Source organism: Chroogloeocystis siderophila 5.2 s.c.1 (genome assembly GCF_001904655.1).
Lineage (GTDB): Bacteria > Cyanobacteriota > Cyanobacteriia > Cyanobacteriales > Chroococcidiopsidaceae > Chroogloeocystis > Chroogloeocystis siderophila.
In genome coordinates this window covers 1-115,343 of record NZ_MRCC01000004.1, presented here as the reverse complement: position 1 = coordinate 115,343, position 115,343 = coordinate 1, and the positions used below count along the sequence as shown (strand labels likewise).

At 43.5% G+C, this 115,343-nt stretch carries 102 protein-coding genes, 1 tRNA gene, 2 pseudogenes and 1 riboswitch (1 of these 106 running past the window's edge); of the genes and pseudogenes, 52 read left to right on the top strand and 53 right to left on the bottom strand.

Annotated features, from left to right (window positions below; all coding sequences use genetic code 11):
* Positions 1-827, bottom strand: partial view of a peptidylprolyl isomerase gene (locus NIES1031_RS05485; protein WP_143167712.1) — the 5' portion only. It extends 274 nt beyond the left edge of the window; 827 of the gene's 1,101 nt are visible here — the first part of the coding sequence; the start codon lies at positions 825-827; its stop codon lies off the left edge, out of view.
* A gap of 379 nt (positions 828-1,206) precedes the next feature.
* Here NIES1031_RS05485 and efp point away from each other — a divergent pair, with 379 nt between their 5' ends.
* The 3 genes from efp (at position 1,207) to NIES1031_RS05470 (ending at position 2,793) form a co-directional block, all read left to right on the top strand.
* Positions 1,207-1,764, top strand: a complete 558-nt coding sequence (gene efp / locus NIES1031_RS05480) for an elongation factor P (protein WP_073548489.1) — start codon at positions 1,207-1,209, stop codon at positions 1,762-1,764.
* 63 nt (positions 1,765-1,827) lie between these two features.
* Positions 1,828-2,376 (top strand): acetyl-CoA carboxylase biotin carboxyl carrier protein, encoded by a 549-nt coding sequence (gene accB, locus NIES1031_RS05475; protein WP_073548488.1) that lies wholly within the window; start codon positions 1,828-1,830, stop codon positions 2,374-2,376.
* 66 nt (positions 2,377-2,442) lie between these two features.
* Positions 2,443-2,793 (top strand): ArsR/SmtB family transcription factor, encoded by a 351-nt coding sequence (locus NIES1031_RS05470; protein ID WP_073548487.1) that lies wholly within the window; start codon positions 2,443-2,445, stop codon positions 2,791-2,793.
* A gap of 242 nt (positions 2,794-3,035) precedes the next feature.
* On the opposite strand, the gene NIES1031_RS05465 is transcribed toward NIES1031_RS05470, so the two are convergent.
* The gene (locus tag NIES1031_RS05465; protein ID WP_073548486.1) at positions 3,036-3,644 is read right to left on the bottom strand and encodes a GerMN domain-containing protein; all 609 of its coding nucleotides are present in this window, start codon (positions 3,642-3,644) and stop codon (positions 3,036-3,038) included.
* Between the two features lie 102 nt (positions 3,645-3,746).
* Positions 3,747-4,538: an LmeA family phospholipid-binding protein gene (locus NIES1031_RS05460; protein WP_073548485.1), complete on the bottom strand. Its 792-nt coding sequence runs from the start codon at positions 4,536-4,538 to the stop codon at positions 3,747-3,749.
* 913 nt (positions 4,539-5,451) lie between these two features.
* Here NIES1031_RS05460 and mgtE point away from each other — a divergent pair.
* Together mgtE and NIES1031_RS05450 are read left to right on the top strand one after the other, a co-directional pair.
* Positions 5,452-6,837, top strand: a complete 1,386-nt coding sequence (mgtE, locus tag NIES1031_RS05455; RefSeq protein ID WP_236738728.1) for a magnesium transporter — start codon at positions 5,452-5,454, stop codon at positions 6,835-6,837.
* Positions 6,838-7,039: 202 nt separating this feature from the next.
* Complete coding sequence (locus tag NIES1031_RS05450; RefSeq protein WP_236738727.1) at positions 7,040-7,744, top strand: MgtC/SapB family protein; 705 nt, start codon at positions 7,040-7,042, stop codon at positions 7,742-7,744.
* 12 nt (positions 7,745-7,756) lie between these two features.
* Here NIES1031_RS05450 and NIES1031_RS05445 read toward each other — a convergent pair whose 3' ends face one another.
* From NIES1031_RS05445 to NIES1031_RS05390, 13 genes are all read right to left on the bottom strand, one after another.
* Complete coding sequence (locus tag NIES1031_RS05445; protein ID WP_073548483.1) at positions 7,757-9,565, bottom strand: proline--tRNA ligase; 1,809 nt, start codon at positions 9,563-9,565, stop codon at positions 7,757-7,759.
* Between the two features lie 274 nt (positions 9,566-9,839).
* Complete coding sequence (gene pirA / locus NIES1031_RS24185) at positions 9,840-9,992, bottom strand: arginine synthesis PII-interacting regulator PirA (RefSeq protein WP_178378053.1); 153 nt, start codon at positions 9,990-9,992, stop codon at positions 9,840-9,842.
* A gap of 40 nt (positions 9,993-10,032) precedes the next feature.
* Positions 10,033-10,185 (bottom strand): hypothetical protein, encoded by a 153-nt coding sequence (locus NIES1031_RS24180; RefSeq protein ID WP_178378052.1) that lies wholly within the window; start codon positions 10,183-10,185, stop codon positions 10,033-10,035.
* Between the two features lie 36 nt (positions 10,186-10,221).
* Positions 10,222-10,280, bottom strand: a riboswitch (Glutamine riboswitch).
* 225 nt (positions 10,281-10,505) lie between these two features.
* Positions 10,506-11,297 carry a hypothetical protein gene (locus tag NIES1031_RS05440; RefSeq protein ID WP_073548482.1) on the bottom strand — a complete coding sequence of 264 codons (792 nt, stop codon included), beginning with the start codon at positions 11,295-11,297 and terminating at the stop codon, positions 10,506-10,508.
* Positions 11,298-11,618: 321 nt separating this feature from the next.
* Positions 11,619-11,945: a 2Fe-2S iron-sulfur cluster-binding protein gene (locus NIES1031_RS05435; protein ID WP_073548481.1), complete on the bottom strand. Its 327-nt coding sequence runs from the start codon at positions 11,943-11,945 to the stop codon at positions 11,619-11,621.
* 60 nt (positions 11,946-12,005) lie between these two features.
* Positions 12,006-12,758, bottom strand: a complete 753-nt coding sequence (locus tag NIES1031_RS05430; RefSeq protein WP_073548480.1) for a tetratricopeptide repeat protein — start codon at positions 12,756-12,758, stop codon at positions 12,006-12,008.
* Positions 12,759-12,786: 28 nt separating this feature from the next.
* A complete protein-coding gene (locus NIES1031_RS05425) occupies positions 12,787-13,254 on the bottom strand; it encodes a globin family protein (RefSeq protein ID WP_073548479.1) in 468 nt (155 codons plus the stop codon).
* A 29-nt stretch (positions 13,255-13,283) separates the two neighbouring features.
* On the bottom strand, positions 13,284-13,766 hold the full coding sequence (locus NIES1031_RS05420) for a 2Fe-2S iron-sulfur cluster-binding protein (protein WP_073548478.1): 483 nt from the start codon (positions 13,764-13,766) through the stop codon (positions 13,284-13,286).
* A 47-nt stretch (positions 13,767-13,813) separates the two neighbouring features.
* Positions 13,814-14,476 carry a V4R domain-containing protein gene (locus NIES1031_RS05415; RefSeq protein ID WP_073548477.1) on the bottom strand — a complete coding sequence of 221 codons (663 nt, stop codon included), beginning with the start codon at positions 14,474-14,476 and terminating at the stop codon, positions 13,814-13,816.
* A gap of 35 nt (positions 14,477-14,511) precedes the next feature.
* Positions 14,512-14,988, bottom strand: coding sequence for a globin family protein (locus tag NIES1031_RS05410; RefSeq protein ID WP_073548476.1), 477 nt, complete (start codon positions 14,986-14,988; stop codon positions 14,512-14,514).
* An 11-nt stretch (positions 14,989-14,999) separates the two neighbouring features.
* Entirely contained in the window at positions 15,000-15,404 is a 405-nt protein-coding gene (locus tag NIES1031_RS05405) for a hypothetical protein (protein ID WP_084544256.1), read from the bottom strand.
* On the bottom strand, positions 15,401-16,123 hold the full coding sequence (locus NIES1031_RS05400) for a V4R domain-containing protein (protein ID WP_073548475.1): 723 nt from the start codon (positions 16,121-16,123) through the stop codon (positions 15,401-15,403). The genes NIES1031_RS05405 and NIES1031_RS05400 overlap by 4 nt, the downstream gene beginning before the upstream one ends.
* Positions 16,124-16,886: 763 nt before the next feature.
* Complete coding sequence (locus NIES1031_RS05390) at positions 16,887-17,282, bottom strand: RidA family protein (protein WP_073548473.1); 396 nt, start codon at positions 17,280-17,282, stop codon at positions 16,887-16,889.
* A 207-nt stretch (positions 17,283-17,489) separates the two neighbouring features.
* Here NIES1031_RS05390 and NIES1031_RS05385 point away from each other — a divergent pair, with 207 nt between their 5' ends.
* The gene (locus tag NIES1031_RS05385) at positions 17,490-17,975 is read left to right on the top strand and encodes a hypothetical protein (protein WP_236738726.1); all 486 of its coding nucleotides are present in this window, start codon (positions 17,490-17,492) and stop codon (positions 17,973-17,975) included.
* Between the two features lie 6 nt (positions 17,976-17,981).
* On the opposite strand, the gene NIES1031_RS05380 is transcribed toward NIES1031_RS05385, so the two are convergent.
* From NIES1031_RS05380 to NIES1031_RS05365, 4 genes are all read right to left on the bottom strand, one after another.
* Positions 17,982-18,554, bottom strand: a complete 573-nt coding sequence (locus NIES1031_RS05380) for a Uma2 family endonuclease (protein WP_073548471.1) — start codon at positions 18,552-18,554, stop codon at positions 17,982-17,984.
* A gap of 72 nt (positions 18,555-18,626) precedes the next feature.
* Positions 18,627-19,262 (bottom strand): acetoacetate decarboxylase family protein, encoded by a 636-nt coding sequence (locus tag NIES1031_RS05375; RefSeq protein ID WP_073548470.1) that lies wholly within the window; start codon positions 19,260-19,262, stop codon positions 18,627-18,629.
* Between the two features lie 99 nt (positions 19,263-19,361).
* The gene (gene dnaK, locus NIES1031_RS05370; RefSeq protein ID WP_073548469.1) at positions 19,362-21,275 is read right to left on the bottom strand and encodes a molecular chaperone DnaK; all 1,914 of its coding nucleotides are present in this window, start codon (positions 21,273-21,275) and stop codon (positions 19,362-19,364) included.
* 447 nt (positions 21,276-21,722) lie between these two features.
* Entirely contained in the window at positions 21,723-22,235 is a 513-nt protein-coding gene (locus tag NIES1031_RS05365) for a GNAT family N-acetyltransferase (RefSeq protein WP_218596678.1), read from the bottom strand.
* 377 nt (positions 22,236-22,612) lie between these two features.
* Here NIES1031_RS05365 and NIES1031_RS05360 point away from each other — a divergent pair, with 377 nt between their 5' ends.
* Together NIES1031_RS05360 and NIES1031_RS05355 are read left to right on the top strand one after the other, a co-directional pair.
* Positions 22,613-23,317: a cytochrome b/b6 domain-containing protein gene (locus NIES1031_RS05360; RefSeq protein ID WP_073548468.1), complete on the top strand. Its 705-nt coding sequence runs from the start codon at positions 22,613-22,615 to the stop codon at positions 23,315-23,317.
* A 179-nt stretch (positions 23,318-23,496) separates the two neighbouring features.
* Positions 23,497-25,446: a monovalent cation:proton antiporter family protein gene (locus NIES1031_RS05355; RefSeq protein WP_073548467.1), complete on the top strand. Its 1,950-nt coding sequence runs from the start codon at positions 23,497-23,499 to the stop codon at positions 25,444-25,446.
* A 69-nt stretch (positions 25,447-25,515) separates the two neighbouring features.
* On the opposite strand, the gene NIES1031_RS05350 is transcribed toward NIES1031_RS05355, so the two are convergent.
* Genes NIES1031_RS05350 through NIES1031_RS05340 form a run of 3 tightly spaced genes read right to left on the bottom strand, consistent with a single transcriptional unit; the run spans position 25,516 to position 27,035 of the window.
* Positions 25,516-25,965 carry an HNH endonuclease gene (locus NIES1031_RS05350; protein ID WP_178378051.1) on the bottom strand — a complete coding sequence of 150 codons (450 nt, stop codon included), beginning with the start codon at positions 25,963-25,965 and terminating at the stop codon, positions 25,516-25,518.
* Positions 25,966-25,976: 11 nt separating this feature from the next.
* Positions 25,977-26,405 carry a hypothetical protein gene (locus tag NIES1031_RS05345; RefSeq protein ID WP_236738725.1) on the bottom strand — a complete coding sequence of 143 codons (429 nt, stop codon included), beginning with the start codon at positions 26,403-26,405 and terminating at the stop codon, positions 25,977-25,979.
* A gap of 12 nt (positions 26,406-26,417) precedes the next feature.
* Complete coding sequence (locus NIES1031_RS05340) at positions 26,418-27,035, bottom strand: alanine--tRNA ligase (protein ID WP_073548465.1); 618 nt, start codon at positions 27,033-27,035, stop codon at positions 26,418-26,420.
* A gap of 244 nt (positions 27,036-27,279) precedes the next feature.
* Here NIES1031_RS05340 and dusB point away from each other — a divergent pair, with 244 nt between their 5' ends.
* Positions 27,280-28,332 (top strand): tRNA dihydrouridine synthase DusB, encoded by a 1,053-nt coding sequence (gene dusB, locus NIES1031_RS05335; RefSeq protein ID WP_073548464.1) that lies wholly within the window; start codon positions 27,280-27,282, stop codon positions 28,330-28,332.
* Between the two features lie 107 nt (positions 28,333-28,439).
* Here the strand turns inward: dusB and NIES1031_RS05330 are convergent, their stop codons facing one another.
* The 4 genes from NIES1031_RS05330 to rbsK all read right to left on the bottom strand — a co-directional run bounded on the left by NIES1031_RS05330 (position 28,440) and on the right by rbsK (position 32,146).
* Positions 28,440-28,925: a DUF2059 domain-containing protein gene (locus NIES1031_RS05330; RefSeq protein WP_073548463.1), complete on the bottom strand. Its 486-nt coding sequence runs from the start codon at positions 28,923-28,925 to the stop codon at positions 28,440-28,442.
* A gap of 403 nt (positions 28,926-29,328) precedes the next feature.
* Positions 29,329-29,475, bottom strand: coding sequence for a hypothetical protein (locus NIES1031_RS24175; RefSeq protein ID WP_178378050.1), 147 nt, complete (start codon positions 29,473-29,475; stop codon positions 29,329-29,331).
* 238 nt (positions 29,476-29,713) lie between these two features.
* A complete protein-coding gene (locus NIES1031_RS05325) occupies positions 29,714-30,961 on the bottom strand; it encodes a PQQ-dependent sugar dehydrogenase (protein ID WP_218596677.1) in 1,248 nt (415 codons plus the stop codon).
* Positions 30,962-31,210: 249 nt separating this feature from the next.
* Positions 31,211-32,146 (bottom strand): ribokinase, encoded by a 936-nt coding sequence (gene rbsK / locus NIES1031_RS05320; protein WP_073548462.1) that lies wholly within the window; start codon positions 32,144-32,146, stop codon positions 31,211-31,213.
* A gap of 163 nt (positions 32,147-32,309) precedes the next feature.
* Between rbsK and NIES1031_RS24770 the strand changes: the two genes are divergently transcribed.
* The 5 genes and pseudogenes from NIES1031_RS24770 (at position 32,310) to NIES1031_RS24745 (ending at position 33,681) form a co-directional block, all read left to right on the top strand.
* Positions 32,310-32,570 (top strand): FGGY family carbohydrate kinase, encoded by a 261-nt coding sequence (locus NIES1031_RS24770; RefSeq protein WP_218596676.1) that lies wholly within the window; start codon positions 32,310-32,312, stop codon positions 32,568-32,570.
* Positions 32,571-32,713: 143 nt separating this feature from the next.
* Positions 32,714-33,043 (top strand): annotated as a pseudogene (locus tag NIES1031_RS25435) (FGGY family carbohydrate kinase).
* A 73-nt stretch (positions 33,044-33,116) separates the two neighbouring features.
* Positions 33,117-33,272 (top strand): hypothetical protein, encoded by a 156-nt coding sequence (locus NIES1031_RS24755; RefSeq protein ID WP_218596675.1) that lies wholly within the window; start codon positions 33,117-33,119, stop codon positions 33,270-33,272.
* On the top strand, positions 33,269-33,415 hold the full coding sequence (locus NIES1031_RS25940) for an FGGY-family carbohydrate kinase (protein ID WP_218596674.1): 147 nt from the start codon (positions 33,269-33,271) through the stop codon (positions 33,413-33,415). Before NIES1031_RS24755 ends, NIES1031_RS25940 begins: the two co-directional genes overlap by 4 nt.
* Entirely contained in the window at positions 33,412-33,681 is a 270-nt protein-coding gene (locus NIES1031_RS24745) for an FGGY-family carbohydrate kinase (protein WP_073548459.1), read from the top strand. The genes NIES1031_RS25940 and NIES1031_RS24745 overlap by 4 nt, the downstream gene beginning before the upstream one ends.
* Positions 33,682-33,791: 110 nt before the next feature.
* Here NIES1031_RS24745 and NIES1031_RS23640 read toward each other — a convergent pair whose 3' ends face one another.
* The gene (locus tag NIES1031_RS23640; protein WP_143167711.1) at positions 33,792-34,169 is read right to left on the bottom strand and encodes a hypothetical protein; all 378 of its coding nucleotides are present in this window, start codon (positions 34,167-34,169) and stop codon (positions 33,792-33,794) included.
* Between the two features lie 33 nt (positions 34,170-34,202).
* On the opposite strand from NIES1031_RS23640, the gene NIES1031_RS23635 reads away from it, so the two are divergent.
* Positions 34,203-34,460 (top strand): hypothetical protein, encoded by a 258-nt coding sequence (locus tag NIES1031_RS23635; protein ID WP_143167710.1) that lies wholly within the window; start codon positions 34,203-34,205, stop codon positions 34,458-34,460.
* 242 nt (positions 34,461-34,702) lie between these two features.
* Here the strand turns inward: NIES1031_RS23635 and NIES1031_RS05295 are convergent, their stop codons facing one another.
* From NIES1031_RS05295 to NIES1031_RS05270, 6 genes are all read right to left on the bottom strand, one after another.
* Positions 34,703-35,380 (bottom strand): DUF305 domain-containing protein, encoded by a 678-nt coding sequence (locus NIES1031_RS05295; protein ID WP_073548458.1) that lies wholly within the window; start codon positions 35,378-35,380, stop codon positions 34,703-34,705.
* Positions 35,381-35,550: 170 nt separating this feature from the next.
* Positions 35,551-37,488, bottom strand: coding sequence for a DICT sensory domain-containing protein (locus tag NIES1031_RS05290; protein ID WP_073548664.1), 1,938 nt, complete (start codon positions 37,486-37,488; stop codon positions 35,551-35,553).
* A 60-nt stretch (positions 37,489-37,548) separates the two neighbouring features.
* Positions 37,549-37,818, bottom strand: a complete 270-nt coding sequence (locus NIES1031_RS05285; protein WP_073548457.1) for a DUF1830 domain-containing protein — start codon at positions 37,816-37,818, stop codon at positions 37,549-37,551.
* A 27-nt stretch (positions 37,819-37,845) separates the two neighbouring features.
* A complete protein-coding gene (locus tag NIES1031_RS05280) occupies positions 37,846-38,325 on the bottom strand; it encodes a pentapeptide repeat-containing protein (protein ID WP_073548456.1) in 480 nt (159 codons plus the stop codon).
* 163 nt (positions 38,326-38,488) lie between these two features.
* Positions 38,489-39,451: an orange carotenoid protein N-terminal domain-containing protein gene (locus NIES1031_RS05275; protein ID WP_073548455.1), complete on the bottom strand. Its 963-nt coding sequence runs from the start codon at positions 39,449-39,451 to the stop codon at positions 38,489-38,491.
* Between the two features lie 64 nt (positions 39,452-39,515).
* Positions 39,516-39,728, bottom strand: a complete 213-nt coding sequence (locus NIES1031_RS05270) for a chlorophyll a/b-binding protein (protein ID WP_073548454.1) — start codon at positions 39,726-39,728, stop codon at positions 39,516-39,518.
* 302 nt (positions 39,729-40,030) lie between these two features.
* On the opposite strand from NIES1031_RS05270, the gene NIES1031_RS05265 reads away from it, so the two are divergent.
* Genes NIES1031_RS05265 through NIES1031_RS05255 form a run of 3 tightly spaced genes read left to right on the top strand, consistent with a single transcriptional unit; the run spans position 40,031 to position 43,041 of the window.
* Positions 40,031-40,225: a heavy-metal-associated domain-containing protein gene (locus tag NIES1031_RS05265; RefSeq protein WP_073548453.1), complete on the top strand. Its 195-nt coding sequence runs from the start codon at positions 40,031-40,033 to the stop codon at positions 40,223-40,225.
* 16 nt (positions 40,226-40,241) lie between these two features.
* Positions 40,242-42,515 (top strand): heavy metal translocating P-type ATPase, encoded by a 2,274-nt coding sequence (locus tag NIES1031_RS05260; protein ID WP_073548452.1) that lies wholly within the window; start codon positions 40,242-40,244, stop codon positions 42,513-42,515.
* Between the two features lie 19 nt (positions 42,516-42,534).
* On the top strand, positions 42,535-43,041 hold the full coding sequence (locus NIES1031_RS05255) for a cupredoxin domain-containing protein (RefSeq protein ID WP_073548451.1): 507 nt from the start codon (positions 42,535-42,537) through the stop codon (positions 43,039-43,041).
* A gap of 78 nt (positions 43,042-43,119) precedes the next feature.
* Here the strand turns inward: NIES1031_RS05255 and NIES1031_RS05250 are convergent, their stop codons facing one another.
* Positions 43,120-43,557: a heavy metal-responsive transcriptional regulator gene (locus NIES1031_RS05250; RefSeq protein ID WP_073548450.1), complete on the bottom strand. Its 438-nt coding sequence runs from the start codon at positions 43,555-43,557 to the stop codon at positions 43,120-43,122.
* 112 nt (positions 43,558-43,669) lie between these two features.
* On the opposite strand from NIES1031_RS05250, the gene NIES1031_RS05245 reads away from it, so the two are divergent.
* On the top strand, positions 43,670-44,305 hold the full coding sequence (locus NIES1031_RS05245) for a class I SAM-dependent methyltransferase (protein WP_073548449.1): 636 nt from the start codon (positions 43,670-43,672) through the stop codon (positions 44,303-44,305).
* A 507-nt stretch (positions 44,306-44,812) separates the two neighbouring features.
* On the opposite strand, the gene NIES1031_RS05240 is transcribed toward NIES1031_RS05245, so the two are convergent.
* Positions 44,813-48,169 (bottom strand): alkaline phosphatase, encoded by a 3,357-nt coding sequence (locus NIES1031_RS05240; RefSeq protein WP_073548448.1) that lies wholly within the window; start codon positions 48,167-48,169, stop codon positions 44,813-44,815.
* 420 nt (positions 48,170-48,589) lie between these two features.
* Here NIES1031_RS05240 and NIES1031_RS05235 point away from each other — a divergent pair, with 420 nt between their 5' ends.
* From NIES1031_RS05235 to NIES1031_RS05205, 7 genes are all read left to right on the top strand, one after another.
* Positions 48,590-49,222: a cytochrome b/b6 domain-containing protein gene (locus NIES1031_RS05235; RefSeq protein WP_218596673.1), complete on the top strand. Its 633-nt coding sequence runs from the start codon at positions 48,590-48,592 to the stop codon at positions 49,220-49,222.
* A gap of 86 nt (positions 49,223-49,308) precedes the next feature.
* On the top strand, positions 49,309-50,013 hold the full coding sequence (locus NIES1031_RS05230) for a molybdopterin-dependent oxidoreductase (RefSeq protein WP_073548447.1): 705 nt from the start codon (positions 49,309-49,311) through the stop codon (positions 50,011-50,013).
* Positions 50,014-50,080: 67 nt separating this feature from the next.
* Positions 50,081-52,507, top strand: coding sequence for a GH116 family glycosyl hydrolase (locus NIES1031_RS05225; RefSeq protein ID WP_073548446.1), 2,427 nt, complete (start codon positions 50,081-50,083; stop codon positions 52,505-52,507).
* A gap of 455 nt (positions 52,508-52,962) precedes the next feature.
* A complete protein-coding gene (locus NIES1031_RS05220) occupies positions 52,963-53,415 on the top strand; it encodes a helix-turn-helix domain-containing protein (RefSeq protein WP_073548445.1) in 453 nt (150 codons plus the stop codon).
* A 548-nt stretch (positions 53,416-53,963) separates the two neighbouring features.
* Positions 53,964-54,935: a CobW family GTP-binding protein gene (locus tag NIES1031_RS05215; protein WP_073548444.1), complete on the top strand. Its 972-nt coding sequence runs from the start codon at positions 53,964-53,966 to the stop codon at positions 54,933-54,935.
* A 256-nt stretch (positions 54,936-55,191) separates the two neighbouring features.
* Complete coding sequence (locus NIES1031_RS05210; protein ID WP_073548443.1) at positions 55,192-56,286, top strand: WD40 repeat domain-containing protein; 1,095 nt, start codon at positions 55,192-55,194, stop codon at positions 56,284-56,286.
* A 792-nt stretch (positions 56,287-57,078) separates the two neighbouring features.
* Entirely contained in the window at positions 57,079-57,432 is a 354-nt protein-coding gene (locus NIES1031_RS05205) for an ArsR/SmtB family transcription factor (RefSeq protein ID WP_073548442.1), read from the top strand.
* A gap of 48 nt (positions 57,433-57,480) precedes the next feature.
* Here the strand turns inward: NIES1031_RS05205 and NIES1031_RS05200 are convergent, their stop codons facing one another.
* Together NIES1031_RS05200 and psaM are read right to left on the bottom strand one after the other, a co-directional pair.
* Positions 57,481-57,852, bottom strand: coding sequence for a slr1601 family putative cell division protein (locus tag NIES1031_RS05200; RefSeq protein WP_073548441.1), 372 nt, complete (start codon positions 57,850-57,852; stop codon positions 57,481-57,483).
* 611 nt (positions 57,853-58,463) lie between these two features.
* The gene (gene psaM / locus NIES1031_RS05195; protein WP_015187266.1) at positions 58,464-58,559 is read right to left on the bottom strand and encodes a photosystem I reaction center subunit XII; all 96 of its coding nucleotides are present in this window, start codon (positions 58,557-58,559) and stop codon (positions 58,464-58,466) included.
* Between the two features lie 286 nt (positions 58,560-58,845).
* Here psaM and NIES1031_RS05190 point away from each other — a divergent pair, with 286 nt between their 5' ends.
* The 3 genes from NIES1031_RS05190 (at position 58,846) to NIES1031_RS05180 (ending at position 61,644) form a co-directional block, all read left to right on the top strand.
* Positions 58,846-60,126 (top strand): FGGY-family carbohydrate kinase, encoded by a 1,281-nt coding sequence (locus tag NIES1031_RS05190; protein WP_073548440.1) that lies wholly within the window; start codon positions 58,846-58,848, stop codon positions 60,124-60,126.
* An 82-nt stretch (positions 60,127-60,208) separates the two neighbouring features.
* The gene (locus tag NIES1031_RS05185) at positions 60,209-60,670 is read left to right on the top strand and encodes a hypothetical protein (RefSeq protein WP_236738724.1); all 462 of its coding nucleotides are present in this window, start codon (positions 60,209-60,211) and stop codon (positions 60,668-60,670) included.
* A gap of 56 nt (positions 60,671-60,726) precedes the next feature.
* Entirely contained in the window at positions 60,727-61,644 is a 918-nt protein-coding gene (locus NIES1031_RS05180; protein ID WP_073548439.1) for an ROK family protein, read from the top strand.
* A 47-nt stretch (positions 61,645-61,691) separates the two neighbouring features.
* Here NIES1031_RS05180 and NIES1031_RS05175 read toward each other — a convergent pair whose 3' ends face one another.
* Positions 61,692-63,329: a CTP synthase gene (locus NIES1031_RS05175; protein WP_073548438.1), complete on the bottom strand. Its 1,638-nt coding sequence runs from the start codon at positions 63,327-63,329 to the stop codon at positions 61,692-61,694.
* A gap of 159 nt (positions 63,330-63,488) precedes the next feature.
* Between NIES1031_RS05175 and NIES1031_RS05170 the strand changes: the two genes are divergently transcribed.
* Together NIES1031_RS05170 and NIES1031_RS05165 are read left to right on the top strand one after the other, a co-directional pair.
* A complete protein-coding gene (locus NIES1031_RS05170) occupies positions 63,489-65,243 on the top strand; it encodes an N-acetylmuramoyl-L-alanine amidase (protein ID WP_178378049.1) in 1,755 nt (584 codons plus the stop codon).
* 93 nt (positions 65,244-65,336) lie between these two features.
* Positions 65,337-65,978, top strand: coding sequence for a Uma2 family endonuclease (locus tag NIES1031_RS05165; protein ID WP_073548436.1), 642 nt, complete (start codon positions 65,337-65,339; stop codon positions 65,976-65,978).
* 15 nt (positions 65,979-65,993) lie between these two features.
* Here NIES1031_RS05165 and NIES1031_RS05160 read toward each other — a convergent pair whose 3' ends face one another.
* The 4 genes from NIES1031_RS05160 to NIES1031_RS05145 form a co-directional block, all read right to left on the bottom strand.
* Positions 65,994-66,467: a hypothetical protein gene (locus NIES1031_RS05160; RefSeq protein ID WP_073548435.1), complete on the bottom strand. Its 474-nt coding sequence runs from the start codon at positions 66,465-66,467 to the stop codon at positions 65,994-65,996.
* Between the two features lie 22 nt (positions 66,468-66,489).
* The gene (locus NIES1031_RS05155) at positions 66,490-67,455 is read right to left on the bottom strand and encodes a ferredoxin family protein (RefSeq protein ID WP_073548434.1); all 966 of its coding nucleotides are present in this window, start codon (positions 67,453-67,455) and stop codon (positions 66,490-66,492) included.
* Between the two features lie 50 nt (positions 67,456-67,505).
* Positions 67,506-68,534 (bottom strand): ABC transporter substrate-binding protein, encoded by a 1,029-nt coding sequence (locus NIES1031_RS05150; RefSeq protein WP_084544255.1) that lies wholly within the window; start codon positions 68,532-68,534, stop codon positions 67,506-67,508.
* A gap of 89 nt (positions 68,535-68,623) precedes the next feature.
* The gene (locus tag NIES1031_RS05145) at positions 68,624-71,167 is read right to left on the bottom strand and encodes a TonB-dependent receptor (protein ID WP_073548433.1); all 2,544 of its coding nucleotides are present in this window, start codon (positions 71,165-71,167) and stop codon (positions 68,624-68,626) included.
* Between the two features lie 743 nt (positions 71,168-71,910).
* Here NIES1031_RS05145 and NIES1031_RS05140 point away from each other — a divergent pair.
* The 3 genes from NIES1031_RS05140 to NIES1031_RS05130 all read left to right on the top strand — a co-directional run bounded on the left by NIES1031_RS05140 (position 71,911) and on the right by NIES1031_RS05130 (position 75,112).
* Positions 71,911-72,141, top strand: a complete 231-nt coding sequence (locus NIES1031_RS05140) for an acyl carrier protein (protein WP_073548432.1) — start codon at positions 71,911-71,913, stop codon at positions 72,139-72,141.
* A 23-nt stretch (positions 72,142-72,164) separates the two neighbouring features.
* On the top strand, positions 72,165-73,706 hold the full coding sequence (locus NIES1031_RS05135; RefSeq protein WP_073548431.1) for a benzoate-CoA ligase family protein: 1,542 nt from the start codon (positions 72,165-72,167) through the stop codon (positions 73,704-73,706).
* Positions 73,707-73,789: 83 nt separating this feature from the next.
* Positions 73,790-75,112 carry an anthranilate synthase component I family protein gene (locus NIES1031_RS05130; RefSeq protein WP_073548430.1) on the top strand — a complete coding sequence of 441 codons (1,323 nt, stop codon included), beginning with the start codon at positions 73,790-73,792 and terminating at the stop codon, positions 75,110-75,112.
* A gap of 16 nt (positions 75,113-75,128) precedes the next feature.
* Here the strand turns inward: NIES1031_RS05130 and NIES1031_RS05125 are convergent, their stop codons facing one another.
* A complete protein-coding gene (locus NIES1031_RS05125) occupies positions 75,129-76,418 on the bottom strand; it encodes an MFS transporter (protein WP_073548429.1) in 1,290 nt (429 codons plus the stop codon).
* 383 nt (positions 76,419-76,801) lie between these two features.
* Between NIES1031_RS05125 and NIES1031_RS05120 the strand changes: the two genes are divergently transcribed.
* The 6 genes from NIES1031_RS05120 to NIES1031_RS05095 all read left to right on the top strand — a co-directional run bounded on the left by NIES1031_RS05120 (position 76,802) and on the right by NIES1031_RS05095 (position 92,944).
* Positions 76,802-78,268 carry a 3-oxoacyl-[acyl-carrier-protein] synthase III C-terminal domain-containing protein gene (locus tag NIES1031_RS05120; protein ID WP_073548428.1) on the top strand — a complete coding sequence of 489 codons (1,467 nt, stop codon included), beginning with the start codon at positions 76,802-76,804 and terminating at the stop codon, positions 78,266-78,268.
* Positions 78,269-78,537: 269 nt separating this feature from the next.
* On the top strand, positions 78,538-81,978 hold the full coding sequence (locus tag NIES1031_RS05115; RefSeq protein WP_073548427.1) for a non-ribosomal peptide synthetase: 3,441 nt from the start codon (positions 78,538-78,540) through the stop codon (positions 81,976-81,978).
* 131 nt (positions 81,979-82,109) lie between these two features.
* Positions 82,110-86,573: a type I polyketide synthase gene (locus tag NIES1031_RS05110; RefSeq protein ID WP_073548426.1), complete on the top strand. Its 4,464-nt coding sequence runs from the start codon at positions 82,110-82,112 to the stop codon at positions 86,571-86,573.
* Between the two features lie 24 nt (positions 86,574-86,597).
* Complete coding sequence (locus NIES1031_RS05105; protein WP_073548425.1) at positions 86,598-87,686, top strand: LLM class flavin-dependent oxidoreductase; 1,089 nt, start codon at positions 86,598-86,600, stop codon at positions 87,684-87,686.
* Positions 87,687-87,773: 87 nt separating this feature from the next.
* Positions 87,774-92,384, top strand: coding sequence for a non-ribosomal peptide synthetase (locus tag NIES1031_RS05100; protein ID WP_073548424.1), 4,611 nt, complete (start codon positions 87,774-87,776; stop codon positions 92,382-92,384).
* Between the two features lie 191 nt (positions 92,385-92,575).
* Positions 92,576-92,944, top strand: coding sequence for a hypothetical protein (locus NIES1031_RS05095; protein WP_073548423.1), 369 nt, complete (start codon positions 92,576-92,578; stop codon positions 92,942-92,944).
* A gap of 6 nt (positions 92,945-92,950) precedes the next feature.
* On the opposite strand, the gene NIES1031_RS05090 is transcribed toward NIES1031_RS05095, so the two are convergent.
* Positions 92,951-96,097 carry an efflux RND transporter permease subunit gene (locus NIES1031_RS05090; protein WP_073548422.1) on the bottom strand — a complete coding sequence of 1,049 codons (3,147 nt, stop codon included), beginning with the start codon at positions 96,095-96,097 and terminating at the stop codon, positions 92,951-92,953.
* 43 nt (positions 96,098-96,140) lie between these two features.
* On the bottom strand, positions 96,141-97,538 hold the full coding sequence (locus tag NIES1031_RS05085; protein ID WP_073548421.1) for an efflux RND transporter periplasmic adaptor subunit: 1,398 nt from the start codon (positions 97,536-97,538) through the stop codon (positions 96,141-96,143).
* A gap of 301 nt (positions 97,539-97,839) precedes the next feature.
* On the opposite strand from NIES1031_RS05085, the gene NIES1031_RS05080 reads away from it, so the two are divergent.
* From NIES1031_RS05080 to NIES1031_RS05070, 3 genes are all read left to right on the top strand, one after another.
* Positions 97,840-98,448 carry a TetR/AcrR family transcriptional regulator gene (locus NIES1031_RS05080; RefSeq protein WP_143167709.1) on the top strand — a complete coding sequence of 203 codons (609 nt, stop codon included), beginning with the start codon at positions 97,840-97,842 and terminating at the stop codon, positions 98,446-98,448.
* A gap of 426 nt (positions 98,449-98,874) precedes the next feature.
* Positions 98,875-99,411, top strand: a complete 537-nt coding sequence (locus tag NIES1031_RS05075; RefSeq protein WP_073548420.1) for a GIY-YIG nuclease family protein — start codon at positions 98,875-98,877, stop codon at positions 99,409-99,411.
* 183 nt (positions 99,412-99,594) lie between these two features.
* Positions 99,595-101,325: a serine/threonine-protein kinase gene (locus tag NIES1031_RS05070; RefSeq protein ID WP_073548419.1), complete on the top strand. Its 1,731-nt coding sequence runs from the start codon at positions 99,595-99,597 to the stop codon at positions 101,323-101,325.
* A gap of 154 nt (positions 101,326-101,479) precedes the next feature.
* Here NIES1031_RS05070 and NIES1031_RS05065 read toward each other — a convergent pair.
* Positions 101,480-101,758: pseudogene (locus NIES1031_RS05065) on the bottom strand (IS701 family transposase); the annotation flags it as partial.
* Positions 101,759-102,017: 259 nt separating this feature from the next.
* On the opposite strand from NIES1031_RS05065, the gene aat reads away from it, so the two are divergent.
* Positions 102,018-102,593, top strand: a complete 576-nt coding sequence (aat, locus tag NIES1031_RS05060) for a leucyl/phenylalanyl-tRNA--protein transferase (protein WP_073548417.1) — start codon at positions 102,018-102,020, stop codon at positions 102,591-102,593.
* 64 nt (positions 102,594-102,657) lie between these two features.
* Entirely contained in the window at positions 102,658-103,575 is a 918-nt protein-coding gene (locus NIES1031_RS05055; protein WP_084544254.1) for a phosphatase PAP2 family protein, read from the top strand.
* Here NIES1031_RS05055 and NIES1031_RS05050 read toward each other — a convergent pair.
* Entirely contained in the window at positions 103,572-104,405 is an 834-nt protein-coding gene (locus tag NIES1031_RS05050) for a DUF3598 family protein (protein ID WP_073548416.1), read from the bottom strand. The two genes, NIES1031_RS05055 and NIES1031_RS05050, sit on opposite strands and share 4 nt — an antisense overlap.
* A 297-nt stretch (positions 104,406-104,702) precedes the next feature.
* On the opposite strand from NIES1031_RS05050, the gene def reads away from it, so the two are divergent.
* From def to NIES1031_RS05035, 3 genes are all read left to right on the top strand, one after another.
* The gene (gene def / locus NIES1031_RS05045) at positions 104,703-105,266 is read left to right on the top strand and encodes a peptide deformylase (RefSeq protein WP_073548415.1); all 564 of its coding nucleotides are present in this window, start codon (positions 104,703-104,705) and stop codon (positions 105,264-105,266) included.
* A gap of 21 nt (positions 105,267-105,287) precedes the next feature.
* Positions 105,288-105,488, top strand: a complete 201-nt coding sequence (locus NIES1031_RS05040; protein WP_196797622.1) for a hypothetical protein — start codon at positions 105,288-105,290, stop codon at positions 105,486-105,488.
* A 169-nt stretch (positions 105,489-105,657) separates the two neighbouring features.
* A complete protein-coding gene (locus NIES1031_RS05035) occupies positions 105,658-107,028 on the top strand; it encodes a PrsW family glutamic-type intramembrane protease (RefSeq protein ID WP_073548414.1) in 1,371 nt (456 codons plus the stop codon).
* 16 nt (positions 107,029-107,044) lie between these two features.
* Here NIES1031_RS05035 and NIES1031_RS05030 read toward each other — a convergent pair whose 3' ends face one another.
* Positions 107,045-107,701, bottom strand: coding sequence for a hypothetical protein (locus NIES1031_RS05030; protein WP_073548413.1), 657 nt, complete (start codon positions 107,699-107,701; stop codon positions 107,045-107,047).
* Between the two features lie 277 nt (positions 107,702-107,978).
* A complete protein-coding gene (locus NIES1031_RS05025; RefSeq protein ID WP_073548412.1) occupies positions 107,979-110,303 on the bottom strand; it encodes a protein phosphatase 2C domain-containing protein in 2,325 nt (774 codons plus the stop codon).
* A gap of 882 nt (positions 110,304-111,185) precedes the next feature.
* On the opposite strand from NIES1031_RS05025, the gene NIES1031_RS05020 reads away from it, so the two are divergent.
* Positions 111,186-111,458, top strand: coding sequence for a hypothetical protein (locus NIES1031_RS05020; RefSeq protein WP_073548411.1), 273 nt, complete (start codon positions 111,186-111,188; stop codon positions 111,456-111,458).
* Between the two features lie 131 nt (positions 111,459-111,589).
* On the opposite strand, the gene ndhM is transcribed toward NIES1031_RS05020, so the two are convergent.
* Complete coding sequence (ndhM, locus tag NIES1031_RS05015) at positions 111,590-111,949, bottom strand: NAD(P)H-quinone oxidoreductase subunit M (protein ID WP_073548410.1); 360 nt, start codon at positions 111,947-111,949, stop codon at positions 111,590-111,592.
* Positions 111,950-112,067: 118 nt separating this feature from the next.
* Complete coding sequence (locus NIES1031_RS05010) at positions 112,068-112,610, bottom strand: LeuD/DmdB family oxidoreductase small subunit (RefSeq protein ID WP_073548409.1); 543 nt, start codon at positions 112,608-112,610, stop codon at positions 112,068-112,070.
* A 556-nt stretch (positions 112,611-113,166) separates the two neighbouring features.
* Between NIES1031_RS05010 and NIES1031_RS05005 the strand changes: the two genes are divergently transcribed.
* From NIES1031_RS05005 to NIES1031_RS04995, 3 genes are all read left to right on the top strand, one after another.
* A complete protein-coding gene (locus NIES1031_RS05005; protein ID WP_015189754.1) occupies positions 113,167-113,445 on the top strand; it encodes an Npun_R1517 family heterocyst differentiation transcriptional regulator in 279 nt (92 codons plus the stop codon).
* 74 nt (positions 113,446-113,519) lie between these two features.
* Positions 113,520-113,592 (top strand) — tRNA-Glu (locus NIES1031_RS05000).
* An 81-nt stretch (positions 113,593-113,673) separates the two neighbouring features.
* Entirely contained in the window at positions 113,674-114,738 is a 1,065-nt protein-coding gene (locus NIES1031_RS04995) for a VapE domain-containing protein (protein WP_178378048.1), read from the top strand.
* Between the two features lie 175 nt (positions 114,739-114,913).
* Here the strand turns inward: NIES1031_RS04995 and NIES1031_RS04990 are convergent, their stop codons facing one another.
* Positions 114,914-115,198 carry a hypothetical protein gene (locus NIES1031_RS04990; RefSeq protein ID WP_218596672.1) on the bottom strand — a complete coding sequence of 95 codons (285 nt, stop codon included), beginning with the start codon at positions 115,196-115,198 and terminating at the stop codon, positions 114,914-114,916.
* Between the last annotated feature and the right edge of the window lie 145 nt (positions 115,199-115,343).

The window sequence follows — 115,343 nt, the reverse complement described above, 5'->3', positions numbered from 1 at the left end:
CGACCCGCTTGCTCTAAAGTGATGCCATACGTAGGAACCGGATCGCCTTTGACAAGAACTTCCAAAGGAATGCTGCGGTACTTTCCTGTTTTTGGGTCGATGAATCCTTGTTCTGGACCTGGTGGATCTCCGGTTTGGAGAACATAAGAATCTTCGGCGCGAATAAACTCTAAACCATCATAAAAACCTCGTTGTACCAAATCGACAAAATTACCCGCCGTGACTGGAGCGCTATATCCATCTACAACAACTGTCAGATTACCTTTGTTTGTTTCCATTTCTACAGTGGCACGACCTTTGAGTTGCGGTAAGTCACTATACTCGGCGGGAACTTCGTAAGGAAACCCTTGTACCATTAACTCTTCAAGCGTACTGACTAGGTTCAGAACTTTAGCCCGTCCTATCCAAACTTGCTCCTTATCCTTTGAATCAGCCGCTTGTCGCAAATCGTTGATACCAGCTTGTAGTTCATCGATGAGGGCTTCTGCTTGTGGTTTTTGCTCGTCGGGAATGCTTTTGAGTAATTCATCGTGACGCGAGGTTAAAACGCGAGAAGCTTGAGAAATATCTTTAGAAATCGCACCCCAACGCCGATTGGCTCGCAGTTGGGTAGCAATATCTTCTAAATTTGCTTGCAAATCCCGCACAGCTTGATTATCAATCGGTAGCGAGTAGCGTAATAGCGCTTTGCCATCAGTGATCGCATTTCCTGCTGGTAACGCCGCATTGCTGGCGGGAGTCCACCCAGCAACACTTGTGCTGAAAAACATCGCGATTAGCAGTAATAGTATGGTGCTTTTTTTCCACCAGTAGTTCAAATTTGTCATGAGATAGCTCAGATGCGGCATGAATATAAGTTAGGCAAATAGGCTACCTGGGATTTATGTTTTTACCCTTCACCTATTGCTTGTCTGCCTGACAGTTGCAATTGACGAGGTATCAACTCATTCATAATCTTGCCACAGTGCCGTTCACTTCCAAGTTCAAATTTTATAAAAGAACGTAATGAGGGGTGAGTAACTAGAGAAAATTGTGTATTATTTCTCCTCTGCCCACGCCAGTTTGCTCAACGGAGGACACCTCCGCACGCAACTGGCTCCTCTGCACCTCAGATCTCCTCTGCCTTTTATCTTTTGACCCCTTCTATAGCACCACGCTGTAGAGGTACAATGAGATGCCAATTGTCTTGCGCAAATATATTGCTTCATGATTTCCAGTAATGATTTTCGACCTGGCGTCACGATTGTTTTAGATGGCTCCGTATGGCGCGTGGTAGAGTTCCTCCACGTCAAACCAGGCAAGGGTTCTGCGTTTGTTCGAACTAAGCTAAAAAATGTCCAAAGTGGCAGCGTTGTAGAGCGAACGTTTCGTGCTGGGGAAACTGTCCCCCAAGCAAATCTAGAAAAAAGTACGATGCAGCATACTTATAAAGACGGTGAGGAATTCGTCTTTATGGACATGGAAACCTACGAGGAAAGTAGGTTGAATGCTAACCAAATAGGCGATCGCGTTAAATATCTTAAAGATGGCATGGAAGTCAATGTCATCCGTTGGGGCGATCAAGTGCTTGAAGTCGAATTACCGAACTCGGTCGTGCTAGAAATCGTCCAAACTGATCCTGGCGTACGCGGAGATACAGCGACTGGTGGAACAAAACCCGCCGTTGTCGAAACTGGCGCAACCGTGATGGTGCCTTTATTTATTTCACAAGGCGAACGCATCCGGATCGATACGCGCAACGATACTTATCTAGGTCGAGAATAGACACGCGATCGCGCACTGCGCATCACACGTAGCCAATAGCTAATAAATGGGGTCAGACAAACTGTGCCACTTGATTTTAATGAACTCCGGCAACTTATAGCCACCATCGCTCAAACTGACATTGCAGAACTCACGCTCAAAAGTGACGAGTTTGAATTAACAGTACGTAAGGCTGTTGGCATAATAGGCAATGCATCGCTACCTGGTTCAAGTTCGCTACCAGGAGAGATGGTAGGTTTAGAATCGCCTTCGTTGGCTCCATCTACAACGGTATCCGCACCAGCTAATCGCTCAGATGTTGCGCGGGGTGACGTGGCTACGAGCGGATTTGGTGCTGGGCAAGCTCCTGCACCGCCACCAAAAGACCAGAAATTACTTGAGGTGATTTCTCCGATGGTAGGAACATTTTATCGCGCTCCTTCCCCTGGCGAACCTTCATTTGTCGATGTGGGCGATCGCGTCAGAAGCGGTCAAACAGTCTGTATTATTGAGGCGATGAAGCTGATGAACGAAATCGAAGCTGAAGTTTCTGGACGAGTGGTGGAAATTCTCGTGCAAAACGGCGAACCTGTTGAATACGGTCAACCTTTGATGCGTCTTAGCCCAGATTGATGATGTACGCTATTGCTCATCGAGTGATTATTGCTAAAATTTAGCAGTTCTCTTAGGTTAAATTTAATGAAGTCAGCGAAGCCTGTACCGCCAGAAATTGTGCAACAAGTAGCTGATTACTTCAGCCTGCTTGGCGAACCGATGCGGCTGCGCCTACTGCATTTGCTCAGCGATGGTGAAAAATGCGTGCAAGAATTGGTAGAGGCAACGCAAACGAGTCAAGCAAATGTTTCTAAACATTTAAAAATTATGTGGCAAGCGGGAATTCTCAGTCGCCGCAGTTGCGGAACCTCGGCGTATTACCGTGTAGAGGATGATTCAATTTTTGAATTATGTAACGTAGTATACGATCGTCTTGCCCATCGCATTCAACAACAAGCCAATTCGTTTCGGGTGTTGAATAGCAATCATCAGTAGATGAGTGGCGATCGCCTAACATTGATTTACTTTGGAGTTGCTCGTTTGGCAAAGCAAGCGAGCAGTAGGGATTAGATAATCATGATTTACGCAACCATTTTTTGCAAATGGTACAAGTGATTAGTAGTTAACTGTTATGTCGCGAATTGCGCGCTGTTGGTCGCTAACGACTTAATACATGACAACCAACTACTAACGACCGCCAACAACGGTTTAATCGCGAGAATTTATCCGATTGCGACTTAGAGTTGAAAATTCGCATTGAAACTTTGCCTGGTTAGTGGTTGGTTTAGCTCGATGCCTTCACCACCTAAATATTCTAATTTTTGACCTTCGACATCAATCCATACTTGAGCATTGGGATCGAGGGTTGTTGCTGTATAAACAACTTGTGCCAAACGACCACTCATCGAAGCGCTACCACCGCCACTCGTAAACTCTGACGACAAATCAACATGAATTCCATCGTTTTGAACCCTGACGCTGCGTAGCTTCGTTCCAGGAGGAATTGTGCTGCCGACAGAATCATTTGTAGGTCCAGCTAAGAGTTGCTCGAACGCAGTTTGTAAGACGACATTCGGCTGGTCGGAGTTGACTGTAAACGAGGTTGGTACAACTTCTACACTCGTACCAGTATCTCGTAACCAATAAACTTGCGCGGTTTGATTAATCCCTGGCTGAACTGATGGATTCGTTGATGGTGAATTAGGCGTTGTAATCGCCTGCTGTGAGTTAGGAATTTGTGCTGAACGAAACGCCCACCAAGTACCAGCACCACCCGCCGCGAGAACACCTGCTACTATGCCAGCAATTACACCAGCAGGAACGCGTTTAGCTCTTTGTTGTGTCATGGGAAAACCCTCCAAAAGAATTATATTAGTCGTGGTGTCAGGAGAACAGCAAAAAATTCAAATTAAAGTGGATCGAGGATGAACACTGTGACTTTATTTAGGCTATAGCTGTTTCAATATACGCGAAGATGTTTCCACGCGGATAAAAGCCGCAATTTCTAATTTTTGCCGACTTACATTCAATTGTAAAATTCTGGCTTGAATTCCGGCACTTTGTAAACTGCGCAGATCAAGCTGCTGCGAAAAATTTGCGGCGATCGCATTTAAGATTTGCTCTGGTACTTTCTCCTCATTGACCAAAACGACTGGCGCAATTAGCTGAACTTGTCTTTCAGAAATAACACCTAACCCTGACTCTATCGTAATTCTTAATGATTCAACACCATCTTGCGTAAGTTCCACCTGAAAACGTATCCGATTATTTGCTAAGAATTGTATCCGAGGCTGCGAGAAATTGAATTGTTGCACCTGCTGAGCGCGTCTACTGAGCTCGCTAATCGTGATGTTCAGTAATCGACGAGCGATCGCGTCAGATTGTAGCGCTCGATTAACATCTTGCTCGGTTAAGACCAAGCGCACTCCAGCTTGTAATGGCTGCTGGAGTTGAAGCTTTCCACTTAAACTATCCGTATCAAAATCAACCGCATCTGTTTCTATTTCTAAAACAGCAAGACGAATATTTTGTTTTAGGTCGAGCGCACGTCCAGCAATGCGCACGCGCTGTACCTTACCTTGCAGCAACTGATGCGTCGGAACGTTGTCAACGCGTACCCGTAGTGTTTCTACATGGGCAAACTGAGAACGAATCGAGTTTTCGGCAATACGTTCGACTACAACGCCAACAGGTGAGAGCAATCCTAGCAAGCTAGCTAGAAGAATCGTTAGTAGTTCCATAACAGGAGTAATTTCCTGTACCTCGACTTATACATTCTGATCCTCGCTTTCATAATGTAATCTAGGCATTGCTCACCTTACATCAAATTCAGTCAATTGGATAGTAAGATGTAGAAGAGGTCAAAAGTTAATTTAGAACAATCAAAAATTGAACCAAATTTACCATTGTTTTGATAACTACTCGTTTTTAAGTGACAAATTGAGCTTGGACTTGTATCTTTCAACAAAATCTTTTAAGTTGACATAAAGCTTTTTTGCATTTACGCTGAAATATAGTGGTAAGCTATGGCTTTATCACATTAATTCATACTGACTGAGGAGATTTAAGAGATGGAAGTTCCTGGTAGTAGTAGTATCCCTACACTCCAAGAATTTATTTTGGTCAATGTAGTCCCAGCTAAGTGTCTTGCTGTAGTTGCTGAGCGATCGCTACGGTGAACGCGTTATTTGCTCTTGTATAGAGTACGGGTTCATCTCTGGTCGCCAGTAGATGCGGCGACTGCGGGGAAAGGAGGTAAACCCTGAAATTCCAGAAAATTAACGATACTAGTGGTTGCATCAGTTCGAGTTGTAAATAAGATATCCACGTGCTGATACATCAAATTTGAGCAGCGCGAAATTCTCAAGCAAAAAGGCGACGCGCGATTGCTTGGGTTTGTCCTGCAAACATTCAAATCTCAATATCTCAGGACTTACGCAACAGCTACCCCGAACAATCACGGCTTCGTAGGCAGCCTTTTTTGGAGAGGGTTTGGGGGCGTTTCCCCCTCAGGTCTTGGTTTTGATCAAAACACGAAGACTGCATAAGTCCTATATCTATTACTGAGAAACTGCTCGTTAATTGAGTAGATTTTTCAGACAAATCTTGCTGAAACAACGACTGAATAGTTCTAGTTCAGTGGTATCAATCGTCATGCAAAAAATTGAGGTAAATATGCGTCAAAATGTTTTGAACGAATACTTGTTACAACCTTTTGCCCTAGAAGCTGCTAAGAAAGAAGCTAACCGCTTACCTGCGGCTGAATTAGTGCAATCGATAATGGAGATTGAGCCACACAAGCGCGTACTGGCTTTTCGCTTGTTAGAAAAAGAGAAAGCGATCGCGGTTTTTGAATATCTGCGTCCAGAACAACAAGCAGACTTGATTAGAACAATGGAAACTCCAGAAGTTATAAGTTTGCTAGAAGCCCTAGATTTAGATGAGCGCGTACGGCTATTTGAAGAACTTCCGGCAAAGATTACCAAGCGTCTAATTGCTAATCTTAGTCCGCAAGCTCGTGAAGGGGTAAATTTGCTGTTAGGGTATCCCGAACGAAGTGCAGGGCGATTAATGAGCTTGCGCTATCTTGCTGTTCGCGATGATATCACCGTGCAATCACTGTTGAGAAGCATTCGTGAGTCAGAGTTACGCGATAACGAACTTACACTTATCTTTGTCATTGATGCTGAACGATACTATCGTGGGTTTGTTCGTACTGTGCGGTTAATCAAAGCATCACCTGAACAGACACTCAGCAGCTTGATAGAAGGAACCAATATTGCGATTAGAGCAAGCGATCGCGATTTGCAAGCCGTGCGATTGCTTAAAGACAACGATCTGCCCGCGATTCCTGTTGTGGATAACGAAGGACGACTCATTGGCGATATTACCTTTGATGACGTCATCGAATTAGTTGAAGAAGAAGCCACAGATGCAGCACTTGCACAAGGCGGGGTGGGTAATTTATTGCGTCGTGACAGAGTATGGAGCGAGCGTCTCATCCGTGGTTCTTCTTGGTATGCAATTCGATTGCGAATTCTCTTTTTAATCATCACTCTCATTGGTGGAATGCTTGTCGGTGGAGTTATTGAACGCTTTGAAGAGGTACTAGAAGCGGTGACAGCAGCAGCAGTTTTTATTCCTTTAGTCATGGATATGGGAGGAAATGTGGGAACTCAATCTACCACTGTGTTTGCCCGCGGTCTGGCATGGAATCATATCAATGTCAATAGTTTTTTGCCTTATTTGTTGCGCGAAGTTCGGATCGGTGCATCAATGGGTGCAATCTTAGGACTAATAGCAGGTATCATTGCCTATTTCTGGCAAGGTGCACCAAATGGTATTCCGCAACTTGGAACTGCTGTAGCCATTTCGCTATTCTGTGTGATCACCTTAGGTGCAGTGCTTGGTGCAGTATTACCTTGGATAATGCTAAAGCTCGGCTTCGATCATGCACCAGGAGCAGATCCTTTTATTACAACGATTAAAGACTTCACCGGACTCTGGATTTACTTTAGTAGGTTGGCTTGTGGGCATTGAGTCACCATAACCTGTGCTTGAGGAACAGGTGATACAATCTTTGCGATTGAATCTAATACGCAAAAAAATGCAGGGGCAATTGCCATTCCTAGTAAAACTAAAATGCTCATCCCTCAACTTTCAAACTTGGAAACGAATTGGAGGATGAGCGTAACGATTTATATACGTAAATTTGATTACAATTACTAGACCGTAGAGCAAGATGATGGAATGGACAGATTTTGCAGTTCGTTTGGCAGTTGCCTTCTTATTAGGCTCAGCAATTGGCTTAGAAAGACAGTGGCGACAGCGTATGGCAGGATTACGCACTAATACCCTAGTGGCAACAGGCGCGGCCTTATTTGTCATGCTTTCTGTTCTTGTTCCTGGCGAAGCTAGCCCTACTCGTATTGCGGCTCAAGTTGTTTCTGGCATTGGTTTCTTGGCAGGTGGTGTGATCTTACGCGAAGGTTTGAGCGTTCGCGGATTAAATACCGCTGCTACAATTTGGTGTGCAGCAGCGATTGGTTCGTTGGCAGGAGCAGGGTTTATTACTCAAGCTGTGATTGGCTCAATTGCAGTTTTAGTGGCTAATGTTCTCCTGCGCCCTTTGGGGTATCGCATTAATCAAGAACCACTGCAAGGAAGTGAAATAGAATTGTGTTATCAGTGTTCCTTAATGTGTCGTAGCAAGGATGAAGCTCATGTGCGAGCATTGTTGCTGCAAGCTCTAAGTACCAGTACGATGAAGCTACGTTCATTACGTAGCGAAGACTTAGAAGATGTTGCCGATCGAGTTGAAGTCGAAGCCGAAATGTTAACTCAAAATCGTGACGATCAGCTTCTAGAGCAAATCATCAGTCGATTGAGTTTGGAACCAGGAGTCATCGCTGCAAGTTGGCGAGTTATTGAACAAGAGTTTGGTTAGGTATACTGCTTGTTAAACCTTAATTGCAGTATCAATCCACTGTTTAAGAGTTGCAACAACTGCATCAATCGCAATTTCTTGTGATTGTCGGCTTTTGCGCTCAACAACTTCCACTTTACCTGCTTCGAGCGATCGCCCTGTAACAATTCGGTAAGGAATCCCCACAAGATCAGCGTCTTTGAACTTGACTCCAGCGCGTTCGTTGCGATCGTCAAGTAGTGTTTCAATTCCCGAAGCATTTAATTGTTGATAAAGCTTTTCGGCGACTTCTAGTTGTTGCGCGTTGTTGATATTTGGAATTGTCACAATCGCGTGATAAGGCGCGATCGCCACAGGCCATATAATACCATCTTCGTCGTAAGACTGCTCAACAGCAGCTTGCGCAAGGCGCGAAACTCCTACACCATAGCAACCCATCACTAAAGGAACTTCTTCGCCTTGTTCGTTAGTATAAGTAGCCCCCATAGCTGCAGAGTATTTCGTCCCTAACTGAAAAATATGTCCGATTTCGATACCTCGCGCGCTTTGTAAGGTTTGTTCAGGATTATGAATCGCGCGATCGCCGACTCGTGCTTTCCGGACATCGACAATATTTTCTGGTAATTTAAATTGCTCGTGCCAATTTGCCCCAACAACGTGATACCCTGATTCATTCGCTCCTGTTGCGAAATTACGCAAATCAACAGCGGTTTTATCAACTAACCGCAAAAACTTGGGATGCACCTGTTTTTCAGGACGAATGTAATCATCTGCAATATCTGGTGCAATGTATCCTAGCGGTAAAGGTTTTGCTGCCCATTTTTGTTGCATTGTTGCGTCTGGTACTGTAAGAGCGATCGCTGTTTTCCCGCCATATTGTGGTGCAAGGCGAGTGATTTCATTTTGCAACTTCACCTCATTAATGTCTTGATCGCCCCGAATACTAACGAGTACAAGTAGTGTTAAACCATGATCGAACACAACCTGATACAACACGTTTTTCACGACTTGTGTAGGAGAACAGCCAATGAAGTTACACATTGTTTCAATGGTTGGTGTTCCTGGCGTTTCGCGTTTTTCGTAAGTGGTAAACGATGATGGTTCCGCATCAGGTGGTAGCGACACGGCTTTTTCTACGTTAGCGGCGTACTTTCCGTCTTCGGTGTAGAGAACTTCATCTTCACCTGCTTCGGCTAACACCATAAATTCTTGCGAAGCCGAACCACCAATAGCACCTGAATCGGCTTCTACCGCCCGAAAAGCTAAACCACTGCGCCGCAAAATATTACTATACGCGCGGTGCATATCATCATAAGTTTCTCGCAAGCTCGCTTCGTCTGCATTGAAAGAATAAGCATCTTTCATGATAAATTCGCGTCCGCGCATCAAGCCAAAGCGAGGACGAATTTCGTCGCGGAACTTGGTTTGAATTTGATAAAGCGTTTGTGGTAACTGGCGATACGAGCGGATCATATCACGAGCAATACTCGTAACTACCTCTTCATGGGTTGGTCCCAAACCTAACTCACGCTCTTGTCGATCCTTGAGCGCAAACATGATACCTTCAGCTTGCGTATAGGTATCCCAACGCCCTGATTCGCGCCATAACTCTGCGGGTTGTACTTGTGGTAATAAACATTCTTGTGCGCCGATCGCATTCATCTCTTCGCGCACGATTTGAGAAACTTTCTGTAGTACCCGCCACATCAAGGGTAAATAAGCATAGATACCGCTACCGATGCGACGAATATAACCTGCACGCAGTAAAAGTTTATGGCTAGGAATCTCCGCTTCGGCTGGATCTTCCCGTAATGTGACAAAAAGCATTTGAGACAGTCGCATCGCTTGTTCCCTTCTTGTGACCTAGACGATCATCATCTCAGTTCAGTCTAAAACAACATCAAGCTCAGATTTCAAATTACTTTCTTTAAGGTTGACACGAATAGGCAATTTGGAAAGCCAAGGAGGAAATTGTTCATATAAAGACTTGCCACTCGTCATTTAGAGAACTTTCACTGGACTAGACATACATGCAAAAACCTGGCTCTCAACAAACAAGAACCAGGTCTTTACTCAGCCCTCTATCCAATAAGTAAGATAGATATGCACTTTTAATTTAGTTGTAGTAGCTTTTTTCTGCTTCCAACTGCCGAATTAGCTTTTCGTCACCTTTAGCTCTAGCAACCTGTAAGCGATGCTCCAAGCTTTTTTGGATATTGGTACGATGCGTCTCAGCCGTGGTTTGGAAGCGCTGCAATGCATTTTTCATCACAACCCACCTCTTAAAGTTGACGACTTATTAGCGAAATCTAACCGTCAGTGATTTCTTCAATGCCTGCACGCTGTAGCATCGATTGTTGACGATTTTGCTGTCTTTGACGACGTTCGCTCATGAGTAAACGTGCTTGAGCAGTAATAAGACGAGAGTCTTGATTTTGAATACCAATAGCTTTATTCTTCATTGTTCGCCTCTTTCTTGTATGCGTAGTATCGAATGAGGCGCGTTCCTTCGGGAATTTTCCCTACTTCCGTCTTTCTGATATGAAAGATGAACGATTTATCCTTCTTTATCTATATCAATCATAACTCTTGTCGTGCTTCTGTCATTGGGTAGAAAACCGTACTTTTTTGTCTAGATTTACACCTCGCCAGAGAATAATATAATTTAATCACGTGCAGTTGAGGAAGATCCAATAATACTACTCTAGTACACCTTAGTTTATTTTTGCTCCAGACAAAGAGTTTACTCATATTGAGTAACTTCTATTTTTATTTGCTGGATTTAACTATTAGTATGAGTTAATAGTAGTCTTCTGTGGGTTTCATCCAGAGCTATTTCTTCAATCATGACAGGTAAATCTTGAATAACCTGAGAACATTTCTTGATAAAAGCCGCAACCCACTCTTTAACTATCCGATGTTGTTGAGCAGTAACACTTTCTGTGAGTGCTCCATGAAATACAAGCTCAGCAGAACGATTGACTTGGAAATTGTCTAACCAGTCAAAATTAGGACGTGTTAACTGCCAATAGTTAGCAGTAAGCTTTGTTCCTATATAATTGCTACTGAATTGACTCAGACGATTGAGCGCATTGAGCAACTCTGTAATGTTAAGAGATACTTCTTCTAAAGAAAGAGAAGAATTTTTTATAGCGGATAATTCAGGTTTTGCTTTATTTGAAAAAGCTTGGAGTTGAGTAAAAGTTTCTGTTAAGAGCTTAAACGTTTTGATTGTCTGATGAACATCTTTCTGGAGAATAGCTTTTAATTGCTGTGCTGCCAGTGCCCGCAGTTGATTTTTAGCAATATCCGTATCAGTTATAACTAGAAAGCTCAGATGATAATTTAACTTGTAGCTATATGCATAGTATCCCTTAACTTGAAATTGAAAACAATCAACTTCCGAGGAAACAATGGTAATACTTGGCTGAAGGCTTTCAATCAAGCTGTGTTTCTCATGCCCCTCTATCTTTCGGTTGTTGGCATAGAAATATGGTATAGATTGTCCCTGAATTAGGGCAACTCCTAGAACTCCAGGTATCTTTAGAAACTCATGAATAAATTCCTGATACATAGACTAAATTTTTAAAAGCTACAGTAATTTCTCAGAATAAAAACAATTTCATCAGTAGTATCCTACTGCTTAGTTTTGCCTTGATTGTTTGTGTTATCTTATACTATGCTTAATTTTAAAACACTCATGAGTGCAGTGTGTTGAGTTTGGAGTAAAAGTTAATAAATAGTTAAAAAAGCCAGAAAAAGTAATGGTAGTTCGCGATTAAATCACTGAACTACCAAGATGTCTAGAGTCACTAGAGGAAATGCTAAAATTTATTTTGCTAATTCTATAACAATTACATTCATTAAATAGTCAACAAACCTTCTTAAAGTACCTTTAATATAATTCAAATAATTCCTCTTCTTGGTGAGTCTTAATGATACAATCAGATTGAGGATAGGCTCTACACGTAAGAACGAAACCAGCCTTAAGTTCCTTTTCGTTTAAGAAAGAGTGATCTGACTGGTCAACTGAACCTTCAAGAACCTTGCCAATACAAACAACACAAGCACCTGCGCGACAAGCATACGGTAATTCAATGTTTTGCGCTTCGGCAGCATCAAGAATATACTCATCGCCACAAACTTCAATCATGCTGTTTAGTTTGTGTGGTTCGCTTACCAATGTAACTTTATAAATTTTGTCACTGTTTCTATTTACCATTTTTAGCTCCTGATACAGATACTATAGCTTGACGTCAAAGTTGGAAATGAATGAGTAATTTCAAGAAAACAAGCACCCCACAGGGAGTTTTTCTTCATTATTAGTTTTAGTTTGCAAACTTAACTCATGACACTTTTTACTGAAGTTTCGTGCTGCTTGGTAGCCTGCAATATTTCCATCTTCAAAAAAGAATTTTGTAGCTTCGCGCAAATCTGCTAAGGCTGCCTTTTTATTTCCTAGTTCAGCATGAATAATGCTTCGAGTGTAATAAGCTTGGGCATAGCTAGGATTGATACAAATAGCTTCGGTGTAATCTTTGATTGCGGCTTGTAGATTTCCTAAACGTTGGTAAATCAAACCTCGATTGTAGTAGGTTTCAGCATTAGGATTAATACGAATATCCTGGTGACAAATCTCAACTTCTTGTAAATTAGTGACCATTTGGGCAATTTTTGCCTGCTCATTGTGTAGGCTTTGGGTATAGTTTTGTAAGTTATTAGTACCTTGGCTTAAGGTAGTAGTTTGTTGCTGTACTTCTACTAATTGTTGAGTTAGCAACTCGATGTGACCTTGAGTTTCAACGTTTTCTCGTGTAATGTGGAGGATCGCACTTTGCTGGTGCTTGACTTCATCTGATATTTGCCTGCGGTTTGCGAGATTGAGCGCTACCGATAAAGACAGTGGAATAGAAGCAAATAAAGCTTGTTGAGTTACTACAGATGCAATTGAGCCACCAATCGAGCCAAGCACTGATAAAATTTCTACAATGTCCCGCCAGTTACGCTGTGGAAGAACTTTCAAACTTTGTTGCATGATGTCAAAATTCCTCTAGATGATTGCTTTAGCCGAGTATGATGAGATTGAGTTCTAAAATTGGACGCAACAGAAGTGCTTCTTGGGGAGTAAGATACTGCTCGATCACCTCTGGCATGACTTCAAACGTCGTCTTGCAAGTTTGGTCAAATTGATAAGACTTCGCAATGGTATTGTGCCAAAGTAAAAGACCCTCTCGTAAGTGGTCGTGTTCATTGAATAACAAGGCGGCTGCCGCATACCGTAGCACTTGTACAATGTCTCTTCGCCACACTTCGGTAAAATCTCCGGCAGCATTAAGAAATAAATTAGGGTCGAGCGTTCGCAATTTGGTTTCTACTCGATTGATAATTTGAGCCTCGGCGGCGCGAATTTTCTCATAAGCACTCACGCGCTGCTCCCAAGACTGAAAATAGCTTTTGAGAAACTGAAGTTCCTCCGTTTTGGCATAGCGACCGTCCGCTTCTATGCTTAAGCGGGTTAGTTGTGTTAGCATATTTTTCTATTTGGTAACAATCTATCTTTTTAAGCTTCGCGGGTACGGGCAAGATAGGCTTCTACGGAAGTACGCGTGTCTTTGAGTTGGCTAATCATCGAACGCGTAATCAACTTGCCAGCTTCTACCAAAATCTTGCCTTCCAAGGGATGTAGGATATCTTGCTCTGCACGGCGACCTATTAAGGTTTCAATATCCTTGATCGCATTAATATGCATTCCAGCAGGAATCTCAACAACAACACCATCACCAATAACTCGCGCCTGACAAGCAAGGCGGGAATTGGGCTGCGCTGTCGCGATCGCCTCTAACGTCCGCTTTTCTCGACGGTTAAGCGGAGAAAGACTTTCCATACCACTTTTGATGTAAACGTGGCAGGTAGAACACATCCCTCGCCCAGAACACTCTGGAAGAATATTTAGTTCGTTGGTGAGTACTCCATATAAAAGGTTGTCATTGGTTTTGACAACTGTTTCTTGAGCAATAGGTTCTAGTTTTACAATCTTGGTCACGTTTGATGCTCCTGTTAGCGGCGAGGTTAATAGCACCGATCTTCAATTTAGGTATTACCCCTACATAGCCAAGCCATAATAATTTCATGCTCGTGCCCTTCATCTAACCAGGCTGCTATTGGTTTGAGACGTTCTGCTAAGCCTAAAACAAAGCGGTTACAATCAGCCTGCAAAGACTCACAAGAGGTTTGCACGCAGTGGAGTTGTCGTCCAGTAAGTTGGCTAAAAAAAGCACTCAGTATGCCTGCTTCTAGAAAACACGCTGGTTTCGCCTGTAGAGGTTGCTGTGCAAAGGGGGAGTTCCAAATTTTGATAACTAAAAATCCCTGCTGATAATAGTCCATGTCGAAGTCAAAAGCTCCCCAGCCGTGTGTTTTCCAGCATTGTTTTAGGCATTGCAGAAACTCGATCATCTCCATTGCGGCTAAAGGCTTGCTATAGTAGTCACTTACTTCTTCAACAAAACGGGCATAAAAGTTCTTACCCCACCATCGACCGCAGTTAAAAAGCACTAAACCCGCAGCTTGACCTGTTTCTTTGTCGATACCAGCATAAATCGCTTGTATCAAAGTCTCTGGTAAAGCTAAAAGGCGATCGCCGCGACGGTTTTCGAGCAAACCTGCTTCAAAGTCACCCTTAATGTAAGCATCAACAGCAAAGTAGTTTCCTGGTAAGCGTTCGTCTTGCAGTAAATCAGTAATAGCGATCATGAGGAGTCTTCCATATTCAAGATTTGACAGGATTTCTACAATTCAGCCACAGCGCTTGTCTGCAAAAGAGTTGTTGCAGCTTGCGCTAAAAAAGGTTGCAATAAAGCCAACTGTTGCGCATTCAAATGTTCTGGCAACTGATTCTGTAAAAGTTGATATATGTTTGTCTCAATTGCTTGTGTTTGATAAGCTTGTACTATATCAATCAGCCACTCTAAAAGTCTTTGCCGCAGAAATTCTTGGTTATTGAGTAGCATCGCCATAGTGCAGTAGCGCAAGACTAATAGCCCACGTTTCAAAGCTTGCTCTAAATCTCGCTGATTTTGTGCAAAAGTTACCAGAAGTTGATCGGCGATTGGTTGAAAGATGGCGACTTCTTGGTCACGTAGTAACTCATAGGTTTCGAGGCGTACTTGCAGCGATGCAATACAAAGCTTGGCAGTCGTAATTTCTTCTGGATTCAAATAGTGGTCTTCAGCCTCGTAGAGTAGACTTTTAATCTCAGAGTGCATATTTATTCGATTTAAAATAGTGTCGATAGGTCTGTTAATGTCGTTTTGACAGGTGCTTCAAATGAGTTTGGCAGCAGCAATTTCTTTGGTAAGGAGCCTATTTCTGGATGACCTTCCCAATCAATCAACTTGAAAAACGCACTCACCTGTAAAGTTATGCTTGAAGATTGATTTATGTCGTGCCAGTTAAATTTTTCATGCGGTTGACCTTGCCAGTGAGTGAAGCTAAAGAATTCTTGTACTGATAAGCATTGCCAAGAATCTAGATGGCAGGTGATCGCGGCTTCTGCTTGCAGCGTGAGTTGCAGAAACTGGTGTTGGTACTGCTCGTTGAAACTCTCTCGCGGTTGACCTTGCCAGTGAGTGAAGCTAAAGAATTCTTGTACTGATAACAACCAGGAATTCTGACTGCTCATCTGAGTCGTTCCCCACTTTGGAGCCGCTTTTCAATGTCTCTAGCGGTAGCACCTTCGTTCTGCCAAAAGGTTGCAGCATCAATGCGATCTTGTTTACCCAATAGAAATTTACAGTAAGTTTCTCCCATTGAGTAACACTGGATTTCAATACAGCTTAAAGGTTTTTTCACCAACTCACTAAAGAAACCAGCAAACAAACCAGCATAAAGATGACACACAGGTTTACCGACATCACCTAGCGTACGGGCTACTGCTGAATCAAAAATATTGATAAACGTAAATCCGTTCTTTTGGTCACTTATGTCTACTTCCCAGTTTCCCCATCCCTGGCTAATAAAAGGCCACCACCAAGCCTCTAACAAAAAAGCAGAATTCGTCTCAGTAATTGTCTTTTTGTACTCCTTCTCAAACCACCGTTGGAAAAAATCGGCATCTTTACTACCCCACTCGTAGCCAATTTTGTACATAACAACCGTCGAAGCACTACCGACTTCTTCTTCTAAGCCCTCGATCAAACCAATAATGAAATCTTCACTAACAAAAATATTACGGGACTCATTCCAATCGATAACTGTTCCTGTATCAAGTTGAAAATGGAAAAAATCATCAAAACTATAGTGGTCATGCTTTTTAGGATATTTCTGTTTGAGAAAATGCTTTACTTTGAATGCAGACTCGTCTTTCTGGTCAATGAATATATCTGTAGAAGTAATAACCATACTAGGTATCCTTTGATTTAAAAATCGCTAAATCGTATTGCTCTTAGCTTTAGGTCTTTTATTCATGAATAGCTTTTTAATCGTTTCTACTTATGTATATCCTTGGTTAATGAATCAAAGCATCGATGAAAATACTATTTTTATTTGTTTACATATTAATAACATTCGCAATCACTTGATTACGCCTTATCAATCATTTGGACGCTCTAAGCTTAATATTTCTACAAATATTTCAACACAAATGAACAATTTTATGGAAATTTTATTTTTTTTAAGAAGTTAATCAGGCTTGCTTGTTCTATTTTTAAATTAACTGAACTTTTTGCTCAGTATAATTACTGTTAAAATTACAAAGTCATAATTCTAATAAAGAAAAGACTTTAGTTGATACCAATAGCAAGGTTGAGTGAGAATATATTGATTGTCAAAAAGGCCTTACGGAAGCATAAGTGAGCGTTATCTAGCAAGATAACTGCTAGTATTTAATCAAATCGCTGACCAATTTTTTACTATCAATGAGCAGACTGTATTTGTGGATCAAGATGTGGACTTAGCCCAGTAAGCTTTACTTATATACCACGACGCCGTAATTTGTTTTCGCTCCAGACAACATAGGCGATCGCTAACCCCATTGCTCCAACAACCAGCAAAAAAGTCAGCATATTTTCGATAGCTCCTCAAAGGTTATCTATGTTGCGCTCAGCCATAGCTTAGCTTATTGATTAACTTCGCCGTAGTTTTCTAAATTACAACGATAAGCTTTTTAACGATCGACATCACAAACGGCTTCGACTTCGACTTCGACTAGCATCGCTGGATCGACAAGTGCTTGAATTTCCACCATCGTGTTTGCAGGGGGATGTTCGCCAAAAGATTCTTGATGTGCTTGCGCAAACTCAGCCCAGCGTTTTATATCAGTGACATACACGCGAGTACGGACAACATCAGGCAAGTCTGCGCCTAAATTTTGTAAAGCTTTCTGAATAATTGCTAAACAGCGCTTGGTTTGTGCATATGCATCATTGGGTGCGAAAACGCCGCCTTGCTCATCGATAGGCGCTGTACCGGATACATAAATATGATTTCCAACACGGATAGCGCGACAGTAACCAGCTTTTGTTTCCCACGCAGTTCCTGAAAATGTTCTTTGTCGTTGCATACTTATTTCTATGCGATCGCGAACATCCTCTAAATTAGTTAGAGGAGCTAGTTAAGCATTATAAAGCTTGGTGGAGCGCTGTAAACAAATAGAAGGAATAGCCAAATGACCGTAATAGCATCTACTGATTTACCTGATTTTATGACGACTTTAACGGCTGCTGTGAACAACAAGAAAAGCGATCGCCCCTCCGCTTCAGCAGTAGTTTTGGCGCTGTTGCAAGCAGAAAAAGCAGCTAAACAGCAACGCATTGCCTATCCTGTAGACACTTTATTAGGTACTTGGCAACTTTGGTTTACTGCTCCACGTAAAGCACACTTTCAAAATGGTCAGGTTTTAGGTAAAGGCTTGTATATATCTCAAATTGCTCGCGCACAAATTTCTTTTGTTAATCAAGAAGAATTATCTATTAGCAATCAGATTCAATTAGGTTCACTACTATTTAAGCTCACCGGTCCTGCTAAGTACCTTGGCAAGAAAAACTTACTAGCATTTGACTTTACTCGGATGCAATTAAGCTTGTTTGGTCGGGCTATTTATAATGGTAAGTTTCCTACTAAAGCTAGTACAATCAATTTTGTAGAGCAACCGATTGCTAAACTGCCTTTTTTTGCTTTCTTTTTGGTAAATGAAGATTTTATTGCCGCTCGTGGTCGTGGTGGTGGAATAGCAATTTGGGTTAAAAATAAATAATTTCTTTTAATTAGGAAAAATCTTAGATAAATCAAGTACTAAAGCTGAGAAATGAGGCAGATTAACTGATTCGGTTGGGAGAAAGATGAGTTTTTGACGATAGCCAAAGTTATTTTGTAAATCTTGATAAGGTTCGCTGTAGCATTCTAAACAATTAGCTTGTAAGTTAAATATCCAGTAATTAGAGATACCTGATTCTGCGTATAATGGCAGCTTAACTTCTTGGTCATATTTTAATGTAGAATCAGCAATCTCAATCACCAGTAAGATATCAACTGACGTAGGATGAGCAGACAAGTAGTCATCAGAACGATTGCGTACAAGCGTTAAATCTGGTTCAGGTTCACTGTCTGTGAGGAGGACAATAGGTTCTTGCCCGCGTACAATACCTTTGTCTCCTAATAGCTTGAACAACTCTCGATATAAGCGAGTGCTACAAACCGAGTGAGATGTACCTTTAGCCGACATTTGAAAAATTTCTCCGCGAATAAGTTCAACTCGGTTGTCTTGAAAGAATCCAAGTTCTGCGAGGCGGTGATATTCTTCTCGCGTGAAGCGTTTAGCCGTAATCGTGCTCATGAGAAATCCGAGTGGGCGATCGCAGGTACATTCAAATCGTAGCTTGCAGCATTAATAAACGGATAAATGTCATTAAGGTCTTTTGCTCAGAACTGCTGGTGCATTAACAGTTAGCCGCATCTGTGTTGCAGAAATTGCTAACCAAGGTTGACCGACGATTAAATCAGCGAAAGGACTATTAGACGGTACTTTTAATTGTGCATTAACTAACCCGAATTGCGCCTCTACGTCAAATGTAAAAATTAACAAATCAGCATTCTTGGTACTAAAACTAGAAGCACCCAAGCGCGGTTTCAAGCCAAGACTAAATAAAGAATTGTAATTCAAAGTACATAAAGTGCTATTACTTTGTTGCACGGTGACACTATTTTCTCCCCAGCTAAAATCTGCAAATTCTTTCGGTAATCCCCAGATTTCGCGCCCGCCAGCGACAGAATTAGGATTATCGACATAAATATGCGAAACCCAGCCGCCAATTTTCCCTGAGTGAGTAACAGCAGCAGCAACGACAATTAATTCGCTGTACTCCAGTACCGAACCAAAACCATAATCAGATAAATACACACCACCGACTGTCTTACCAGGAAGCACAGAGATGATATCAAGTTCTTGCGGAATCAAAGAACGCACGCGGTCAATCTCTATAAGATGCAGTGTTGCAACTGCGTAGCCTTGAAGTGTCCAGGGTGCTTGAGGATAGAGTGTCATGTTTGATATTCTTTAACAATTACCTATTACCTATTACCCAAATATAAAAAAATCCCCACTCAGAATTCTCCTGAGTGGAGACTTAGTTATTGATTTCAACTATTTGGTTTCGGTGAAATCTGCATCAATGACATCGTCACCGCCAGAGGTAGCACCTGCATCGCCACCATCTGGAGTAGGACCGCCACCAGCCGCAGCACCAGGACCGCCTTGTTGTTGATACAGGTTAGTACCAATGCTGTAAAGTGTTTGTTGTAACTCTGGCATCAAAGTCTTAATGCGATCATCATCTTCCTTAGATACAGCTTCGCGTAAGTCTTTGACTAAACCTTCTACCTTGGTTCTATCGCTAGCAGGGACTTTATCACCCAAATCTTGCAGTTGCTTCTCAGCTTGATAAGCTAAAGAATCAGCTTGGTTCTTGCGATCAACTTTTTCGCGACGCTCTTTGTCAGCAGCAGCGTTTCTCTCAGCTTCAGATACCATGCGCTCAACTTCAGTCTTATCTAGAGTTGAAGCACCCGTAATGCTGATTGATTGCTCTTTACCACTACCTTTATCTTTCGCAGTGACATTGAGAATACCGTTGGCGTCGATATCAAAAGTCACTTCAATTTGCGGAACGCCACGCGGTGCGGGAGGAATACCATCTAAGCGGAATGTCCCTAAGCTCTTATTATCGCTTGACATTTCGCGCTCACCTTGTAGAACGTGGATTTCTACATTGGTTTGCCCGTCAACTGCTGTTGAGAAGACTTCAGACTTCTTGGTAGGAATTGTGGTGTTGCGGGGAATAATTCGAGTCATGACACCACCCAGGGTTTCTACACCCAAGGAGAGGGGTGTAACGTCGAGTAATAAGATACCGGTAACATCACCAGCAAGAACACCGGCTTGGATTGCAGCACCAACTGCGACAACTTCATCAGGGTTAACAGTTTGGTTTGGCTCTTTACCCAGCATCCGCTTGACGAGTTCTTGAACTGCGGGAATCCGTGTAGAACCACCAACCAACACAACTTCGTTAATTGCGCTCTTATCGATTTTGGCATCACGTAACGCATTTTCTACAGGAATGCGACAACGGTCAATCAAGTCAGAACAAAGTTCTTCAAACTTAGCGCGGGTAAGCGTTGTGTCGAGGTGCTTAGGACCATCTTGAGTAGCGGTAATAAATGGTAGGTTGATTTCCGCTTGAGTAACGCTCGAAAGCTCGATTTTGGCTTTTTCTGCTGCTTCAGTTAAGCGTTGTAGCGCTTGTCTATCCTTACGCAAATCAATACCTTCGCTCTTGCGGAATTCTTCTGCTAAGTAATCAACAATTTTCTTATCGAAGTCGTCACCACCAAGGTGGGTATCACCCGATGTTGCCATAACTTCAAATACGCCGTCGCCAACTTCGAGGATGGATACGTCGAAGGTCCCACCACCAAGGTCAAATACAAGAATTGTTTCATTACTCTTCTTGTCAAAACCGTAGGCAAGAGAAGCGGCGGTCGGTTCGTTGATAATCCGTAAAACTTCAATACCAGCAATTCGCCCAGCATCTTTTGTCGCCTGACGCTGCGAGTCGTTGAAGTAAGCAGGAACAGTAATAACTGCTTGAGTGACAGTTTCACCTAAATATTTGCTGGCGTCTTCGACTAACTTACGCAATACTTGCGCAGAGATTTCTTCTGGGGCAAACTGCTTACCAGCCCCAGGGCAATCAAGCTTGACGTTGCCACTGCTATCGCGCAACACTTTGTAAGCTACTTCGGTAGCTTCGTTTGTCACCTCGTCGTATCTACGTCCGATGAAGCGCTTTACAGAATAAAACGTGTTTTCGGGGTTCATTACTGCTTGGCGCTTAGCAATTTGACCTACCAAGCGATCGCCATTCTTCGCAAAGGCAACGACGGATGGCGTTGTCCGAAAGCCTTCTGCGTTAGCAATAACGGTGGGTTTACCACCTTCCATAACTGCGACACAGGAGTTTGTCGTACCTAAGTCTATTCCAACTACTTTTGCCATTGGGAATCTTGGCTCCGTATAACTACTAAAATGAGAACAAAACTAGAAACAGAACAACTATCTAATCAGCAGCCCTTTCCAGTTTCAATACTGATTGAATTTATGTACTGATCTATATACTGAGCATGGCTTGCTACTCTATGAAGGAGGGTTTTCCGAACATATCTAGGACGGTTAAACTAGAGTTTGTTCATCAACCTCCACGTTTTTGACTGCTGAGTGCACTGTGTCTAATGTACGTAAATCAGTACCCTGAAGAATTGGGGCGAACCGTAATTCAGTAGTTGTGTTTGCCGTCAATAGTGGAGAGAATGCGAGTGAGGGGCGATCTGTATTATGAATTCTGATTGTGATTTTGCTGCCACCGCTCTGTAGTAAGACGATACAGCACATGAGGTAGATTGGCATGAATAATGTTGCATTCGTATTGAAATCCGACTTTTGCCATCACTCGTTGTGATGCTTGGTTGTCAGCGTCATGCAAACGACTTGTGCTATCTCAAGATTCTCAAAACCGACTTTTAGCATTGCCTTTGCCATTTCGGTTACCAATCCTTTGCCCCAGTAAATTGGCATAAGTGCATAAGCGAGTTCGATCTCATCGTTACCATCTACATAAATATTACGTAACCCACCACGACCAACAAATTCACCGTTGGTTTTGTCGCGAAATATCCACAGCCCATATCCATAGCGTTGCCAATGCTCTAAATTTCTGTGGAGATACTGCTTTGTTTGCGCGTCAGAACGAATACCATTAAGCGTTGCCATGACGTTTGGCTCTTGGTGCATCTGGCATAAGATAGAGAAATCTTCTGCGCATAAGCAAGATGCCGTTAGGCGATCACTACTAAATTTTTCTACTTGCTCAACTTGCATAATATAGATACTCAAGATATTTGTTCGTTGAAGTGACTTGTCGAAATCGTGGTGGTAATAAGGTTGTGGCGGCTGTAACACTACTGTTTGCTTGAAATATGGAATCCTTCCTCAAGGAATTATTGCGAGTCTGTGCGCTTTTTGTAATTTCCGGCGTATGCAATTAGGGAAGAATAACTAATTATGAATTGGTTTTCATTGTTATCAACAATCAATTGAGATTCTCAATAATAGGAGTTTAAAATTATTGATAATTAGTAGATGCATTAACTTTTGAAGATCTTATCCAAAAAATATTTATTTTTCGCGATCTGAATTTTATTTTAGACTTAGTTTTTATATTAATATAGTCGTCATACCTTTAAGATTTAATAGAGCTATCTTTACTATTTAAATGTTATCATTTATCTAAATCGACGTGCAGGCTTCACTGATCTACTTATTACACTTACTGGTGTATGAAATCGACTCAACCTTATCAACCGCTACTTTTACGTATTCTGCATGGACTTACAAGTCTTTTCCTCATTGCTGCAATTTTGACGGCTTACTGGACATATGATACTTACGATGGGCGCTGGGGGAGAATTCCACTGCCTTCTTATCGAGAAATTGAAGGTATACATGGAACTTTTGGACTGTGTACCTTACTCATATTTCCTGCATTTGTGATTTATGCATTTCATCGAGGGCAAAAGCGGCTGATTCAACCTGATTCATTCGCTAAATTAACTCAGATTGGTAAACCGATTTGGTGGTACACATTGAATCGTTTGACGAATACATTTGCACTGATAGCATTAACGTTTGCGCTATTTAGTGGCAAAATGATGAATTCAGGATGGTTGCCCAGGGGAGAACTAAACCACAGTTGGTACTATGCTCATTTGATTGCGTGGGTTGTTATGGTTGCGGCGATCGCACTTCACTTGTTGATGAATGTGAGAGTGGGCGGAGTACCGTTGCTACTATCGATGCTAAATTGGCGATTTCGTGACAAAGATAGTCCCAGGCTTTGGTCTACCTATATTACGCAATGGTGGTCAAGTGTTCAACGGGGGTCTTGGTCAAATTGGTTTCCATCTGCATCTATTTTGACGATACTGGAATGGGCGATTTTAATAAGTATTGCTGCTGCCTGGATCATTCCATTATTTAAGTAACTACTCTACAAAATACAGGCTTTAGCTCAGTAATCTATTATTTGTAACCACTGTTTGGTTAACTCTATTTCTACGTGCTGACAGTATGCCGAGTGTAGATTCCTAAGAAATCGTCCAACCTCAAGCTATTTGTAGCGCTGCAACTATACGCTGTAGGAAATAACGAGGAAAGCGGGTAAATGGCTAGCTTGACGCTGCTTGTCGAAATGGTGACGGTGTTGGGGGCTGCGGCAACAGGAGGATATCTTGCAAATAGGCTACGGCAACCTGTGTTGCTAGGATACCTCATCGGCGGCATGGTTGTTGGTCCGGCGGGGTTCAATTTAGTCACGCTTGAAGGTGACATTGAGGTGTTATCGGAAGTGGGAGTAGCGCTGCTGCTGTTTGCTTTAGGTGTGGAATTTTCGCTTAAGGACTTGTTGCGAGTTCGCGCGATCGCGTTTGGCGGCGGTACGCTGCAAATTATCTTGACAATTTTCCTTGGAGGGGGACTTGCTTATTTAACGGGCTGGGTGAGTACACTTCCTAAAGCAATATTTTTAGGGGCTGTGATTTCACTTTCCTCAACAGCAGTTGTCTTCAAAAGTTTGATTGAGCGTAACGAAGTTCAAACCGCTCATGGACAAATTATGCTGGCTATTTTAATTGTCCAAGATCTCAGCTTGGGTTTGATGCTAGCAGTTCTTCCGGCACTCACTCAACCTCCAGATGTTATTGGTATTGCCTTAATTGGTGCGTTACTAAAGGCTTTAGTGTTTGTGGGGGGAGCAATTATCGCCGGAAAATGGTTTATTCCGTTCTCAGTTCGGCTGCTGGCACAAAGTGGTTCTCAAGATTTATTTATACTGGGCATTGTCTTGCTCTGCTTGGGAATTGCGTTATTTACCTCTGCGATCGGCTTGGGGATTGCGATGGGAGCATTTGTTGCTGGGTTAATGATTTCGAATGTGGAATATGCCGATCATGCACTTGATCGCGTGATACCAATGCGGGATATCTTTGCCACATTGTTTTTTGCGTCGATTGGGTTGTTAATCGATCCAGGTTTTTTACTTGACAACATTTGGGTTTTGCTGGGACTTGTTGCGGTGACGATGCTTGGGAAAGCCGCGATCGCAACCCTTATCGTTATGCTATTCGGCTATCCGCTGAAAACTGCGTTAACGGTTGGTATTGGGATTAACCAAATTGGCGAGTTTTCCTTTGTGTTAGCTGGTGTCGCTCCAAGCGCTGGACTTTTTACTTCTAGGCTTTATGGTTTAACAGTAGGAACAACAGCAGCTACTTTATTACTTGCACCATTTTTGCTCAAAGCAACGCCTTATCTCTTACTATGGCTAGAGCGTTTTGTGCAGATGAATTTGCGTTTACCATTTCGTTCCCCACGCTTGATTGATATTGAAGAAAAACTTGTCGATCATATTGTTGTTGCGGGATATGGTAGAGTTGGACAAACGCTCGTGCGAATGCTCTATTTTCAAGGTCATCAAATTGTTGTTATTGATAACAACGAAGCGACACTACAAACTTTACGAGGACGCGAAATTGTTTACATATATGGTGATGCTGCGAGTATCTTAGTTTTAGAAAAAGCAAATCTTCGTCAAGCCAAAGCGATAAAACGCGCTTTGAGTATTGCACCTGATTTAGATATCACTGTCCGCGCCCATGTCAAGGAAGAAATTGATGTCCTTTACCAATTAGGCGCGCAAGAAGTTGTTCAACCTGAGTTTGAAGCTTCGTTAGAGATGGGCGCACATCTACTGTTAAAACTTGGAGATTCGCCGTATGCAGTGCAGCAGGTTGTCACGCGCTATCGTAACGGACGGTATCGCGATATCTTACCAGAACGCGCGGAATACTGGGGAGCACCAAATCTAGAAACGGTTATTGAAGGACTACAACAGCACTGGTATGTCGTGCATGAGAATTCGCCATTACTAGGTCAAAGCCTTGCAGCAGCTAACATCCGCCGTCTAACAGGAGTGACAATTATGGCAATTGAGCGCCATAAGCAGCTATTGCGTTATCCCACGGGTGAAGTTGTTCTCGAAGCGGGCGATCGCCTTCTCGTTGTGGGAAATCCTGAAGAACACATTGCTTTTAAAAAACTAACTGCTAACTGCTAAAAACTCAAAGCAAGGAGTTATAAAATTGCACTCTTATAGGAACTACTACTCTTGTGCTACCTAGTTGTTTTAATCCTTAAGAGACTCAAGTAACTGGCTAGGGCGTGCTGCTTTCACGGCAAGATAAAGTTCAGGGTGGTGAACAAACATATAATGCTCATACTCGTACCAATGCTTTTCACCTTTATCTTTGTTACAAGCTTGGCAAATAACCCATAAATTCATAAAATTCATTGCTAGCCAAGGATATTGTGCTCTTGGAAGTTTATGATCAATTGTCTTACCGTTTGTCGCCGAGTAGTTTTTTCCACAAATGGGACAATACCAGTTTGAATGCTTCTCTACCCAATCTTTGCTTTCTTGAGTCGTTCCACACTCACCGTCACCATTAATATACCGCCAGTAATCAAATTTTTTATAATTCTCGAAATCTTGCTCAGTTAGTTTATGATATCTTTTTTTACCAATTTTATCTGCAAGCTCAAATAATTCTTTGAGTTCTCTGTCATTCAGATTCATCACATTACTTATTATAGTTTGACAGTTCTATACGATTTATAAGTATATTTTTTCGAGTTTTTTTTAGTGGTGCTTCCAAAGTCAATAAATTCAACTTCCGTTTCAGGAAACTGTTTATCTATGCTGTCTGCAATTTCGTTCACCTCTTTAGCTAAGCGGTGATTAAATTCTTCTCTTTCTTGATAAGTGAGATATTTATTACCAATACGATCGGCTTCTAAAAATAATTCTTCTAGCGTTAACTCTTCAAATTTATATTTATCTAATAACTCCTCGATTTTATGATATAGATTGATAACTTTCTCCCAACCAACATTTTTATAACCATTCTGTTTTAACCATTTTTGATCTTTTCGTTGCAGTTTGGTTAAATTACTTGAGTTAGCACGTTGCACTGCTCGGTAACTCATTTTGTTAAATCTTCTTCGTTTATTTTTCATTGAGTTATCTCCTCAGCCCAGTGTTGAATTAAATAGCTTTATCAATGCTTTGCGAATTTCACTATCTTCGTATTTCAAAAGCTGATTCACTTCAATAGCTAGCTTGAGCTTAATAGCATCAACCACATTTTTTAAATCTTTGTTATCTTTTTTAAGCTGCTCGTTGACTAAGTTAGTGTTTGTTAACTTAGCGTCTAAATCTTTATTGGCTATCGTTAAATTTTGAAGTTTTTCTTTGAGAGATATATTGTCTTTTTTAAGCTGGTCATTATTTAAGCTTAATCTTCTCACTTCAGCTTTTAATTCATTATTGACTGCTGTTAAGTTATGAAGTTCTGTTTCGTTTCTTTCTCTTGCTTGTTTGAGTTCTTGTTTATATCGAGTAATTTTGACGTCATATTCCTTATGGATCTGCTCAATTTCTTTGTTCTTTTTAGTTACTTGACCCTTTTGGGCAGCTTGGAGACGTTGACGATGACTTAGTTCGGAACCAGCAAAATTTGAAATAGCTCGGCGAATGGTAAGTTCATCAGGATTATTATTGAAGTCAATGACTTCTAAAGCACGGATAGCGTCTGCTTTCGTCCATGCTTCACTTTCGAGTAGCTTAATAGCTTCTGACCTTTTCACGGATATTTAAGATTATTCATATTTTTACTTCTAGCTAGCTTTATAAACTGCATCGACAATGCACAGCAACGGTATAATTACTGAGGCAAAAATTGCAGCCTATGTGTGTATAGACGTGATTAAGCGAACTATATTTGAGCTTGAAATCTCACTGATAACCCCGAAAAAGCCAGTTTAATATTAAGTCGGCAATATCGTTAAAGTATAAAGAGTCATTGTCTACTCATCTTTACGCTCGGTTTCTATGGTTTATCTTTCTCCTAGCTTGCAAAAGCGACTGGCAACACCCTTAAAAATTGGCTCGTTTGCCGTTAAAAGCCGCGTCTTACAGTCTCCGTTATCGGGCGTGACTGATTTGGTATTTCGACGGTTGGTGCGGCGTTATGCACCTGAATCGATGATGTATACCGAAATGGTAAACGCGACAGGGCTGCATTATGTCAAAGAGTTGCCTAAGATTATGGAAGTCGATCCGAATGAACGACCGATTAGTATTCAGCTATTCGATTGTCGCCCAGATTTTTTGGCAGAAGCGGCGGTGATGGCTGTTGAAGAAGGCGCGGATACGGTAGATATAAATATGGGTTGCCCAGTGAATAAAATCACTAAGAATGGTGGTGGTTCTTCATTGTTGCGTCAACCGGAAGTTGCAGAGGAAATTGTGCGCTCTGTCGTCAAGGCGGTAGATGTACCTGTGACGGTAAAAACTCGCATTGGTTGGACAGATAAAGACATTACTATATTGGATTTTGCCAAGCGCATGGAAGACGCTGGGGCACAGATGATTACTGTACATGGTCGCACTCGCGCTCAAGGCTACAATGGTTCTGCACGCTGGGAATGGATCGCGCGTGTGAAAGAAACGTTATCGATACCAGTTATTGCTAATGGTGATATTTTTTCAGTAGACGCTGCTGTACGCTGCTTAGAACAAACAGGTGCGGATGGAGTCATGTGTTCGCGAGGAACATTAGGGTATCCATTTTTAGTTGGCGAAATTGATTACTTTCTCAAAACTGGACAGGAGTTACCTCCTCCGACGCCTGTAGAAAGGTTGCAGTGTGCTAGAGAACATCTCCAAGCTTTATGGGAATATAAAGGCGATCGCGGTGTGCGCCAAGCCCGTAAGCACATGACATGGTATGCGAAAGGCTTTGCAGGTGCTGCTGAATTGCGGGGATTATTGAGCGTGATTGAAACTGTCGCTCAAGGCTTGGAAGTTATTGATCGCGCGATCGCACAGCTAGCTGCTGATGAACTTGAATCAGAAGCTGTATCTGATTTGCAGATGGCTTAATGAGTTTATAGATAAAGAAAAAATAAGCGTGAATGGTTGCTATGGATCAGAGAACCTCTTTTGAAACGAACCACAAATTGTAACGCGAGTAATTTGAGGTGGTTATCCTAACGTATGTAACCTGCGGCTTGTAGTTTCTTTATAGCCCGTGTAGCAGCTTCTATGCCGTACTGTTGACCTACTTTTGAAGATTCTTGTGCGAGTTGAGGTAACACACTAATGATTTTTTGACCTAACGGTGTTTGATAAAAGGCAATCATTCCTTGAATATCTTCTTCGGTGAAATATTTATTATAAATACCTTCGATTCTTTGGTTCATCTCCTCATAGTTCATTTCTGCTAAGAAAGAATCCCAAAATTTTTGTGGAACTTGAGGATATTGATTTTTGAGCGTGTTGATCGTTTGTAAAGTTACTTGGCGAATTAGATATTTCTCACCGGTTATGGTCATTAATTTATCAATACTGCTGTTTTGTTCGCTACGATTGCGGACTGATGGTAGGTAACTAACTTGAGTTTGAGCAACGGCTGGTGTCGCAACAAAAGATAATGTAAAGAGTATAGATAGAGAATACAAGAACTTTAATTTCATTGTTTTCAGATTGCTTACTAGATGTATTGAGAAACTTAATATAAAATCAGTATGCGTTATGACGAACGACGTATGTATTTATACTGAGAAAAATTCATAGAAAGCTTAAAATATCGTGTAAGGTGTAAAGTTTAAGACAAGCCATTGTCTCGGCTTACGTGATATCCGCGTCCTCAAAGTCTTATAAAGTACTGTTACGCATCTCAATGTTTAACATGAGCAGTAACATCTAAAACTAAATTGTCAGCAATATGCTTTCAAAGATGCTGAAGCAGCGCAAGCTAACAATTTTAGCTACACAACAAGCAGGCGATCGCGCAATGAAATTGGTGGTTTATGGGGAGGTTGTGTAGGCTGACGTTTTACACCATTTCGCTCAATAACAACTACAAATAAATTCTCCTTACTCCCCTGCTTCCTCTGCTGCCCATTTATTCACACTTTTCTTCCCCCACCAAATGTTTTGTAATTTCAACACAAAAGCCAAGTGATGTGCTAGCTGCATTATCAAACCAAAAGGAAATTGCAATAACTGAAATTTAACAGTCATTACATTTCCCATCAATAAAGTAAAAGTCAGGTTAATTTACCTAGACAATACTTGTCATTTGGTTTTAGGGCTTACTGCGTCTGAGTTCGCATACAAGCAATCAGTAAAAAATTTCATCCGCAAGGCGATCGCCATTCAACAACCAATAGCTTGTATACTGTTGCTTGGTGCAACTGAATTGGTCATCTAATTTGCATCATATTCAGCTTTAGCTCGATGGTCACGATTGAGTGTAACGTCAGACACTCTCAATATCTTCCTCATCGTCGTCATTATCATTTAATTCGGCAGGTTCGATGCGGTAGAGTCCTCCTTTAGACTCATCGCTGAGAACATAGAGATAGCCATCTGAACCTTCACGCACATCTCGAATGCGCCCAACCGTCTGCAACAGCAATTCTTCTTCATGAAGCACTTCCTGCGCATCAAAGACTACGCGACGAATTCGCTGACTCGCAAGCCCCCCTACTAAAAGATTGCCTCGCCAAGACGGAAATCGGTTAGCAGTCACTAGCGTCACCCCAGAAGGAGCATGAGTCGGCAAAAATTCATAAAATGGTTCAGTGACACCTTCCATCCGACGAGCTACTGATTCAGAAATTGGTTTTTGTGTATCATAGTCGAGTCCACGAGTCACGCGAGGCCAGCCATAATTATTGCCTGCTTCGATTTTATAGAGTAGATCTCCACCACGCGGACCATGATCTACAGCCCAAATTTCGCCTGTTGAGCGATTGACTACGAGTGCTTGGATATTGCGGTTACCGTAAGTATAAATCTCGTCTGCAACTTCTGGATTACCCACAAACGGATTATCAGTGGGCACTGAACCATCATCGTTAAGTCTCAAGACTGATCCAGCATGATCTGTCAAATTCTGGGCACGTAGTGGCTCAAACCAGCGATCGCCAATCGTCATTAACAATTTGCCATCGTTTGTCCAAGCTAGACGCGATCCATAGTGCTGTCCAGGCTCAGAATAACGATTCTGAACAAATACATCTTGGACATTAACTAAAGTATTACCTTTTAGTTGACCCCGCGCCACAGCAGTAGCAGTTTGACCATTACCATTGGGTTTGGAATAGGTCATATAAATCCAACCGTTGGTTGCATAATTAGGATGCAAAACGACATCCAACAATCCACCCTGGTTTTCCGCATTGACCTGAGGAACGCCAGAAACCTGGATTACCTTACCATTGTCAATAATATTGAGTCTTCCTGGACGCTCGGTTACTAGAAAACGCCCATCGGGTAAAAATGCTACAGCCCAAGGATTTTCTAATCCACTGGCGATTTCAACGACACGAATTCCTTCATATTGGGTGTCTTCAGTGGCGACTTCTCGGAAATTCTGAGCTACATTAGCTATCCTTAGCTTTTCGTCTGAGGTAGTTTTACTAGCGATCGCTGGTACTGCACAGGTGGCACTCAGTACCAAGGCAAGCGATAAAGTTGGTATCTGTTTCAATCGTACAGCCACGCTATTAATTAATCCACTTACTCACAACAGAAACGGCAAAATCTGGATTGACTGATAGTGCTTTGTCAGGGCAGATCTATCTGCGGCTTGTAGCTACTTTTTTGGCAGAAGTTACTTTTATGTCTATCCAGATATAAGAACCGTATAGTGAATTATTAGAAGCTTTGCAGATTTGTTACATCTACTCTGAGTAGGGACACTTGTATACGAAAACAGTGTTATGTATCTTTGAACGCAACCGCTTGCTAACTATTTCAGTGTTTGATATTCTTGCAGAAAAGCTTCAAAAGTTTCGCGTGTGGGTAATGAAGATTGTGCACCCGCTTTGGTAGCCGAAAGTGCTCCAGTTGCAGCCCCCCAGATAACGGCTTCACGTAGCGAATATCCTTGAAATAATGCAGCGGCTAGTCCACCATTAAATGCATCTCCTGCGGCAACGGTATCTATCGCTTTTACAGAAAAAGCAGGAATAAAAAAGCTTTCATCAGCGGTTGCACAGAAAACTCCTGTTGCTCCTAGTTTGATAATTGCTGTCTTGACACCGCGTTGCTGTAATATTGTTGCGGCTTTTGCGGCACTTTCAGGCCTATCTACCGTAAAATTCACTAATTGACCTGCTTCTACGGCATTCGGCGTAATGATATCAACTACCGGATAAAGTTCTCTTGGTAACTCTGTAGGTGCTGGTGCAGGGTCTAAAATAACTTGTACACCTGCTTGTTGTGCGGCTTGTGCGGCTTGTTGCACGGCGGAAAGCGGAATTTCTAGCTGTAACAGCAAGACGGATGCTTTTGGTAGCTGCTGTATAAGACGTTCGATATCTTCTTCCCCAACGTTTCCATTCGCACCAGGAATCACGATAATATGATTTTCGGCGTTGTCGTCTACTGCAATGATTGCAACTCCTGAAGTATTCGATGCATCAATATATACTGCATCAGTTTGGACGTGATCGCTTTGCAGATTTTGTAGTAACTCTTGCCCAAATTGATCTTTGCCAACGCGCCCAACCATTGCTGTAGGTATTCCCAACCGCGCTACGGCTACCGCCTGATTCGCGCCTTTTCCTCCTGGTACAGTTGTAAAATTATGACCTAATAAAGTTTCTCCAGGAACGGGTAAGCGTGAAACTTTGGCAACTAAGTCCATGTTGATACTACCGAAAACGAGGACACGAGGATTCATAGCGACAAAAAGGGTACTTATTAAAGATTAATCTGTAGTTGATGAGTTATGGAGACTTCGCGCAACGCAGACGAAGGAGATTGGGAGAGGTTTCACGCACAGTTTAAGACTGCTACAGATGAAGTTACTTTTCTATTTATCAAATAACGCAAGCAAAGAACAAATGACTTTAAGTTTGGTTGATAATAATGTTGCGATCAGCATAGACTTTGGTACTAGTGGGGTGCGGGTTGTTGCAGTTACTTTGCAATGTGCGATCGCTGCCCAAGCAAGGCGTAGCTATCCGTTACTCACACCGCATCGTGGTTGGACAGAACAAAATCCTAGTGATTGGGTTGAGGCAGCTTTTCAGGCTTTGACTGAGGTCGTTCAGCAATTGCAAGATTACCACATTTGCATGGTATGGTTCCGCTGGATGCAGTAGGAAATGTCATTTGACCCGCAATTTTGTGGAACGATCAGCGTACCGGTAAGGCGGTTACGACGATTGAAACGATGGTTCCCCGATAAGAATTAATTCAACGTACAGGTAATCCAGCAATAACAGGCTTTCAATTACCAAAAATTGTGTGGTTACGCGAATCAGAACCGCAAGCGTTTGCGCGAATGCGTCATGTACTGTTACCGAAAGATTATTTAGGATATGTGCTGACAGGGGAAATGGCAACATAACCGTCGGATGCTTCGGGTGTGGGGTGTTTAAATTTAGGCGATCGCACTTGGGATTTAGATCTTCTTACAGCCCTCGATATTAAGTCAGATCTGTTTTCTCAAGTCATTCACTCAACAGCTATTGTGGGCAAATTAAAACCAGAAATTGCCAGTGTTACAGGTTTACCCGCCGGTTTACCGAGTGTTGCAGGTGGAGGTGACAACGCAGCTAGCTGCGGCGATTAGCTGAGGAATTTCTAGTACAAACTGCGATTGGGGTAGTCTTAGTCTTGGTGATTCAGGAGTTATTTTTGTTCCTTTGGCACAACCCGTTGCTGAACCGGAAGGACGAGTCCATTTATTTTGTCATGCTGATAGTGGTTATCACTTGTTGGGCGCCACATTAGCAGCGAGTGGTTTGTCGTTACGCTGGTATAACGATACTTTTTTCCAAACTTCAGCTATGACGAGTTGATTGAGTGGGCAAGTAGTGCGTCTCCTGGTTCTGATGGTGTTATCTTTTTACCGCATTTGGCAGGCGAATGTAGCTCCTATCTCGATCCTGAGGCGCGTGGTGCGTGGCTGAATTTGTCTTCAGCGCATAGTAAAGCCGAATGACGCGGGTGGTTCTCGAAGGCGTTGCGTATAGCTTACGCGCGGTGTTTGATGTTATGCAAGAACTTGCCCCAATTTATCAACTTATCGCTACGAGTGGTGCTTCGCGCTCAGCGCTTTGGTTACAAATTATTACGGATGTGCTTGGTATCAATCTTGCAAAACCAATAATAGCTGAAGATGCGGCTTACGGTGCAGCATTACTAGCATTACTTAGCTGTGATGTTTACCCCAATTTAGAAACGTTATTTCAGATTTTGCCTGCATGAGTCTTACGCACGAGCGTCTGAAGACATCCGAGTCCTGACCGAGATAGCTGTTTCGCACAGTACCCAGCAGCGGTTAGTTATTACAGTTGTAGATAACTAGAGGAGTAAATTCACTTTTGGTAATGGTAGTGGCGAGCCAGTGCTTGATGAGATCTGCGCCAATAAGACAAGTGGAGAAAGTGTTCTAGACACCAAACTGGAGGAAACAAGAGGCGACTTACCCACCGTTTCATTTCCCAAATGCTCAACTGGATGATAAGTCTCGCAGCGCTTTGAACGTAGCCAGACTGCCAGTTATTACTAGAGGTAAAGGGGGTAGTCCCGTTGACGACAGGCTCGGCTTCATGTCGTAGGACTGTGAGAAATGTTTGAGCAGCCAGGACAAGAGTGATGTGTCGATGCCAACTGTGCCAGGAACGAACTTCGTATTCTCCTAAACCTAGCTGGTCTGTGGCGGGGTATGTAGAATGATTTGTGTCAAAGGTCAAAACAAGATCGAATGAACAATTGACACAATGAGTATGACCTTTAGACCGGAATTACTTGATGAATTGCTCCAAGGCTACGATCATCCAGAAGATTTACTGGGGGAGGGTGGAATTCTCAAACAATTGAGCAAAGCTTTGGTGGAACGGTGTCTGCAAGCACAGACGGATACCCACCTGGCAGAACAACGCGCACTCAAATTCAACCAGAGCACAGCCCAGCGAGCGAAATCGCCGCAACGGTCACAGGAAAAAACTATCATTCGTGTATCTTGCACTCCAAAACATTTCTAAAAAGTGGACGATGCCGATTAAGGATTGGAAGGCTGCGTTGAATCGATTTGCGATCGCCTATAGTGAGCGATTTCCTACTTGACGAATCATGCTTGACACAAACTATTTGACAAACCCTAATGTACTACCAACATAGTGACTCTAGCGTTGATCGTAAGCTGCTGCTATGTTGTCATATTGCTGATGAACCTTAGTTTCAGTGATCGTGTATCGCCTTGTCCGTGTCTTCACCCTAATTCTGCTTATTGCTGATACCAAGCTTGTCGCCAGGCTTGCATCTGCTTAATTTCCGCTTTTTGTGAATTGATAATTTCTTGCGCCAACTTTCTAATTTCAGGACGCTGGGAGTTATTCAAAGCATCTTGCGCCATAATTACAGCACCTTCATGATGGGGAATCATTGCATTAATGAAACGCCGATCAAATTCAGCATCAGCAGCTCCTAAATCGCCATGCATCATCATGCTATGCATTTGCTGTTGCGACATTGGTACCGTCTCACCTGTCTGAGGATTGTAAGCCACTGGGGTGTTACTTGCTTGCGGATACCATGCTTGTCGCCATTGCTGTAGCTGTGCAATTTCCCTCTGCTGTACTGCAATAATCTCTGTTGCTAGCTCTTTAATTTCTGCACGTTGCGATTTCTCTAAAGCTGCTTGCGCCATTTCTACTGCACCTTGATGGTGTGGAACCATTGCATCAATAAACCGCAAGTCGTAGTTTGCATCCGCAGGACCTAAATCCATTGCCATCGCATGATTCATACCATGATGTGGCATTTGCTGTGTGCTTTGTGTATTCGATGCTTGTGTGTTTGATCCTGACGTTGGAGTTGGTGGAACCGCTGCACAAGATGCGATGAACCCACCCGTTGTGGCGATCGCTACAATATTTAACGCAAAACGCTTTTTTAAAAGCATCTTTGACTTCTCTTTTCAGAACAAACATTTTCATCTTATATTCTCTAGTTAACTAGAGAGTCAAGAAATGGGGCGATCGCGCCACACCCTACTTAGTTTGCTCCACAAAAATGAAATAAAGATGAAATTGCGACCTTCAAAGCAGCTTTCTCTCTTTCTGCTACTCACGACTAACTCACCAAAACTGTAAAATAAAACTGACTTCCCTGATTTTTACCTGCGGATTCAGCCCAAATTTGTCCTCCCAAACCTTGAACGATCTGGCGACAAATTGCGAGTCCTAGCCCTGTTCCACTAGAGATGCGTCGAAGATATTCTTCTTCTTGCGAAAACCGAGTAAATATAACTTCTAACTGGTTTGGTTCAATACCTCTACCCATATCCGCAATACACACCTCAATCATCGAAGTGCGTTTAGATGCTAGCTTATTTTTTAGCGTGCGCGCGCTAACTGTTACTTTTCCATCAGGTGCAAACTTCAAAGCATTATCAATCAATTTAGTAAAAACTTGAACAAGTCCTTCGCCATCTGCTAAAACAAGCGGTAATTTTGGCGGTAGTATTACTTCTATTTGCGCTAACTGTTGTGGCGACCACCAAGCCTTGAGGCTGTTTAATGCTAAGCTAAGACATTCCTGGAGTGAAATTGGTTCTAATTGCCAGTGAATTTGACCACTTTCTAAGCGCGAGAGTGTAATAAAGTCTTGAGTGAGTTTCCGCAAACGTTCAGCATCGGTTAAAGCAGTTTGCAGCATGACTTGCTGCATTTCTAACGTCATCTCTGGCTCGGTTGCTAGAGTTTCCAAACAAATTTGGATTGTCGATAAAGGAGTACGCAATTCATGACCGACGATCGCAATTAAATTACTGCGAGTGCGTTCTAATGCGGCTAATTGATTATTGAGTTCTTCAAGGCGAATATACGCTTGTGCTTGAATTAAAGCAACACCGACTTGATTGGCGATCGCTTCAACTAAGGCAATATCGTGTTCTTGCCAAATATAAGGTTCTGCACCGGTGTGATGAATTTCCAACATCCCCAGCACTGTTTCTTGGTAAATCACAGGAACGAGTAACCAAGAACGAATTCCCGAACGCGATAGTAAAGTTGTTAATGCCGGATTTGCTTGTAAACTCGGAAGTTTGGTGACATCTGTAACCGCGATCGCTTTTTCGGTTGCTACCGCCGCTTGAAACAAAGGATTCTCGACTAAAAGCCAAGTTTCCCCTTGCAATGATGTCATTCCAGGCGCTAGCGCTTCGTACTCAATCGTTACATCTTGATAAATGCGATCGCAGCGGTAAAGTAAACAGCGACAATGCTCAAAAGTTTGCCCTAACTCTTGTACAGCCGTTGTCAGAATCTCGTGTAAATTCAGCGATCGGCGAATGGCGGCGGTGATCGAATTTACGAGACGTTCTTGGCGTTCTTGCGTTGCGATTGTACGATAAGCTTTCAACAGACGATACTGACTTGCTTGCAAATGCGTCACCAAGCGTTCTGTAAATGTAACAGCATCAATGTTTCCCCGCCCCACCGACACCATCATCGGAATCGCATTTAAACCAAACCTAATTCGCGCTTGTTGTATCTTCTGGGCTAACTCTGGTCGGTAGACTAAAATTCTGGCGAGTAAAAGATGCGCAACTTGACAACTAATCTGGCGATCAAATGTCCAAATTCCATCAAACTGTCGCGCCTGATCGATGACTGGCGGTGTATCAGGTGTAAAATGTTCTTGACAAATTAGGCAAGCTGTGTAATCTTGACCAACAACAACTAAATGCCATTCATTAACTAGCTGATCTTGGTGATCAAAAGGAATTGTCTCATAAGGCTCGGCAGCAGCGGCAAAGTTAGATTCTGGCGTTGCCAAAACATAAACTTGATCTGTGCGCTGCGCAATTTGCTGATAGCGTCTTGTTTCGGCACGATAAAAGCGCTCGCGTTGAAAGTTGGCGATGACTAGCGGTTTATCTTTCCCGTTGAGTACTAAATCTTCGATCGCGTGTGATAGCGCCGTCAAGGAAGACTTAAAATATCTTTGGGTGTGTAAATCAGGTCGGGCTTGAAGTAACTCCTGGAGTGGAGAATGCGAAATTCTCATCACCAATTGTGCGGTAAAACCATTACTTGAATAACCCCAGCGCAAACGGCAAGGGCTAAGTTAAATTATCTCTCCAGATCCTTCATGAACCTGCAAGATTGAACAAAGAATTTTATCGAATAAAGTCGCGTTAACAAGTTGACTCGTATGGACTTCCAACTCGGCTTCTGGCGGTGCTGTAAATAAAAGCGTTTGTCCAGGAAAAACCGTTCGTTCAAAGTACCAATTAGGGATGTTAGAAATACGGGTAATCTGCAACAGGCTAGTACGATTGACATAGCAACACAAGATTTGGCGATCGCGTTCAGTCGTTGAGGCAATTTGAATCATAGTATCAATCCTTACTTAGTTGTCATGCTAATTTGCAAGTAAGTCTCCACTCAAGTTTGCCTCATTTAAAATGGTTTGGCTCAAATCTGCGCCACTAATATCGACTAATCTTATTTCTGCGTATCGCAGATCCGCACCCTTTAACTTTGCGTTGGTTAACTTTGTACGTACTAATTGTGCTAGCCGCAAATCTGCTTTAACTAGCACTGCTTCACTCAAATCTACTTCACTGAGGCTTGCTTTAATTAAAATTGACCGACTCAAGTTTGCTTTGTGTAAAGTTGCTTGAGTTAAATTAGCCCTCCACAAAATTGCACTTGTCAAGTTTGCAGAACTCAGATGCGCTTGTCTTAAGTTTGCAGCAGTCAAGTTAGTGCGTGCTAAGTCTGCACCCCAAAGAATGGCACCTTGCAGATTAACTTCACTTAAATTAACGCCCCGCAAATTGACAAAACTAAAATCTCTCTCTCCTGCTGCATACCGCCGATTTAGTTCATCAGCATCCATACGACTTTGTTCAAACTTATGTGTGTATGAGTACTTCGCGAAGATACTCTTGAAGAGTTATGAGCTTAAGAGAGTTGAGACGATTCTTTTAATGCAAAACTCAAAACTTAAAATAATTGCCTCCGGCACCTTTGTTCGCTTTCCAAAACTCATAACCCTAGTTTTATCGAGGGCGTAGATTTAGCAGTTCCTGTGGAGACGCCAGCATGTCAATCGCTACAAAGAAAATTTTGCCTTGAGGATTGAGTAAGAACCGCCAACCAATATTCATACCTACATTGACACCAAACCAAGGCGTTTGAACGACTCCAGTAATTTTCAGCTGCTTGGAACCGTCGGGCAAAGTCTCTGATATGCCTTGTTGTGGCATCAAGTTTAATCCTTGGGCTTCCGAACGCATGTATTTTGCGATCGCATCTGGTCCTACAATTGGTTTTTGAAAGGGTGGTTGCAAAGCACCGTCAGGAGTAAACAACGCAAGTGCAGCTTCAAAGTCGTCAGCATTCAATGCGGCAAAGTAGCTGAGAACTGTAGAATCTGTAATTCCTTCAACTTTAAGTTTTGTTGGTGCAGGTTCAGTGCGTGGGAACATCGGCTCATCAGCTGTTTCTGTGGGACTAGGTGCGACAGCATCTTCATATCCCATATCGACTACAGCATTACGCAGTACTGTAATTTGTTCGCCTGGATCGAGTTGCTGAATTGCCGCAAGTACTGCTTTGACACCAGGAGTCATTTGATATTCTGCCGGAATAGGAGCAACAACTCCTTGCTTCATGAGTTCCCCTAGCTCATACCAAAAAGCTAACTTAGTATTGACACTAAAAAACCCATAAGAACGACTTAATGGCGTGTTCGCACGGCTAGCCAAATCGCGCATGAATTGTGTTTGATCTGTGGCTGACATCTGCTTGACTTGATTGAGCAAACCTTCTGCAAGCTGTAACCGTGCTGCGCCTACCGCAGCTGGAGTAATTGTCCGCCCCATCTCGGTATAGGCGTACCACAGTAATGCCAATTTGTCATCGACGTTAAGTTGCTCGAATAGCGCGATCGTGGCAGGAATTGGACTCGGTACTTGTGTATCAGTAAAGATATTTTGTGCTGATTCGAGAGTATAAGTCATTTTTGAAAGCTCCAGAGGTGTGCATGAAGTTGTTGCTGTCTGTCAAGATGCAGTGACATCAGATTTACGAGAGATTTGCAAAAAAACCTATTAAGCCGTGTCCAGTGAAAACTTCTAGCGCTAGTAGTGAAACAAAGCCAATCATGGCTAGGCGACCGTTGAGCAATTCAGCATAAGGTTTAAAGCCAGTTTGGCTTTCTTGTACGTACATCTTAGGTTCAATTGCAAAGGTGTTTGCTAAACCTCGGTCATCGATAACGTATTGACGTGCGCTCATAAATTTCTTCTGCTCTTTGTTTCTTTAATGCAACTAAATGTAACAGATATCCTTAAGTTTTGTAAAGTTTTTTAGAATAATTGTTACAAAAGTTTCTCGAAATCACTGCCACAACTTTTCAATGGTGTTTTTAACACCCTCTTGACTCTCCACTTAGCTGGAGATTTTACTATGCAGTTATAGCGATTTCTAACGTACTGCAAACCGTCAAACAGCTTGTGTGGCGGAGCTTTTATCTATCTACAACACATCAATAGCTGATTACAATTGCAATTTTCGTTCTTTCATTCATGCTGAAACTTATGACACTTACACTTAAAGTTCCTAAAATGGCGTGTTTAGCTTGCGTAAATACAATTACTCAAGCAATTCGCTCAGTAGATACCAACGCAACAGTTCAAGCTGAACCAAAGACAAAACTCGTCAACATTGAGACTCAAGCATCAGCAACTGCAATTAAAGAAGCTTTAGCATCTGTCGGATATCCCGCTGCTTAATTACAAGGATTCTCTCATGGAGACACTTACACTAAAACTTCGAGGCATGAGTTGTGCCTCTTGTGCAAATAGTATTGAAGAAGCAATTCGCTCAGTTCCTGGGGTGACTGAATGCAACGTCAACTTTGGTGCAGAACAAGCCGCAGTTAAATATAACCCTGACAAAACCAGTATTGAAAAAATCCAAGCGGCGATTGAAGAAGCAGGATATGTGTCTTACTCTCTCCAAGAGCAAGAAATGGTAACTGGAGAAAACGATGCGGAAAAAGCCACACGTCTTGCTGAATCAAAAAAGCTGAAGCGTAAACTTTGGGTAGGAGGTGTCATTAGTATCATTCTCGTCATTGGCGGATTACCAATGATGACAGGGCTACATCTACCTTTGATTCCTGCGTGGCTACACAATCCTTGGTTTCAACTCGTGCTGACAACTCCGATTCAATTTTGGAGTGGTGAATCGTTTTATCAAGGTGCTTGGAAAGCGTTTAAACGCCATACAGCTACGATGGATACGCTAGTTGCACTGGGGACAAGTGCGGCGTATTTCTACTCGCTGTTTCCGACATTTTTTCCAGACTTTTTTCGCGCACAGGGGCTTGAACCAGCCGTTTACTACGAAATTTCTGCGGTTGTGATTACGCTGATTTTACTAGGGCGGTTGTTAGAAAATCGCGCCAAAGGACAAACTTCAGAAGCCATTCGCAAACTGATTGGCTTGCAAGCACGCGATGCAAGAGTAATTCGGAACGGACAAGAAATGGATATTCCAATTCAGGAAGTCCAAATTGATGATGTCATACTAGTCCGTCCTGGGGAAAAAATTCCGGTAGATGGCAAAGTGATTGAAGGCGCTTCAACGATAGATGAAGCGATGGTGACGGGTGAAAGTGTTCCCGTGAAGAAGCAGCCAGGCGATGAAGTAATTGGCGCAACGATTAACAAAACTGGGAGTTTTAAGTTTCGCGCAACGCGTGTTGGTAAAGATACGTTTCTCGCACAGATTGTGAAACTCGTTCAACAAGCGCAAGGTTCTAAAGCACCGATTCAGCAACTCGCCGATCGCGTCACTGGATGGTTTGTCCCCGCAGTAATTGCGATCGCGATCGCAACATTTATCGTTTGGTTTAACTTCTTGGGCAACTTAACACTTGCAACAATTACTACCATTGGTGTCTTGATTATTGCTTGTCCGTGTGCTTTGGGGTTAGCAACTCCTACCTCAATTATGGTCGGAACAGGTAAAGGTGCAGAAAACGGCATTTTAGTCAAGGGTGCAGAAAGTTTAGAACTCGCGCACAAAATTCAAACGATTGTTTTAGACAAAACGGGGACGATTACCGAAGGTAAACCCACAGTGACAGATTTTATGACTGTCAACGGTACAGCCAATCGTAATGAATTAAAACTCATCCAGCTAGCAGCATCGGTAGAACGTAACTCAGAACATCCGCTTGCAGAAGCAGTAGTGAGGTACGCCCAAGCGCAAGAAGTTGATCTTGCACAAGTGAAAGACTTTGAGGCGATCGCGGGTAGTGGCGTACAAGGAATCGTGGGCGATCACTTGGTACAAATCGGTACGCAGCGCTGGATGGAAGAATTAGGCATTGATACCCGCGTGCTGAGAGAACGCAAAACAACGTTAGAACATACAGGGAAAACAGCGGTTTGGCTCGCAGTAGATGGCAAAATGCAAGGACTCATGGGCATTGCGGATGCGCTTAAACCTTCTTCCGCACACGCTGTGGGCGCATTAAAACGCTTGGATTTAGAAGTTGTCATGCTCACGGGCGATAACCGAGCCACCGCAGAAGCGATCGCGCAACAAGTCGGAATTGATCGCGTCTTTGCTGAAGTGCGCCCCGATCAAAAAGCGGCGATTGTCAAGTCACTGCAAACAGAACGCGGTAGACATTCAAAATCTAAGACGGTTGCCATGGTAGGAGATGGTATCAACGATGCACCCGCATTAGCGCAAGCCGATGTCGGAATTGCGATTGGTACAGGAACTGATGTGGCGATCGCAGCGAGCGATATTACTTTAATCTCTGGCGAACTCCAAGGAATCATTACCGCAATTCAACTTAGTCGAGCCACGATCCGCAACATTCGTCAAAATCTCTTCTTCGCCTTTATCTATAACGTTGCAGGTATTCCCATTGCGGCGGGAATTCTTTTTCCGATCTTTGGCTGGCTACTCAATCCAATTATCGCTGGAGCAGCAATGGCGTTTAGTTCTGTATCTGTTGTTACTAATGCTTTGCGTTTACGTAACTTTCAGCCTGAAGTTTAATTGAGCAGAGGGGTAAATCATGTTTAGTCGAAGTCAAATTTGGGGAAGTCTTGCTGGATTAGGGTTACTATTGGGAACTGCGTCAGCACAAATGCTTCATGAAATGCCAGGTGAAATCGCCCCAACAAATCAATTTCGTCGTATTGAGCAACCTTTAGGGTTAAGAGTTGGTGTAACAGCAGGAGGTATCGCCTTAATCGGATTAGAGTTGTGGTGGTTTTTGCTAAGTAAAACGAAAGCGCAGCAAGCAGAAGCGCATCAAGGAATTCAAGAGTTAACAATTACAGTTGATGGCGGTTATCAACCCGATCGCATTGTCGTCAATGCAAATCAGCTTGTACGACTTAACTTTTTGCGTCGCGATCCGAGTAGCTGTCTAGAAAAGGTGTTATTTCCTGACTTTCATATTGCCCAAGATTTAGAGTTAGATCGCGTCACTTCTGTTGAATTTACACCTAAAAACCCAGGGCAATATCAATTTACGTGTGGGATGAATATGTTTCGCGGTGTGGTTGAAGTGACATAAGTTAGTAGACTTGATTTGTTGTTAAATTTGGTAATGGGTAATTGTTGATGAATCTTTCCTATTACCAATGACCAATTACTAGTCTTTATAAAATGCACTGTTCTTTTTTTGAATATTAGGACAAATTGTGTCTTCGTGTTGATGAGAAAAATCCTCCCAGCCTGAGAGTAATCCATTTAATTCAGCACGTAGAGTTAATAATTGCTTGACTTGTTGATCAATTTGTGTAACTTTTTCCTCTAATTTTTCTTTAACTTCACCGCACGGAAGTTCGCCGCGATCGTGAATATTAAGAATCTCGCCAATCTCTTCGAGGCTCAGCCCAAGACTTTGGGCGCGTTTAATAAAAGACAGGCGCGTTAGTACGTCATGAGAAAATTGCCGGAAACCTCCTTCGGTTCGCCCTATAGATTGCAGTAAACCTAGACTTTCGTAATAGCGAATTGTTCTAATTGGGATACCACTCAGCGCTGTCACCTGTCCAATTAATAAAGGCTTGCTGTCTTGAATTAACATTGAATGCCTCCAAATTGATTAAGCTGATGACTAGCACCTAAAAAATTGTTGTCTTATCTTAATTCTCTAGTCAGCTAGAGATCCATTATAACTTTCCTTCAAGGTAGCTCAAATGCAACGTACTCCAAGTTGGTATCAGCGCTTTTTCGCATGGACGATGGCGCATGGAAATGCAGATTATGAAGCAGCGGTACGCGATCGCAAGCAAAAATTATTCGCCGGAGTACACGGCAAAGTTTTAGAAATTGGACCAGGAACCGGACCTAATTTGGTTTACTATCCTCGCGATACGCACTGGATGGGAATTGAACCAAATCTTTATATGCATTCTTATTTGAAACAAGCAGCCGAACGTGTTGGGCTAGATATTGAAATTCGCAATGGTACTGCTGAACGACTCGAAATCGAAGATAATAGTATTGATGCCGTTGTGAGCACACTGGTTCTTTGCTCAGTGGATGATTTAGAAGCAACACTCAAAGAGATTTTGCGCGTACTCAAATCTGGCGGGCGTTTCTATTTTCTCGAACATGTTGCGGCTCCTCAAAACACGCGACTGCGTAAAATTCAAAATTGGATCGCCCCACTTTGGCAAGTTTTGGGCGACGGGTGTCATCCAAATCGAGAAACTTGGAGTGTATTAGAAAAGGTAGGTTTTGAAAAGTTAGATTACGAGCATTTTCAAGCAGATGCAGTCCCAGCGCTTATGAAACCGCAAATTATTGGTGTAGCAACAAAGAAGTCTTAATTTTTGCAAGATGAGTTGGAGTTTACAAAAGGTTTCTTCCGTTTCCTTTCAATATTGATCGTGATAGACGAAGTAGAATTTGCAGGCATAATTTTTGGATTGGTAAAGAACTATAGCAATGGTCAATATGTTTAGGAAATTACATAGGCTCAGAATTATTAGACCTCCTGCATGAATGTGACTGTGAATAAATTCGTAGACTTCCTATTAAAAGTCTTGTTTGAGTGTACGAAGGTACACTTTGTTTTGTAGCCGCCAACTTCAGTTGGAAAGCATTTGTGATTCATGCAGAAAGTCTATTGAGCAAACTAACTTGTAATGCTAAGCTTTGATCTCTGACTTTTGACCTCTGTTATACCAATAATTTATGGTTATTGTTTGCTTAAAAATGGGAAAAAGAAAGCACCTTGGCTTTCTGATTGAAGTCAACAAAAAGCTAATAGGTGCCTCAGCTTAATAGAAATGCTAAAATTCACTGTTTGTTTGCGCAAAACTCGCAATTCAGAGTTAAACGGCAACAAACATATTGGCTGTGAAATCGTTGGCGTGTACGCCATTCACAACTGCTAGAATTTCTTCTCCTAGGGTAATGAGTGACGAAGAACCGCTTTGCCCAATTGCCAAATCGCGGAAGGTTAACCCATTAGTTAAGCCAATTTTATCGCGTCCAGCATGAAAATCAATAATCGTATCTGTTCCTTCTCCTGCTGCTAAGACAAAAGTGTTGCGACCACTACCACCAGAGAAGTTATTGCCGATTAGGGTGTCGTTACCTAGTCCACCCCAAAGCAAATCATCGCCAGCATCGCCCCAAATGATGTCGTCACCAGCTTCGCCATAAAGCGTATCATTACCTGATTTACCGCTAATCCGGTCATTACCAGTGCCACCGTAGATGATATCATTGCCTCCGCGCCGATAGTTCTGAGGAGCGCGAAGGTTTAAGTCACCTCGAAGAAGATCGTTCCCCTCGCCGCCATAGAGGATATCATCACCAAGTCCACCGGCAACGGTATCATCGCCACCAAAGGCAACAATCACGTCTCTACCATCACCACCAACGAGTTCATCGCTCTCGTTCGTGCCATCTTGATAATCTGGCAAAGAGTTTAAGCCAAATAGAGTTTGATACATGATCTGATAAATCTCGGTATTGTCTACTGTTGAGTTCAGTAGATCTGCGTTCATACCGTAGGTTTTAGCAACAATACTGCCAGAGAAATCACTTGTTCCAGCCCAGGCGGTAACAAAGTTACCCATTTCCCCATCGAGGCTAGGCTGTGCTTGAAAGGTAGTTAACGGGGGAATCCGACCTTCACTACCATCGACGGGATTTTGGAAGGTTTCGGTATCAGTAGGATTGGTGGGCAGCGTTAATGCCGCGTCAACGGTTTCAGGAAGTGCTGGTGCAAACGGTGTAGGCTGCCATACTTGAATACCACCTGCTTCGCTATCCGCAGCAGTAATTAGCAAAGTATTGGGGTCTTGTTCGCGGATAAAATCCATGGCGACTCCAAAAGCTGCATCTGCTCGTAGCGTTGCTTCTAAGGTACCGCGAGAATTATTGTTGTTTGCGAGATTGTCGGTTCCTTCTTCTTCGGCGACAACCATGAATCCATCTGGATCTGCCGAGAGGATGGGCAAAGCGGCTGCCAACATTTCTGAAATCGTAGGCGGATTAGTAGGAGTACCATCGGGCAGAAACTGACCGTAGCTATCCAAGCCGAGGGACTGATTCAACTCTTCAGGGTTGTCGTTATAAGTATCTTCCGCCGCGAAGATTCCCAAAAGCTGAGTAGTGCCTTCAGGAAGATTTTGCAGTTCCTCTTTGCTGAAGACCACTGTGTAACCGGCAGCTTCTGCTTCTTCAATTAAGTTACGTCCGTCGGTACGGATTCCTTCTTGACCGAAGCGACCTACTGTACCTACGGGTAAATAGTGGATTTCGCCACCGCCTAAAATAATATCTACACCAGACTCCAGGATTTGTTTTGTAATCTCAGTAACATCGCTACGGTTTTCTACCTCTGCTAGAAATGCACCGGTTCCAGGTTCTGCGATGAAACCAGAGTTAATGACTGCTGTAGCTTTACCTGAGGCGATCGCCTCTTCGAGAATCGTGACACCGCGCTTGCCAGAGCGAGATACTACAGGATCGCCAAATTCGTCGAGTCCAAAGGAGCCTGCTTGAGCTTTAACACCTGTAGCATGGGTAACCGCACCCGCATTAGAGGTACCGACAATTTGATCCCTCATGTGACCTAGATACACTCCAGAATGGGAGAACTGATCATAATTGAGGCGACCGTCAGGTCCTTCGGACACAACGCGAGCAAAGCCATACATCGACGGGCTAGTGCCGTCGGGGTGAATAAAAATAACGTTTCCCGTATCTTTGGTAGCTTCTGGTGCAGGAACAAACTCAGGAACCTCGCGATCAGGCAAATCGACTCCAAATAGAGTTTCATACATTGCCCGATAAATGTCAGTATTGTCGAGAGTCACTGGTAACTTGTCTGCGTTGAGTCCGTGCGCTTTGCTCACAATTGCTCCAGCAAAGTCAGGCGTCCCAGCCCAGGCAGCACCAAAGTTATAAGTATTACCACTAGCAGATGGCTGCGTCACGAATGCTTCAGTGCCGACTCCATTTTGACCATCGCCTGGATTTTCAAAGTCAGGGAACTCAGGCAAGTCTAGCCCTGTTGGATTAGTGCGGAAAGTACCAACGATCTCATCAGTATCATCAATCTGTAAACCGCCTGCATCGCTATCGGCAGCTGTAATGATCAGCGTGTTCGGGTGTCTTTCATAAAATTCTTTGGCTACCCCGATTGCTTCATCTGTGCGCAACAGTGCTTCTAGCGTACCAGAGGCATTATTAACGTTGCCAAAATTGTCTGTTCCTTCTTCCTCTAATACTGTAAACGATCCGTTCTCAAACTTAGGATTGCGCTCTAAAATGGTCTGGGCTGCCTTGAGCATTTCACCAACCGTCGGAGCAGTCGGCACGTAGGGTTCCGTGTCTGTTGCTAAGAGATTTTCTTCTACACCGCGCAGGTTGCCCTCTGGAGTAGGAATATTGTCATTAAAGGTGTCTTCATTGGCAAAGATTCCCAACACTTTGAGGACTTTTGGATTAGCGGCTGCTGCCTTGAGTTGCTCTTCTGTATAAACAACTGTATAGCCAAGGCTCTCTGCTAACTCAATGAGGTTAATGTCAGGACGAATGTTGGCATCGGTAGAGATTGCATCAAGCTGCTGGGCTGACTCAGCGTAGACGGCTTCTGCTGGTGGCTTTGTCCCCACAGGTAGGTAGTTGACCAAACCGCCACCCAGAATCACGTCAATGCCCGACTCAACCACCTGACGCGTAATTTCCGCAAACTGACCTCGCGGAAATGCACCAAACCCTGTGGCTCCTGCGGGCACATCAGCTTGTCCCACTTTTGCCGCAAACGCACCCGAACCAGGCTCTGCAATCACGCCAGAGTTGATCAATGCCGTGGCTTTATTGGCAGCAACTGCTTCCTGCATAATGGTCTGGTTGGTACCCGAAAGAGCCGTCAGTTCTTTTTCGACAACTCGCCCACTAGCTTCATCAATAACAGGATTCCCATTCTCGTCGCGAACAACCTCAAACCCAAACGATTCAGCATACACCTTCACACCTGTTGCGTGGGTGACTGCACCACCATTAGAAGTCCCAGTCAACTGATCTTCCATATGACCGAGATAAACGCGGGCTTCATCTAATGTGTCCCAATTAAGGCGACCATCTGGTCCTTCTTTGACTAAGCGAGCCATTGTGAAGTGAGCCGGACTAGCACCATCTGGATGAATGAAGATAACGTGATTGTTAGCCATGTTTAGTGAGGTAACGACATCAAGAAAGCATCCAAAAAGCTTTATCCTAATAAATAGACCGAGTTCTCAAGCTATAAAGAACCCTCATGCATTTTGACCTTGAAGTATTTCAGCAAAAACGTATTCAAAAGCCTTTCATCTTGATATGAAGCTTTTGAAGCTAGCACAGGCGGTGCAGTACAACTAACACTAGGTTTTCATTGATATGAAATTTTGTCGGAAGCTAAAATTATGGAAGGTCAACTTAGATCGCGGTGGGTCTCCAAAGACCAGGTAAAAAGAGCACATAATCTTTGAGATGAGATACTTTCGGTCAAGCTTATTGGTAGCTGCTTTCAAGTAGAGCATCTCACTATTAGTTAAAGATTTAACTCTCGAAGAGGTTAAGCTTGCGTTAAACCAAAAGTAGGTTTACATTATATGACTGATAATGATTTAGGACAAAGGCGATTGAGCGAAGCCCAGCGCCAAGGGCGATCGCCTCTTATCCCGCAACAAAGTATTGCTGCCAAAATTTTCCATTGGCTCAATATCATTAGCTTGTTATTAATGATTACCAGCGGATTGCAAATATATAACGCAAATCCTGTCTTTGGCGGACGTAATGGTATTCCATTTCCACCAATATTTTTACTGGGAGGTTGGCTAGCAGGTGGGCGACATTGGCATTTTGCCGCGATGTGGCTATTTGCACTCAATCTGCTATGGTACGGTGTTTATATTTTGATGACACGCCGCTGGCGACATCGGTTTGTGAGTGGTAAAGATATCAAAGCATTACAGCGCACCCAAAACCAAAAGCGACGCAACTATGCTTGGCATCGGATTACTTATACGGCAATTATTCCAATCTTGCTATTAGCGATATTTACTGGAATGGGGATGTATAAACCTGCTCAATTTCACTCGATTGTCGATTGTTTTGGCAGTTGGCAAGCTTTGAGAATTGTTCATTTTGCAACCGTGCCATTAGTTGTTATCTACGCTGCAATTCACTCGTGGTTAAGTTTAAAGGTTGGTGGTTCGCGCCTAGTTGAATCAATGTTTTGGTAAAGAAATATTGTTAGTCCACGAAGGTGGACTTCGTTTATCAGCCGCGAATTCATTCGCCAGGCGTCCCATCAAATTCACGTAAAAAAATGCATCAACTTCCGTCACGTCGTCGTTTTTTAGAGTTGTCTGGGTTTTCGAGTTTGAGTTTATTGCTTGGTGGGTGTGCGCTGAGTTTGGTTGAAGGTGTTGTTGGTAAGACGTTTGAACCGCTTAATCAAAGTGTTGAAACTCTACTGTTTAATCCTCAAAAGTTGATACCGGAATTTCCTGAAAGTGAAATTGAGCCAGAAGCGCTGATTGTTAATACTTATAGATTTACTCCTGTTATCGATCCATTGACGTTTCGATTAATTATTGACGGTGAGGTAGATAATCCTTTGAGTTTGAGTTTGGCAGAAATTCAGCAGCTACCGCATCACACAATGACAATTCGCCATGTTTGCGTTGAAGGATGGGCGGCGATCGTGCAGTGGGGTGGCGTTCGTATGCGCGATTTGGTATCGCTAGCACAACCTAAATCAGATGTCCGCTATGCTTACTTTGAATCGGCGGATGGCTATTACGAAAGTTGGGATTTAGCTTCTGCGGTTCATCCGCAAACACTTCTTGCAAATCAAAAGAATGGAGAGGCTTTACCCATTGAAAACGGTGCGCCTTTGCGTCTTGCTTCGCCGATTAAACTAGGCTACAAGCAAAGTAAGTGGGTCACGCGAATTACGTTAGTTAATCAACTACGACGTTCTCAGGGGTATTGGGAAGATCAAGGTTATGAGTGGTATGCAGGGCTTTAAAGGAGTGAGGGGCTTTCAATCATTGTCGCATTTTCTTGCTTTTGCCCCTTTTCGGTAAAATCAGGAAATGACACAGCATCAATTCTCAATCCCTCCGCATACTTGGACTCGTCCCATCGGTCTTGGTTGGGATAAACCTTATACTGTCCGCATGGCGAGTAATCTAGATGATGGTCCTTGGCATGGAATGCCTTTAGGTGGCTTCGGTGCAGGGTGTATCGGTCGTGCTTCGCGTGGCGATTTCAATTTATGGCATATTGATAGTGGCGAACATACTTTTAAAAGTATTCCAGCTTGTCAGTTTAGTATATTTGAGCAGCAAGCATCGACGTCACAAGCTTTCGCATTATGTACACAACCGCCTGCTGATGGCACTTTGACAACATGGCAGTGGTATCCACAACATTGCGAGAATGGTGTTTATCACGCGTTGTATCCTCGCAGTTGGTTTATCTATGAAAACGTCTTTCAAGCGCATCTAGCTTGCGAGCAGTTTTCACCAATTTTGCCGGAGAATTATCAGGAGACAAGTTATCCTGTTGCTGTGTTTGTGTGGAGGGCGCACAACCCCACAAATGCGCCACTAACGTTGAGTATTATGCTGACTTGGCAAAACACAGTTGGCTGGTTTCAAAATGCTATCAAAAATCCTGAAATTAGAATGCGCGATGATGGCAGTCCGGTTTATGAATATGAACCTTGTTTAGGTAATAGTGCTGGTAACTTTAATCGGTTGATTGTTGAAGATAATTATTGTGCTTGCTTACTAGAACGCACTGGTAGTGATTTGCAAGATGGTATCGGACAGTGGGCGATCGCAACTACGCAACAACCCAATATAGAACTTTTCTACCACACGCGCTGGAATCCTAACAGTGATGGTGCAGAGATTTGGCACAATTTTGCCAATAATGGCTTTTTACCTAATACTGAAAATACAACCCCAGCAGGAAAACAAGAACAACTTGCAGCGGCGATCGCGGTGCGGTTTACACTGCAACCAGGCGAAACTCGCGAAATTCCTTTTGCGATCGCGTGGGATTTTCCTGTAACTGAATTTGCACTAGGAGTAAAATATTTCCGCCGTTACACCGATTTTTTTGGTCGAAATGGGGATAATGCACTAGCGATCGCGCAAACGGCATTACAAAACTATCAATCTTGGCAACAGCAAATTCAAGCTTGGCAGCAACCCATTCTAGATCGCGACGATCTTCCCAGTGTTTTTAAAATGGCACTGTTTAACGAACTGTACGACCTCACGAGTGGTGGTACATTGTGGAGTGCAGCAGACGATCGCGATCCGGTTGGTCAATTTGCGGTTTTAGAATGCTTTGATTACCGCTGGTACGAAAGTCTGGACGTCCGGCTGTATGGTTCTTTTGCCTTATTGATGCTATGGTCTAAACTCGAAAAATCTGTAATTCGCGCTTTTGCCAGAGCAATTGGACAACGCGACGATCACACTCGCGTGATTGGTTACTACTACACGCAAGGGCTAGAAAGTCCTACTGCTTTACGCAAAGTTGCAGGTGCAACACCTCATGATTTAGGCGCACCAAATGAGCATCCTTGGGAAGCTACTAACTATACAAGTTATCAAGATTGCAATTTGTGGAAAGATTTATCGTGCGATTTTGTTTTACAAGTCTACCGCGATTTTGTGCTAACGGGTGCGACAGATTGGGAGTTGTTGTGGGATTGTTGGTCTGCGGTTGTCCAAACACTAACTTACTTAAAGACGTTCGATTTAGATGGAGACGGAATTCCTGAAAATTCGGGCGCACCGGATCAAACCTTTGATGACTGGCGCTTGCAAGGTGTCAGTGCTTATTGTGGCGGATTGTGGTTAGCTGCACTTGAAGCGGCGATCGCGATCGGTAAAACTCTACTCAGTTACCCTGACGATCATCCTGCAAGTAAAATTCTAGCTTCTGCGCCTGATTACCCACCTATTCCCGAAACTATTGATATATTTCAATCTTGGTTAGTGCGATCGCGCCCAATATATCAAGAAAAACTGTGGAATGGTCAATACTATCGCCTCGATAGCAAGAGTGGTTCAGATGTAGTCATGGCAGATCAACTGTGCGGACAATTTTATGCACGATTACTCGGTTTACCTGACATTGTGCCTCCAGAATGTGCTACGCAAGCCTTGAAGACAGTTTATAATGCTTGCTTTGTGAAATTTCATAATGGTCAATTTGGCGCGGCTAATGGCTTAAAACTCGATGGTTCGCCAGAAAACCCCAACGCGACGCATCCTTTGGAAGTTTGGACAGGAATTAACTTTGGACTGGCGGCGTTTCTGATGCAAATGGGTATGAAATCAGAAGCATGGCGCATAACGCAAGCTGTGGTACAGCAAGTTTACGACAATGGATTACAGTTTCGCACTCCCGAAGCGATTACTGCCAAAGGAACATTTCGCGCTTGTCACTACCTGCGCCCTATGGCAATTTGGGCAATTTATCGCGTATTGACTTTTTAGTAAGCTGCGGTTAGAAACCGCTGCTACAAAGGCGAAACCCGCCTACGCGGGTTAGAACCTCGGCTGTTAGTCTGCAAAGGCAGACTTTGCCTGGGCAGGCGCGACTTCTAGTCGCTAGCCACAAAAGATTTGTCGGTCAATCAGGGTTTTCACCTCTTGCTTCTTGCTATATCATTTCCAACTACATAATCCAACTATTGATATCGTTGCGCCTTGGTGAGTTACTAGTTACTATTCACTCATCAACCAAACTTGTTATTTTTCATGGAAAAATTATATAAATACCAATTAAATTAAAGTTTCTGTAAAGTTTCATTCAAATCTGCGTAATTCTTGATTGTGTCACGGACAGATCTATATAGGTTCATAGTTTCACTTGTTGCCATCTGAACTTATGCTTTAGCTGCTCGTGCAGCCAACTTGCACAAACGCAACAAACAGCAAGTTTTATAGCCATGCCAGTCAAGAATTTTCTCAAGCCTCAACAAAAAGAACAATTGCAGCAAGCGCTGCGAGAAAGCCAATGCCCATATTTCAGGGAACGGGTGCTGATGCTACTTTTAATGAACGATGGAAAAACATACCAAGAAATTGCTGATTTTATCGGCTGCTCGTATCGTACCGTTGCTTACTGGTGTACGCATAGCGAACCAGATAATCTAGATAGCATGAAAGACCAGCGACAAAATGGTAACTATCGCAAAGCAACAGCCGAGTATATCGATCGCTTGATGGAAATTGTGCAAAAGAAACCGAGTGAGTTAGGATTACCTTTTGAAAATTGGAGTGGCGAACGCCTCGCAACTTATCTCGCTCAATTGACAGGAATAGACCTAACAGGAGCACACGTTAGAAAGCTGTTAAAAAAACAGCGAGACAATACACCAAGAAAGTGCTGCACTAGATGACTTTTTTACTGTCTCGTTTTGAATTAGTCTTGACCATAATTTAGAGCTTAAGGGCAGTTTTTTCAACTGTCCTTTAAAGTATATTGTGATGATTTTTTAAATTTTAAGTTATAGAGTTTTTATTCTGAATTAAACTAATATAGCAAGACGTATTAAGATTAGGACATTTATAATCCTGAGTTGCCGTTGCTACAGCGAAAACTTTTGTACACGGGTTAAGTGGGTTGAGGGGAGTTTTCAAGACAAAGCTTTCAAAAAAGCTAATTGCTAACTACTACAAAACACAACTCTTTTCTATAAGCAAATTTAAAATAACTCAATTACAGGAAGAATCCTAAACGACTTAATGTAAATTATGTACGCATTTTTTTGTGTAAGATTTTTAAATTGAATTTAAAAAAGTTTGCATATAGTAGCAAACAATGAATCTTTCCTTTACTAAAATTAACACTTTGGTAAAATTTTCAATTCTTGACCCACGATAGAAAACGAACCAACCTGAATTTGATAATAGTTATCATTAACTATAGAGCTTAAGGAATGAACAGATGGTAACTGCAACAACGAATGACGTTGTACCTGTAACAGTTCTTACGGGCTACTTGGGAGCAGGTAAGACAACGTTACTCAATCGTATCCTCACGTACGAACACGGAAAAAAGGTCGCTGTGATTGTCAACGAGTTTGGGGAAGTGGGTATTGATAACCAATTGGTAATCGATGCAGATGAAGAAATCTTCGAGATGAATAACGGCTGTATCTGCTGTACTGTGCGTGGCGATTTAATTCGGATTATTGGCAATTTGATGCGGCGGCGCGATAAATTCGATCACCTGGTGATTGAAACAACAGGACTTGCTGACCCTGCGCCTGTGATTCAGACATTTTTTGTCGATGAAGATATGCAGACGCAGTTGAGTTTAGATGCGGTTGTAACGGTTGTGGACGCTAAGCACATATGGCAACACTGGGAAGCGGACGAGGCGCAAGAGCAGATTGCGTTTGCCGATGTTATTTTGCTTAATAAAGTTGATTTGGTTTCAGAAGATGTTTTAGAAGAGTTAGAACGGCGAATTCGGGGGATGAATGCGATCGCCAAAATTTACCGCACTCGCAATGCTGAGTTAGAAATGGACATGCTACTAGGCGTTAACGCGTTTGACTTAGGTCGCGCCTTAGAAATTGACCCAAATTTTTTAAAAGAAGATGCGCACGAGCATGATGAAACTGTTGGTTCAGTTGCTTTAGTAGAAAGTGGCGCTTTAAGTATGGAGAAGTTGAACGAATGGATGAGCTATCTTCTACAGACGCGTGGACCTGATATTTTCCGCATGAAGGGAATTTTAAATATTGCTGGAGAAGATCACCGCTTTGTATTTCAAGGTGTTCATATGCTGTTCGAGGGTAAGCGTGATCGCCGTTGGAAACCGAATGAAACGCCTAAAAACGAACTTGTGTTTATCGGTCGCAATCTTGATGAAGCCGAGTTACGTGAAAATTTATTAGCGTGTATGGCGTAGATTATAGACAAAGCAGAGGAGTTAAGAAAATTCTGTAACCTCAAAACTCATCACTATTCACTATAGCAATTGCAGCGATGCTTAGGACGTGGTTTGACACTCCCCGCTCGCGCGTTGATAGTTGATAGTTGACACCTTCCCACACTCTGTCAATTGTTCACTGCCATAGCGACTGTTTTCCTCGCTTAAGTTTTCCTGGTTCAAGTATTGGTTACTTTAACGTGTCAGTTCGATGTTTTTCTAATTTGCAAGATCCATGAAATCTAAAACAGTTAATTCTCAGCAGTTTGATTTGTACTTTGCACAAATGCTTGAGGATTATGTCACAGCGATCGCGTGGTCGCCGCAGGGTAAATTCTTAGCTACGAGTTCTGCGGCTGGAGAAGTTATCGTGTGGGAACATACGCCTGATCGTCAAGAAAAGTGGCAACGAATACCACTACAAACAAGTCAAGATCAATCTGTAGACTGTCTGGCGTTTTCTAGTGATGGTCATTTTCTGGCAGCGGGCGGTCAAGCAGGAGTCAAAATTTGGCAACGAGATCGAGATACTGATGTCAATCAGTGGCAGTTGCTGAGTATAACGCATCCTTCAGCTTGGGTCGATCGACTCGCGTGGAATCCTCTGAGCAACCAGCTTGCTTTTAGTTTAGGGCGTACTATTCAGATTTGGGACGCGACAACGCCGGATACTTCCACGACACTCAACTTTGCTGCGTCTTCGGTACTCGGCTTAGATTGGAGTTCTGATGGTCAGTATCTTGCGATCGCAGGCTATCACGGTGTCAAAATTTGGGAAAGTCGCGACTGGAATGAAGACCCTTATATTTTCGATCTGCCAACTGCGAGTGTTGCGATCGCGTGGGCTGGCGATAGTAAATACTTTGCGATTGGTAATATGGACCGCACAATCGCTGTGTTTGAATGGAATAATCCTAACCCTTGGGTGATGCGGGGTTTTCCTGGAAAAATTCGTCAAATTACGTGGTCAACCGCGAATCAAAATCCACCTTTGTTTGCAGCGGCTAGTGTTGAAGGGGTCGTGGTGTGGTCTAAGCATCCTGACGATCTGGTTGGTTGGGAAAGCCAAGTTTTACAGCATCATCTCGGCGTTATACAAGCGATCGCGTTTCAACCCAACAGCTTACTTTTAGCTTCTGCTGCTGAAGATGGTTTAATTTGCTTGTGGCATAAAGCGCAACGTCTTGCCCAGATTTTAGAAGGCGCACCGCAAGGCTTTTCGTGTCTTGCTTGGCATCCTCAAGGTCAGCACCTCGCTGCTGGCGGTCACAATGGTGAATTACACATCTGGATACAATCGCGTCGCGGTCAAGGATTTAATCTTCGCTAAAAAGTGCAGGAAAGATGTGAAATTAAAAGTTTCATGCTTATCTTCTTCCCCAATCTTGGAGGCTTCGTGTACACACAAATAGTCGGTATCTAGCAAAGTCCCTAGCGAACCGCCTCCCAATCCCCACTACGTGGGAAGTCCGAGTCCCCCGTTGTAGCAACTGGCGTGGATTTAGGGGGCTGATCCGAGTGCAGTTACTTAACGGTTCATACATTGATTCAGTAATGCCGATGATTTAATTGGGGGCAACTATTTTCTATTGGTATGAATAAGCAAATCATAGCTTGAATCGGTTTATACAACCTTCATATCCATAAGTCCACGAAAGTGGACTTCTTTTTTAAACAATGACTTTAATTGCTAGTTAGGCTCCTAATTTTTTCTTTTATAATTGTTATTTTCCATAGCAAAAATAGGTTTACCACTTTAATCAATAAAAACACTATCAAAGTGCAATTTTGAACTTCTCACTTAGAATTTTATATATCTTCTTTATTGCCAATTTGTTGCTTTACAAAGAAAATTTTTTTTACTAATTTATAACTTTTCAAATTAGCGAATAAGATTTAACATTATGCTTAAGTTTATCAGTTAATTACCATTTTCTTACTTAAGTTTAGGAGTTATTTATCCATAAAACTTAACAAAAGATAAGTTGATAATTTATGATGTTTCGCCTAACAATACATAACTTTTATAGCGTAAGATATGTGGTAAAAGGTATAGAGAAGATTAATAAATCGTGGTAGAATATAAAAAATAATTATGTGTTTTTCCCGCTAAAACTAGTTTATGCGAGATACTTCTCCTATGGCTTTAGCACAGGTTGCAGATTACTTCAAAGTTTTATCAGAAGTGAGTAGACTCCAAGTATTAAGCTGTTTGCGTACAGGGCCTAAAAATGTCATGGAAATTGTCGAGGGAACTGGGTTAGGTCAAGCGAATGTTTCCAAGCATCTCAAAGTGTTGATGCATTGTGGCATGGTTTCGCGTCATCCCCAAGGAGTGAGTGTCTTTTATAAAGTTTCTGATCCAGTGATTTTTAACTTGTGTGAAATTGTTTGCGATCGCATCTCAACGCGCCTGCTTGCACAAGCAAATCAAATCGAAACCTTAAAAATGCCAGAGCAAACGCATATTCAGTAATTCGCACGTTCCTGCTATGCGATAAATCTCAGCAGGATAAATTGAAAGCTACTTCTTTTGTAATATCAACGGGCGTTGTCCTGGTTCAAACCGATTACTTTGTTCTCGCATTACAGATTGTGCTTGCTGAGGGTCAAAGTAGCGATTAAGGTCGGCGCGCAAACGTTCTACGCGTCCTTCAACTGAGTGAACTTCAGCTTGAATTTCGTGAATTTTTTGTTGTTGTGACAAGTAGTAAGGTAGAAGTTTGGCGATCGCCGAGCCAGCTGCGAATAAAAGCAGCAAATTGACAACCAATTTTGCCGTAGTATGAATCGCTGTCGCCCGATACGGATGACGACGACGCTGGGTTCGCTTGCGAGGAACTTGGCGGGTTTCTTGTGGCTTGAGAGGAGAACCAGACGGTTGAATAGCGTTCATATCGGCTTAAAAGCTGCTCTAGAAAAAGCTAGATTTACAATACCAAGCTATTACGCCGGTTTTAGACAAGTTTTTGCTGTAAATCTGTAATTTTTAAGTAAAGATGACTCTTTGCTCAATTTATTTTGTCTTAAACAAAAATTCAGAATTTACTAGGACGAGATAGACATTACAGCTTGATGACCGCAAAGCAAAGAATCATCTTCGATGCGCTAAGGATTTAGGGGCGTAAGCCTCACGATGAGCGAGCAAAACAAGCATGATATCTTTATTCAAGAAATTTAGCTAGAAGCTAATCGCCTTTTTGACTGGCTCCGTGATGTCACGTAAAATTGTGCTGCTTCACAAGCAAGTTACCGCTAGTTCGCAAATCTTTCAACAGTAATTATACTGAAAAACACTTAATTTTACTGAACCCTGTACTAAGTAGAGGTCAGAAAAAGCTTTGCAGTTTTTCGGCTCAAGGTTAAATTCAGTTACCGATTGCCATGGTAACTGAAAGGATGAAGAATCAAGCGACAAAGAGTAGCAAGCCGACGGCATTTTTGCCTGCAACTACCCTAAGTGGCAAGACTTTCATCCTTTCGAGGTTTATGCTGTTTTAAGTGGTGTTACTTGTAAAGCTCTGTTGCTAAACGGAAAGCAAGCACACCAGGGATCAGTGCGACCACAAGTGCTACAAAAACTTGGGTATCTGATATAGACATTTGAGGAAACCTCCTTGATGCAAAATGAATCGAACCATCACTACTTTTGACCAAATTGTTCAGTTGATGGAATAAGTTTTTACAATATGAAACAAATCGAGAGAGGTCGGAGGTCAGAGATCAAAAGTCAGGGAAGCTCTATACTGATACAAAAGGATATTTTGAATCTCGTCGATAATCTCGTTACCAATTTTTCATCGATGAATCCGCACCGGTTAAAATCAGCAACGTCTTGAGATTGTATTATCTGTTGTAAAACTCTGATCCCCGACCTCTAATTTCCAAAGTGCTTGAATCCGTAAAAGAAAATTACACCCTTGGGATAGATTTTGGTACCTCTGGTGCAAGAGCAGTAGTTATCAATGCTCTGGGAGTAGTGCAAGCCGAAACGAGAAAGTCGCTGATAGGTGAGGACATTACGCAGGTAAAGGCTTGGGAATACACCTTATTTGGCTTAATTGCGGAAATTCCGCCAAAAATACGTCAAAAAATCAATGCGATCGCGATTGACGGAACTTCTTCAACTGTAATGTTGTGCGACGCAACCGGAACACCAGTGACAACACCACTGATGTACAACGATACACGCGCAGTTGCAGTACAAAAACAATTAAAAGTGATCGCACCGCCGAATCACACGGTATTGAGTGCGACATCGAGTTTAGCAAAGCTGTTGTGGCTATCACAGCAACCAACATTTAGCGATGCGAAATACTTTCTTCATCAAGCGGATTGGTTAGCGTTTCTGCTTCACGGAAAACTTGGGATCAGCGACTATCACAATGCGTTAAAACTCGGCTACGACGTCGAGCATTTTTGTTATCCTATATGGCTAACACAACTGGCGATCGCACCTCTATTACCCCAAGTTGTTGTTCCTGGAACACCGATCGCCGAAGTCACAGCAAGCATTGCAACACGCTTTGGTTTGCGCCGTGATTGCTACGTATGTGCGGGAACAACCGATAGTATTGCCGCGTTTCTTGCAAGTGGTGCAACATCTTTAGGAGAAGCCGTAACGTCACTCGGTTCAACTTTGGTACTCAAGCTTTTAAGCCAAACACGCGTCGAGAATAGCCTGTATGGTATTTATAGCCATCGCTTAGGTGACTTATGGTTAACAGGAGGAGCTTCTAACACTGGGGGTGCGGTACTAAAGCAATTTTTTTCCAACACCGAGTTAGAGCAATTTAGCCGTCAGATCGATCCCCAAAAAGTTAGCCCACTCGATTACTATCCGTTATTGCAACGTGGCGATCGCTTTCCAGTCAACGATCCCGACCTACAGCCGCGCCTCGAACCACGACCAGATAATCGCGTCGAGTTTCTGCATGGATTATTAGAAAGCATTGCTCGTATTGAACACCAAGGTTATCAACTACTACAACAACTCGGTGCAACTCCTCTCACACGCATTTATACGGCGGGCGGCGGTGCAGCAAATGCAACGTGGACTGCGATTCGTCAGCGTTATTTTAAAGCGCCATTAGTGATGTCGCAGCACACTGAGGCAGCTTACGGTACTGCCTTGCTTGCTCTGCGCGGTATCAATAACAACAGGAACTAATAAATAGTCAATATCAGTCTAACAAGATAACAGCTAATCGCTACTTGTTATCAGCTTTGTATTAGATCGATTTTAGCTACATATGATGAAACTTACAGCCCTGATTAAACCTTGGCAAATCGTTTGCGTTATATTGTTAAGCGGTGTGTTATCGAGTAGTTTTACGACAACAACAGCCTTGAATGCAGCCCCCAGAAATCTGCTGACGCAAAGGTGTAAACCAACACGTCAACAAGGTGATCGTCAAACGCAAATTCCCCGTCAAGTTGTGGATGCGGTACGACAAGATGTTGCTCAACGCGAGAATATTCCTGTAAATAGGCTGCGAGTCACTCAATCGAGTCAACAAACGTGGTCAGACGGTTGTTTAGGATTAGCGCAGCCTGATGAATTTTGTACTCAAGCTTTGGTAGAAGGTTGGCGCGTCATGGTGTCTGATGGTCGATCTACTTGGGTGTATCGTACCGACTCATTAGGGAGAACTGTACGCCGCGAAGAACCGCAAACAACCTCTTCAACTGATTTCATTCTTGTGGTGAAATAAGAGAATTCTTGCGATGTAATTGCAAGTAGTCTAAATTACCGTAGTTGAACCACAGGATGAGCGCAGCACCAGATTCACCTCAATCTCAAGTCATCGGCATAGACTTGGGTGGAACCGCAATTAAATTAGGCAAGTTTACGCAGGATGGCACTTGTCTAGGATCGTTAGTTGTCGCCACGCCTCAACCGGCAACACCACAGGCGGTTGTTGATGTGATGGTAGATGCGATCGCGCAAATTGATCCTCGCAATCAATGTCTGGCGATCGGTGTTGGTACGCCAGGTCCTGCAGATTTTTCTGGACGAATTGCGCGAGTGGCGATTAATCTTCACAACTGGCGCGATGTTCCTTTGGCAGATTGGCTAGAAGCGAAAACAGGTCGGATCGCGGTTCTGGCTAACGATGCTAACTGTGCAGGGTTGGGTGAAGCCTGGTTAGGCGCAGGACGCCGCTTTCGTCACTTAATTCTGCTTACTTTGGGAACGGGTGTCGGTGGTGCGGTGATTCTTGATGGTCATCTCTTTGTCGGACATCAGGGAACCGCTGCTGAACTCGGGTTAATTACTTTAAACCTTGATGGTCCACCTTGTAATAGTGGCAATTACGGTTCTTTAGAGCAATACGTCTCAGTTCAGGCAATTCGTCGCCGCACTGGACTCGAACCCGCACAACTCTGTGCGCTTGCCAAAGCAGGAGACACGGAGGCATTGACTTTTTGGCGGCAGTATGGTAGAGAATTGGGTGCGGGTTTAGCGAGCTTGATTTACGTTTTAACGCCTGAAGCCATCATTATCGGTGGTGGGGTGAGCGCCAGCGCAGAGTTTTTCTTTCCCAGCGTTCATGCTGAAATTGAATGCCGCGTACTACCGAGTTCTCGCACAGGATTAGAAATCCTCACAGCAAAACTCGGCAACCAAGCCGGAATGGTGGGAGCCGCGCGGCTTGCGTGGGACAAAATAAAGAATCAGGATTAAAATCGCTCCTCAGCCCCAGTATGGGCAAAGGACTGCCTTACCCCTGATCACGATACTTCGACGGGTGCAGGTAATGGTGAAGATGATTGCGATCGCATCATCACTGCTTCTACAAATCCTTTAAACAACGGATGCGGCGCACTCGGACGCGATTGAAATTCTGGGTGAAACTGCGTCGCCACGAAAAACGGATGATTTGGAAGTTCGATAATTTCTACCAAACGTCCATCAGGAGACGTACCACTAATCGCATAGCCAGACTCTAAAAATAAGTTGCGGTAGGCGTTATTAAATTCGTAGCGGTGGCGGTGTCGTTCGTAAACAACTTCTTCTTGGTAAAGCTTGAATGCTAAAGTATTCGGTGCTAGGCGACAAGGATACAACCCTAAGCGCATCGTGCCACCTAGATCGACAACATCTTGCTGTTCTGGTAATAAGTTGATGACTGGGTGCGCGCCTTCAGGATTAAACTCAGCACTGTTTGCACTTTCTAAACCCGCGATGTGCCTCGCCCATTCCACAACAGCACACTGCATTCCCAAGCACAAGCCCAAGAAAGGAATTTGATGCGTGCGCGCGTATTCCACTGCGGCGATTTTACCGTCTACACCACGAATGCCAAAGCCTCCTGGTACAACTAAACCATTCACTCCTTCTAGGTAGCGCTCTACAGGTTCATTCTCTAAATTTTCTGAGTTTACCCAGCGTAAGTGCAATTCACCACCCATCGCGATCGCCGCATGACGTAGCGCTTCTACTACTGATAAATACGCATCTCCCAATCGCACATATTTACCAACGATCGCAATTTCTACACGGTGTGTTGGACTATACAACCGCTCGACGATTGTTCGCCATTGACTGAGATCCGGTTGGCGTTGTTCGAGTTGCAGTAACTCTAGCGTTTGCTGCGCTAAACCTTCTTGTTCGAGATTCAGCGGGACTTCGTAGATACTTTTGGCATCTTGCGATGTAATCACGCACTCGACAGGAACATCGCAGAATTCGGACATTTTCTCTTTTAAGCCAGGAGGTAGCGGGCGATCGCACCGACACACTAAAATATCTGGTTGAATGCCGATCGAGCGCAATTCTTTGACTGAGTGCTGTGTCGGCTTGGTTTTCATCTCTCCTGCCGAAGGAATCCAAGGCACGAGCGTTACGTGCATATACAAAACATTTTGCCGCCCGACATCCTTGCGAAACTGGCGAATGGCTTCTAAAAACGGTAGCGATTCGATATCGCCAACCGTCCCTCCAATTTCCGTAATAACCACATCAGGATTAGTATTTTTTGCTACGCGTTTAATACGTTCTTTAATTTCATTCGTGATGTGCGGAATTACCTGCACTGTCCCACCCATATAGTCGCCGCGACGCTCTTTATTCAGCACGGCTTGATAAATTGAGCCAGTCGTGACGCTATTGAGCCGCGACATTGATGTGTCTGTGAAGCGTTCGTAGTGTCCTAAATCCAAGTCAGTTTCAGCGCCATCTTCTGTCACAAAGACTTCCCCATGCTGAAAAGGACTCATCGTGCCAGGATCGACGTTAATGTAAGGATCGAGCTTGAGAATCGATACGGAATAATCGCGCGACTTCAGCAACCGTCCCAAACTGGCTGCAACAATGCCTTTGCCAATGCTGGAGACGACACCGCCAGTGACAAAAACAAATTTAGTCATAAAAATTTAATGAGGAACTTGTGCAGATATACCCCGTCAATTGTGCCACAGTTATGAAGGGGTTAGGGTCGAGGGAAAATGATTAGTTGTTTTTTGTCCCAACATAATTGATATTTTAGCGTGAGACACATTTTAGGATTAGCGTTATTAGGTTTTGTCATGGCGTCTGCGCCAGCCTGGGCGAATCAATCGCTTTCGGTTGTGTATCCACCCAACGAGCATCAAACCACATCTGATCGCATTTTCTTGATTGGAACCGCACCACCAGAGGGGGAAGTGTTAATCAATGATAAGGCGATCGCCCGCAGTCGCGCAGGACATTTTGCTCCGAGTTTTCCTTTACAACTCGGCGATAATGTTTTTACCCTACGTTATCGAAATCAGCAACTTCAAATTAAAGTCACGCGGCTATCCACGAAACCTGAAATTCCAGCAGGATTGGCATTTGCTAAAGATTCCCTAACTCCAGCAGTCGATATCGCACGATTACCAGGAGAATTAGTCTGCTTTAGTGCGATTGCTTCTCCTAATGCTACAGTAAGCGTCAATCTAGGAGATCAAAACGTTCCCTTACTACCACAACCGCAAATTCAACTACCACCCAACTCTGCGGCGTTAACACAACAAAATCAACCGACGTCTCAACCTGTCAGTGGACAATATCAAGGTTGTACTACATTACCAACAAGCTTCAATTTGCTGGTATACGGTAACAATATTAATACTGGTGCTGTTACCGCCAACTCCATTCAACCGCAGTTTCAGCTAACTGTTAACGGTCAAACAACAACGCAACATTCAGGTAGGATAACAATTTTATCTTCTACACAGCTAGAAGTTGCTGAAGTAACAGTTGATGCTGGTGTCGCGCGTACAGGTCCTGGGACTGATTATTCGCGCCTCACACCGTTACCAAAAGGAACCCGCGCGAGGATCACCGCTAAAGAAGGTGAATGGTTACGTCTCGATTACGGCGGCTGGATTAACGCTCAAGAAACAAGGATCGTACCTAGTACAGTTCCACCGCGATCGCTGATTCGCAGCGTCAGTGCGCGTCAAATTCCTGATGCAACTGAGATTGTGTTTCCGTTGCAAGTTCCTGTCCCTGTAAGCATACAGCAAGGCGATCGCACATTAACTTTAACGCTATACAATACCACCGCTCAAACCGACGTTATCCGCTTGGATGATAACCCCTTCATTTCGCGTCTAGATTGGCAGCAGAGCGCGCCGGAACAAGTGCAATACACCTTTAACCTCAAATCTGCCCAACAGTGGGGTTACAAGCTGCGATACGATGGTACGAGCTTGGTATTAACATTACGTCATCCACCTGAAAGTCAGCAGCATCCTTTACCTTTAGCAGGAATTAAGATTCTTCTCGATCCAGGACATGGCGGCGCGGAATTAGGTGCTAGAGGACCTACTGGCTATCCTGAAAAAGCAATTAATTTAGTTATATCCAAGTTGGTGCGCGATCAACTCGTGGCGCGGGGTGCGACGGTGTATATGACGCGCGAGGAAGATATTGAATTATCATTAGGCGATCGCGTCGCGATGATTGATAAATTAGAACCAGCGATCGCGCTTTCACTGCATTACAATGCTCTCCCTGATAGTGGCGATGCGATGAACACGCAAGGATTTGGTGCATTTTGGTATCATCCCCAAGCACATAACCTCGCGGTATTTCTCCACAATTACGTCGTGAATAAACTGCATCGTCCTTCGTATGGAGTGTACTGGAATAACTTAGCACTCACCCGCCCCGCATCAGCCCCCTCAGTATTACTCGAACTAGGATTTATGATTAATCCTACCGAGTTTGAATGGATTGTCGATCCGCAAGCACAAAGCAACTTAGCTAGTGCGATCGCCGAAGGTATTACTGAATGGTTCCGCAGCGTACGATAATTAGAGAGTGGGTAATTGGTAATAGATATTCCATGATATTTTGTATGCCCCCATTACCAATTACCCGTCTTGAATTTATATGAATTTCTACCTATGGTCTTCACACCAGCATTAGCCGAACAAAGAGTTGTCTTAAGAAATATTAGTTGGCAAACATTTACAGCCATGCTCGATGAGATGGGTGAAGAACGAGCAACACGTTTGGCTTATAGTGATGGAATGTTAGAGATTATGACTCCTTTAGGAGAGCATGAAAATACAAATAGATTTATTGACGATTTAATTCGAGTATTAGCTGATGAACTGAATCTTAATCTCAAAAAGTTTGGCTCACTGACACTCAAGCGCGAAAACATGAAACGTGGCGCTGAACCTGACTCTTGTTATTATATTCAAAATGAACCGCGTGTTAGAAATAAACGCAATATTGATTTAAATATCGATCCACCGCCTGATTTGGTGTTAGAAATTGATATTACAAGTAGCTCAATTGATAAACGCCCGATTTATGCAGCTTTGGGCATACCAGAAATTTGGCAATATGATGGGCGATCGCTTCAAATCTTATTATTATCTCAGCTTGATTCAAGCTATACGCAAACTCAAAAAAGTCCGACTTTTCCTATACTTGATTTGAACCTAGTTCCGCAGCTAATTGCACAAAGTCTGATCGATGGTGAAACCAAAACTTTGAGCTTATTTCGGATGTGGATAAGACAGCAGATATCTTCATAATCGAGTCGCAGAATATCACGAATTACGAATTCGTTGTAGCAATTGTTGAGGTAAACGTCTTAACCACAACCCCAACGGAAATTGATAAAACTCAATCACCAACCAACCGACAATAGCTAGATGTGCAAGAAAGCCCAAGCCAGCCCATACGTAAGGTAGCCAAGATAAAGGCGTATTCGGTGCGGGAGGATGAATAAAAATCACCAACCCCATTAAAGTTGGTGGAAGTAGTACTAAAGCGATCGCCGCGAAGACATATCCCCAACCCAGTTCAACACCTTCTAGATGCGCGCCGCACCAACTACCATTCCAGTTCCATAACAATGCTGGTTGGCGTGAAGACATCTTGATCTGCTGTCTTTCTAAATCAACTTCAAAAATTTGTTGACATAAATTACACGCCATCGCATCCATTAAGGGTAAGGCTGCGATCTGACCGAAACGACAGACAGGACATGGGTAAGAGTCATGTAAATTTAATGGATTCATGAAAATAGCTCAATGAAGTCAATTACACAAGACGATATTGCTTGACTGCGATCGCATCCTCACCCGAATTTGTAGCACTCATCACTGAACCACACACTTCTACCCTAGCTTGGTAAACCTCTGCTGCGCTACCATCAGGTGCTGTAAACTCTAAACGAACCTCAGCCCAATCTGCATTCCACGGCTCATTCACGGTATCTTGTGCCAAAACTTGTCCAGATTTCAGGTATTTCAGCCAATTCCAACCATATTGCATCCAAAGTTCGCGCTCGACGATTTGCTCAAATTTCGTGAGCCCTGCCCATCCCCGATAAAATGGTCGTAGCTCAGTGACTGGAAAATTGCGCCAAATAAGTGCGGGTAAAATTTGGGCTTCGAGATGTCCCCAAACTTGTCCCGTGGGTAAATCAATTAAAGTTGGTGCAAACTGATGTCCGCCAAAGTGCGAACAGCGCCAGACACGGAGATTTTCAAGCGTAGCAAATTCTTTACGTAGCTTCTCATAAATCGGCGTGCCAAATCGAGCACAAGCGACATCAATGTTTCCATGCGTGCAAACTAAGATTTCGCGAATATTTTGCGTCGGTTGGCGGTATTTTTCAAAGTCGTTTAGTAGTATTGTTTGCTGCAATAAAGCCGCGATTAATACTTCTAGATCGCACGCTGGAACGAGAAATTCTTGTTTGTCAAATTGCGCAAAAGATTGACTAGGACGTTGATAGTGAAATACGCGGGTATATCCTGGGATCGAATATTGGCGATCTGGCGCGATCGCAATTGCTATTAATTTTGTATTTCCCGCACGGATTGCTTGAAATGCAGGACTTAATGGCGAATCGAGTATTAAACCTTCTTTTTTCCAAGGTAGCGGCAGTTCTACAATGATCCACGTATCCGTTGCTTTAGCACTTCCAATTGGATCTTCGCCACTGGCTTTGGAAATGACTGAGCAAAATTGGCAATCAAAAACAAAGTTTGAGGCTGTCATGATAGAGGTCAGGGGTCAGGGGTCGGGCGTCAGAGGAGTAAAGCATTGCTTTATCCTTTACGCATTTGTTGAAGTTCGTTGAGGTATAATTGTGTACCGATAGGACCTGGTAAGCCAAGACATGTGTAAGCAGGAATGAAATAAGTTCGCCCCGCTTGACTTGCTTGTAATGATTGCGCTACTGCATTGTTTTGCCAACGCTGTTTTGCTTGTTCTACTTGGTAAGTGGCAAATTCATCAGCTGTCGGCGATTGATCGTTGAGTGCAAAGTCAAACCCTAGGATAATCATCGAGTCGGCTTGGTTAAGGTTTGGTAGTTCCTCCACACTCAGCGGTAAGGCTTTTTGTTGTGCAGAATCAAAATTTGGTGGATAGACTAATTGAAAGCCTAGTTCTTGAATCAACGCACTACAAGGATTATCTGTAGAACTCACTAAGCGCATCTCACTTGTACCACTCGCAATCAGCATTAACACCTGTGGGTGAGAAGCAACAGTTGAGGCAAATTCTTGACGAGCTTCACTTATAGTTTGCTGCATTTGGGCAATAACTTGTTCCGCTTGTGGCGTGTCAACTGAGGAAGCAATCGCGCGTAAATTCGCTTCTGTATCAAACTGCTTTAAAAATAACGTCGGCGCAATTTTAGATAACGTCGCGTACAAATCAGCACTTAATGCTCGACTGATAATGAGATCAGGTTTTACTTTGACTAATGCTTCCAGCGAAGGATTTGCACTCCATCCCACGTTTGCGATCGCCTTTGTAATGCGATTTCCTAAGTAAGGAATTTGTTGCGTAGGATTGTCGTAATCTCCCTCAAAACGGACATAATCACCAAATCCTACTGGTTGGACATCCAACGCCAATAGCAATTCCAGCATATCGGGTCCCAAGGCTACCACGCGCTGAGGTTTTCCACAAATTTCGGTTTCGCCCATTTGATGCGGAATACGACGACAATCGGTACGTGTTGCTGGTGACTCAACAGCAGTCCTAACAGAATGGTTAACACCACAAGACACAATGACAAAAGCAGTCAGTGCAGCCAAAAATAGCAATTGGAGTTTTTTGATAACCATTGTGCTAAGTCACTTAAAAATTGGTCATTGGTAACTGGTAATTGGGAAGTCAAGGTTAGAGTTGATGATGGTATCTATTACCTATTACCCTAAAATTCCACCGACAACGAACCAATCACAGTAAACGGCGCACCGACTTGAATTCCACTCGTACGACCCCCAGCGTTAGAAGCGACAAAGTGATTAACATCAAAAATATTTCGGAAATTGAGCGCCACGCGGTAGCGATCGCGTTGATAAAATATTGCCGCATTTGTGAGGAAGTAATCGCCCAAATTGTAGGTATTTTCTAAATCGCCAAGACGATTTCCGACGTAATTGAATCCAACACCGAACCCTAATCCTTGTAAGTCACCTGTTTGAACTGTATAGGTTGTCCACAAGCTTGCACTGTGTCGAGGAACATTCACTAACCGATTACCAGTAGGAATATCAGTATCTTGTGTCACTCTAGCATCGGTATAGGCGTACGCGGCAATCAGATTCCACCCAGGTAAAAGTTCTCCTGTCAAGTCAAGTTCAACTCCTTGGCTGCGTTGTTCGCCTGTCGCAACTGAAAAATCAGGATTCACAGGATCACTCGTCGCTACATTCTGTTTTCTAATGTCGTAGTACGCTAGTGTGGCAAATAACCCAGGATTGAGTTCTGCTTTGACACCAACTTCCCAGCCTTCGCCGCGTTCGGGTTCTAAAAAATCACCTGTGACTGTAGTGACTGCATTAGGATTAAATGATCGCGAGTAACTACCATAAAGCGAAATTGCGGGAATTGGTTGATAAACTAAACCAATACGTGGCGTGAATGCATCATCACTTTGGGTAACTTCTGAACCTTCTTCGTTAGTAAAGCTAGGATTTTGTTCGCGACGTTGTTCTACAGTGTCATAGCGTATCCCTGCGAGTAGCTTTAAATTGTCGAATAAATCAATTTGATCTTGTAAATACACTCCCAAGCGATTTTGGGCGGTGAAGTTATCAACTAATGTAGGTAATTCTGCGATATCAGGTCTAGGAGTTGCTCCATAGACGGGATCGAAGATATTCAGTGGAGAAATAGGCGGCGTAAATTGCCCAAAGAAATTCTCAGTTTGACGGCTGAGATCTACGCCAAAGAGCAATGTGTGACCGATCGCACCTGTTGTAAATTCACCAACAATGTTCGTTTGTAGCGAGTATGTTTGAAAATCTAAATCGCGAGTTTGAAACGAACGCAGCAAATCGCCTGTTTCCTCGTCAAAAATAGTCGGAAAATAAAAACTAGCAAAATAGCTTTGATCGAAATAGCGAAAGGCGTTTACAAGTCGCCAATTTTCATTAAAGCGGTGTTCGAGTAGATACCCTGCATTTAAAAACGTCGTGTCGCTTTCGTCAGCAGGTTCGTTTGTAATGCGATCGCGGGGAACATCAACAACACCATCACCAAACGCCACTAACCCAAAATCTAGCGGTTGCTTATCGTAAGTAAACCCTAAATCAAACGTGATATCGGTGCGATCATCAATTTCCCACGCTAAGACGGGTGCGAGGAAAAAGCGTTCATAATTTTGGTCAAAACCACGAAACCCACTATCGTTTTGCACTAAGGCATTAAAGCGATAGCGCAAGTTCTCCTCAGTCGTCAGAGGACCCGTAATATCAATTCGTGGGCGAAAAAAATCACGACTACCAACTTGAATTTCTGCTTCATAAAAAGGTTCTGCTAGCGGCTGTTTGCTGACAACGTTGATCGCACCACCAGGTTGAAGATCGCCAAACAAGATGGAAGCAGGACCTTTGAGAACTTCGATTTGTTCTAAACCGGCGGTTTCAGGAACTGAGCGCAAATTTCCATACTGGCGAAAACCATTGCGTAAAACTGGTGCATTGGAAAACCCGCGGATGGTAAAGTTTGTAAAGTTCCCAAATAAATTATTGGAGGTAACGCTACTAACATTGCGTAGCGCTTCATCGAGTTGCGTCACTTGTTGTTCGCGCAACACTTGTTGGGGTACTACCTGAATCGACTGCGGAATATCGCGTAAAGGTGTCTCAGTACGAGTTCCTGTTACCGCATCAGGAACAAAATATCCTTGTTGGAGTTGTTCTCCGGTTACTGTAATAACAATTTCTTCATCTTCTTCATTCTGTGCTTCGTTTAGACTGTAAACAACGTCACCTGTACGTAGTGTTACAGCTTCTGTTGGTAATGCGCCATCCCCCAGGACACTGACTTGAATTGTGGAAGTATCAAGTTGGGTAACGCGCACACTCGCAATTTGTTCGGTGGGGTTGTTTGCAACAAATTCAGAAGTCTCAGGAAGTGCCAAAACTGCATTGGGAATATCCGCAATTAGCGTGTTACCTTCAATCCGGAAAGTTTCGGGATCGACTGTCAGTAGCTCGTCTTGAGTTTCTAAGATAATTTCTAACCCTTGATCTGTAGTTAGGATCTGTATATTTGTGACTTGTACAGGCGATTCATTTTCTGTTTCTTCAATCTGCGCTAGCCACTCTTTAACCGTTGTCGCAGGAGATTGAGAATGCGATCGCGCTTCTTCTAATTCTGAAAATGTTTGTGCTTGAGCAATTTGAGCTACTAATATCGATAAGATACTTGCGAGTGTCAACGCAAGCGATCGCTGCAAAGATTTCATAGATTTCCTCACACGCCAACCGACGTTTATAAAAATGAAAAGAGTAATTTTGAGATTAATGAATTTGCTTGAAATGCTTCACTATCTAGCTAGCATTTTTATTAAGTAAAGTATAAAACTGTACTCAAAGATAGAGGAAAAGTCCTCAATTGTACTGAAAATGATTCAGATTTAGCTATTTGGATTCGACAGAACACTGAACTGCGATTCTATTTTCGATGACACAATAAACCAGTTGCACAACACATTCCACACTCATAGACAATACGCCATAGCACTATCAAAGTTCAACTGTTGAAAGGTTTTGTCAACAGTTCTAGTTAAGATTAAAATGCTAATTGCGTAAAGTCAACACTCAATCTTGTTGTGTGCTGCATAATTTCTGAAAATGAGTCTATGAAGAAAAATACAATATCTTAAATAATATGGTATACATTATATGTTAGTTTGATTTACATTACTTCATAATGAATACTGCTTTAGAGGGCTGAAACTCGCTTGCGAAAAATTAGTATATGATATAAGCTTTTTGTAGCTTAATAGAAATTGTTTTTGATAAAAACATGACTCATTGTTTAGTCGATGCGAGTGCTTGAGACGACTAAGTAGGTAATGAGGCGATCGCCCCAGCCATAGAAACGCAGCATTGGTACAAACAAAAGCATTTACCCAAGTCAAATTGAACTAACGCACGTCAACTTTCGTTTGCATCCAGAGGTATTTGATTGGATAGGTTAAAGGCAATGGATACGCTCAAAGCGATTCTGATTGATTTCGGTATTCCAGAATCCGCAATCCGTGAAGACACATTATTATACGGACACTTACAGCTTGACTCGGTTGAGACAGTTAGACTTGCTCTAGAACTAAAGCGCCGCGTTGGTATCGATTTGAAGTTGGGAACTCGTAACGATATCACTTTGGGTGAAATTTGCCATCAAATTGCAGCGATGTTACCTGCTCAATCATCGTAATTTGTAAGGAAATTTGAAAAAAGATGGAAAGTGTTTCTGCATTACCGAAAATCTTTAACATAGCAGCTTATTTTCTAGACTTGGCGCAGCAACGCGGTGAAAGGATTGCCTTTTATTACCAAGATCAATTCTACACGTATGCTCAAGTGCGCACTTGGGTGCAACGGATAGCAAAACTACTTGCTGAACTAGGGCTAGATCGCGAAAACCGCATCGCGATTCTTTTACCGGATACGCCCGAATTTGTCTTTACATTTTGGGGTGCAATTTGGCTAGGAAGCTTACCAGTTCCCATCAATACAGCTTGCACGGCGGATGACATTCAATATATTTTGCAAGACTCGCGTGCCAAAATTTTGGTAACAACACAAGCTTGGTTAAATAACCTAGGAAAGATTGAGTCGCCATTTTTGCAACATGTTCTGACGATCGACGGCGATCGCCCGTTAATGTCTTTAGTCGTACAACAAGGTGATTCCATCGCTTGCGCAGCAACCTCACCTGAAGAACCCGCATTTTGGCTATACACATCAGGAAGTACAGGGCGACCCAAAGGTGTTATTCACCTGCATCAAAGCATGGTAGTTTGCGCCGAACTATATGGCAAAGGAGTTTTAGGCTTACGCGAAAACGATATTATCTATTCGGTAGCCAAGATGCCCTTTGCGTATGGATTAGGCAATACATTGTATATGCCTATGGCAGTCGGTGCGGCGGCGATTCTTTCGGATGCGGCGAATGCGTTTGATGTTATCGCGGATATTGAAAAGTATCAACCAACAATTTTGTTTGGTATTCCTGGGATTTATGCTGGTATCTTAGCTGTGCATGAAATTGCGCCGCTGAATTCATCGTCATTGCGGCTGTGTGTCTCTGCTGCGGAACAACTACCGAAAACGATTTGGTTGAAGTGGCGACAAACGCACGGTATGGAGATTTGCGAGGGAATTGGTACGACTGAGTTATTGCATATTTTTCTATCAAACACTCCTAGTGAGTGTCGTCCAGGAACTTCAGGACGTCCAGTACCAGGCTATGACGTTCAAGTCGTTGACGAACAGGGAATTCCTACGCAACCTGGTGAAATTGGTTACTTGCAAGTGAGTGGCGAAAGCTTGATGTTGGGGTACTGGAATCGTTTGCGCGAAACTCGCAACGCGCTTTACGGAACAACAATGCAAACCGGAGATAAATACGTTTGCGATGCAGATGGTTATTTTCGGTTTATGGGGCGCAAAGACGACTTTTTTAAAGTCAACGGGATGTGGGTGTCACCGTTTGAAGTTGAGGATGTGTTACTTCAGCATGAAAGCGTATTAGATGCGGCTGTTGTTCCGGAAGCACAGAATGAGCAATTAACTCGGGTAACTGCCTACGTCAGTCTCAAAGCAGGTTATGAAGCCTCCAATGATTTAGAAAACAGCATTCGTCAGACGCTGAAGGCGCAACTACAGTCATTTAAAGTGCCTAAAACCATTCATTTTCTCAAAACGATACCGCGCACGCCTACTGGTAAAGTGCATCGTCAAGCATTACTCAGAAACACATTAGTTGAAGTGAGTTGAAGTTGGAATCTCATCCTATTTCAAACGAGAACTACGACTAATTTCTTCTCTGCTTTCTCATTAATCATTCTAGGTATTGATCTATGTATCAGGTCGTCAGCGATCCGCTGGTTTATCATGAGTTGTTTGTTCCTGTGCAAAAAGATCCGCAATGCTTGTTGCAAACATTGTTGAATCTTGGGCTTTCTAGCTATATGCTCTACCAAAGCGAGCAGGAAACTCGTATTGCTGGTAATGCCTTGTGCAGTATTGCAGTCAGTTTAGATGCTGTTGTATGCAATCGCCTCGGACAAACGCAATCGCAACCGATAGGCGAGCCACTTAAGCAAGTCGAGTCGATCCTCGCGTCTTTACCGATTGAAGATTGGACAGCGTATGGTTACATTAGTTTCGATCTCGCGCGTTTTTACTATCCCTATACCAAGGCGATCGCGCAGCCGTTACTTTATTTTGTGATTCCGGAAACCGAGTTACATATAACAGCAAAAGGTATTCGCATCCGTAGCGTTAAATCGCTAACCAAAATTCTCGAAGCTTTATCAGTTAATAATTCAACGCGAAATTATACAGCGACGCCGCCAGAAGTTGATTTTAGCGATCGCACGCCTTATCAAACGCAAGTCGGCAAATTAATTCAAGCTATTCAAGCAGGAGATCTGCACAAAGCCATCCTGTCGCGTTCGGTGCAAGTTCAGGGTGAAATGGATGTGCTAGGAACGTATTGTTTAGGTGCAAAAAGTAATAACAGCGCGCGATCATATTGTTTCGAGTTCGACAACGTCCGCGCTGTCGGATTTAGTCCGGAAATTTTGATGAAAGTCGATGGCGATCGCATTATCACCAATCCTCTCGCCGGAACTCGACCCCGCGCTGAAAACGCCCAACACGATCAAAAGTTATATCGCGAATTGTTTACCGATGCTAAAGAAATCAAAGAACACGCGCTTTCAATTTGGCTAGCACAAGCGGAAATGGCAGCGTTTTGCATCCCTGATACGGTGCAAGTTTACGATTTTATGCAAGTTAAACAATACCGCTGCGTGCAACATCTATCATCAAGAGTTGGCGGTCAACTTAAACCTGGGAAAACACTTTGGGATGCTTTAAAAGTTTTGTTTCCTGGAATTACAGTGTCAGGTATTGATAAATATCGCGCCTTAAAATGGATTGACGCTTTGGAAGCCGAACCAAGGGGAATTTATGCTGGGGGTATTGGTTGGGTAAATAGTTGCGGAATGGCAGATATTGCGATCGCGATTCGTTCGGTTTACCAATACGGTAATTCGATTCATTTCAACGCTGGTGCGGGAATCGTCGCCGAGTCGATACCGGAAAATGAATATTTAGAGTCGGTTAACAAGATGAATACGATGTTGAGTCATTTAGTTTTGCGATCGCGTGCTTAACGAGGGGCAATTGCGTTTATTCGTGATCGTGATCGGGTAACAGATCTTCGGCGTTGCGCAGCGTAGGGAATGCAAAACCGCCCACACCGATTAAAACCATACCAAGCGAAATCGTGATGTACAACAGTGCAATGCCAGCGCCGGAACCTGTTCCAACTAGCGGTGCAAATATCGATGCTGTCCAGCTTCCTGAAGTCATCATCAGTTCCAATTGGTCAGCTAGAGGTCCTGCGATTAAACTTGCTATTGCACCCACAATCAAACCGACGGTGTGCGCAGCTGCTAAAACTCGCCCCTGAATATCTGGCTTAACCTTGGCATACCACACTGCATAACTCGAACTATACACGAGCGGAATATTCAATGCCGCAAAGAACTGCGCGCCAATCCACACACCAGGTACACGCCCTAATCCTAAGATCATACTACCGATGCCAGTGCCAACAAACCCCAGCAACATCCCGCGGACTTGCCGCTGAAATCCACTGAAAATGCTTAAACCCACTGCCCCAACCACACCGCCGATACCCGCTGCAATAACAACAGTACTTAATACCTGCGCACTGCTACCTGTGCGTGCCAGAATTAATGGCTGATACAAGGTTTCGCTCATGTGGTAGGTAAATAAAAATAAGCAGAAAACTATGGTCATTGCTCGTAGGCTGGGTCTAGCCAAGATGTAGTGGATACCCCATGTCAGTTGTTTCCAAATTGTTTTACTTGTAAGTGCTGTGGCTTCTAAATCAAACGTCTGGGGAATGTGGACTAAAAATACGGTAAAGATTCCCACTGCAAATGTGGCAATATCAATCGCAATAATGCCGAGCAAACCGATTGTGGGATAAAAAAGACCGACTAAAGCTGGCGCAACGATCGCCGAACTATAGTTGACGAGAGTCTTCAGACTGCTAACGCGGGCGTAGTGCTGCTTGGGCACAATTGATGAAATCGAGGCAGTAAAAGCTAGGGTCTGAATTTGTCCGCAGCAGCCGTAGGCAATCGCTAAACTATAAAGATGCCAAAGTTGCAAAGTTTGGGTTGAGTACAGTAGCCCAATCAAAATCGTACACAGCGCTACAACTACATCGCTGAAAATCATTAAGTACTTGCGACTGAAGCGATCAATAATTAACCCTGCAAACAGCGCAATCAAGATTTGCGGTAGCTGAAAGAAGAAACTAATCAGCGCGATCGCCGTTGTTTCTTGTGTTACTTGCCAAATCCAAATTGTGAGCGCAAATTGGGTCATTTCTGTTCCAATTGCAGATGCCATCTGCCCGCTCCAGAGAATTGTGAAGGTACGCACGGTAATATCGTTTGGGTTTAAGGTTGTTGCATTGGGGTAAGCAGAGGAAGCAAAGGAGAATTGAGGATGAAGAAAATTGCAAATCGCTCAAGCAGCGATCGCACAACAATTGCATTCGCAGTATATAATACTTGAAAACTATTGCTACTATTTTGCAGTAAATTTTTCTAAACCTCGCGCTGAAATATTTAAAAATTGCTGGTATTTTAAAAAAATATTGCCCCAATCCCTCAATCTCTGGATACGCAGCAATCAACTCTATAACACAAGTCTTTACTTAGAGTTTGCAAAATTTTTGTCATCTTAGCTTGTCTCAGAGAAAAACCTGTGGTAGTGTTGAGTTTTCTTGAGAATATTATTCAACAACTCGTGAAGAGTTTGCTATGATAACGCCATCGGTCGGTATTCGCTCACTGGCAATTAGTTTTCCTCAGACAATTCGCACCAACGACTACTGGTTGGAAAAATTTCCTCAATTAGGCAATCAAACGCAACGACAAGCTAGGCTACCGCAGCTGACATCGAGCGAAAATGGACTTGATATTTGGTTACAAGAAGTCACCCCGTATTTGGGCGATCCTTTTAGGGGTAGCGTTGGGCGGCGCGTGTTAGCACTCAACGAATCATCACTGACGCTAGAATGTCGTGCGGCACAAGACGCACTTTCATCGGCTCAACTAACAGCCGATGAGGTTGATTTAGCGATCGTTGCTTCACTCTTTCCCGATACAGTAGGTCCAGGGCTAGCGGCTTTACTAGCAAAGGAACTAGGATTGCGTTGCCCTGCTTGGAATCTAGAATCAACTTGTGCGAGTGCGTTGATTGCGTTGCAAACGGCTCAAGCATTCATTCAAACAGGAGTCTATCATCGTGTCTTAATCGTTGTTTCGCATATTGGCTCGCGTTGTGTAAACGACGAAGATACGCTTTCATGGTCGATGGGTGACGGTGCGGGGGCATTCGTTGTAGGTTCAGTCAAACCAACACAAGGCATTCTCAGTACCAAAATAGTATCGACATCTACAACGTATGGAGCCTACACACATGAGTTAGTTGTTGATACTCAAGGTAAACCGCGTATTCAAACTCGTACCGGAGAAAACGTGAGTAGCTTAGCCGAAACGGCAGTTGATTGTATCCGCCATTGCTGTCAAGAAGCACTCAGCACAGCAGGTGTCAGCCTCGATCAAATTAGCGTGTTTGCTGTCAATACACCCACTGCTTGGTATGCGAGCGTTTGTGCCAAAGCACTCAGTATTGATCCGCAGCGCGTGATGAATCTTTACCCGCTATATGCGAATATAGGTCCGGTATACTCGGTTGCCAATCTTTATTACGCTGTAACCACAGGTAAGCTTTGCGAAGATGACTTGGTATTGGTATACGCTAATGGTGCTGGGGCGACTGCTGCGGCGACTGTTATGCGTTGGAGTGATGTTGCCATAGCTGCAACAGACGATTCATCAAGTCTTCCACAGCAAACGACAACAGTAGTAGCAACACAACCGCATTGGGATGCTGTGCGATTACCAGCTGCTGTTAACCCAGAAGAGCGCTATGCCTTTCTAGAAACTTATCTCTGCGATTGGTTAGCACATTCTACTCAGCTTGCGTCGTCTCAACTTCATTCTCACGTCTTACTGAGTACGCTGCTTGATTCTTTACTGGCGATCGCTTTGCGCAGTCGCATCGAAAGTGATTTAAAAGTGCGAGTTCCAATGGAAAAATTCTTTGGTGAGACAACAATCGCCAATCTCGCGGAATTTTTACTCAATCAATTAATAGTGACAGAACTTGTTAACTCCAAAACGGCAACTTCTACATCAGCACGGGAAATCGTGAGTTTGTAACGTAGTTTGATTGGGGCTGACGGAAATTAAGCAGAAACGAACCACATAGGCATAGCCTTCCCGTAGAGTAGAGCCTTTAGGACACAAAGAAATAAGAACGAAGGATGCTGATCTGAGGACATGAGAGAAGCTCAATTCTATTGTCTTGTAAAGTTTGCAATGGCAAACGAGACTCCCGCACGCAATGCAAACCCTTACCCTGGCTAGCTTTTGAAAAATCTGACCTCCGACCTCTGACCCCTGCTATAGATATTCATAGTGCAATAAACATGAACCATTTGCATTCACTGCTGAACTTACTAGCAAACAGCGATATTAAATTATCAGTTGATGGAGACACGTTGCGCGTTGATGCTCCTCAAGGTAAATTGACAGCAGAATTACGCGATTTGCTCGTGCAACACAAAGCTGAACTTCTCGCACTGTTGCAGCAACACAGCAGTACACCCGTGAATGATTTGCCAGCGATCGCACCCGCGCCAGAGTTACGCTATGAACCATTTCCCCTCACTGATATGCAACACGCGTTTTGGATCGGGCGCAGTGGCGTGTTAGAACTCGGTCATGTCTCCAATCACGGTTATTACGAAATTGAGGGTCACAATCTTGATATAGATCGACTCAATACCGCGCTGCAACGCTTAATTGCGCGACACGATATGCTGCGAGCGGTGGTGCTACCCGATGGACAACAGCAAATTCTCAAAGACGTCCCCCCTTATCAACTCAAGGTTTTGAACTTAAGAGGACAAGATCGCGAAACTGTTGCGACGCAGTTAGAAGCAATTCGTCAAGAAATGTCGCATCAAGTTTTACCCGCCGATCAATTTCCGTTGTTTGACTTTCGCGCAACGTGTTTAGATGAGGAGAAAGTCCGACTACACATTAGCTACGATCTGCTTGTGTTTGACGCTTGGAGCTTATTTCGCTTATTTGAAGAATGGTTCGCGCTTTATCAAAACCCCGAAAGCACATTACCACCGTTAGAACTTTCGTTTCGCGATTATGTCCTTGCTGAGCAATCGCTTGTGCAAACACAACTTTATCAGCGATCACAAGCATATTGGCTCAACCGCATCGATAAGCTACCACCTGCCCCTAGTTTACCTTTAGCTAAAAATCCGAAAGAACTCAAGCAGTACCGTTGCCGACGCTACAACGCACGCATGGAACCCGCCAACTGGCAAAAACTCAAGCAAACCGCAACGAATTTTGGTCTGACGCCCACTGGAGCCTTACTTGCTGCGTTTGCAGAAATTGTAACCTTATGGAGTAATCCGCAGTTTACGCTGAATTTAGCCTTGTTTAATCGCTTGCCAATGCATCCCCAAGTGAATAATATCTTGGGCGACTTCACCTCGGTAACGCTTTTAGCTGTAGATAACTCAACGAGTGAATCGTTTCGCGATCGCGCATTGCAAATTCAAAAACAACTTTGGCAAGACTTAGAACATCGTTACTTTAGTGGCGTGCGCGTCACTCGTGAACTTACCCGCCGACAAGGTGGCGCACCAAATGCGTTACCAGTCATCTTCACGAGTACGTTGGGTTTTGCCGGAATTGGGCAGGATTTAACTTTCAGTCATTTTGGCGAATTAGTTTACGGTATTAGTCAAGCCTCACAAGCGTGGATTGATGTCCAAGTCTGGGAAGAGAAAGACACCTTGACTTTCAACTGGGATGTCGTCGAAGGTTTATTTCCAGAAGGGTTAATTGACGATATGTTTGCAACGTACAGCCGCTTTCTACAACAGCTGGCGACTGAAGAAGCAGCTTGGCTTGTGACAACCCGCGAACTTCCTACCCATCAATTAGCGCAACGCGATGCGATCAACGCCACCGATGCACCGATCCCGAATGTGCTGTTGCACGAACTATTTATCGATCAAGTTCGCCAAAACCCGAATCGCCCAGCGGTAATTACGTCGCAACGATCGCTGACTTACCAAGAATTGTGCGATCGCTCAACTCAAATTGCGCATCGATTGCGTTCTTCTGGTGCTGTTCCCAATCAGCTGATTGGCATTGTCATGGATAAAGGATGGGAACAAATCGTCGCAGTCATGGGCGTTTTGATGGCTGGTGCGGCTTACGTGCCAATCGATCCTAAACTACCGCCAGAACGCTTTGCGTATCTCCTCAAAAACAGCGAAGTCGAAATCGTGCTAACGCAATCGTGGTTGAATGACAAATTACCCTGGATTGAAGATATTCAGCGGTTGTGTGTAGATAATCTAGAACTTATTAATCCTCAAGAACTGCTCGCATCGGTGCAAACACCCGACGATCTCGCGTATGTTATCTACACTTCTGGTTCAACAGGTTTACCAAAAGGCGTGATGATTACGCACCGCAATGTAGCGAATGTGGTTATTTACACGAATCAACGATTTGGGGTAAGTGCGAGCGATCGCATTCTAGCGTTAACTGCACTCAATCACGATTTATCGGTATATGACATCTTTGGTTTACTCAGTGCTGGTGGTGCAATTGTTATGCCTGATGCGTGTTTAGTCAAAGATCCGCACCATTGGGCAAAGTTAATTGAACGCGAACAAGTAACTTTGTGGAACTCGGTTCCGGCGATGATGGAAATGTTAGTCAATAGTTTAGGCGATTCCTCAGCAACACTTTCGAGTTTGCGCTTAGCAATTTTAGGTGGTGATTGGCTACCAGTTTCACTACCTAACCGCCTCAAAGCGCTAGTACCAAATATCAAATTACTGAGTATTGGTGGACCAACAGAAACGACGATTTGGAATATTGGCTATGAGGTAGATACAGTTGATCCTACCTGGAAAAGCATTCCTTACGGTCAGCCGATGACCAATGCGAAATATTACATACTCAATCAAGCCTTAGAAGACTGTCCCGTTTGGGTTCCAGGAGAAATGTATTGTGCAGGCGTACAACTTGCTAAAGGCTACTGGAAAGACGAACAAAAAACAAAGGCGCACTTTATCACACATCCGCGCACAGGCGAACGACTCTATCGTACCGGCGATCTGGGTCGCTATTTACCTGATGGCAACATTGAATTTTTAGGGCGAGTTGATTTCCAAATCAAAATCCGCGGATATCGCATTGAAGCCGGAGAAATTGAAGCAGCGTTGGTGCAGCACTCAGGTGTTAAAACGGCGGTCGTCAAAGCTGTAGATGCAGCGCGTCTAGTTGCTTATATCGTACCGAGGACTACACCACCAACGGTTGATGAACTCAGTCAGTTTCTCAGCACCAAACTACCTGATTACATGATACCGGCGGTGTTTCTCTTTCTCGATGCGCTACCGCTATCAGCAAACGGCAAAGTCGATCGCAAAGCACTACCCACACCCGATGTCGCATCAACAACGCGAATGACATACGTGGCTCCCCAGACCAAAATTGAGCAAGCGATCGCCACTGTGTTTCAAGAGGTATTATCACTCGAAAAAGTAGGTGTGAATGATAACTTTTTTGACCTGGGAGCTAACTCTTTATTAATAACAACAATCTACAGAAAGCTAGCAACAGTTTTACCATCAGAAACTCAATCAGTTTCCCTCATTGATTTGTTTAACTATCCCACAATTAAAACTTTGGCACAGCGATTAAATCAAAATCAAAAAGTTGATGCAAATGAGCAACGCACTCATGTATCACAGAAAATAATTCAAGGAAAAAATCGAATTAAACAAAGGTTTGAAAAATCAAAAACCGCTTCAAAATAGATCGTTGAAAAAATGAATAGCTGAGCAAATGAATGCGCAGCTAAACAAAGTCAGATATGGACTTAAGACTGAAAATTTATTTTAGTGTGTGCAGGCACACTTTGTTTGTGTAATCATTGTGAGAAAGCAATATGAGTTGGAATCAAAATGGTTTAGAAATTGCAGTTATTGGATTATCTGGAAGATTTCCAGGTAGCAAGAATATCGCAGAGTTTTGGAACAATTTAGCAGCAGGAATTGAATTAGTTTCAACTTTTTCAGAAGAGACACAATCTGTAAATGCGATCGCAAAAGTCGGTGGAGTATTATCAGATGTCGATCAATTTGATGCGGCGTTTTTCGGTTTTAATCCGCGCGAGGCGGAAGCGATGGATCCGCAACATCGCCTCTTTTTGGAATGCGCTTGGGAAGCACTCGAAAATGCAGGTTACAGTACCGATGTGAATCAATTGGTTGGCGTATTTGCTGGCGTAGGGATGGGAACATATCTGCTGTATAACCTCAGTCCCAACCAAGACTTTATGGCATCGCGAGGGTTTCTGCAAACATTGGTGGGAGTCGACAAAGATTACTTACCTACGCGAGTTTCGTACAAATTAAATCTTACAGGACCGAGCGTGAGTGTCGGCACAGCTTGCTCAAGTTCTTTGGTAGCAGTGCATTTAGCGTGTCAAAGTCTACTCAGTGGCGAATGCGATATGGCTTTAGCGGCGGGAGTTGCGGTCAAAGTACCACAAAATGAATTAACGTTATCTCCCGATGAAATTGCTTCTCCTGATGGGCATTGTCACGCGTTTGATTGTCGGGCGAATGGTACAGTTGGCGGAAATGGCATTGGCGTGGTTGTTTTAAAGCGCCTTGAAGATGCGATCGCCGATCGCGACTGTATTTATGCTGTCATCAAAGGTTCTGCAATTAATAATGATGGTGCGCTTAAAGTAGGCTACACCGCGCCGAGTGAGGAGGGACAAACGCGCGCAATCCGTACGGCGCAAATGATTGCTGAAGTTGAACCAGAAACGATTTCCTATATGGAAACTCATGGTACAGGAACAACATTAGGCGATCCGATTGAAATTGCCGCAATGACGCAAGCTTTTCGCGAGTCCACCAATCAAAAACAGTTTTGCGCGATCGGTTCTGTTAAAACGAATATTGGACATCTCGACGCCGCAGCGGGAATTGCAGGTTTAATTAAAACGATTCTAGCGCTGCATCACCAGCAAATTCCTCCTAGTCTTAACTTTGAGACTCCCAACCCACAAATTAATTTTGCCGAAAGTCCGTTTTACGTTAATACTCAGTTACGCGAGTGGAAAACTAACGGTAATCCACGTCGTGCGGGAGTGAGTTCGTTTGGTTTCGGTGGTACAAACGCGCATATTATCTTAGAAGAAGCCCCTGTCTTACCAAAACAGACAACTCAGGGATATCAACTTTTAACACTGTCTGCTAAAACGGCGACGGCTTTAACGCAAGCAACGCTCAATCTGCGCGATCGCCTTTGTCAAGCACCTGACTTAAATTTAGCCGATGTTGCTTACACGCTTCAAATCGGTCGTCGATCTTTCGATTATCGGCGGATGATTGTCGCGCAAAGTGTAGAGGAAGCAATTCAAGCGCTTGAAGATCCGCAACGTATGGTTACAGGTTATACGCAAGGCGATCGCGCTATCGTTTTCATGTTTCCTGGACAAGGTTCGCAATACATAAACATGGCGCGGGAACTTTACAACAGCGAACCCTTGTTTCAAGCTGAATGCGATCGCCAATTTACCATCCTTGCACAACACAATATTGACCTGCGGCGTGTCATCTATCCTCCGGCAGAAGAAGCTCAAACAACGCAACTAACGCAAACTTCCCTCACTCAACCCGCACTCTTTGTTATTGAGTATGCACTAGCAAAACTATGGATGTCGTGGGGCGTTCAGCCGAGGGCGATGATTGGACACAGCATTGGCGAATATGTTGCGGCGTGTCTGGCTGGAGTTTTTTCGCTCGAAGATGCGCTGCGGTTAGTTACAGTACGCGGACAACTGATGCAGCAACAGCCTCCTGGTGCAATGCTTGCTGTTCATTTATCCGCCGCAGATGTACAACCATTTTTACACGCATCACTCTCACTGGCGGCGAGTAATAGCCCACACTTGTGCGTTGTTTCCGGAACAATTGAGGCGATCCAAAACCTAGAACGCGAGTTAACTGCCAAGGGAATTGAGAGTCGTTTGTTGCATACTTCCCATGCGTTTCATTCAGCGATGATGGAAGGCGTTGTCGAACCATTTTTAAAACAGTTCGAGTCGATTCGCCTTAACCTGCCACAAATTCCGTTTATCTCAAATGTAACAGGCACTTGGATCGCAGCCACAGCCGCAACAGATCCACAATACTGGGCGCAACATTTGCGGCAAACAGTCCAATTTTCGCAAGGAATTGCTGAACTATTAAACATTCCCGATGCGATTTTCCTAGAAGTAGGACCAGGATCGACACTTAGCACTTTAGCAAAACAAACTGCACCAAGCGTTTTTGCTTCCTTACCGCATCCCAAGGCACAATTAGGCGATCGCGGATTTCTTTTGCAAACTGTAGGAAAACTTTGGCTAGAAGGTGTTGCGATTGATTGGTCTAGCTTTTACGCACACCAGCAACGTCACCGCGTACCGTTACCGACGTATCCTTTTGAACGCCAGCGATATTGGATCGAACCACCCCAAGCTTCAAGCAGCGCGACAGTAACACGTAAAACTGATATTGCAGACTGGTTTGATGTCCCATCGTGGAAGCGTTCAACTATACCGCAGATTGTCAAAAGTCCTCAAAAACAATGTTGGTTAATTTTTGCCGATCACAGCAACTTAGCCACAGCGATCGCGCAACGCCTACAGCAACAAGAACAACAAGTTATTCACGTCTATGCTGGTGAAAGTTACAGTCACCACGATAATGTTTACACGATTGATCCAGGCGATCGCGAACACTACCAAACCCTGATCCAAGAAGTCCTTTCTCGCGCACAAGCCCCAATTATTGCGCATCTGTGGACGCTCGCAGAGCTTGCGTTTGACGAAGCACAAAAGCTAGGATTTTACAGTTTACTCTATTTAGCACAAGCCTTGGGGCAACATCAAAGCCCCACAATTTCGATTAATGTTGTTTCGAGCAACATTCAACAAGTCATCGGTACTGAGGATATTTACCCTGCAAAAGCAACGGTTTTGGGCGCGTGTCAAGTCATTTCGCAAGAATACGTTAATTTGACTTGTCGGCATATCGATGTTGTTCCGTTATCAGACATCGACCAAATTATCGCCGAAATGCGATCGCCTGCGGCTGAAATTCAAGTTGCTTATCGTGGCAATTACCGTTGGATTCCTACTTACGAACCACTGCGCTTAGAAACTGTTGAGCAAACAGCTTTGCGAACTCAAGGCGTGTATCTGATTACAGGAGGGCTAGGCGAAATTGGTTTAGCCGTTGCTGAATATCTGGCGCACACGGTTCAAGCCAAATTGGTGTTAGTCAGTCGTTCGCCGCTACCACCACGTCAAGATTGGGAACGCTGGCTCAAAAATACACAAAACACAATATCTGTCAAGATTAGAAAAATTCAAGCCCTGGAAGCGATCGGTGCTGAAGTTCTCGTTTTAAGTGCTGACGTTGCCGATCACGCGCAGATGCAAGCTGTCATGAGTCGCATCGAGCAAACATTCGGTCAACTTCACGGCATTTTTCATACCGCAGGTGTTGCAGGCGATGGCATTGTTCAACTCAAAACGGCTGAAACTGCGGCTGATGTGATGCGACCTAAAGTTCAAGGGACGCTGGTGCTGAGTCAATATCAACCGCTCGATTTTCTTGTGCTGTTTTCGTCATTAAGTGCGATTCAAGGCGGTGTGGGACAAGTTGACTATTGTGCGGCAAACTGTTTTCTCGATGCCTTTGCGCGATCGCATGCCAAACAACGCGTCATATCAATCAATTGGGATATGTGGCAAATCGGTATGGGAGCGCAAAAAATAACCGAACTTCCCGATTCGCTCAAGCAAGCACGTTTGGCAGCACTCAATACAGGTATTAGTCCCCAAGAAGGAATTGAGGCATTACATCGCATTCTGCAAAGTCATTGCACTCAAGCGATCGTCTCGCCGAGAGATTGGCAAACAATCTCCTTACAAGATCGCATTGAAGTTGATACTTCAGTTGATGTTGTCGATCCGCCATCCAATCATGCGCGATCGCTACCTACAGCTTATGTTGCTCCCAGTAACGAAATCGAGCAACAAATTGCCGCACTTTGGCAAGAACAACTTGGAATCGAACGTATAGGAGTCAACGATAATTTCTTCGAGTTAGGCGGACATTCATTATTAGCAGTAAGAATCGTATCGCGCTTACGCGAACTGTATCAAGTTGAATTGTCACTGCGGGTATTGCTATCCGAAGCGCCTACTGTCGCCGGATTAGCAAGTGTGATTACCGCACAATTGCAACCGGATGACTCGGATGAAATGACTCGCCTCCTTGCCGAAATTGAAAATTTATCCCTCGATGAAGTACAAGCGCAGTTGGCATCACAACAGAATTTGTAAACCGATTACCATTACCAATTACTAATGAAATTCAGTCTATTTTATTTCTCTGGTGATGGCTCCACCACCAACAACAATAAGTATCGTTTGTTGATCGAAGGCGCAAAGTTTGCTGACCACCACGATTTTGCAGGTATCTGGATTCCCGAACGCCATTTTGATGCTTTTGGCGGTTTGTATCCGAATCCAGCGGTAGCAGGTGCAGCGATCGCGATGGTGACGAAACGCATTCAAATTCGCTCAGGTAGCGTTGTTATGCCATTGCAAGATCCCTTGCGCGTTGCCGAAGAATGGTCAATGGTTGACAACCTTTCGCAAGGTCGCGTCAGCCTTTCGTTTGCACCAGGTTGGCATCCGAATGATTTCGTTCTTTATCCCGACAAGTACGCGCACAAAAAAGAAATCATGTGGCGCGATATTCAAGTTGTGCAGCAGTTGTGGCAAGGAAACGCGATCATCCGCAGAGGTGGTAATGGCAATGTCAACATTCACACCTTTCCTAAGCCGATTCAATCTCGTCTCCCGATTTGGATTACATCATTATCCGACGAGACATTTATCGCAGCAGGTAGAATTGGCGCGAACATTCTCACCTCACCGCTGTATCAAAGCCTCGATGAAATCTTAAATAAAGTATCGCTATATCGGCGATCGCTCGCGCAACACGGTCATGATCCACAGCAAGGTAAAGTTGCGTTGATGATTCATACGTTTATTGGCAGCGATATTGATGTTGTCAAAGCCAAGGTGAAACAACCCTTCAAAAATTACTTGAAAACACATTTCGACCTGGTTGTGAAATCTGCTGGTGATTTGCGCTTTTCGATCGATCCTCAAACGCTAACGCCGCAAGACCTCGATGACTTACTCGAATTTAGCTTCGAGAGTTATTTTAATGGCAAAGTTTTGATGGGAACTCCTGAATATTGCCGCAAGATGATTGATAATCTGCAACAAGCAGGAGTCGATGAAATTGCCGCGCTGATTGACTTTGGCGTAGAGTTTGACGCGGTGATGGAAAGTCTACAGACGTTGCAAGATATTAAGCGTCATTACGTGGCAAAGGGTGCAGAGGTGCAGAGGGAACTACAAATTACACGAGTATGTGAGTGAACAGAAACGTAACTTAAAGGCTGGTCATTAATTGGTAATTGAATTAAAAATCACCCCTCACTCGACTTCAAAAGGAATCGCGTATCGATGAATCATTCGCAACGAATTGCAGCACTTTCTCCAGAACAGCAGGCATTACTTCGACTACGACTGCAACAAAAGCAAGTCCAATCTCCACAACGCTTAACAATACCAAAGTGCAATCGACACGCTCCACTTGCTGTCTCGTTTGCGCAACAACGGATGTGGTTTCAAGACCAGTTAAGTATTAAAAGTGCAGTTTCCAACAATATCTCGATCGCTTTAACAATCACAGGTTCGCTTCAGGTAAATGCTTTAGCGCAGAGTTTGAAAGAAATTCTTCAGCGTCATGAAAGTTTGCGGACTACCTTGCAAACTGTCGCCGGAGAACTTACTCAGACGATTTTGCCTCTTGACAAATGGGAGCTACCTATACACGATTTGCGATCGCACTCTGTGGCTGAACGCGATCGCGAAGTTCAACAATTAGCAACAAAACAGGCTTGCACTCCCTTTAATTTAGAAACTGATCTGTTGTTGCGCGCGGCTCTACTGCGACTCGCTGATGCGGAATACGTTTTACTATTAACAATGCATCACATTGCGGTCGATGCTTGGTCACTGGGAATCTTTTTTCGCGAATTGAGCGCGCTTTATGCGGCATTTTCCCACAATCAACCTTCACCGCTAGCGGCATTACCGATTCAATATGCTGATTTTGCAGCTTGGCAGCGACAATCTTTACAAGGTAGTGTACTCGAATTAGCATACTGGAAGCAGAAATTACACAATGCTCCCGATTTATTGCAATTACCGTGCGATCGCCCGCGTCCTGCGGTTCAATCTTTCGCTGGTAGAACCGTATCATTTCACATATCGCAGTCAATAACCGCAGCACTCAAGCAGCGATCGCAAGCATCAGGTGCGACTTTATTTATGACGCTGCTAGCAGCCTTGCAAACTTTACTGTTTCGCTACACCGATCAAGACGATATTCTTATAGGTTCGCCGATCGCAAATCGTCACCAACCGGAAATTGAAAACTTAATCGGGTGTTTCATCAATACTCTCGTGTTTCGGACTGACTTATCAGGAAATCCAAGTTTTCTAGAATTACTGCAACGCGTGCGCGAAACTGTACTAGGGGCTTTGGCGCACCAAACCTTACCTTTTGAAAAGTTAGTCGATGAATTACAACTAGCGCGTTCCTTAAGCTACGCTCCATTATTTCAAGTAATGCTCGTTCTGCAAAATGCATTTTCGATTGAAAATATTGAATTACCAGGTTTGAACGTCGAGCATTCGCGCATCGATAATCACACAGCCCAGTTTGATTTAACTTTTCACCTTGTCGAGTCTGACACTGGACTCATTGGCAAACTAGAGTACAACACCGATTTGTTTGATGAATCGACAATCATTCGTCTATTAGACCATTTCCAAACTCTCCTAACCGGAATTGTTGCTAATCCTCATCAAACATTGTCTGCACTACCATTGCTAACTTTGGGAGAACAACAGCAGTTACAGGTGTGGAATCAGACAATAACTCCTGATTCTGATGCGTGTATTCACGAACTGTTCGCCGCGCAAGTGGAAAAAACACCCGATGCGATCGCTGTTATTAGTGGTGACGAACAACTCACATATCGCGAACTTAACCACCGTGCAAATCAACTCGCGCGCTATCTCCAAAAATTGGGAGTTAAACCAGAGTCTCTCGTGTGTTTGTGCGTTGAGCGTTCCATTCCCATGATTGTGGGATTGTTAGGCATTCTTAAAGCTGGCGGCGCATATTTACCGCTTGATCCAACTTATCCGCAGCAGCGTCTTGAGTTTATTTTATCTGATGCTCAAGTATCAATATTGTTAACGCAAAAATCGCTGGCTGCAAAACTTCCAAAAATCGCCTCAACGGTTTTTCTCGATACCGACTGGAAAATTGCTTTGGAAGACACCGCAAATGTCGCGTCTGCGGTTGTTAACCACAACTTGGTTTACGTAATTTACACCTCAGGTTCTACCGGACAACCGAAAGGAGTCATGGTTGAACATCGATCGTTGGTAAATTACACCTTAGCAGCAGTACGCGAGTATAACATTTGTGCAAGCGATCGCATTTTACAATTTGCTTCGATTAGCTTTGACGCTGCGGCGGAAGAAATCTTTCCTTGTTTAACACAAGGCGCAACGCTCGTTTTGCGCACCGACACGATGCTGAGTTCAATCGCAGGTTTTTTGAAAACTTGCAACGATTGGCAGTTGACAGTTCTCGATTTGCCTACAGCATTTTGGCATCAGATGATAACAGAAATGGTGTCACAAAACTTGCGGCTACCTGATCGCGTACGTCTGGTGATTATTGGCGGCGAACAAGCAGCGAGCGATCGCCTCAAACTCTGGCAAAAACAAGTTGATAAGCGTGTTCGGCTTGTGAATAGCTATGGTCCTACCGAAGCAACAATTGTAACAACAACCGTTGATTTATCCGCACTCGCAAGCGATTGCTGTGTGCTACCCATTGGTAAACCTGTTAGTAATACAAAAGTCTATATTCTAGACTCGGCTTTACAACCAACCCCGATTGGCGTTCCAGGAGAATTATACATTGGCGGACTCGGTGTGGCGAGAGGTTATCATAACCGACCTGATTTGACCGCACAGGCGTTTATCCGCGATCCTTTTAGTCATTCAGGTGCAATTTATAAAACTGGCGATCGCGTGCGGTGGCGCAGCGATGGAAATATTGAGTATTTAGGGCGAATTGATCGTCAAGTAAAAGTACGCGGTTTCCGCATCGAACTCGGCGAGATTGAAGCTTTACTTTCTCAACATCCGGATGTATGCGAATGCGTCGTCATTGATCGCGAGGATACAACAGGGAATAAGCAGTTAGTTGCGTATATCGTTCTCGCACGCAGTACCTCGACTACGTTAGACTTGCGGCGGTTTTTGGAAAAGGGATTACCTAAGTATATGCTGCCGGCAACATTTGTGTTAATAGATACCATACCACTAAATCCGAATGGCAAAGTAGACCGTCAGGCGCTACCTGTTCCTGATCCGGTAAGACCTGTAACCGCAACGTTTGTTGCACCGCGTACCGCAACTGAGACTGCGATCGCCCAAATTTTTCAGGAAATTCTCAACATTCCGCAGGTGAGTATTGAAGATGATTTTTTTGAATTGGGAGGACATTCGTTACTGGCGACAAAACTGATCGCTCAATTATCACGAGTTTTTCAGGTAGAATTATCGATTGTCGATCTCTTTGAATCGCCCACCGTAACGGGTTTAGCCGAACGCATCGAGAATCAAACGAAGACAGACCGCACGCTTAACTTTTTTGCAGTGGGGCGATCTCCACAAACTCCTGTACCTCTCTCGTTTTCGCAGCAGTACATTTGGCACATCCACCACTCAAGTACTACAGGTGCAGCACTCAATAGTTCTATTATTATCCGTATCAAAGACTCGCTTTCACCCGCAGTCGTAGAACAAAGTTTGCAGGAAATTGTGCGCCGTCATGAAATTCTGCGTACTGTTTTTACAGCAGTTGACAATCAACCACCGATGCAAGTTGTTTTACCGACGCTGCATTTGCCATTATTGTATGTTGATTTAGAGCACTTAGGGTTTGAAGTCCGCGAATCAGAAGCACTCGACTTAGCAATCAACATCGCGCAACCACCGTTTGATTTAACTTGCGCTCCTTTAATGCGGACTGCATTGTATCGACTCAGTGCAAGCGAACACTGGTTATTAATTACAATGCACCACATCATTACCGATGGTTGGTCTTTTAATTTACTTTTACAAGAATTACATACCCTTATTCAAGCTTTCTCTCACAATTTACCTTCGCCACTTCCAGAGGTATCGCTGCAATATGCAGACTTCGCCTTGTGGCAAAAGCAAGTTTATAACGAAAATGCGATCGCACAGCAACTTCAGTATTGGCAACGCAAATTAATTGATGAGGAAATACCCCAACAGCAGTACAATTCTTCTGTGCTCAAGAGTAAGCAAGCTAAACGCTATTTCACCTCTATTGCTGAAACACTTGTTGACTCAGTTAAAGCGTTGAGTCGTTCGCTGCAAGTGACAAATTTTGTTGTTTTACTCGCCGCATTAAAACTCGCTTTAGCAGCATGGAGTGGACAACGCGAGGTATGGATTGTGACGACGATTGGCAATCGCACTGTGCCAGAAACTGAACAAATGCTAGGCTGTTTTATCAACGATGTGATTTTGCGATCGCAATTCTTACTAGAGCAAACAGCAGCAACTTTCATCAAACAACTGCAAGCCAACGTCAACGAAGCAATTGCGCACAAGGAAGTACCGTTAGAATGGGTGATTGCTCAAACCAAGCGATCGCGCCCTGTTAAACTAATGGCAAGTATCACAATTACAGCTTCCGATGTAGGTGTTGAACGCATACCTTGTTGGGATGTGGTGCAAGTGCAGCAAGGGGATAATATTCCCTCAGAACTTTATGACGAAGACATTCCCCTCGAACTTTATGTAGAACTATCAAACACAATCAAAATTGGAGCAAATTACAGCATTGAGCAATATACAGCAACGCATATCGAACAGCTATTCACTACCTATCAAGAAATTTTAACTAAACTCGTTATTCCTAAAATCTCGCTTTCACATCTTTTAGCTTAGTGCGCCTGCGCGCACTTAGTTTCCATAGCCCTGATTTTAGTCGGAAGGCGTCTGCGTTTTATATCAGATGTTGAAAATTTGACAATTGATTCTGTCTGCAAGTAGATGTTTGTAAATTGTTGTATTTTGTATCTTAAAATACAGAAAAAGACAGGTCAATTTGAATAATAAACGTCTTCCGAGGGACAGACATGGCAGTACTCTACAAAGAATCTTCACACGCAGATAGACACTTAGAAAGCATGATGACCTCCTTGGCGCATCGTCTAGAAGTTGCCAAAGCAACAAACAACATTCAACTAGCCAGAGTTTTGGAGCGTGAGGCACAACAGTTACTACTTTCTGGCACAAACTCTCGGCGATTTAAGTTAAATAATTGGTTGCAAGCCTTGAAACAAAGGGTCGCGGGACTGTTTACTAGTTCTACGCCGCAAGTACATGAATTTGTCAATGGTAGCGATCGCTGGTGGTACACAATTAACCCACATACAGGTGAATTTGTCTATGCGGATTCTGAAGCTGAACTGCGTCTTTGGATTAAGGATTGTACTCACTCATAGTTGAAATTAGTTTTCCGTTGCATCAGATTTAGACCAACCAAAGCGATCGCGCACGCTTTCCTCAAATGAAACAACGATAACGTAGAGTACAGGTATAATAAACAACGACAAAAACGTTGCGACTAGCATTCCGCCAAAAACCGCAGTTCCTAATGACTGACGACTACCAGCACCCGCACCTGTGGCAATAACTAGAGGAAAAATACCAACCAAGGTAGAAATTGCTGTCATTAAAATCGGGCGCAAGCGTTCTCTTGCAGCTTCAATTGCAGCTTTCACTAGGGGTAATCCCTCTGCACGCAGTTGGTTAGCAAACTCAACAATCAGAATCGAGTTTTTACTTGCTAAACCAATCAACATGACTAACCCCACCTGACAGTACACATCATTAATCAACCCGCGCAACGACTGTGCAATCAACGCACCCAAGATCGCGAGTGGTACTGCCAGCATGATAATGAAAGGGTCGATAAAGTTTTCGTACTGCGCTGCTAATACTAAAAAGACAAAAACTACTCCTAAACCAAAGATGATCGGGGCTTGTCCGCCAGATTCGATTTCTTCCAACGATGTCCCTGACCATTGGTAGTCTAATCCAGGCGGTAAGACATTCGCCGCAACTTCTTCCATTGCTTGAATCGCATCACCTGAACTATATCCTTGTGCGGGTGAACCCGTAATTTCAATCGAGCGAAATAAATTAAAGTGATTGATTGTTTGCGCACCAGTTTCAGGAGTTAGCGTCACAAGATTGCTGATTGGAATCATTTCTCCTAATGCCGATCGCACATACAGACGACTAATATCTCCTGGTTCAGAACGAAATCGCTGATCAGCTTGTACGTAAACTCGATAGTTGCGCTGTCCCAAGGTAAAGTCGTTGACATATTGCGAAGCGATCGCCGTCTGTAGTGTATTCAAAATATCATCAACCGAAACTTGCAGTGCTTTAGCCGTATTGCGGTCAATATCAATCGATAATTTAGGCGTACTCGCGGCGAAAGTTGTAAAGACTTGCTGCAAACCTGGAGTTTGATTCGCTTGCGCTATGATTTGTCCAGCAGCTTGCACAAGTGAATTAAGGTCATTCACGCCACGGCGATCTTGTAACTGAAAGCTGAAACCACCAAATGTTCCTAATCCTTGAATTGCTGGGGGATTAAGTGGCAAAATTCTCGCTTCGGTAATTGTGGCAAATCGACCAAACAATTGACCAATAATGGCATCTACCGATTGTCCTGGTTCGCGGCGTTCTTCCCACGGTCTGAGACTAGAAAATACAATCCCGTTATTGGCACTACTACCTGTAAAACTAAAGCCTGCGACCGCAAAACTAGATGTAATTTCAGGAATTTGCTGAAGTTCTTTTTCTACACGCGCAATCACATCACTTGTGTAGTTAAGCGAAACGCCTTCGGGTGCTTGTACAAGCGTGATAAAGTAGCCTTGGTCTTCCTCAGGTAAAAAGCCAGAAGGGACGCGCGCAAACATCCATGCGGTCAAGCCTAACGATAAGATAAATACACCCAGCACGATCATCTTAAACCGCATGAGTGTGCGAAGCGATCGCGCATACCCGCGTTGCGAATTATCCAAAAAATGATTGAAACGATTGAAAAACCATGCTAACCACCGTGGGGGGTGCTGTCCTTGGCGTAACAACTTTGCCGACATCGATGGTGTAAACGTCAGCGCGAGAAAGGTTGATACAGTAATTGAAAACGCAATTGTCAGCGCAAATTGGCGATACAGCGCGCCTGTAGAACCAGGGAAAAATGCCACCGGAACAAATACCGCCATCAACACAAGCGAAGTTGCAATAACGGCACTTGTTAACTCGCGCATCGACTCAATCGCAGCTGCGCGCGGGTTCATTCCCTTATCTTGAATCAGGCGGGAAATATTTTCGACAACGATAATAGCGTCGTCAACGACCATCCCTGTAGCAAGCGTTAACCCGAACAGCGTTAAGGTATTGATCGAAAACCCAAAAACTTGCACAAAGATAAACGTACCAATTAGCGACGCTGGAATTGTAATTGCTGGAATCAGCGTAGTCCGCCAGTCTTGCAAAAAGATGAAAATGATTAAAACAACAAGTGCGATCGCCTGAATCAACGTACTCACAACTTCACTAAGCGATTGTTGCACAAATGCGGTTGTATCAAACGCAATTTGGTACTCCATCCCTGGAGGAAACCGCTGCGCAAGTTGTTCTAATTCGGCTTTTACCGCTGCGGCAACTTCAAGCGCGTTACTTCCAGGAAGTTGAGAAATTCCCAAACCTGTTGCTTCAATTCCCTGAAATCGTAAAATTGTACTGTAATCTTGTGCACCAAGTTCAACGCGCCCAACATCGCGAAACCGCACGAGGGAACCATTTTCTTCGGTTCTTAGAATCAACTCCTCGAATTGCGAAACATCGTTAAACTGCGTGCGCGCTTCTAAATCTAACTGAAACTGTTGTTCGTTGGGAATCGGCGGTTGTCCGAGTTGTCCTGCACCAACTTGGATATTTTGCTCATTGAGTGCATTAACTACATCCTGCATCGTTAATGCCCGACTTGCCAACCGTTCTGGATCGACCCATAACCGCATCGCATAGCGGCGTTCGCCAAAAACTTGCACGTCACTGACGCCTTGAATGCGTCGCAGCGCATCGACAATATAAAGGTCAGCGTAGTTACTTAAAAAGGTATTCGTATATTGACCGTTGTCCGAGTAAAGCCCGATCGCCATTAAGAACCCTGTTGACTGCTTCAGTACCCTGACTCCGGTGCGCTGGACACTTTCTGGTAGTTGAGGCTGCACAGTAGCAACGCGGTTTTGTACGTCTACAGCGGCGAGATCGATATTGCGTCCTGTTTCAAACGTGAGATTAATCGAGCTATTGCCGTTATTACTACTCGATGAGGAAATGTAACGTACGCCTTCTGCGCCGTTGACTGCCTGCTCTAGAATGTTTGTGACTGTATTTTCAACAACTTCGGCACTCGCTCCGATGTAGTTCGCTGTGACTGTTACTTGCGGTGGGGCAATCTCCGGATATTGCGCGATCGGTAAGTTCGGAATACTCGCCGCGCCCACCAAGACAACGATGATGGCGCAGACGATCGAAACAACAGGGCGTTTGATGAATAGTTCGACAAACATATATATGGGGGTCGGGGGTCAGAGGTCAGGGGTCAGGAGGTTACTACGGTGTATTGACTCCTACAGGTTGAGACATTGCGGTAGTTGGTATGATGGGTGCACCATCCATAAGATTGAGAGTTCCAGAAACAACAACTTGCTCTCCTGGTTCTATACCTGAAAGAACTTGATAACTGTTACCTTGCAGATTACCGAGCTTCACGGGGCGCTGTCGAGCGATAAGTTTTGGTGTGGAAGCGCCTTCTGATGCGGCTGGTGCATTCCCTTCGGGTTGTGGAGTTTCGGCGACAAAGACAAAAGGTTCTCCGGCTAAGCGAGTAATTGCCGTTGTCGGAAGCAAAATTCCTGGTTCTTCTGACCAAATTACCCTAGCACGGACAAATTGACCGCTTCTGAGTCGTCCTTCTGAATTACTAAAAGTTGCTTTTGCCAAAATGCTTTGGGCGTTGGGTTCTACTTGCGGTGCAATAAAGCTGATTTGTCCTGTAGTAATTGTCTCTCCCTGCGTGTCAGTTAATTCTACTTGTTGACCTTGACGTAAGTCTGGCGCGCGTTCTAAAGGAATTGATAGCCGCAGTTCTAGCGGATTATTTTGAGTGACTGTGGTGAGTGTAGCACCACTTGTTACAACATCGCCAAGGCGGACTGGGATATCACCAACAATACCGCTAAACGGTGCTGTAATTGTCGTTTCTTGAAGTTCAGCGGTGGCACGTTGAGCATTGGCTTGTGCCTGCTGGAGTCCTGCCTCGGCTTCTTGCAAGCTTGCCCGCGCTGCTTGTATGCGACGATTAATTGCGTTGAGGTTTGCTTGTGCCGTGCGGCGATTGCGCACCACAGTATCTAACTGCTGTCTTGGTAACGCGCCTTGAGATACTAACCCTGAAATTCGCCGAAATTCTTCATTTTGAAGGTCAACTTCTGCCTGTTGGGCGATGCGCTCGGCTTCTAATGCTTCTATCTGTGACTGGGCATTGGCACGAATTGCGCGGGCTGAATTAACGCTTGCTTGAACGCTTGCGAGGTTTGCCTGCTGCTGATCGGGTCGCAGTTGCACAAGTGGTGTCCCTGCACTCACGCGATCGCCCGAGGAAACAAAAATGCGACTAATTCGCCCTGTAACTTCGGGACGCAGGACAACCGCGCGTTGTGATTCGAGTGAACCAATAAAGTCTGTGGCGTTTTCTACGGTTGTTGTTTCCAAAGTTTCTAACCTGACAGGAATTCCCTGCGGTTGTGCGGCTGCGGGATTTTGAGCACCACTGCGGCTACTTACCCACCATCGCCAACCAAACCCCAAGCCAGTTAATAAGACAACTGCACTTATGATTGCAATCCAGCGATTACGACGCTTTGATCTTGACCGAGCTTTTGTTCTTCGTGATGTCTCCGAAGGAGTTTGTTCAGGTGTTCCTGGGTAATCGGAATTAGATTGCGTCATACGTTGTGCTCTATCCCTCGTTTATCAGAATTAAAATTTCCCAACGAACGCAACGAAATCGCGTTACCCATTGGTCGATCAATCCACATTGCTGTCCGAGTACAAAGACTTCTCAAAATCTGTGGTAGCAGCGGCAACTAAACTTTAAAAAACTTTTAAAATTATAATACGATACGGCACCGTATTACAATAAAAATGTCAACAGAGGATTAGCTAGCGATGATCAAGCTGTGCCAGACCTTCTGATAAGATAACGTTATAAGGGGGTATCCTTGAGCGACATGAGATACGAATGCTTTTTATGACGATCACTCAAACAACAAAAAGCTCACCAGGACGACCTCGAAGTATTGAAGTGCATCAAGCAATTTTACAAGCGACACTCGATTTGTTGGCAGAATTCGGGTATCAGGGCTTAAGTATTGAAGCGATCGCAGCGCGTGCAGGTGTTGGAAAAGCAACTATCTATCGTCGTTACAATTCTAAAGAAGAGTTAATTGCCGAAGCTATTGAATGTAATCGACCCCAACTTACTATACCAGATACAGGAAGCCTTTGGACTGATCTAGAAGAGGTACACAAACAAGCTGCGGAACTTGACCTCTCACCCCTCGGTCGTCAAACTATTGCCATGATTATTAGCCTGGCATCAACAATCCCACAGTTCGCTGAAATTTATTGGAAAAAATATGTCATACCTCGGCGAAAAGCCGCCTCGATCATTTTTAAGCGTGCCAAAGCAAGAGGTGAAATGTCTCCAGATGTTGACCCTGACTTGATTTGTGATTTGATGACAGGATTGCTGTTTAAGTCAATTCTTTTCCAACCTGAAACAGAGGAAATCAAAAGTTATATGCGTCGTGCTTTAGATTTTCTGCTTCAAGGTGTCACCTCAAAGCCATCACAATAACTATTTAACACTCGCAATCAGGGTTCTCAAGAAATATTAAATTTTATCATAATTCTTAATATTTAGAGAGTTTGTTTCTAGCTGACAAAACATACAAAATATTCTACGCTAGTTTAGACGACTCTGAATAAAATAATATTTTTAGACTCAATTTGTTTAATGCCACTGAAAATTTTAATAGCTTTAAGAACAGTCAGACAATCAATACTAAAACAGCAACACTACTTAATAGCCTGGCAGTGGATAGCCACTGAATTAAAGCATAATCAATTAATGGTGACAGAGTTGTCATAAAGAAAGATCGTTTGAAATAAGGAAATCTGAGATATCAGTAGATTACGCTATTCTTAACTTCCATCATTATTTATGTTTGAAGCATTCTTTCAACTTATTTGTTTGTGTAATAATTATCACCCTAAATAAGTAATGACTAAAGATACAAATACTTCTTTAGCAGAGCTAGAGTATCTTGCATATATTGACGCTAACGGTCAATTACCAGAAGGATTTCAAAATCAAGTCGGCGTGTATGCAATTTTTGACTGCGATCGCGTCTTGCAATTTGTAGGATATTCACGCGATGTACATCTAAGCCTTAAGCAACATTTGGTACGTCAGCCAGAAAAATGCTACTGGCTGAAAGTTCAAACCATTAATCGTCCTAGTCGGACAGTTTTAGAGGAAATTAAGGAAGCTTGGATAGCAGAAAATAGCTCAATTCCTCCAGGTAACGTAGCTAACACAACACAGTGGAATGAACCAATTGATGCTAAATTAGCGATGACGGCTGATGAGCAAACTAGCTATCAAGCAAGCGACGAATTGATCCAAATAAAACTCCTAAAAAGCGTAGCTCGCCGAGTAGAAGCAACAGTACTGTCAAATCTAGAATCGCGTGGTGTAAAAGTACCGATTCGCTTTAACCCAAAACTCAAGGAAAAAGGGATTTTAGATTTAACCTAACTAAGTTAATGACAAAAGGTAATTGAACGATATTATGAGTTTTCCGCCTGCTCTAGCCAAGCTTACCATTGTATGGCAGCTTCCAGCCAAAGCAGTTTATTGTATTGTGGAGGATAGAAGCTCAATCTTAACTGTAAGTGAAGTTACGGTTAAGCTAAGCGATCGCTTAAAACAAACTCCGTGATGACAACGCTGTTAAACAGTCGCTATCAAATTATTCAGGTGCTAGGTTCGGGTGGGTTTGGCGAAACCTTTCTAGCAGAAGATACGTACATGCCTTCACGTCGCCGATGTGTGATTAAGCAACTCAAGCCGGTAGTGAACGATCCTAGTATGTATCAAGTGATTCAACAGCGATTTCAGCGCGAAGCGGCAACGTTGGAAGCTTTAGGAGAAGGAAGTTCGCAAATTCCTAACTTGTATGCTTATTTCTCGGAACACGGTCAGTTTTTTTTAGTCCAAGAGTGGATTCCAGGTCAAACGCTTGCGCGTAAAGTAGCAACTGAAGGACCTCTTAGCGAAGAGGTTGTTCGCAAAATCTTAGTTAGCTTGTTGCAAGTACTAGATTACGTCCACAGTCAAGGAATTATTTACCGCGATATCAAACCTGACAATATTATTTTGCGCGAGTCTAACAACCAGCCAGTGCTGATTGATTTTGGTGCTGTCAAAGAAACAATGGCAACAGCGATCAATTCGCAAGGCAAAGTGACTCAGACGATGGTGATTGGCACTCCTGGGTTTATGTCGCCAGAACAAGCAGCGGGAAGACCTGTATATGCTAGCGATATCTACAGTCTAGGCTTAACCGCAATTTATCTACTGACAGGAAAACTACCTCAAGAATTAGAAACATCGTCGAATGAAGAAATTTTTTGGCAGCGCGATGTTCCTCATGTGAGTCCAAAACTAGCAGCAGTCATCAGCAAAGCAGTTCAGTACCATCCGCGCGATCGCTACACGACTGCAATGAAAATGTTGGAAGACTTGCAGTCGATTAGCCATATTGCCAATACGCACAAGCAAAAAGCAACGCTATTTATTCCTAACATTACTCGTCAGCGTACTGTTATAAATCCTGCGCAAACATCGCCCGTTAGCGCGTATCCATCGCGAAAAAACAATTGGTTAATCTTGGCAGTTGGTGGTTTACTCGCAGGAGGTTTAGCAGCGATCGCACTTTTTACAAGTTTTCGCCAACAACCCGAAGCAGCATTTGATGACACAACACCGCCAGAAGTTATTCCCGAACCTCCCATTACAGCAAGTCCGACACCAGAATTATCACCATCACCCATATTTCCACCAGTAGAGTCGCCTGCGCCGCCTGCACCGTTGTTTCCATCACCAAACGATGAGGAATCTTCTTCCCAAACGCCAGTTCAAATTCAGGAACCAGAGGAGCCAGAAGCCACATCGCCACCAGTAGAAGAAACCCCGCCCCCAGAGCGTTTGCCGTCACCAGTTGCGTCTCCTCCCCAAGAAAATGCAGCGCCCTCAGCAAATGCAGCAAGAATTCCTGGATTTCCTACAGGGACATCTGAAAACCAAGTCCGAGCAAAACTCGGCAATCCGACAAAAACGGCCAGAGGTATTTGGGGTAATACGCGTGCGGCAATTTATGACATCAAGCCTAATCAAGTTACCCTGGGCTATCTATTCGATCGAAATTCTGGACGTCTGCGACAAACCGAAGTCTCTTTTGCTCAATCAGTCGATACGCAAGTTATGCAAGAAACTTTGCAGCAAATGTTAGATGGTAATGCTTCTGCTGAGATTAAGGAGGGATTACAGCAAGTTTATCAACGCCGTACTAATCGTTACTCGTTTAATACGGGTAGATTGAAAGGAGTCATCGAACGCAATGATCGCGATCGCATTTATATCGGCGTATGGGATGCTGACTTACACTAAATCTCCTACATAAATTGCGAATAAATTCACCGCTATAGCAGAGGTCAGGGTTGAATAAAATTGTTCTAACTCAACGTGAAATCCGTTATCTCCAAGTGCAATTAAAACGCGCAATTAAATTAGTTTTCCCATTTTTTTTACCAACGACCCGATGTAACTGTTGTAGCATTAACGCTAATCTTTGCTTTCTCAATGCTTCTATATCCCCAGGTGACTCAGTTAAAAAATGATCTAAAACTTGGTCGTTCCTCAGCCCTACTACCCTGGCAATAGCAGGCAATGATTTACGAGCAATCTCGGCAATCATTCCCAAATGTAGATAGTTAAAAGCTTCAAAACTTCGGACTTCTGGAAACAGATAGAGATATTGGTAGATGGCACAATAGTTATCAACGAACGTGGCTGTTCTAACAGCAACTCTAGGTTCTACCATTTTAGTCGCAAGAGTTTGAGGTTCTCACTCCCATCTTACTCTAGCCAAAGTGATGAAAGAGGGATAAACTCTGATAAGGGAAGTTATCTTAAGTCCGGTTGATGAGTGATGATAAAAATAGTGGCTAGTATCTGGTGACTAGTCACTGACTACTAATTCTAATTATTTGACCGGAGATGATATAAATATGAGCTTTCATAACTAAGGCTATTATATATCCACCATTGTAAAGTTCGGGTTAACTCGCTGCTAAGGCTTCATGGAATATGATGTTTCTGCGATCATTCAAGGTTATGCGCAAGGCTATTTTCTGATGGCTGATGACGCGAATGTTCTGGGTTGGTACACAAGTCGTGATCGCACGCTTATCCCTTTAGATGAACGCTTCTGTTATCCCAAGTCATTAAGACGCATACTCAACTCTGGACGCTTTGCGGTTGCAGTTAATCGTGATTTCGCCGGTGTGGTAGCTGGGTGTGCGAATCGAGAAAAAACTTGGATTTCGCCAGAATTGCAGGAAATTTATTGGCAACTTTACCGATTTGGTTGGGCTTGTAGTTTTGAAACGTGGCAAGGTGATGAGTTAGCAGGAGGAGTTTTAGGGATTGTTATTGGCGGAGCTTTTATTGGAGAATCAATGTTTTACCGCATCTCTGATGGCTCAAAAGTTGCACTCGTTAAGCTGGTAGAACGGTTACGCGATCGCGCTTTTGTTTTTTTTGATGCGCAGATGATGAATCCTCATCTCGAACGATTTGGCGCTTATCGAGTCAATCAACGCGAGTATCGATCTCTGTTGGCGCAAGCACTCAAGCGACAGTGTTCTTTATTTTAGTTACCACTTTTGTAGCAAACGTTGGATAATTGCTATACATTAGCGATTTGCTACTGAGAAAAAAGTGTTAATTGCAACATTCGATTCGGTTGGAGACTTGTTGTGGGGAACTGACCTGATTGTTAGGATACAAGAGGTTTTTAGCCCTAGCTGGTACTGGGTATTTGAGTTATTTAGCTATCTTGGCGATACCGAAGGTGTAGTCTTACTAACAGCTTTGACATTTTGGCTTTCTGGTCGCCGACTTGCCTACAGTTTAGTTGGTATTGTTGTCTTTTCAATGACGATCGACTTAACGATTGGCACTTTAATTGGGCTACCGCGTCCAGAAGAGCCGCGAATTATCATCTGGAAAGATGAATTTACATCGTCGTTTCCTAGCGGACACTCCGCACTTGCGACCTCAATGTCGGGAATGTTGGCTACCTTAAATTGGATGCCAAAATTTATAGCAGCGATCGCAGTTGTGGGTGCTATGCTTGCTCGCTTGTACTTTGGCGTACACTACCTAGGAGACGTGATTGGTGGTGCGTTGATTGCTGCGGTGTTGATCGTTGCTTACTTGCGGATACTACCAGCACTTGATGACTTTTTTTCGGCGCGATCGTTGAGATTTTTCCAATTTTGGGGAGGTTTAATATGCGCTCTTGTTCTTGTTGCAATTCCTTTCGCGGGAGATTCAGCAAGAGTTTGGCACGTGATGGGCACTGTGGCGGGTTTTATTATTGGTGGTTTAATCGAATATCGTTACTTACGCTACTCGCCTACACCGCTTGCGCGTACAGCGTTAACACTCAAGCTATTGATTGGATTAGGTGTCTTGATTCCGCTTTTACTGATCCCGCTATTGCTTGACGATCAGCTTGTGCTGAAAGCTTTAACCTTCTTTTTGGCTGCATTGTGGAGTTTACTATTTGCACCAATTCTATTTACTCGGATGCGGCTATCGGCTACACCTAGGGTAACTAGGCGTTTTCGCTAACCGACTTTCGTTTCTGTCACTAACGTTAAGCTATACCATTCACCTTTATTGTTATAACGGCGGATAATTCTTTGACGCATATTAGATTGAATCAGCCAACCGAGTTCCAAAAAAAAGGCTTGTCCAATTCGGACGTGTTGCGGTGAAGCCGCAGAAGCGCCGTCAGGAAGTAATAACACTTGATTCCATTGCGAACCTGTTTCAAACGATAAAACCGAACCTGCGATTCTTCCTGTTGAGCTAATCGTATGGTGCGAACCTTGCTGCATAATGCTGAGGTGTTGTACAAGTTGCGTATCGCTTGTCTTTTCTATGCGTAGCTGTGTCGGATAAACATCACTAACTTGCCCGTCGGGATAGCGTGTTATTGCTTCTCCTTGCCACTGTCCGACTAAATGTGCAACTTGCAATGCTGGGCGTTCTGGTGTTGTACTATGCAGAAGTTTCTCGCGAATCAGCGTAATTCGGTCAAGGTTGCCAGTTTTATCGAACAGCTGTACTAAGCGTAAGCGGCGATCGCCTGCAATTAATCCGTGTTCTGCACCAAACTCAGAATAAGGAGCAAGTTGAATCGAGCCTTGGGAGAAAGCACCATTTTCAAAAAATAAAATTTGCTTTCCTAATGTGCTGTATTGTAAAACTGTCTCATCGATACTTTGATTGGGTAACGTACGCCTAATAATTTGGCGCATTGTTTGATTATTGTCGATTCCCTCTAAAGAAACAACGGTAGGAGTATTTTCGATTAACTCTCCTTGCGGTGACAAACGCGTAAATGACCCTTGCCATTCACCAACATTTTGTAATAGACATTCCCACTGCGATCGCATACCTAACCTTGATGATTGCTTCTCCTCCATCATGGTATCTTTAGTAGCAATCTCACTGCACAGGCACCTGGGCTTGCGTTGATGATGTAGGGTTACTAACTTCACTGTATCTGAGTATAAAACTTAGAAGTACCATCTTGGTATTTATGTTCTCACCGTGGAATTGTAGAGAAAAACCTATCATACAAATCCTTAATACTTATCTTGAGGATATGTGCGAATAGTGCGAATAGGGAGAATCTAGACTTGATAAAATGAAAATGAGAAAGTAAATGGGAAAAAGCGAGTCACAATTCCATGCCTTCGGAAGTCGTTGTTGAAAAACAAAAGTTAAAAAACCCTCCCCTTGATCTTCGCTACTTAGGTGATCGCGCCTTGCGCCAGCCTGCTAAACGAGTTGCGAAAGTCGATCAAGAACTGCGCCTCCTTGCCAAAGAGATGCTACAAACGATGTACACTGCGGATGGCATTGGTTTAGCCGCACCTCAAGTAGCAGTCCAAAAACAAGTGATTGTGATCGATTGCGAACCAGACAATCCAGCTAACCCACCGCTGATTTTAGTCAATCCAGTCATTAAACAACTCAGTTCACAATTGTGTGTGATGCAAGAAGGATGTCTGAGTATTCCTGGTGTTTATTTAGATGTTGTGCGTCCGCAAGTTGCCGAAATTAGCTATAAAGATGAAAACGGACGTCCGCGAACACTAAAAGCAAACGAGTTACTCGCGCGTTGCATTCAACATGAAATCGACCACCTTAACGGGGTACTATTTGTAGACCGAGTAGAAAATAAAATTGCACTCAATGCTGAGCTATCAAAGCACGGCTTCTCGGCAAAAGCTGTTAAACCAATCGCTTAGGAAAATCACAAAATGACGACAATGACGCCCAAAAGCGGGCTGTTCCTCGGTGGCTCGTGCATAGCAGCGATCGCCGGAGTCGGTTCGGTGTTTGAACTTTCTTCTGGACAACCAGATTTAGGAGTAACTGCTACCAGCGTTATTCTGGCAATTAGCATTCCCTTAACTTGCTTTCTCTTTTATGCAGCGGTACGCGATACCAATGCTGCCAACAATAAGTAAAAAATTGGGGCGATCGGGTAGAGGAAATTTATACTTCTACTTGTGATGCCCTCAGCATTTCACGCGGTATGCATAAACATCGCTAATTGTGCAGGCGTTGAGTATTGGCGACCTCTATCACAGCGATGACTAACTGCTGTATGCTGTTGCCAACACAGTATTTCAACCCATGACCGGACAAGATAACGCTGAGGGATTTTTGCAGCAATTACCTCGTGGTATTGAAGGGGAATCAGGTATTGTTCACCGTTACCCCCTCTCTAGAACTCAAGAGGTGATTGTGGGGCGCGATTCTAGCTGCCAAATCGTCTTAGATTCTAGTATCTATGGCACGGTTTCGCGTCGTCATGCCGTTTTTCGACCGATGCTGACTAGTAGGATTCAGCCGCGTTGGCTTGTGTGTGACTTAAATAGTGCTAATGGCACGTATGTCAATGGATATCGTTTAGCGCAATGTCAAGAGCTACGCGCAGGCGATCGCATTACGCTTGGATACAACGGCGCGGAATTCGTTTTTGAGTATACAACGCCTCACGCCTATACTCAACAATCTGCACCAGAAGAAGCAGCAAAGCTTGTTGGGAAATCATCTAAATCGTCGGATCGCGCAGTCAGCTTTACTCAGCTATTTCCAATTGCAGCGACAGCAAAGGATTTGACAAGTAAGGCGTATCTGATTCCAGGCGTCCTGACGGTGATCTTTGTGGTTTTGATGTTTGCTACCGTAGGTCGACCGGAAACAGCTGACTTTAATCAGATACTTGTGGCGATTTATCTTGCTGGGGCAGCGTATTACTTTATTTATCAGCTGTGTGGCAAGCGGAAACCTTGGTGGACAATTTTGGGAGTCGCGATCGCGTCTTTTTTGATGTTGCTGAGTCCGATTTTACCGTTATTCATTTTTGTATTTCGTGGGCTGCTTCCTGGTCAAATTCCGCTAACGGCTGATTTTGTTGGCTTTCCTGAATTACTGATGCGGATGTTTTTTGGTGCTGGATTAATGGAGGAACTGCTTAAGGCGTTACCCGTATTTTGTGCATATTTGATTGGGCAGCGTCTGAATTCTCCTTGGCGAGAACGCATCGGTATTGCCGAACCTTTAGATGGAATTTTGCTTGGAACTGCTTCGGCAATGAGCTTTACTTTGGTAGAAACACTGAGGCAATATGTACCAGAAATTACTCGCGGTGCAGCCTTTCAGGGTGGAATTGGTGTAGGTCAACTTGTCGGTTTTCAACTATTAATTCCTCGAATCTTAGGCTCTGTCGCGGGACACATGGCATATAGTGGGTATTTTGGTTATTTCATTGGTTTAAGTGTGTTGAAGTCACGTCAGCGTTGGCAAATTTTAGGAGTAGGATATTTTAGCGCTGCGGTACTTCATGCGCTGTGGAATGCTACAGGACTTTTAAGCGGCTTGCTTTTAGCTGTAGTTGGTGTCGTGTCGTATGCGTTTTTAGCCGCCGCTATCTTAAAAGCACGAGTCCTCTCACCAACGCGATCGCAGAACTTTGCTACTCGGTTTGGCAAACGACCGTAGAATGTGAAGCGAAGATTTAAATCATTTCATTGGGTTTATGCCCGTTGTAGTGAGGAGTTTCTGTGACTGTGATTTGGGCTAAAACGTAACATGCGATAACCAAACTCGCCTTGGCTTGTTCGATTTCTGATAAATCATCCCAAGCATGGTGATGTAGATGACTGATTACTGCTTGCGATTCTTGCTTAACACTACATAGCGTTTGTGCAAAAGGGCGCGCTAAAACCAGCAAATCTGCTTCTACGAAATTTGGGAGTAAACCACGAACGCATAGTACTAATTTTTCTGTCAGTGAATTTGGCGCGGGGAAAACTTGTTTTGCTCGATCGGCGATCGCTTCCAGCCAAGCATGAGGTACGTAACTTGCAAAGTCATGTTGCCAATCTAGAAGACAATCAATATCCGAAGCCGAGTTTTTCTTACTTGGCGTTACCGTAAACCAAAGTTCTGTTAATTTTGAGAAAAAGTGTTGCGATCGCGCTTGAAATTCGGCTGATGATACTTCGGATACAAGCGCATCTTGTTCTTCAAAATAAATTTCTGTTTCTGGATCGGCAGGATTCCACGGATAGATAGTATTTTCTGATGACAAAAGAGCTGCTAACAAGTCCAATTGCGCTGGCGAAGGAGGCGATTTGCTACCGTCTTGCGCTGGATTGAATTCTTGTGCCATGGTAAAACTCCTGAAATTACGTTGACAGAAAAATGCTGGTATGAGTAGCTACACTTGCTTTACAGCTATTTCCGTAACTCAAAAAATCATGCTAGCGCTTGTAATTCATAAATTTTTGCGCTTCGAGCGTAAACTCAAAAGAAAGCTTTGGCAACTCTCAAACTTTAACTGTATTCTTACTACTAAAGGTACTTCCTGATGAGGGATGTTTTACCAGCGTTCGGTAGATAAAAATAGCATAACAAAATGAGAATTTTCTCGTAAGAAATACGAAAAGCTAAAAGCTTAGCGACCGTTTTTCCTCATTTTTTCTTCCAGCATTACGTAACGTGAGAGGTCTGTTCAACGGAGATTCTGAAGTTGGTAGTGATTGGTTTGCAATTGGACAAGAGTTGCTTTTTGTCTGTCCTAGCGTTTTTTCAATATTTGGTAATAAGGTTGCTTGCTCAATCCAGCCTTCTTGTCCTAGTTGTAGAAGTTGTGCAGTTGCATTTTGCGGTAGTTGCAGATTGCTCGCGGTTGTATTGAAGTTTTCTGAAGGATTAATCACACAAAGAAATTTGAGTCTCAATAAGTCGCCCTGCTGAAGATTTTCCTTTTTACCGGTTACTTTCAAGATGCCATGCATCGGAACTTGTGCAAGTTGAGATTGTGAAGCGACATTCGTTGCGATCGCATTCGGGTTTTGCTCAAGATTAATTTGGCGATTGATTTGAACCAAAGTGCCAACGGATAGCGGCGTTGGTGTTGCGGTTGGTGATGCGAGTGGCGATGGCAAGGTTGTCGGATTATTCAGCGGCTGTCTGCGATGGAATTGTGGTAAAAAATAAGCAAGCAATCCCCCACCCAAGCTTAAGAGCAACGTTCCTAGCAAAATGGGTAGCAAAAGACGCGATTTCGGACGTTGCGTTGGCAGCAAAACCGTTTTACGAGTTGAGGTATCAGCGCGATCTTGTTTGATTAAATCGTGTTGTGATGCGATCGCTGTATTCTGGCGATCATCGAACTGAGGTTCTTTGAGTAAAGCGATACTTAGTGGGTTTGTTGGCTCGGAATATTTAACTGTACAGCGTACAAGTGCAACCGTAACGTTGTCGTGTCCGTTTTGAGAGTTGCTCATTTCGACTAATCGGGTAACGGCGTCAGCTTCCTTAAGACTGCCATTCACCGCAGGTAAAAGCACCGTATCCCAATATTCTTCTACGCGATCGTAGTCGCTTAAGCCATCCGAACAAAGAAGAAAAATGCAATCTTCATCAAGCACAAACCGCTGCACAGTAGGGTGCAACGCTGCTGAGGAACTCGTTCCAAGTGCTTGTACGAGTGAACCAGACGAGGCTTGTTCTAACGCATTACGATACAGCGAATAGCCTAAGCGAACCTCGCGCGAAGCAACATCATCGTCTAATGTCAATTGATGGCAGCCTGTACGGGTAATCCAATAAGCGCGACTATCGCCTACGTGCGTAATATACATTTCATGCGCGCGCTCTACTGCCATAACCAGAGTCGTACCCATGCGTTGACGACCAAAGCGCTGTTCGTTGTCGTTGCGTTGGTTGATGCGATCATTCGCGATGCGGACGAAGCGCTCTAACTCGCGCGTGAGTGTCATCGCGTCTAAATGGATATCCTCTAAAGGCAGTTGCTTGACTTGTTGTAGTGTATCGATTGCAAGTTGCGAAGCAACACTACCTCCTTCATGACCGCCAATTCCATCACAAACAATCGCTACTGCGGGTGCTGATGTTGTTGTGGTAGTCCCACTCGGAGGATAGCACGCATCTTCATTGCGTTGTCGCGTTGGCCCTGTGTCTGTGAGTGTACTGATGACTAGTTTTCGTACTTGCGATCGCCCAAGTTCCGTAAGACCTCGATCTAATGCGGTCGTCAAAGAATCTGCATTGAGATTGCCTTCGATCATCGAATGGCACAACTGTGCGAGAAATTCCGCAATACTGGGTTGTGCTTGATCGATTAACTCTAGCCATAACCGTCCTAATTCAGCAATTGTCGGTTGTGGTTGTTGCGATCGCAACTGTAATAACCGCACTAAGGAACCTTCGACGCGCAATAGCTGTAAATCGAGTAAACTCGACGCGGCTCCTTCACTACTCAGTGGTTGCCACAATTGGGCAATTTGCCATAGCCAATTCAACTGTCGCAATGACGTTGCATCTTGCCACGCTTCAGCTAGTGCTGGCAATAACTGTCCCGCCAGCGGCGTTCCTTCCGCATAAATTGGTGCCTCTAATAATAAAACATCGCAATCAGCGCGTCCTGGCAAAAATCCATAAACTTGCGGAACTTGGAGACGGTAAGGAATTAATCTTAAATATGGTTTTGTGGTTGCCGTAATTTCACACGCTTGTGCTTCGGGTGGTAAACCTGGCTTTGTGTCAAGAAAGACGCGTTCACTTATGAGTAGATACCGTTGCGCGATAACTTCTCCAATTTGGTATTTTTCAATATCCGATCCTACTGCCCACAGGTAGCGCTTTGGCAGAAACGTACCGCATTGCTGGCAATATTTGTCGCGTTCATCATTGACAGCTTTGCAGTATTCGTTTGGACATTGGAGCATTGCTGCTTCGTTCTGCATAGTTTTCGCACCGATCAGCCATTGAGGATTTTGTACAGCCGTGGTCGTACGAACTGATTAGCTTCTAAATTGCCACATTGAGAGCTTTGTGCAAAACGTTTCCTCGTTTCCTCCGCTGTAAAGACGCGTTTCATAAAATTGATTTTCTCTGCTCTGATACAAACTGTCTAATTTTATGATAGGGTTCGCCTGGGGCAATGCTGCCACTTCTCTACTTGCACTCGATTATAATTTTAATGATGGTTTCTTTACATCAACAGAAGTTGAAATATCTTCTTCATTAAAAAGAGATTTATTTTTACCCGTCATGGTTCCCTTCCTTCAGCTAATCAGTTAATATCCAAGCTCATTATTTTTTCAACAATATATCTATTAATCGAATAGTTGTCTATTTTTTTAAAGTAAATATTTATTTCAATAAAAACTTGAAGCGCTTACCACCAAATTCAAAAGTGCTATATTTAACCGTTATTATAGCGCAGTGTTGAATAATTCGTGAGTTATATATGCTCCTTAGCAGGACTGGGCAATCACAGCTTTGAGTGTCAAGGAGAGACTTGTTTCAAAAAATAATTTGATAACAGTTGTGGGTATTCTTTTTTTCATAAATCGTTGGCGTTCTGCAATTTATATAGTAAATAATTTGTAGATTACTATGCAATAACAATCATTACAAAATTAACTTTGTGATTGAGTGCTATAACTCAAAATTATTCGTTATTAATGACTAGCCTCAGCATTATTTATCAAATAACCATTTACAATTAGCTGAAATGCTATGCTTCTGACAAATATCAAATTACGCCGTTGGAAAGATGCGATCGCGCATATTGTTCTTTAACCTGTAGAAATTAGATAATTGTAAAATTACCATCCAAATTTATGGCAAGCGAACAAGAAAAAGATACTCATCGCGCAGTGAATCCTGGCGATGTTATTTCCGATAAACCTGAATCAGTTGAAGAAAAAGCTCAGCAACTTGCGGTAGATTCTCCTGATATTACTGGCGATCACATCCAAGTTCCTGCTTATTTTGTCGTAGACGAGCCAGATGGAGAGGAAAAAGCATTACATCATGTTAAAGATGCAGAAGAAATCTCAGATGTCATTAGACAGGCACGCGTTGACGAAGACGGTGAACGTAAGTGGTGGTAGCCGTTAGTTTGTATTAGTACAAAAACTAGATGTACCAAAACGGTCATATTGAAATTATCCAGGGAGTCAATGCTCTCCCTGGATATTAATTTTATTTCGTTATTTTGCCATTGAGATGCAGTTATTGAGAACTAATTTTTACTTTCTTCAGTTGCAACTTGAGGAATACCCATACTGTAGTTAACGACGCGTCCGCGCAGGTTGTAACCGATTTGACCAGTTTGTAAGAGATGACGAACAAAATGCTCTAAATCTGACCCAATCCGGCGAAGATTGTAATCCGTTAAATCTGCACCAGTATAAGACTCTACCAATTCATCAAACTTGCGATACACCTGCTGGAGAGCATCTTCATTCCAGTTGAATTCGTTGTCTGGGTCTACATCCAGCGTCAAGACTTGGTTGCTAGGAACTAACTCACCATCTTTATCAACTTCAGCAGAAAAGATGCGTATATGGCGAGTTGTGGACTTAAGAAGCTGATCTTCCATAGGTGGATGACTGAACAGAAAAAATCACACTGAACTTATTCTAGACTTAATCTGCATCAGTTATCAGTTTTGCCATAAAGATGTGCTTGCGCTACGTGCAGCGCCCTTATGCGATCGCTTAACGCGAAATCATCCCCGTTTGACGCGCATACGCGAAAATCCCGCCAGCGTCAATCACAGGTCCTACCTCACCTAAAGGTTTGAGCGCATAAACTTTATTCAAAGAATGATTCACAATCTGGTTTCGGTCAAAATCAATCGTTACCTCTTGTCCTGTTTGAAACTCATCGCATAAGCGTTCCACGGATTCCCACGGATAAAGTTCGCCTGTCGCAGCGCAGTTACGGAAAAAGATCCGTGCATAAGACTGAGCGACAACCGCTTCTACTCCTGATGCGCCTAAAGCGATCGGCGCGTGTTCGCGCGAAGATCCACAACCAAAGTTTTCTCCCGCCACAATGATTGGATAGGTTGTTTTCATCTGTCCTGGAGCAATAAATTTACCATACCTATCCGGTAATCCTACTAAAGCATAGCTTCCTAGCTTCTCGTACTCATCAGGCTTTGAAGGGACTAGCGTCAAATACTCCGCAGGAATAATCTGGTCGGTGTCGATGTTATCATCTACAACAAAAATTTTACCTTGAATTACTTTATTCATTAGTAGGCTCCTCCAACTTTGGACGATTTTACACTTGTTTTGAAGTGCTTAACCGCAGCATAGTAAAAATAAGCACAAGTATTTCCGTGCTATCTAATAACGTTTTGATTAGCAAATTTTTAACATTATACATTTTTAGTTTAAGTTGTTCTTTTAAAGTTAACTTGCGAGTCAATGTTTCATTTGCAGGCTGCGATCCTAAAATTAACTCTTTTTATATTTTTGTGTGTCAATCAATACCAGTAAGATATCAGTACTTGTATCTCAACTGAAACTTATAATCATCGCGAACCGTCATCCATAAAAGAAAAGACTTAGAAAAGTCTCACAAACTCCTTACAGAAACTTTATTGTATTTCAGCTTAAAGGCTCAATAATAGTGATTGACTACATTGCTCCTACTCTCAAGGATTTGTCCATAGTGTAAAGAAAAGTTAAATTGAGATAAATTAAATGCTCTGGTTCAGATTGAAAAACAAACGTTTTAAAAAATTAGCTTAAGACCAATTAACCCTTATCTACTTAATTACTACAAAAAATCAAAATATTTAAAGATATGAAATCTGACGCAATCCCACCCCAATCAAACAAAGCCGAAGTCAGCGTTTATGAGTGTAACATTCAACTTAAGTTTCGACTCATTGAAGAGAAATGTGCTTTACGCAATCGCGATGACTTACTAGAGTTGCTGATCGAGGCGTTTGCTAACGGGGCTGACGAGTATATGGAACCCTTGCACGCACACGTAGACGCACAGGAGATTTCTGAGCTAGAAGCCTCGCCTCAAATGCGCCGTCAACTGATGCGGTTGCGGAATTCATTAGATTTAGCCTAAAGTCAGATTTTTTTTGTTAGGGTGTTGACAAAACTGAGGAGAAGTAGCTATTCTAATAAAAGTGCAAATCAGACGCCCCCATCGTCTAGAGGCCTAGGACACCTCCCTTTCACGGAGGCGACGGGGATTCGAATTCCCCTGGGGGTATAAAAACAATACGTTTTGGATTAGTTCAAGGAAGGCTGACAATGCCTTCCTAATTATCTTGAGGACTTGGCAGGCGCGAACGTGGTTCTGTGTCCTGACCGAGATAAGGCAGGGCTAAAGCATTGTGAGGATATAGCGCTTGACTTTCCTGATGCTAAATGGCTTTATGTTCTCCCCAATTCCCCACTGTGGCAACGAGTACCCAATAAGGGCGGGTTAGACATTACGGACTGGGTAACTGATGACGGTGCTACCCGTGAGGAGATTTTGGGGGCGATCGGTGACAAGCGCCAAGAGCTAGAGAAACTCATAGCGCAACCTGACGAGTTAGCACACAGCACCAATGATGAGGATAAAGTCTGTAAACTAGCGCGTCAGTTCCAAGAAGTGCAGGCAGTGCTAGGACATCGGCTGCGACTCAACACGCTGAGGAAGCAAATTGAGTTAGATGAGGAGCCAATCAACCCCGACCGAATTCATCTCAAGTTGGCGAATGATTTTAACCTCCAAATTCCCAGAAGTAACGCGCTTGATATTGTGACTGAACTAGCCGAGCAGCGTGCTTACAGTCCCGTAGTGGAATATCTGACTCGCGTTTATAACCAACACGGGGGAAACGGCGACATTCTCAAAACGATTGCATCTCGCTACTTCGGCACGGATAACCCTATCTACGACACCTATTTACAAAAGATTTTAGTTGTAGCAGCAGCCAGGGCTATGCAACCAGGATGCAAGATGGACACGGCGTTAATCCTGCAAGGTAAGCAGGGAGTTGGTAAGTCTTCATTTTTCAAAGTCCTAGCAGGTGAAGATTGGTTTGACGATTCACTCGGTCACATCAGTGACAAAGATGAACGGCTCAAGTTGCACGTTACTTGGTTTATTGAATGGGCAGAACTGGAATCGGTATTCAAGCGCCGTGACCTTGCTAGCGTTAAAGCTTTCTTGACTTGCGCAAGAGATTATATTCGTCCATCCTATGGTCGCTCAGTACAAGCATTTGACCGTCCTTCTATTATTGTCGGCACAACTAATCAAGATGAATTCTTAGGTGATTCAACAGGCAACCGACGCTTTTGGGTAATTCCAGTGCAGCAGGAGGTTGACCTTAAACTACTGCGTACTGAACGCGATCGCATTTAATTTGCAGTTCAGCATGAGTACGGGTACTACTACCCGTGCATTAAACGCTTTTGTAATTTAACTGTGGTAAGGATACCGCTCCCCGTACCTTAAAACCTTTTACGCGAACTGTACCTAAAGCTAAAACTTTTATGGCGACACCATAGAGTATCGGGGAAATACTCATCAAATTTAGTTATTGATTCTGTACGTTTTCCATAATTGATACTGCTTCCTTGATAATAGCTTTTCCTTTACCAAAACTATTAGTTGGGTAATTAAGTGTCTCCTTGAGCATAGCTAGGACTTTCTGATTATGTACGTTATCCATATTGCTAGTATTCTCACCCCGATCCAAACGTCTTGCATAGTTTAGTAACTCTTGGGCAAAACATTCAGGTACTCGGATAGCAACAGTCTTTTTGTTATTCCAAGGAGATGGTCTACCTGACCCTTCACGCGATCCACCACGACCAGACATAGACATAGATTACTTATAGGTTTTGTACAATACCATAGTAATATAGATAATGATTTTGTACAATATCTATGTAATGTGATATTGTGACAGGGTAGTCCTGAATAAGTAAGGATAGAGAGTAGATGGTAGTTCTAAATACGTAAGA

Bases quoted from the DNA above. Each gene is read 5' to 3' on its own strand.
- NIES1031_RS05425 (WP_073548479.1), bottom strand. From the start codon at position 13,254: ATGCTAACACAACTAACCCGCTTAAGCATAGAAGCGGACGGTCGCTAT.
- NIES1031_RS05405 (WP_084544256.1), bottom strand. From the start codon at position 15,404: ATGAGCAGTCAGAATTCCTGGTTGTTATCAGTACAAGAATTCTTTAGC.
- psaM (WP_015187266.1), bottom strand. From the start codon at position 58,559: ATGTCTATATCAGATACCCAAGTTTTTGTAGCACTTGTGGTCGCACTG.
- NIES1031_RS05085 (WP_073548421.1), bottom strand. From the start codon at position 97,538: ATGACGCAATCTAATTCCGATTACCCAGGAACACCTGAACAAACTCCT.
- NIES1031_RS05410 (WP_073548476.1), bottom strand. From the start codon at position 14,988: ATGCACTCTGAGATTAAAAGTCTACTCTACGAGGCTGAAGACCACTAT.
- NIES1031_RS05090 (WP_073548422.1), bottom strand. From the start codon at position 96,097: ATGTTTGTCGAACTATTCATCAAACGCCCTGTTGTTTCGATCGTCTGC.
- NIES1031_RS05290 (WP_073548664.1), bottom strand. From the start codon at position 37,488: ATGAGAATTTCGCATTCTCCACTCCAGGAGTTACTTCAAGCCCGACCT.
- NIES1031_RS05130 (WP_073548430.1), top strand. From the start codon at position 73,790: ATGTATCAGGTCGTCAGCGATCCGCTGGTTTATCATGAGTTGTTTGTT.
- NIES1031_RS24180 (WP_178378052.1), bottom strand. From the start codon at position 10,185: ATGAAGAATAAAGCTATTGGTATTCAAAATCAAGACTCTCGTCTTATT.
- NIES1031_RS05035 (WP_073548414.1), top strand. From the start codon at position 105,658: ATGACCGGACAAGATAACGCTGAGGGATTTTTGCAGCAATTACCTCGT.
- NIES1031_RS23635 (WP_143167710.1), top strand. From the start codon at position 34,203: ATGACCTTTAGACCGGAATTACTTGATGAATTGCTCCAAGGCTACGAT.
- NIES1031_RS05435 (WP_073548481.1), bottom strand. From the start codon at position 11,945: ATGGTAAATAGAAACAGTGACAAAATTTATAAAGTTACATTGGTAAGC.
- NIES1031_RS05100 (WP_073548424.1), top strand. From the start codon at position 87,774: ATGAATCATTCGCAACGAATTGCAGCACTTTCTCCAGAACAGCAGGCA.
- NIES1031_RS05010 (WP_073548409.1), bottom strand. From the start codon at position 112,610: ATGAATAAAGTAATTCAAGGTAAAATTTTTGTTGTAGATGATAACATC.
- NIES1031_RS05080 (WP_143167709.1), top strand. From the start codon at position 97,840: ATGACGATCACTCAAACAACAAAAAGCTCACCAGGACGACCTCGAAGT.
- ndhM (WP_073548410.1), bottom strand. From the start codon at position 111,949: ATGGAAGATCAGCTTCTTAAGTCCACAACTCGCCATATACGCATCTTT.
- efp (WP_073548489.1), top strand. From the start codon at position 1,207: ATGATTTCCAGTAATGATTTTCGACCTGGCGTCACGATTGTTTTAGAT.
- NIES1031_RS05235 (WP_218596673.1), top strand. From the start codon at position 48,590: ATGACTGATAATGATTTAGGACAAAGGCGATTGAGCGAAGCCCAGCGC.
- pirA (WP_178378053.1), bottom strand. From the start codon at position 9,992: ATGAAAAATGCATTGCAGCGCTTCCAAACCACGGCTGAGACGCATCGT.
- NIES1031_RS05415 (WP_073548477.1), bottom strand. From the start codon at position 14,476: ATGATCGCTATTACTGATTTACTGCAAGACGAACGCTTACCAGGAAAC.
- NIES1031_RS05175 (WP_073548438.1), bottom strand. From the start codon at position 63,329: ATGACTAAATTTGTTTTTGTCACTGGCGGTGTCGTCTCCAGCATTGGC.
- NIES1031_RS05470 (WP_073548487.1), top strand. From the start codon at position 2,443: ATGAAGTCAGCGAAGCCTGTACCGCCAGAAATTGTGCAACAAGTAGCT.
- NIES1031_RS05240 (WP_073548448.1), bottom strand. From the start codon at position 48,169: ATGGCTAACAATCACGTTATCTTCATTCATCCAGATGGTGCTAGTCCG.
- NIES1031_RS24770 (WP_218596676.1), top strand. From the start codon at position 32,310: ATGACTTTAAGTTTGGTTGATAATAATGTTGCGATCAGCATAGACTTT.
- NIES1031_RS05460 (WP_073548485.1), bottom strand. From the start codon at position 4,538: ATGGAACTACTAACGATTCTTCTAGCTAGCTTGCTAGGATTGCTCTCA.
- NIES1031_RS24175 (WP_178378050.1), bottom strand. From the start codon at position 29,475: ATGACTGTTAAATTTCAGTTATTGCAATTTCCTTTTGGTTTGATAATG.
- dusB (WP_073548464.1), top strand. From the start codon at position 27,280: ATGGTTTATCTTTCTCCTAGCTTGCAAAAGCGACTGGCAACACCCTTA.
- NIES1031_RS04990 (WP_218596672.1), bottom strand. From the start codon at position 115,198: ATGTCTGGTCGTGGTGGATCGCGTGAAGGGTCAGGTAGACCATCTCCT.
- NIES1031_RS05095 (WP_073548423.1), top strand. From the start codon at position 92,576: ATGGCAGTACTCTACAAAGAATCTTCACACGCAGATAGACACTTAGAA.
- NIES1031_RS05215 (WP_073548444.1), top strand. From the start codon at position 53,964: ATGGTAACTGCAACAACGAATGACGTTGTACCTGTAACAGTTCTTACG.
- NIES1031_RS05070 (WP_073548419.1), top strand. From the start codon at position 99,595: ATGACAACGCTGTTAAACAGTCGCTATCAAATTATTCAGGTGCTAGGT.
- NIES1031_RS05280 (WP_073548456.1), bottom strand. From the start codon at position 38,325: ATGGATGCTGATGAACTAAATCGGCGGTATGCAGCAGGAGAGAGAGAT.
- NIES1031_RS05135 (WP_073548431.1), top strand. From the start codon at position 72,165: ATGGAAAGTGTTTCTGCATTACCGAAAATCTTTAACATAGCAGCTTAT.
- NIES1031_RS05180 (WP_073548439.1), top strand. From the start codon at position 60,727: ATGAGCGCAGCACCAGATTCACCTCAATCTCAAGTCATCGGCATAGAC.
- NIES1031_RS05255 (WP_073548451.1), top strand. From the start codon at position 42,535: ATGTTTAGTCGAAGTCAAATTTGGGGAAGTCTTGCTGGATTAGGGTTA.
- aat (WP_073548417.1), top strand. From the start codon at position 102,018: ATGGAATATGATGTTTCTGCGATCATTCAAGGTTATGCGCAAGGCTAT.
- NIES1031_RS05210 (WP_073548443.1), top strand. From the start codon at position 55,192: ATGAAATCTAAAACAGTTAATTCTCAGCAGTTTGATTTGTACTTTGCA.
- NIES1031_RS05445 (WP_073548483.1), bottom strand. From the start codon at position 9,565: ATGCGACTGTCTCAAATGCTTTTTGTCACATTACGGGAAGATCCAGCC.
- NIES1031_RS05155 (WP_073548434.1), bottom strand. From the start codon at position 67,455: ATGACAGCCTCAAACTTTGTTTTTGATTGCCAATTTTGCTCAGTCATT.
- NIES1031_RS05170 (WP_178378049.1), top strand. From the start codon at position 63,489: ATGGCGTCTGCGCCAGCCTGGGCGAATCAATCGCTTTCGGTTGTGTAT.
- NIES1031_RS05295 (WP_073548458.1), bottom strand. From the start codon at position 35,380: ATGCTTTTAAAAAAGCGTTTTGCGTTAAATATTGTAGCGATCGCCACA.
- NIES1031_RS05030 (WP_073548413.1), bottom strand. From the start codon at position 107,701: ATGGCACAAGAATTCAATCCAGCGCAAGACGGTAGCAAATCGCCTCCT.
- NIES1031_RS24745 (WP_073548459.1), top strand. From the start codon at position 33,412: ATGACGCGGGTGGTTCTCGAAGGCGTTGCGTATAGCTTACGCGCGGTG.
- NIES1031_RS05105 (WP_073548425.1), top strand. From the start codon at position 86,598: ATGAAATTCAGTCTATTTTATTTCTCTGGTGATGGCTCCACCACCAAC.
- NIES1031_RS05245 (WP_073548449.1), top strand. From the start codon at position 43,670: ATGCAACGTACTCCAAGTTGGTATCAGCGCTTTTTCGCATGGACGATG.
- NIES1031_RS05040 (WP_196797622.1), top strand. From the start codon at position 105,288: ATGACGCCCAAAAGCGGGCTGTTCCTCGGTGGCTCGTGCATAGCAGCG.
- mgtE (WP_236738728.1), top strand. From the start codon at position 5,452: ATGCAAAAAATTGAGGTAAATATGCGTCAAAATGTTTTGAACGAATAC.
- dnaK (WP_073548469.1), bottom strand. From the start codon at position 21,275: ATGGCAAAAGTAGTTGGAATAGACTTAGGTACGACAAACTCCTGTGTC.
- NIES1031_RS05375 (WP_073548470.1), bottom strand. From the start codon at position 19,262: ATGACACTCTATCCTCAAGCACCCTGGACACTTCAAGGCTACGCAGTT.
- NIES1031_RS05350 (WP_178378051.1), bottom strand. From the start codon at position 25,965: ATGAATCTGAATGACAGAGAACTCAAAGAATTATTTGAGCTTGCAGAT.
- NIES1031_RS05145 (WP_073548433.1), bottom strand. From the start codon at position 71,167: ATGAAATCTTTGCAGCGATCGCTTGCGTTGACACTCGCAAGTATCTTA.
- NIES1031_RS05205 (WP_073548442.1), top strand. From the start codon at position 57,079: ATGCGAGATACTTCTCCTATGGCTTTAGCACAGGTTGCAGATTACTTC.
- NIES1031_RS05005 (WP_015189754.1), top strand. From the start codon at position 113,167: ATGAAATCTGACGCAATCCCACCCCAATCAAACAAAGCCGAAGTCAGC.
- NIES1031_RS05260 (WP_073548452.1), top strand. From the start codon at position 40,242: ATGGAGACACTTACACTAAAACTTCGAGGCATGAGTTGTGCCTCTTGT.
- NIES1031_RS05225 (WP_073548446.1), top strand. From the start codon at position 50,081: ATGACACAGCATCAATTCTCAATCCCTCCGCATACTTGGACTCGTCCC.
- NIES1031_RS05165 (WP_073548436.1), top strand. From the start codon at position 65,337: ATGGTCTTCACACCAGCATTAGCCGAACAAAGAGTTGTCTTAAGAAAT.
- NIES1031_RS05285 (WP_073548457.1), bottom strand. From the start codon at position 37,818: ATGATTCAAATTGCCTCAACGACTGAACGCGATCGCCAAATCTTGTGT.
- NIES1031_RS05220 (WP_073548445.1), top strand. From the start codon at position 52,963: ATGCCAGTCAAGAATTTTCTCAAGCCTCAACAAAAAGAACAATTGCAG.
- NIES1031_RS05025 (WP_073548412.1), bottom strand. From the start codon at position 110,303: ATGCAGAACGAAGCAGCAATGCTCCAATGTCCAAACGAATACTGCAAA.
- NIES1031_RS05160 (WP_073548435.1), bottom strand. From the start codon at position 66,467: ATGAATCCATTAAATTTACATGACTCTTACCCATGTCCTGTCTGTCGT.
- NIES1031_RS05380 (WP_073548471.1), bottom strand. From the start codon at position 18,554: ATGAGCACGATTACGGCTAAACGCTTCACGCGAGAAGAATATCACCGC.
- NIES1031_RS05050 (WP_073548416.1), bottom strand. From the start codon at position 104,405: ATGCGATCGCAGTGGGAATGTCTATTACAAAATGTTGGTGAATGGCAA.
- NIES1031_RS05265 (WP_073548453.1), top strand. From the start codon at position 40,031: ATGACACTTACACTTAAAGTTCCTAAAATGGCGTGTTTAGCTTGCGTA.
- NIES1031_RS05110 (WP_073548426.1), top strand. From the start codon at position 82,110: ATGAGTTGGAATCAAAATGGTTTAGAAATTGCAGTTATTGGATTATCT.
- NIES1031_RS05020 (WP_073548411.1), top strand. From the start codon at position 111,186: ATGGCAAGCGAACAAGAAAAAGATACTCATCGCGCAGTGAATCCTGGC.
- NIES1031_RS05140 (WP_073548432.1), top strand. From the start codon at position 71,911: ATGGATACGCTCAAAGCGATTCTGATTGATTTCGGTATTCCAGAATCC.
- NIES1031_RS05250 (WP_073548450.1), bottom strand. From the start codon at position 43,557: ATGTTAATTCAAGACAGCAAGCCTTTATTAATTGGACAGGTGACAGCG.
- NIES1031_RS05330 (WP_073548463.1), bottom strand. From the start codon at position 28,925: ATGAAATTAAAGTTCTTGTATTCTCTATCTATACTCTTTACATTATCT.
- NIES1031_RS05150 (WP_084544255.1), bottom strand. From the start codon at position 68,534: ATGGTTATCAAAAAACTCCAATTGCTATTTTTGGCTGCACTGACTGCT.
- NIES1031_RS05115 (WP_073548427.1), top strand. From the start codon at position 78,538: ATGAACCATTTGCATTCACTGCTGAACTTACTAGCAAACAGCGATATT.
- NIES1031_RS05075 (WP_073548420.1), top strand. From the start codon at position 98,875: ATGACTAAAGATACAAATACTTCTTTAGCAGAGCTAGAGTATCTTGCA.
- NIES1031_RS05200 (WP_073548441.1), bottom strand. From the start codon at position 57,852: ATGAACGCTATTCAACCGTCTGGTTCTCCTCTCAAGCCACAAGAAACC.
- rbsK (WP_073548462.1), bottom strand. From the start codon at position 32,146: ATGAATCCTCGTGTCCTCGTTTTCGGTAGTATCAACATGGACTTAGTT.
- NIES1031_RS05230 (WP_073548447.1), top strand. From the start codon at position 49,309: ATGCATCAACTTCCGTCACGTCGTCGTTTTTTAGAGTTGTCTGGGTTT.
- NIES1031_RS05355 (WP_073548467.1), top strand. From the start codon at position 23,497: ATGGCTAGCTTGACGCTGCTTGTCGAAATGGTGACGGTGTTGGGGGCT.
- NIES1031_RS05390 (WP_073548473.1), bottom strand. From the start codon at position 17,282: ATGCAACGACAAAGAACATTTTCAGGAACTGCGTGGGAAACAAAAGCT.
- NIES1031_RS05345 (WP_236738725.1), bottom strand. From the start codon at position 26,405: ATGAAAAATAAACGAAGAAGATTTAACAAAATGAGTTACCGAGCAGTG.
- NIES1031_RS05185 (WP_236738724.1), top strand. From the start codon at position 60,209: ATGATGAAACTTACAGCCCTGATTAAACCTTGGCAAATCGTTTGCGTT.
- NIES1031_RS05400 (WP_073548475.1), bottom strand. From the start codon at position 16,123: ATGGTTATTACTTCTACAGATATATTCATTGACCAGAAAGACGAGTCT.
- NIES1031_RS05270 (WP_073548454.1), bottom strand. From the start codon at position 39,728: ATGAGCGCACGTCAATACGTTATCGATGACCGAGGTTTAGCAAACACC.
- NIES1031_RS05465 (WP_073548486.1), bottom strand. From the start codon at position 3,644: ATGACACAACAAAGAGCTAAACGCGTTCCTGCTGGTGTAATTGCTGGC.
- NIES1031_RS05430 (WP_073548480.1), bottom strand. From the start codon at position 12,758: ATGCAACAAAGTTTGAAAGTTCTTCCACAGCGTAACTGGCGGGACATT.
- NIES1031_RS05360 (WP_073548468.1), top strand. From the start codon at position 22,613: ATGAAATCGACTCAACCTTATCAACCGCTACTTTTACGTATTCTGCAT.
- NIES1031_RS05440 (WP_073548482.1), bottom strand. From the start codon at position 11,297: ATGTATCAGGAATTTATTCATGAGTTTCTAAAGATACCTGGAGTTCTA.
- NIES1031_RS05450 (WP_236738727.1), top strand. From the start codon at position 7,040: ATGATGGAATGGACAGATTTTGCAGTTCGTTTGGCAGTTGCCTTCTTA.
- NIES1031_RS05120 (WP_073548428.1), top strand. From the start codon at position 76,802: ATGATAACGCCATCGGTCGGTATTCGCTCACTGGCAATTAGTTTTCCT.
- NIES1031_RS05275 (WP_073548455.1), bottom strand. From the start codon at position 39,451: ATGACTTATACTCTCGAATCAGCACAAAATATCTTTACTGATACACAA.
- def (WP_073548415.1), top strand. From the start codon at position 104,703: ATGCCTTCGGAAGTCGTTGTTGAAAAACAAAAGTTAAAAAACCCTCCC.